Origin of the sequence: Polaromonas sp. UC242_47 (assembly GCF_044452385.1) — a bacterium.
Lineage (GTDB): Bacteria > Pseudomonadota > Gammaproteobacteria > Burkholderiales > Burkholderiaceae_C > Polaromonas.
This window is the reverse complement of the sequence record NZ_JBIOAO010000001.1, coordinates 393,227-503,777: the sequence shown is the minus strand read 5'-3', so window position 1 is coordinate 503,777 and position 110,551 is coordinate 393,227. Positions and strand designations below refer to the sequence as shown.

Below are 110,551 nucleotides of genomic sequence, written 5' to 3'. Positions count from 1 at the left end.
GGTCAAGCCGCGCTGCGCGGTGTCGGCTTCATGCACTTGCCAGCCCTCGGCCTCGAGCGCGCTGCGTACAAAGCGGCGGATTTGCGGCTCATCTTCGATGACGATAACAACTGGATGAGACATGGTCAGAGTTTAGGGCCTGCATAACACCGCTCAGCGCGGACGCCCCAGCCAAAGTGGCAGGACTTACAAATCGTCAAGGGCCGGTGCAGGCGGCGCGCGACGCGGCAGGGTCAGAACGAATTCTGCGCCTCCGCCGTTGGTATTGCCAGCCACAATCCGGCCGCGGTGCGCGTCGACCACGGCTTTGCAAATGGCCAGCCCCAGGCCGACGCCAGGAGTGGCGGACTCGGCCTGGCCGCGTGTGAATTTGTCGAACAACTCGGCTTCGCGGCCGCGCAGCGCAAGCGGCAGCCCAGTCCCCTGATCGCGCACGCTGAGCACCAGGCTGTCCGAGGTGACGCGGGCCGTGACCGCTATAGGCGGCGCGCCATATTTGGCGGCGTTTTCCAGCAGGTTCACCAGCACCCGCTCCATCAGCACGGCGTCAAACTCCACCAGCGGCAGATCCGGCGGCACATCGGTGTGTACGGCCAGGCCGCCCAGCGCATGTTGCGCGGCACGGATCGCCGAACCCACTACCTCCTCGACCGACTGCCACTCGCTGCGCAGGTTCACGCCGCCATTTTGCAAACGCGCCATGTCCAGCAAATTGGTCACCAGGGCGCTGAGCTGGCGCGCCTGCTGCGTCATGGCCTGAGCCATCTCGGCCTGCGGGCCCGTGGGCAACAAACGTTGCAACGACTCGGCCAGGCCGATCAGCGCCGTCAGCGGTGTCCGCACATCATGCGAAATCGCCGCCAGCAAGGTGTTGCGCAGCCGCTCCGACTCCATCTGCACCACGGCCTGCTGGGCAATGTCCACGTAATGCACACGCTCCAGCGCGATGGCGATTTGCCGCGCCAGCGTATCGAGTTGCTGCATGTGTTCGGGGACCAGCAACCAGCGCGCCTGCGCCGGTTTGAGCGCCAACACACCGCGTACCCGCATAGGCGCTTTCAGCGGAATGTAATGCCAGGACTGGGCCGACAGGGTGGACGTGGCCAGGCCCGCCGACTGGGTGTTGCGAAACGCCCAGTCGGCGACGCTGGGGTCAAAATCCACAGGCACGTTTTTGTCAAGCAGCACCAGCTGGTCATACGCATCGGTCGCCAGCACCAGCGCCTGGCCGCCAAAATTGCGCCGCACCGCCGCCTCACCGAGTTCGGCCACTTGCGAGCCCAGCAGTGCGGCCGACAGGTCACGGGTAAGTTCAAACAGCGACTGTGCACGACGTTCGCGACTCGCCGAAATCCGCGCCTGGAAACGCAGGCCAGCTGTCAATTGCCCGGTCAGCAACCCCACCACCAGCATGACGGCAAAGGTCACCAGGTACTGCACGTCGGTCACGGCAAACGACATGCGCGGTTCGACAAAAAAGTAGTCGAACGTGGCCACATTGAGGAAAGCCGCCAGCGCCGCCGGGCCGCGGCCGAACTTCAGCGCGACGCCCACCGTGCCCAGCAAAAACAGCATGACAATGTTGGCCAGGTCAAAAAAGCCCAGCAGCGGCAAGGCCAGCAAGGTGATGGCCGCACTGCTGGCCGCGGCCCAGGCGTAGGGCGGCAGGCGGCCCTGCCAGGCCGTGGCATCGACGTCGTCCTCGCTGCGCGCGGTACTGCGCACCAAGCGCCGGGCGCTCTCGGCATGCCCCACTTCGACGATGTCCAGCGTGGGCGCCAACGTGGCCAGCCGACGCGTCATGCTGCGCTGACTCCAGAATACGGACCAGCCCGACAGCTGTGGCCGCCCGACCACCAGGATGGCGCAGTTGAGCAATTGCGCTTGCGCCACCAGTTCGTCCGCCGCATCGCTGCCGGCCAGCACGGCGGTCTCAGCGCCCAGCTCTTCCGCCAGCTTGATCACCGCCAGCACCCGATCGCGCGGTGCCACGCCGCGGCGTTGCAGGCGCGGCGTCTCCACATAAGCCGCATACCAGCGCACATTGAGCTGGCCGGCCAGCCGCGCCGCGGTGCGCACGGTCTGCTCGGCGCCTTCGCGCGGGCCTATGCAGGCCAGGATGGCGCCCTCGGTGTTCCACACCGGCGCGATGGATTTTTCCACGCGGTAGCTGCGCACGTCGTCTTCGACATGTTCGGCCGTGCGCCGCAAGGCGATCTCACGCAAGGCAATCAGGTTGCCCTTGCGAAAAAAGTTTTGCGCCGCGCGTTCCGCCTGCTGCGGCAGGTAGACCTTGCCGGCTTTGAGCCGCCCCATCAACTCATCGGGCGTCACGTCGACCAAGATGATTTCATCGGCGGCATCCAGCACCGTGTCCGGCACCGTCTCATGGACACGGATGCCGGTGATGGCGCCCACCGTGCCGTTCAGGCTTTCGAGATGCTGGACGTTGATTGCCGACCAGACATCAATGCCAGCTTCCAGCAACTCCTGCACGTCCTGCCAGCGTTTGGGATGGCGCGAGCCGTCGACATTGCTGTGCGCCAGTTCATCGACCAGCAACACCTCAGGCTTGCGCGCGAGCGCCGCGTCCAGGTCAAACTCCTGCAGGCTGCGGCCGCGGTAAGCCACTTGGCGCAGCGGCAGTTGCTCCAGCCCCACCAGCAATTCAGCGGTTTCGCTGCGCCCATGGGTTTCAATCACACCCACCAGGACGTCGCGGCCGGCCCGGCTTTCGCGCTGGGCCGCACTCAACATGGCATAGGTTTTGCCCACACCGGCACTGGCACCAAAATAAATGCGCAGCTTGCCGCGGCGCGCGCGCTCGGCCTCGCCCCTGAGCTGCTCCAGGAGCTGGTCCGGGTCGGGTCTGGCGTCTGGGCTAAGCGCCATGAGGGGAGATCGTTGATGTCAAATGCATGGCCCGAAAGCGTAACACCCCGGCCTGCGCCGGGGTGTTTGTTTTAGAACGTTTTGCTGGCCGAAATCACCAAGGCAGTTTTCGCCAGCTTTTTCGGGTTCGCGCCGGCCGAATTCGTCGCCTGGTAATACTTGTTGTCAGCATCGGCGCCGACCACGGCCAGGTTCAGCGTCACGCCGGCGAACTCCTTGGCCACGGACACTTTGTAGTCGGTGTAGGACAGCTCGCTGTAGCGGCGAACACTGGTATGGCCGGCATGTAGGCCCAAGGTAACCTGCTTGCCCAGGTCGAAGCTGTAATTCAGATCCAGATAAGTCGTGCCCTTGGAGTTGCCACGTGCGGACAAGGCGTTGAAGTAGGCGTAACCGGCGGTGGTGCTGTTCAAGCCGAAATAGTCGGTGACGGCATACGATAGTTTGGCGTTGAAAGCGCCCTGTGTCAGGCCGACATAAATCTCGGTGTTGTCGTACTTGTTGCCGGTCGGCGTCGCCGGTGCGCTGTTCAGTTTGGCGCCGGGGTACATGTAATGCAGCACGCCCACATCGCCACTCAGGTTCTGGGTCAAGGGAAAGCGATAACCGCCATAAAGATCAAGCTCCAGGCCCGCGCCATTGTTGTAGGAATTGGACGAGACGCTGGAATTCCAGTTGCCCAGATAAAAGCCGCTGGCATGGGTGTAATCAAAACCACCCTGGATGGCCGGATGCCGGTAGCTTTGCGAGATGCCGCGAAAGCGATAGTCGGACACTGCGGCGATATTGCCGGTCAGTGTGTGCGGCGATGCCGGCTGGTCGGCAGCGGCGGCGCCGCTGGTTTGCGCATGTGCGGCGCCCAGGATGCACAACAGGCCTGCAGAAATGGACAACAGGTGTTTTTTCGGGATCATTCAATTTCCTTGGTTAAAAAAGGGGAGCGTTGGCGCTTGAACGCCAACCAGGGGAAAACAAGTTGTGGCCAGAAACGGCCGTGACTTAATCGTGGGTTCGGCGCGCTTGGCGAACACGGCGGGTCTGGCGTCTGCCTTGCCACCACACGATGAACCAGGCAAAACCAAGCGGCACGCCAAAAGCGGCCAAGGCGCACACCAGCCGCAGCAGTTCAGAATCCATGGATGTGTACGACTTTGGCGTGTTCACGACGAGGCTTGACGCACGGGATGACGCAGGCGACCACGCCGCCAATTTCGCCGCAAGGCAAACAGGCCTGAATTCGCGCGATCACAGTCGCCACCTGCCCTGCCGGAAAGCGGATTTCCAGCTTGACACGGTTATCCCGAGGCATAGGCACACTGCGCAGAATGGCGGCGTCCGGACAGGCCAGCAAAGCCTTGCGGGCTTGCAGCACGTCCTTGCTGGCCACCAGCATGTCGACCTGCTCAAAACGCTGCTTGGCGGGTAAGCGGTTCGCGGCCGTCGGCTGATCTAAAAATACCTGGCCAAGGCCGCGGTGTATGACACCGGCGGCCGGAGAAACCCGGGCGGAAAGAATGCTCATCATGGACTCCAAGGTCTTGCGGCCGGAAACGGCCATCGCGACAGATGAAGCATAAAAAATACGCCGTAAAAACGGGGATAAAGGCCTGCGACGCGGTGAAAAAAAAGCGTAAAAACCGTCACGTCTACGCACTTACTTTCGGCGCTGCCGCTTTTCCAAAATACGCACCAGCCCGTGCCAGCTGCCCCAGCCCAACAGCACCATGGCGATGCCGAACAGCGAATAGGCGATGCGCCAGTCGATGCCCTGGGTCATCATGCTGAACTCGGACATGCCGCCTATGCTGGCGATCAGATTCAGCGGCAGGAAGATGATGCTGATCAGGGTCAGCTTCTTCAGCAAAACGCTGACGTTGTTGTTGAGGATGGTGCCGCGCGCATCCATCAGGCCGGACACCACATCGCTGTAAATACGCGCCTGTCGGGCACACTGCTGGTTGTCGACCGTGAGGTCGTGCAGCGTGGCTATCTGGCTGGGGCTGAGCTGCAACCGGGGCGCATGGGCCTCCAGCCTGGCCAACACACCGCTGTTGGCCTCGATGGCGTTGATGTAATAAATCAGGCTTTCACCCAGCACCAGCATTTGCAGCAAATACTGCTTGTCCATCGATCCCGTGATCTTGGAGCCGAGTTCGGCTGTGATCTGTTTGATCACCTTGAGGTGGCCCAGGTAGTGGCGTATGGTCTGCTCCAGCAGCTTGGGCAGAACATCCTTCGCCGAGCCGCAACACTGGAACTCCCGCGCCGTGAACGACGGCGCATCCTCACCCACAATCACGATCAGCCGGCCTTCATCGCATGTTCTGCCTGATCGGGCTACTTGGGCGCAGGCGGAACAACGCGCTCGCGCACCTGCTGTTTTTTGGCCAGCCCCGCCTGCCATGCGAGGAAGCGAAGCACGGACAGTGTCAGCCCACAAACGATCCATGCCCCCAGGTCGCGCAAGCTTTCAGAATCCATGGGTCAGCCCATGGTTGGTCAAATGGCGTCGCCAGGAGTTCAGAGCGCCCATCTCGCCGCTGGGGATACGCGTCATGAGGATGTGCATGAGTTCTGACACCTGGTTCTCGGGCAGAAGAATTTCCAGCCGCACCAGGCCGTCCTGTGGCCGCGGCACGCAGCGCAGAACGCCAGTGTCAGGGCAGCCCGCCAGCAGACGTCGCGCCTGGAAAGCCTCACTGCTGGGGACGATGAGTTCCAGCACCATGAGTTTTCAGGCCGCCCACGCGCCTCTGGCGCCTGGTTGAAACGGCTTGCACCGAAGGATTCGCGATAAGCGGCGTAAGCCATGATGTCCTTTTAGGAAAGCGTCTCCAAGGCCAGATTGAGCTTGAGCACATTCACACGTGCTTCGCCGAAAAAGCCCAGCAACGGGGTTTCAGTCTGTTGTTCGACCAGGGCTTGTACCTTCCCGACCGGCACGTTTCTAGCCTTGGCCACACGCGCCACCTGGTAGGCCACTGCGGCCGGGCTGATGTGCGGGTCCAGTCCGCTGGACGACGCCGTGACCAGGTCCACCGGCACGGGTGCCGTGTTGCCCGGGTCGACTTCCTTGAGCGCGGCGATGCGGCCTTTGACGGCCTCCACCAGTGCCGGGTTCAGCGGGCCCTGGTTGGCGCCGCTGGACGACGAGGCGTTGTAAGACATGGGACCCGTGGCCGATGGCCGGCCCCAGAAATGTTTGGGATCGCTGAAGTTTTGCCCGATCAGGCTGGAACCGACGGGTTTGCCCTCGCGCAGGATCAGGCTGCCGGCGGCTTGGTCGGGAAACAAGGCCTGGGCCGCACCGGTGACCACCAGCGGATAGACCACGCCTGTGATCAGGGTCAAGGCGCCGAACAACACCAGAGCGGGACGAAGAATGTTTTTCATCGCCATCGGCCGGGCCGCCTCAACGGGGACTTGCACCTCCTTGGACGGCAAGGAACGCGTGTGGGTATGGGAGTTCATGATTTTTTCCTTAAATGAGGTTCATGGCCACGAGCAACATGTCGATCGCCTTGATGCCGATAAATGGCACGATCAGACCGCCCAGGCCATAGATAAGCAGGTTGCGGCGCAGCAGCGCGGCAGCCCCCACAGCGCGGTACTTGACACCCTTGAGCGCCAGCGGAATCAAAACCACGATGATCAGCGCGTTAAAAATCACCGCCGACAAGATGGCGGAGTTCGGGCTGCCCAACTGCATCACGTTCAGCGCTGACAGCTGGGGATAGGTGGTCACAAAAATCGCCGGAATGATGGCGAAATATTTGGCGACGTCGTTGGCAATCGAAAACGTGGTCAGCGAGCCACGTGTCATCAGCAGCGCCTTGCCGGTCTCCACCACCTCCAGCAGCTTGGTCGGATTGGAATCCAGATCCACCATGTTGGCGGCTTCCTTGGCCGCCTGGGTGCCGCTGTTCATGGCCACCGCCACGTCGGCCTGGGCCAGCGCCGGCGCGTCGTTGGTGCCGTCACCCATCATGGCCACCAGCCGGCCCTCTAGCTGGTACTGGCGAATCAGCTTGAGTTTGTCTTCGGGCGTGGCTTCGGCCAGGAAGTCGTCCACACCGGCCTCGGCGGCGATCGCCGCGGCTGTGAGTTTGTTGTCCCCGGTGATCATCACCGTCTTGATACCCATGCGACGCAGCTCGCCAAAACGCTCCTTGATGCCGGACTTGACGATGTCTTTCAGTTCCACGATGCCGAGCACGGTGCTGCCATCTGCCACGGCCAGCGGCGTGCTGCCGCGGCGTGCCACCTCGTCGGCAGCACGCGTGACTTCCGCGGGCATGCTGCCGCCATAAGCCTCCACATGTTTGCGAATCGCGTCCACAGCGCCCTTGCGCAGGTGGCGCATGCTGCCGTCCGTTTTCTGGACATCGACACCGCTCATGCGGGTTTGGGCCGTGAAGGGCACGGGGTGTGCCTCGCCCACCAGGGGCTGGGCGGCATTGAGCTTTTGCGCCAGCGTGGCAATGCTGCGACCTTCCGGCGTTTCATCGGCCACCGAGGCCTGCATGGCGCAGGTGGCGAGTTTTGTTTCCGACACGCCAGGCGCGGGCAAGAAGCTGGTGGCCTGACGATTGCCGTGGGTGATGGTGCCGGTTTTGTCCAGCAGCAGCACGTCCACGTCACCGGCGGCTTCCACCGCACGGCCGGAGGTGGCAATCACATTGGCCTGCATCATGCGGCTCATGCCGGCCACACCGACGGCTGACAGCAGCCCGCCTATGGTGGTCGGAATCAGGCAAACCAGCAGGGCGATCAGCGCGGTGATGCTGACCACCTTGCCTGCGCCAGCTGCGTCAACGCTGAACATCGAAAACGGCAGCAATGTGACCGTCACCACCAGGAACACGATGGTCAGCGCCACCAGCAAAATCGTCAAGGCGATTTCATTCGGTGTTTTGGCACGTTTGGCACCTTCGACCATGCTGATCATGCGGTCCAGGAAGGACTCGCCGGGGTTGACCACGATACGCAGCACCAGCCAGTCGGACAACACGCGGGTGCCGCCCGTGACGGCAGAGAAGTCGCCGCCGGACTCGCGCACCACAGGCGCCGATTCGCCGGTGATGGCGCTCTCGTCCACCGTGGCCACACCTTCGATGACTTCGCCGTCCAGCGGAATCATGTCGCCGGCCTCGACCAGCACCACATCGCCTTTGCGCAGGTTTTCAGCCTGATCGGGCAACCAGGCGCTGCCATGGAAAGCCTTGCCGGCGCCGACTTGATACTTCTTGGCCCAGGTGCTTTTTTTCAGGCTGCGCAGCGAGGCCGCCTGGGCTTTGCTGCGGCCTTCGGCCAGCGCTTCGGCAAAGTTGGCGAACAACACGGTGAACCACAGCCACAAGGCCACGGCCAGGATAAAACCGGCCGGCGCTTCACCCTGGCCCTGCAGGGCCTGCAGCCCCAGCAAGGTCGTCAGGATGCTGCCGACATAAACAACAAACATCACCGGGTTGCGCCACTGCACACGCGGGTTCAGCTTGGCAAAGGATGCCACGATGGCCGGCTTGAGAAGCGCCGGGTCCAGCAATACAAATGTTTTTTGGGTACTCATATCAGTTACTTCTTTGCCTTGCAGTTATTGGGCAGGCCAGAGCATCAGGTGCTCAATCACCGGTCCCAGTGCCAATGCCGGCACGTAATTCAGCAGACCGACCAGCAACACGGTGCCAATCAGCAGCGTCACAAACAGGGGACCATGGGTAGGCATGGTGCCGGCCGTGACCGACAAACGTTTTTTGCTGGCCAGCGCACCGGCTATCGCCAGCACCGGCACGATCACACCGAAACGGCCCAGCCACATCGCCAGCCCCAGCAAGATGTTGTAAAACGGCGTGTTGGCCGAGAGACCGGCAAACGCACTGCCGTTGTTGTTGGCCGCCGAGGTCAGCGCGTACAAAATTTCCGAGAACCCGTGCGCACCAGGATTGGCAATCCCGGCCTTGCCGGCACCCGACATGACGGCGAGGGCCGTGCCTGCCAGCACCAGAATAGGCGTCACCAGGATGGCGATCGAGGTCAGCTTCATCTCATGCGACTCGATCTTCTTGCCCAGGTACTCCGGCGTGCGGCCTATCATCAAGCCGGCAATAAACACCGCCAGGATGGCAAACACCAGCATGCCGTACAGACCGGTACCCACACCGCCAAACACCACCTCACCGAGTTGCATCATGACCATGGGCACCATGCCACCCAGCGGGGTGTAGGAGTCGTGCATGGAGTTGACCGCACCGCAGGAAGCCGCCGTCGTTACCACCGCAAACAAGGTGGAAGCATTGATGCCGAAACGGGTTTCCTTGCCTTCCATGTTGCCGCCCGCTTGCAGGGTGCTGATGTTCTGGTCCACGCCCAGCGGCGTCAGCAGCGGGTTGCCCGCCTGCTCGGCCGGCGTGATGGCCACCACGGCGATCACAAACATCGCCGTCATCGCTGCCAGCACCGCCCAGCCCTGTCGCTGGTCACCCACCACCCGGCCAAAGGCAAAACACAAAGCCGCAGGAATGATAAAAATCGCAAGCATCTGCAGCAGGTTGCTCAGCGCGGTCGGATTTTCATAGGGATGGGCCGAGTTGGCGTTAAAGAAACCGCCGCCGTTGGTACCCAGCATCTTGATGGCTTCCTGCGAAGCCACCGGACCCATGGCCAGGGTCTGCTTGTCGGCTTTCAGGTCTTCCAGGACCGGTGCGCCCTTGGCATCCTTCAGCACCTCGCCATCCGCGCCTTTTTTCGGCTGCTGGTAGCTGGTCGTTTCCAGGGTGGTCACGTCCTTGTAGGCGTCAAAATTCTGGATCACGCCCTGGCCGACCAGAACAATCGCCAGCACCAGCGACAACGGCAGCAGCAGCCAGGCCGTGATGCGGGTGATGTCGACCCAGAAGTTGCCGATCGCGCCGGTGGAACGCGCTGCGAAGCCGCGGAACAAGGCAAACACCACGGCAATCCCGGTGGCCGCCGACAGGAAGTTCTGCACCGCCAGCGCCAGCATCTGCGTGAGGTAGCTCATGGTGGACTCACCGCCATAACCCTGCCAGTTGGTATTGGTCACAAAACTGATCGCCGTGTTGAAGGCAGAGTCAGGCGAGACCTCCCCCATGCCGGCCGGGTTGAGCGGTAGCCAAACCTGCAGGCGTTGCAAGGCGTAAACCACCAGCACACCCAAGAGGTTGAAGATCAGCAGCGCCAGCGCGTAGTGCGACCACTTCATGGTTTGGTCGGCCGAGGTGCCGGCCAGGCGGTACAGCGGCGCTTCGGCGCGAAGCATCCAGCCCGGCAAACGGCCTGTGTTTAAACGCGCAACCCATATCCCCAGCGGCCAGGCGGCCACCCCCCAAAATGCCGAGAAAAAGAGCCAACAAGCCCCAGGCAGAAGTAGTCATCAAAACTCCTCGGCGCAGATCAGCGCATAAACCAGATACGCCAGCAACGCGGTGGCCGCCATGGCGCCAAAGCCATACAAAATTTCAAGGCTGATCATGGCCGGCCCCCGGCAGGCTTCTCAAGCTTGCGAAAACCCCAGACCAGTAAAACCATCACACCCCATAAGGCGGCGGCCAGGGCGATATACGCGATATCCATGAAGCTTCTCCAACTTAAAAGTAATGGAAGAAGCTTAGGTTTTGGCGCGTAAAAACAGGGATGAAAGACGCACGGACTATGTATAAAAGGCGTAAAGATCCGGCCCGCTTGGCGGCCTCAGTTGAGCCGTTGGAGGAGATGCAAAGCCACGGTCTGGCATCCCCAGGCGCTTTCCCCAGCGCTGGGCTGACCACAGGTCCTCACTGCGCAAGGCGCGCAGACGAGCGTCTCAGTTCTTGGTTGCGGCCATGTGCCCGGTACGGGCATTGACCAGTGCTTCGGGCTCCTGCGCCTCCACCCAGGTCTCGTTGTTGAGGCCTGCCTGCAGCCGGTCCATGTCCAGCTCATTGGTCCACTTGGCGACGACCAGGGTGGCGACGCCATTGCCGATCAAGTTGGTCAAGGCGCGGGCTTCCGACATGAAGCGGTCAATCCCCAGGATCAGCGCCAGCCCCGCCACCGGCACCGTCCCGACCGCCGACAACGTGGCGGCCAGCACGATGAAGCCGCTACCGGTGACGCCGGCCGCTCCTTTGGAGGTCAGCACCAACACCCCTAGCAAGGTGATCTCCTGCATCAAGGTCAGCGGCGTGTTGGTGGCCTGCGCGATGAAAACGGCGGCCATGGTCAGATAAATCGAGGTGCCGTCGAGGTTGAATGAGTAGCCCGTCGGAATCACCAGGCCGACGCAGGTCTTATTGGCACCCAGGTTCTCCATCTTCTCCATCATGCGCGGCAGCACCGACTCGGACGACGAGGTGCCCAACACAATCAGCAGTTCTTCCTTGATGTATTTGATGAGCTTCCAGATGCTGAAACCGTGGAAACGCGCGATCAGTCCGAGCACGACAAAAATGAACAGCAGGCAGGTCAGGTAAAACACCGCCATCAGCTTGCCGAGTGAAAAAAGCGAGCCAATGCCATATTTTCCGATGGTGAAGGCCATGGCGCCAAAAGCGCCAATCGGTGCCAGCTTCATGATGTAACCCACGATGGTGAACAGCACGTGCGAGCCCTTCTCGATCACGTCAAACACCAAGGTGCCGCGCCCGCCAAAACGGTGCAAGGCAAAGCCGAACAGGACGGCGATCAGCAAGACCTGGAGAATCTCGCCCTTGGCGAAGGCATCAACCAGCGTGTTCGGAATGATGCTTCCCAGAAACTCCACCGTGCCCTGCATCTTGCCTGGGCCGGTGTAGGCCGAAAGCGCTTTGGTGTCCAGCGTCGCGGGATCAACGTTCATGCCCGCGCCGGGCTTGATGAGATTGACCAGCACCAGCCCGACCAGCAAGGCGATGGAGCTGACCACCTCGAAGTACAGCAAGGCCAGGCCGCCGGTTTTGCCAACCTTCTTCATGTCTTCCATGCCAGCGATGCCGACCACCACGGTACAAAAAATGATGGGTGCAATCATCATCTTGATCAGCTTGATGAAACCGTCGCCCAGCGGTTTCATGGCTTCGCCAAGCGACGGGTAGAAGTGACCGAGCAGCACGCCAATGATCACCGCCGTGATGACCTGCACATAAAGCGATCGGTACAGCCGTGGCTTGGGGACTGTGGGCGCTTTGGGCGTTGTGGCTGCTGTTGACATTGAGCTTCTCCTTGAAAAGGCATCGCATCCGTCGGCCGAACTGGTGTACAACTATTTCACTATAGTCCCGATCGATGGCCACACGCAAACACATGGACCGGCGGCACGATGGCCCGTGCAACGCTCCGGCTCAAGGCTTGCCCGGCGCCTGCACCGGACACTCAAATCGCTATCAAATTAATAGCTACCTGCAATCACCCCTATTGGGCCAGAGGTGTTTTTAAGGATAAAACGCTGGAGCGAAGCGCCTCCAGGTCCAGCACACGCAAACCGCCATATTCAATGCGGATCGTGCCCTGCGCCTGCAGATTGGCCAGGGCTTCGTTCACACGCTGGCGCGACAAACCCACCAGGTAGGCCATTTCCTGCTGGGTGATGCGCAGGATTTCACCCACGCCCGGGTAAAGCACCGGGTTGAACAGCGCCGCCAGGCTGCGTGCCACACGCAGGTCGGGGTTGTTCATGCGATCAATCTCGCGTGCGGCGATGAACTGGCCCAGACGTTCATTGAGCTGGTTCATCACAAAGCGGTTAAAACCGATGGAGTGGTCCAGCAGCCAGTGAAAGGTATCGACCGGCAAGCCGGCGACCACACTTTTGCGCAAGGCCTGGATGTTGTAACGGTAAGGCTCGCGCTTGAGCGCCGTACCCTCACCAAACCAGCCGCCAGGCGGCACGCCGGTAAACGTCATGGTCATGCCCTGCGCGTTGTCGCTGCTCATCTTGAGCAGGCCTTCGACCACGCCAAACCAGTAGGTCACCGGTTTGCCGACACGGCACACGTAGTCGCCCGGCAAGGCATCACCCACGGTCAATTCGGCCACCGCCTGCTCGCGCTCGACCGGCAGCAGCAGCCTCAGCCAGGGAATGCCCGCCAGCTCTCCCGCCTCGGGGCGACGGCGACGCTGATGCAGTGGCAACTCGTGGGTCATGGCGGGGTCCAAGCAATGAGATGCGGGAAAGTCCGGGGAGGGGTGACCCCTAAATTGTCGGCCAAATGACAACTCGACGTCAAATGCAGGCCTAGGATGCGATGCATACACCGACGCGTCGTCCCTTGACGGACGTCGCCAACGCTGGAGACAAGGGTACCGAATGTTGACCACCTTTCCCCGATTGCTGCTGAAACATGCCAGCGAGCGCCCCGAGGCGCCGGCCATGCGTGAGAAGGAATACGGCATCTGGCAAGCGCACAGCTGGGCCGGCATGGCCACCCTGGTGGAGCACATTGCCTGCGGCCTGCACCAGGCCGGGCTGCAACGCGGCGAACACATGGTGGTCATAGGCGCGAACCGGCCCCGGCTCTACGCCACCATGCTGGCGGCCCAGTCGCTGGGCGCGATTGCCGTGCCGCTGTACCAGGACGCGGTGAGTGCCGAATGTGTGTTTCCGATCACCAACGCCGAGGTGCGTTTTGCCATGGTCGAGGACCAGGAGCAGGTCGACAAGCTGCTGGAAATTCGCAGCCAGTGCCCCCTGCTCACCACGATTATTTTTGACGACCCGCGCGGCCTGCGCAACTACCAGGAGACGGGCCTGGGCGCGCTGGACGCACTGATCGCCGAAGGCCAGGCCTTTGCCCGCCAGCAACCGGCGTTTTTCAAGGCAGAAATTGACAAGGCCCAACCCGATGACGTGGCCGCCATGTTTTTCACCTCCGGCACCACCGGCAATCCCAAGGGTGTGGTGCACACGCACAACACCCTACTGGACCGCGCCCAGGCCGGCGCAGAATTCGACAAACTGAGCAGCAACGAGGAAGTGCTGGCTTATCTGCCGCCGGCCTGGATAGGCCAGAACATCTTCAGCTATGCGCAATGGTTGTGTTGCGGCTACGTGGTGAACTGCCCCGAAAACGCCAGCACCGTCACCATCGACCTCAAGGAAGTCGGTCCGACCTATTACTTCGCGCCACCGCGTATCTTTGAAGGCCTGCTGACCAGCGTGATGATTCGCATGGAAGATGCGGGCGTCCTCAAACGCAAGATGTTCCACTTCTTCATGGGCGTCGCCAAACGTGTCGGACCGGCCCTGATGGACGGCCAAGCCGTCAGCGCCGGCAACCGGCTGCTGTATGCCCTGGGTCAGGCCATGGTGTACGGCCCACTGCGCAACAACCTGGGCTTCAGCCGGGTGCGTGTGGCCTACACGGCAGGCGAAGCCATAGGTCCGGACCTGTTTACCTTTTACCGCTCGATAGGCATCAACCTCAAGCAGCTCTACGGCTCGACCGAAACCGCCGTGTTTGTCTGCCTGCAGCCGGACAACCAGGCGCGCGCCGACACCGTGGGTGTGCCGATCAAGGGCGTACAGATCAAGGTCGCCGACAACGGCGAAATCCTTGTCAAGTCCGCTGGCCTCCTCAAGGGCTATTACAAAAACCCGGCTGCCACGGCCGAGGTCTTGACCGTGGACGGCTGGTACCACACCAGCGACGCCGGCTTTCTCGATGCCAGTGGCCACCTGAAAATCATAGACCGCGTGAAAGACGTGGGCCGTATCAAGGGCGGCGCCAACGACGGCGCGATGTTTGCGCCCAAATACGTGGAGAACAAACTCAAGTTCTTTCCGCACATCAAGGAAGTCGTGGCCTATGGCGACGGCCGCGAAAAAGTCTGCGTGATGCTCAACATCGACTTTGACGCGGTGGGCAACTGGGCCGAACGGCGCAACCTGCCTTATGCCGGTTACACCGACCTGGCGCAAAAAACCGAGGTCTATCAACTGGTCAAGGAGTGCGTCGAAAAAGTCAACGCCGACCTGAGTATTGACACCTTGCTGGCCGGCTCGCAAATCAGCCGCTTCCTGGTGCTGCACAAGGAACTCGATGCCGACGATGGTGAGCTGACACGGACTAACAAGGTGCGCCGCGGTTTTATCGCCGACAAATACCAGCCCCTGATCAATGCGCTGTACAGCGGCAAGGCCGAGCAGTTTATTGAAACCGTGGTCAAGTTTGAAGACGGCCGCAGCGGCAGCGTGAGCGCCACGCTGAAGATCAGCGATACCAAAACCTTTGCACCGGTGAAGGCCGCAGCATGAACAAGCGAATTGGCGACGTCATCCTGGACGTGCACAACATCAGCCTGAGTTTTGGCGGGGTCAAGGCGCTGTCGGATATTTCCTTCAATGTGAAGGAACACGAAATCCGCGCCATCATCGGCCCCAACGGCGCCGGCAAAAGTTCCATGCTCAATTGCATCAATGGTGTCTACACGCCGCAGCAAGGCTCCATCACCTTTCGCGGCCAGACCTTCAAACACATGAACAGCCACCAGGTGGCCGTCATGGGGGTGGCGCGCACCTTCCAGAACCTGGCGCTGTTCAAGGGCATGAGTGTGCTCGACAACATCATGACGGGGCGCAACCTCAAGATCAAAAGCAATCTGCTGCTGCAGGCCTTGCGCATAGGCCCGGCCCAGAAGGAAGAGTTCCAGCACCGCGAAGCGGTTGAAAAATCATCGACTTCCTGGAAATCCAGGCCTACCGCAAGACACCGGTGGGGCAACTGCCCTACGGCCTGCAAAAACGCGTGGACCTGGGCCGCGCGCTGGCGATGGAGCCGCAGGTGCTGCTGCTGGATGAACCCATGGCCGGCATGAACGTGGAAGAAAAACAGGACATGTGCCGCTTCGTACTCGACGTCAACGACGAGTTCGGCACCACCATCGTGCTGATCGAACACGACATGGGTGTGGTGATGGACATCTCCGACCGCGTCGTGGTGCTGGACTACGGCAAAAAAATCGGCGACGGAACACCCGATGAAGTGCGCAACAACCCGGATGTGATCAAGGCCTACCTCGGAACGAGTCATTGATATGTACAACAACAAACACGCAGACTCTGTCTTGTCCAGCGGCCGCAGTGGAACCGGCTTTGCCGGGCCACATGCGGCGTCCCCAGGAAGGGGAGAGGCGGCTACGCGCAGCGAGCCCGCAACAGGGGTGGGTGAATAACCATGGCTTTTTTTCTGGAAACACTGACGGGCGGCCTGATGGCCGGCATGCTTTATTCCCTGGTGGCACTGGGCTTTGTACTCATCTACAAGGCCTCGGGCGTGTTCAACTTCGCGCAGGGCGCGATGGTGCTGTTCGCCGCGTTGGCGATGGCGCGACTGGCTGAATGGATTCCGGCTTTGACCGGCATTACCAACCCCGTGGCGGCCAACGTGCTAGCTTTCATCGGCGCCGGGGGATTGATGTTTGCTGTGGCCTGGGTAATCGAGCGCCTGGTGCTGCGCCACCTCGTCAACCAGGAAGGCGCCACCCTGCTGATGGCCACGCTGGGCATCACCTACTTCATGGAAGGCCTGGGGCAGGCCATGTTTGGCAGCGACATCTACAAGATAGACATAGGCATGCCCAAAGACCCGGTCTTTGTGCTGGAGTCGGTTTACCAGGGTGGTGTGCTGATCAACAAGGAAGACGTGATCGCAGCCGCCATTGCTGCTGCACTGGTGGCCGCGCTCAGCATCTTCTTCCAGAAGACCGCTACCGGGCGCGCCCTGCGCGCCGTGGCCGACGACCACCAGGCCGCGCAGTCCATAGGCATACCGCTCAACCGCATCTGGGTCATCGTCTGGTGCGTGGCCGGCGTGGTGGCGCTGGTGGCCGGGATGATCTGGGGCAGCAAGCTGGGTGTGCAGTTCTCGCTCACCACGGTGGCCCTGCGCGCCCTGCCGGTGGTGATCCTGGGCGGGCTCACCTCGGTGCCCGGCGCCATCATAGGCGGGCTGATCATAGGCGTGGGCGAGAAGCTCTCCGAGGTCTACCTTGGCCCCTTTGTGGGCGGCGGCATAGAGATCTGGTTCTCCTACGTGCTGGCGCTGGTGTTCTTGCTGTTCAGGCCACAGGGCCTGTTCGGAGAGAAAATTATCGATCGCGTCTGAGCGGCCGAGCTCCACCATAAGAACGACAAGGAGACTTTCATGATTTACCGCGAAAACGGCCAGTTCAAGACCAGCTACCGCGCCGACCAGCAGATCTTCCCGATCGCGCAGGATCGCATCGCCATCCTGGCCCTGCTGGTCGTCGCCTTTGTTATCGTGCCAGGGCTAGCCAGCGACTACCTGTTCCGCGCCATCCTGATTCCCTTTGTGATCATGTCACTGGCAGCGCTTGGCGTGAACATCCTGGTCGGCTACTGCGGCCAGATCTCGCTGGGCTCGGGCGCCTTCATGGCCGTGGGGGCCTATGGCGCCTACAACTTTTTCGCCCGCATCCCCGGCATGCCACTGATACCAACCCTGATCCTGGGCGGCCTGTGCGCCACCGTGTTCGGCATTCTTTTTGGCCTGCCCAGCCTGCGTGTCAAGGGCCTTTATCTGGCGGTGGCAACCCTGGCAGCGCAGTTCTTTGCGGACTGGATGTTCCTGCGCATCAAGTGGTTTACGCTGGACAACGCCTCGGGTTCGGCGGCGGTGTCCAACCTGCAGGTCTTCGGCCTGCCGCTGGAAAGTGATGTGAGCAAGTACCTGTTCTGTCTCAGCGTGCTGTGTGTGCTGAGCCTTGCGGCCAAGAACCTCGTGCGCGGCGCCATAGGCCGTGAGTGGATGGCCATACGCGACATGGACGTGGCCGCTGCCGTGATTGGCATCCGCCCCATGTACGCCAAGCTCAGTGCCTTCGCGGTCAGCTCCTTCATCATCGGCGTAGCCGGCGCGCTGTGGGCCTTCTTCTACCTGGGCGCCTGGGAGCCAGGCGCATTTTCGGTGGACCTGTCCTTCAAACTGCTGTTCATGGTGATCATAGGCGGCATGGGCTCCATCATGGGCAGCTTCTTCGGCGCCGCCTTCATCGTACTGCTGCCGATCGCGCTCAGCCGCTTGCTGCCGCTGCTGGCCTCGATGTTCGGGCATGAGATCACGACCACTGCCGCCTCGCATGCCGAGCTGATGGTCTTTGGCGGCCTGATCGTGTGGTTCCTGATTGTCGAGCCGCACGGGCTGGCCAAACTCTGGTCTACCGCCAAGCAAAAGCTGCGCCTATGGCCCTTCCCGCATTAAGAATGCCGCAGATGTACGCATCAAGCCGCCACATGTGCTCGCTAGTCCCAATGCGCCGACCGGCTCCGCAATGTTTACTGACAGCGTTTCGTTCCTTTAACACCAACAGGAGAACTTCATGAAGATTCGCCAACTCGTCCTAGCCGCTGCCCTCGCAGCCACCAGTGCAACCGCACTGCTCAGCGGCACGGCCTTCGCCCAGGCCAAGGAACAGTACATGCCCGTGTTGTCCTATCGCACCGGCCCCTATGCCCCAAATGGCACGCCTATCGCCAACGGCATCGTCGACTACTACAGGCTCACCAACGCGCGCGGCGGCATCAATGGCGTGAAGCTGCTGGTCGAGGAGTGCGAAACCGGTTACGACACCGCGCGTAGCGTGGAGTGTTATGAGCGCCTCAAGGGCAACAACGGGGGGCGCCGCTGTGATCCAGCCCTGGTCCACCGGCGCCACCTTCGCCATCACCGAAAAGGCCCCGGCCGACAAGATCCCGCTGGTGACCCTGGGCTACGGCCGCAGCGAAAGCGCCGACGGCACGGTGTTCAAATGGAACTTCCCGCTGGCGGGCAACTACTGGGTGGCCGGCGACGTGATCATCCAGGCCATAGGCAAGAAGGAAGGCGGGCTCGACAAGCTCAAGGGCAAAAAGATCGCCTTGGTCTACCACGACAGCCCTTTCGGCAAGGAGTCCCTGCCCATCCTGCAGGAGCGCGCCAAGATGCATGGCTTCCAGCTGATCGAGCTGCCGGTGACGGCCCCCGGCGTGGAGCAGAAGGCCACTTGGCTGCAGGTGCGCCAGTCGCGCCCCGACTACACCATCCTGTGGGGCTTCGGCGTGATGAACTCCACCGCGCTCAAGGAAGCCCAGGCCACCGGCTACCCGCGCGAGAAGATGTACGGCGTGTGGTGGTCGGGCGCCGAACCCGATGTGCGCGACGTGGGTGACGGTGCCAAGGGCTACAACGCCGTGGCGCTGCAGAACAGCTCAGACTTCAACGCCAAGGTGGTCAAGGAAACCCTGAGCAGCCTGCACGGCAAAGGCCAGGGCACAGGCCCCAAGGAGGAGGTGGGCCAGGTACTGTGGCTGCGCGGCGCCATGAGCGCCATGCTCACCGTCGAAGGCATACGCGCCGCCCAAGAACGCTTCGGCAAGGGCAAGGTCATGACCGGCGAGCAGGTGCGCTGGGGCCTGGAAAACCTCAACCTCACCCAGGCCAAGCTGGACGCGCTGGGCTTCAGCGGCGTGCTGCGCCCCATCAGCACCTCCTGCCAGGACCACATGGGCGCCACTTGGGCACGCATAGAAACCTGGGACGGCAAGGCCTGGAAGATCAGCAGCGACTGGATGCAGGGCGACGAGCAGATCATCAAGCCCATGGTCAAGGCCCACGCAGCCAAGTACGCCGCCGAGAAGAAGCTGACGCCGCGCACCCCGGCCGACTGCCAGTCCTGAACCTGGCCCTTCCTTCCCCGATCGGGAAAGGAAGCCGTCAACCGAAAGGCCGGCGAGGCTGGCCTTTCGGTTGATTTAAACGGATATATCACCATGAGTGACTCACACATCGTTCTCAACGTCAACGGCATCGAGGTCATCTACAACCACGTGATCCTGGTGCTCAAGGGGGTGTCCCTGCAGGTGCCCGAGGGACGCATCGTGGCCATCCTGGGCGGCAACGGCGCCGGCAAGACGACCACCCTGCGGGCCATCTCCAACCTGCTCCAGGGTGAGCGCGGAGAAGTCACCAAGGGCAGCATCGAACTGCGTGGTGAACGGATTGAAAACCTGTCGCCGGCCGACCTGGTGCAGCGCGGCGTGGTGCAGGTGATGGAAGGCCGGCACTGCTTTGCCCACCTGACGATTGAGGAAAACCTGCTGACAGGCGCCTACACCCGTAAAAGCAAGGCCGAAGTGGCGGCCAACCTGGACAAGGTCTACAACTACTTTCCGCGGCTGAAAACCCGGCGGACCTCGCAAGCCGCCTACACCTCGGGCGGCGAGCAGCAAATGTGCGCCATAGGCCGCGCCCTGATGGCCAACCCCAGCATGGTGCTGCTGGACGAACCGTCCATGGGCCTGGCGCCGCAGATTGTCGAGGAAGTCTTCAACATCGTGAAAGACCTGAACCAGAAGGAAAAAGTTACTTTCCTGCTGGCCGAACAAAACACCAACATGGCCCTGAAATACGCCGACTACGGCTACATCATGGAAAGCGGCCGGGTCGTGATGGACGGCGCCGCCAGCGACCTGGCCAACAACGAAGACGTCAAGGAGTTTTATCTGGGCGTGGGCGGCGGCGAGCGCAAGAGCTTCAAGGACGTCAAGAGTTACAAACGCCGCAAACGCTGGCTTGCCTAGGCCCCCACGCTCCGCCGCTGCGCCTGCGGACCGGCGAAGCCGGTTCCGCGGCCCTGGCTGGCTTGTTCGCATCGCACAGAGGTATTGACAGGATTTGGAAGATCTCACATGACCACACATTACGATGCCCTGGAAACGCGCGCCCCGGCCGAGCGCGAAGCCGCCCTGCTGGCAGCCTTGCCCGAACAAATTGCCCATGCCCGCACACGTTCGCCAGCGTTCACTGCGCTGCTGGCCGGTGTCGATGCCCTGGCCGTGGACTCGCGGGCGGCGCTGGCGCAATTACCCGTCATCCGCAAACACGAGTTGCTGGAGCGCCAAAAAGCGGCGCGCCAGGCCGGCGGGTCCGGCGATGTGTTTGGCGGCTTCAGCGCGCTGCCCTTCGGCGCGCGTATGCCGGCGTGTTTTTGCCAGCCCCGGCCCCATTTACGAACCCGAAGGTGCACGCAAGGACTACTGGCGCATGGCGCGTGCCATGTTTGCCGCGGGTTTTCGTCCGGGTGAGTTGATCCACAACTGCTTCAGTTACCACTTTGTACCGGCCGGCTCGATGATGGAAACCGGCGCCCACGCGCTGGGCTGCACGGTGTTCGCCGGCGGCACCGGCCAGACCGAACAACAGGTGCAGGCCATCGCCGAGCTCAAACCCGCCGGCTACATCGGCACGCCGAGTTTTCTCAAACTCATTGTGGACAAGGCCGCGGAAATGGGTGTGCCGCTGCCCAGTGTCACCAAGGCCTTGGTCTCTGCCGAAGCTTTTCCGCCCAGCTTGCAGGCCTGGTTTGCCAGCCGCGGCATAGACGGCTACCAGTGTTACGCCACGGCGGATCTGGGCCTGATTGCTTATGAAACATCAGCCCGCGAAGGCCTGGTGCTGGATGAACATGTGCTGGTGGAAATCGTCCGCCCGGGCACCGGCGACCCGGTTCCCGAGGGCGAGGTCGGCGAACTGGTGGTCACCACCTTCAACCCGGACTACCCGCTGATCCGTTTTGGCACGGGCGACCTGTCGGCCGTGTTGCCCGGCCCCTGCCCCAGCGGGCGCACCAACAGCCGCATCAAGGGCTGGATGGGCCGCGCCGACCAGACCACCAAGGTAAGGGGCATGTTTGTGCATCCCGGCCAGGTGGCCGACATCGCCCGGCGTTTCCCGGAAATCCGCAAGGCCAGACTGGTGGTGAGCGGTGAAATGGCCAAGGACAACATGACACTGCAGGTCGAGGTCAGCGACCTGCCGTCAGGGCTGGCTGACCGGATCAGCGAGGCCATCCGCGACGTGACCAAGCTGCGCGGCGATGTGGTGCTGGTGGCCACGGGCAGCCTGCCCAATGACGGCAAGGTTATCGAGGACGCACGCAGCTATAAGTAGCGACCCCACGCTCGTCACTGCGTGTGCTTCGCTGCCCCCCGAAGGGGGCGCTGCGCCTGCGGCCCGGCAAAGCCGGTTCCGCGGCCCTGGCTGGTCGGGAGGAAGTCCCCACGCTCGTCCGTTCGTCCTGAGCGGATGCCCCCGAGACGTTGAGTGATTGCCCTTACGTAGTTCCCGCGATGGACAGTGGCATGGCGGTTTGTAAACTTGGCGCTTAAATTCCAAGGAGACTTCATGAAACGCCTGTTAGTTCTGGCCGTGGCGGCAACCGCCCTGTTCGCCAATGCACAAACCTATCCCGGCACCAAACCCGTGTCCATCGTGGTGCCGTTTGCGGCCGGCGGCCCGACCGACCGTGTGGCGCGCGACCTGGCCGAAGCCATGCGCAAAGCCATGGGCGGCAATGCCAACTTTGTGGTGGAAAACGTCAACGGCGCTGGCGGCACGATTGGCGCGACCAAGGTCGCCAAGGCCAACCCCGACGGCTACACCCTGCTGCTGCACCACATCGGCATGGCCGCAGCACCTGGCCTGTACCGCAAGCTGCAGTACAAACCGCTGGAAGACTTTGAGTACCTGGGCCTGATCAACGAAGTGCCTATGACCCTGATCGGCAAGCCCCAGCTGCCCGCCAACAACTACCGCGATTTCGAGAACTACATCCGCGCCAACGCCGGCAAGCTCAACATCGCCCATGCCGGCCTGGGTTCCGCCTCACACCTGTGCGGCCTGATGTGGCAAGCGGCGATCAACGCCAAGGATGCCATGACCACCATTCCGTTTGGTGGCACGGCACCGGCCATGAATGCCCTGATCGGCGGCCAGGTCGATTTGATGTGTGACCAGACCACCAACACCACCGGTCAGATCGAGGCCGGCCGGGTCAAGGCCTTTGCCGTGACCACCGCCAAACCTTTGACCAAACACAAACTGCTCAAGGACTACCCGTCCCTGCAGGAAATGGGCCTGAAAGGTTTTGACCTGACCATCTGGCACGGCCTGTATGCCCCCAAAGGCACACCACCGGCGATCCAGGCACAACTCAACACCGCGCTCAAAATCGCACTCAAAGACCCTGATTTCATCAAGAAGCAGGAAGGCCTGGGCGCCATTGTGGTGACCGACAAACGCATGGAGCCGGCCGCACACAAGGCTTTTGTGGCCAGCGAAATCGCCAAGCTCAAACCCGTGATCGAAGCCGCCGGCAAATTCGCCGACTGATCCAGCGAGTCCCCGTCTGAGAGCCGCCCGGCGCAAGCCCGGCGGCTTTTTTCATGCCCACCGGGATTGCCCCGATGGTGGCGGCCACAGCGGGGCGTACAGTGGCCGCATCACTTTCACCGCCTTCTGGCAGGAACCCCCACCATGCGCCCAAACTTCAAGCCAAATCGCCGCCTGGCCCTGACCGGACTTGCGCTGGTAGCTATCTCTTTTATAGCAATGCCAGCCAGCGCCCAAAGCAGCTGGCCAACCAAGCCGGTGCGGATTGTGGTTCCTTTCGCCCCCGGCGGCACCACCGACATCCTGGCCCGGGCCATCGCGCCCGAGCTGTCCAAAGCCTTCGGCCAACCCTTCATCGTGGACAACCGGGCCGGAGCCGGCGGCAACGTGGGCGCCGACATCGTGGCCAAGTCACCGGCCGACGGCTACACCCTGCTGATGGGCACGGTGGGCACACACGGCATCAACAAGTCGCTGTACGCCAAGATGCCGTTTGACCCGCAAAAAGACTTCGCGCCCATCACCCTGGTCGCCGGTGTGCCGAATGTGATGGTGATGAACACGGAAAAGGCCGCCAAGCTGGGCATCCACAATGTGGCGGATTTTGTCGCCTATGCCAAAACCCACCCCGGCCAGCTCAGCATGGCCTCCAGCGGCAATGGCACCTCGATTCACCTGGCCGGCGAATTGTTCAAATCCCAGAACGGGATTTTCATGACCCACATTCCCTACCGCGGCTCCGGCCCGGCCTTGCTGGACATGATAGGCGGCAATGTGGACGTGATGTTCGACAACCTGCCCTCGGCCATGCCGCAAATCAAGGGCGGCAAACTCAAGGCCTTTGCGGTCACCAGCGCCCAGCGTTCGGCCGCCCTGCCCGACCTGCCCACGGTGGAAGAAGCCGGCAAACTCAAGGGTTTTGAAGCCAGCAGCTGGTTTGGCCTGCTGGCGCCCGCCGGCACCCCGCCCGACATCGTCAACCGCATCCAGCAGGAAGTGGCCAAGTCACTGAACACCGCGGCCATCAAGGAAAAAATGCTGGCACAAGGCGCCATCCCCAGCGGCAACACGCCGCAGGAGTTTGCCAAGCTGATCGACTCGGAAATCAAGAAGTGGGCGCAGGTCGTGAAAACCTCAGGCGCCAAGGTAGATTAACAAGCGACCGGGCCATCCCCCCGCAAGCAGGGGCCGCGGAACCGGCTTCGCCGGGCCGCAGGCGCAACGGCCCCCGCGGGGGGCAGGGCGCTACACGCGGTGAGCGACCGTGGGGGCTATATCAGACGCCCCAGACGATGTCGCAGTTATCCTTGTAGCTGCGCTTGAGCAACTCGATAAAAGGCATGACGCGCAGGCGCAAACTCACCGCCGTGCCATCGTAGCCAAAACTGTGTTCTTCGCCGCCCTCGGCGTCGGCCGCATGACGTTCGGCCTCCTCCCTGAGGATGGCGGCTTCCAGGCTGGCAATGGCCGCCGGCATTTGCTCCGGCAGGACAATGCCTTTGGCCCCGGCGTCTTTGCCTATGATCTCCAGCACACGCCGGCCGTTCGGCTCCAGCATGAGCAAGTCGCCGGACGCTTTTGATTTGAATTTGTATAGCATGGGCAGTTCCTTTTTTGACATCAACGCCATTGATTATGGGTGTTGTTGGCGGCCGGCGCCTGTAGGCTGCCGCCCCGTTCTGCGTCCTGCGCGCCCGCGCCGGGGCTGACGGACACCGGTCGGCGCGCTGAAGCAAAATAGGCGTCTATGTTCACCATTTCCACCGCTCCAAAGCCTGCCGTACAAGCCTTGAGCCAGGACGGCCTGCGCCTGCTGTCCGCCACCGATCTGGCCGCCACCCTGCCGCCCGGCTGGGCCGACAGCTGGCCCGCGCTGGCGGACTCCTGGAACCGCCTGCCACCGGACGCCCACCTCAAGGACGGCGGCCACTACCGCAAGCGCCGGCACGCCTGTTTCGTCCAGGACCTGGCTGATGGCAGCCTGGCGCAGACACCGCACCGCGCGCACTGGCAACCGACCGATTACAACGCCCTGCATGGCGGCTTTGAGCGCTGGTTTGACCCGGTTGAAGCCACCGTGGCCAACGCGCCGGCCTGGACCACCTTGCTGGCCAGCCTGGGCCAACTGTTTGCGCAGGTGCGTCCGGTGCCGCACTGGTTTATCGAGGCGCACCAGTTCCGCATCGACACCGCCGGCGGCGTGGGCCGGCCCACCCCCGAAGGCGCGCACCGCGACGGGGTGGACTTTGTGGTGGTGATGCTGGTGGCGCGGCGCGGCGTCAAGGGCGGCGAAACGCGGGTGTTCGATGCCAACGGACCCCACGGCCTGCGTTTTGTGATGCAGGAGCCGCTGACCACCTTGCTGCTGGACGATGCCCGGGTGATTCATGAAACCACGCCCATCCTGCCGCAGGAGGCCGGCACGCTGGACGGGCACCGGGACACCCTGGTGTTGACTTACCGGGCGGGCGGTTTCCAGTCCCCATAACCTGAGCCCCCACGCGCGTCACTTCGTGTACGTCGCTGCCCCACTAGGGGGCGCTGCGCCTGCGACCCGGCTAAGCCGGTTCCGCGGCCCCGGCTGGTGAAGAGGGTGACCCTGCGAAAAACCATCACCACGCCCCGGTTTAGGAAAAACCCGCTTGACGAAATTAGTTTAAACCTAAACAATTAAGACTCGATCAATTCACTTGAACGGTGTAGTCAATGCAGATTCTTTGCCTGGGCGGTGGCCCCGCCGGTTTGTATTTCGCGCTGCTGATGAAGCTGCAGAACCCGGCGCATCAGATCACCGTGGTCGAGCGCAACCGCCCGTTTGACACCTTTGGCTGGGGCGTGGTTTTGTCCGACCAGACGCTGGGCAACCTGCGGCTGGCCGACCCGGTCAGTGCGCAACTGATAGGCGACGCCTTCAACCACTGGGACGACGTCGAGGTGTTTTTCAAAGGCACCTCCGTGCGTTCGGGTGGCCACGGTTTTTGCGGCATTGGCCGCAAACGCCTGCTCAACATCCTGCAAGAGCGTTGCCTGGAACTCGGCGTGGAGCTGGTGTTTGAAACCGACGTGCAGGACGACCAGGCCATCGCCGCGCAGTACCAGGCCGATCTGGTGATTGCCAGCGACGGCCTGAACAGCCGCATCCGCAACCGTTACGCCGACACCTTCCAGCCCGATGTGGATTTGCGCGCCTGCCGCTTTGTCTGGCTGGGCACACACAAAACCTTTGACGCCTTCACCTTTGCTTTTGAACAGACCGAACACGGCTGGTTTGCGGCGCACGCCTACAAGTTTGACGAAAACACCTCCACCTTCATCGTCGAAACCCCAGAAGCCGTCTGGAAAGCCCACGGCCTGGACCAGATGAGCCAGGAAGAAGGCATTGCCTTCTGTGAGCACCTCTTCGCCAAATACCTGGACGGCAATGCCTTGATCAACAACGCCACCCATGTGCGTGGCTCGGCGATCTGGATTCGTTTCCCGCGTGTGGTCTGCGAGCACTGGGTCCACCACGAAGCCATCAACGGCAAGGACGTGCCCATCGTGTTGATGGGGGACGCTGCCCACACCGCGCACTTCTCGATTGGCAGCGGCACCAAGCTGGCGCTGGAAGACGCGATCGAGCTGAGCCGCTGTTTTGCCCAACACACCGATGCCCAGCCCGCATTGCAAGCCTATGAAGCCGTGCGTTCCGTGGAGGTGCTGAAGATCCAGAACGCGGCACGCAATTCGACCGAGTGGTTTGAAAACGTGGACCGATACAGCGGCCTCGATGCCGAACAGTTTTTCTACTCGCTGCTGACCCGCTCACAACGTATCAGCCACGAAAACCTGCGTGTGCGCGATGCGTCGTGGCTGCAGGGTTACGAACAATGGCTGGCCAAAAGCCAGGGCCAACCCGCGCCACCACCCATGTTGCTGCCGCTGAAGGTGCGCGAGTTGCAACTGAAAAACCGCATCGTGGTGTCGCCGATGGCGACCTACAGCGCGATAGACGGTCTGCCGCAAGACTTTCACCTGGTGCACCTGGGCGCACGGGCGCTGGGCGGTGCCGCCATGGTGTTTGCCGAAATGACCGCGCCCTGCCCCGAAGGCCGCATCACGCCCGGCTGCCCCGGCCTGTGGAATGAAGAACAGATGCTGGCCTGGAAACGTATTGTCGATTTCGGGCACCGCTCGGGCGAAGGTGTACGCATGGGCATGCAGTTGGGCCACAGCGGGCCCAAAGGTTCGACCCCAGGTCGGCTGGGAAGCGCCCGACGAACCGCTGACCACAGGCAACTGGCCGCTGCTGGCCGCCAGCGCCGTGCCTTACGGGCCGACCAATGCCGTGCCGACACCGATGACACGGCAGGACATGGACCTTATCAAGGCGCAGTTTGTCCAGTCCGCGCTGTATGCGGCGCAAGCCGGTTTCGACTGGCTGGAACTGCACTGCGCCCACGGCTACCTGCTCTCGAGTTTCATCACCCCGCTGACCAATCTGCGCACCGACGACTACGGTGGCGCCGTGGACAACCGCTGCCGTTACCCGCTGGAAGTTTTTGCGGCCATGCGTGCGGTCTGGCCGGCGCATCTGCCCATGAGTGTGCGTATCTCGGCCCACGACTGGGCGCCTGGCGGCAACACCGCCGACGATGCGGTGGAAATCGCACGCCTGTTCAAGGCCGCCGGCTGCGACTTCATCGACGTGTCGTCAGGCCAGACCACACGTGCCGCCAAACCGGTCTACGGCCGCATGTACCAGACGCCGTTTGCCGATCGCATCCGCAACGAGGTCGGTATCCAGACCATTGCCGTCGGTGCGATTTCGGAAGTTGATCACGTCAACAGCATCATCGCCGCCGGGCGCGCCGACCTGTGCGCGATTGCACGCCCGCACCTGGCCGACCCGGCCTGGACTTTGCACGAAGCGGCCAAGCTGCAAAGCCGGGCGGTGGACTGGCCGAAACAGTATCTGAGCGGCCGGGACCAGCTCTACCGCGAACTTTCCAAGCAAAAACAGGCTTGAGCCCAAGAGATACGAGCGCAAGTAGCTAGCAAAACGATAGCAAAAAAGAGTCAGGAGAACCCCATGGACATGGAAGCACGCGGACACCGCGAACACCCGGAGGCGCTGCGCCTGTGGTTGCGCCTGCTGACCTGCACGCAGCTGATTGAAAAACAGGTGCGCGGGCAATTGCGCGAACAGTTCGACACCACCTTGCCGCGTTTTGATTTGATGGCGCAACTCGAGCGCAACCCGGAAGGGCTGAAGATGAACGAGTTGTCGCGCCGCATGATGGTCACCGGCGGCAACGTCACCGGCATCACCGACCAGTTGGTGGCCGAAGGCCTGGTCGAACGGGTGGCGGTCGCCGGCGACCGCCGCGCCTACCGCGTGCGCCTGACGCCCCGCGGCCGCAAGATTTTTGACGACATGGCACGCCAGCACGAAAGCTGGATTGTCCAGGCCCTGGGTGGCCTGTCACCGCGCGAAATCGACACCCTGCACAAGCTGCTGGGCAAAGTCAAACAACACCAAACCGACCTCAGCCAGGAACTGGAAAACACATGAAGCACTACATCACCGCCAGCAACCCCATGCACGCGCAGTTCAATGCCATGGGCAACTACCAGGCGCGCCACTTCGCCTACAGCTTTGACCATGGCGTCGCCACCTTGACCCTGAACCGGCCCGAGCGCAAAAACCCGCTGACCTTCGACTCTTATGCCGAACTGCGGGACTTGTTTCGCAAGCTGAACAGCGCCACCGACGTGAAAGTGATTGTGCTCACCGGTGCCGGCGGCAACTTCTGCTCGGGCGGCGACGTGCACGAAATCATTGGCCCGCTGACCAAAATGGCCATGCCCGAACTGCTGGAGTTCACACGCATGACCGGTGACCTGGTCAAGGCCATGCGCCTGTGCCCGCAACCCATCGTGGCGGCGATTGACGGCATTTGCGCCGGCGCCGGCGCCATGATGGCGCTGGCCGCCGACATGCGCCTGGGCACGGCGCAGGCCAAGACCGCCTTCCTCTTCACGCGTGTGGGCCTGGCCGGCGCCGACATGGGCGCTTGTGCGCTGCTGCCGCGCCTGATCGGCCAGGGCCGCGCGTCCGAGTTGCTGTTCACCGGCCGCGCCATGACGGCGCAGGAAGGGCTGGCCTGGGGCTTTTTCAACGCCTTGCACGAGCCGGCCGAGGTGCTGGCCAAAGCCCAGGCCATGGCCGCCGATCTGGCCGCCGGACCGACCTTTGCCCATGGCATGACCAAAACCATGTTGCACCAGGAATGGGCCATGACCCTGGACCAGGCGATTGAAGCCGAAGCCCAGGCGCAGGCCATCTGTATGCAGACCCAGGATTTCACGCGCGCCTACGAGGCCTTTGCCAGCAAACAAAAACCCGTGTTCCAGGGAGACTGATGTGAAAGCGAGCACCACCCACCTGGCCCTGCCTTTTTTTGACGATGCCCACCGCGCACTCGGCGAACAACTCGCCGCCTGGGCGCCAGAGCAACAGGTCGACGAGCGTGATGACCGGCAGGCCTGCAAGGAGTGGGTACGCCGCCTGGGCGACGCCGGCTGGTTGCGTTATTGCGTGCCTGCCAGCAGTGGCGGTGCGCTGGAAAAACTCGATTCACGCGCGCTCGTGATCCTGCGTGAAACCCTGGCCTTTCACTCCCCGCTGGCCGACTTTGCCTTTGCCATGCAAGGCCTGGGCAGCGGCGCCATCACCCTGGCCGGCACGGCGGCGCAACAAGCCGCCTACCTGCCGGCGGTGGCGCGTGGCGACAAGATTGCCGCCTTTGCCTTGAGCGAGCCGGAGGCCGGCTCCGACGCCGGCGCCATGCTTACCAGCGCCGAGCAGACCGGCAGCGAATGGGCGCTCAACGGCAGCAAGACCTGGATCAGCAACGGCGACATCGCCGATTTTTACGTCACCTTCGCCAAGACCGATATCAGCGCCGGCACACGTGGCATCACAGCCTTTATCGTCGACGCCGGCACACCCGGCCTGGACAGCAGCGAACACATCGCCGTGATGGCGCCGCACCCGCTGGCCACCTTGAAGTTTGCGCACTGCCGCGTACCCGGTGAGGCCCAACTGGGCGCGCTCAACGGCGGCTTCAAGCTGGCCATGCAGACCCTGGACATCTTCCGCGCTTCGGTCGCGGCCGCCGCCCTGGGCATGGCGCGCCGGGCCTTGTTCGAGGCCGTGCGTTTTGCGCGAGAACGCAAGATGTTCGGCCAGACCTTGGCCGACTTCCAGCTGACACAGGCCAAGATCGGCGAGATGGCGGCGCTGATCGACGCCGCCGCCCTGCTGACCTACCGCGCCGCCTGGCTGCGTGACGACAGCGAACGCAGGGGAGCGGGCACACGTATCACCGCCGAAGCCGCCATGGCCAAAATGACCGCCACCGAAAATGCCCAGCGCGTGATCGACATGGCGCTGCAAATGCATGGCGGCCTGGGCGTCAAGGTCGGCACCAAGGTCGAAAGCCTGTACCGCGACATCCGCTCCCTGCGCATCTACGAAGGTGCGACCGAAGTCCAGCAACTGATCATTGGCAAGGCGGTGTTGCAATCATGACTACTCCGACGCCCACCGCCACAGCGCCTTCCGCGCAAACCGACCGCTTTGTGCATGACCGCCTGCCACCGCAGGCGCTGCTGCCCGAGCTGCGCTACCCGCTGCCCGGCATGCACATTCCCGCCCAGGCCAACCTGGTGGACACGCTGTTCAGCAAGGCCTTTGCCAACGGCCATGGTGACAGGCCGATGTTGCGCTCGGACCGGATCACGCTGAGTTATGCCGAGGCACTGGAGCGCGTCAATCGCATCGCGCAGGTCCTGACCGAAGACTGCAAGCTGGTGCCGGGCAACCGGGTTTTACTGCGCGGCGGCAACTCCATCGGCATGGCCTTGGCCTGGCTGGGCGTGGTGCAAGCCGGGCTGGTGGCCGTGGCCACCATGCCCTTGCTGCGCGCCAAGGAGTTGGGCGAGATCATTGAAAAAGCGCAGCCCACCGTGGCCATCTGCGACGCCACGCTGCTGGATGAATTGGCGCAGGCCCAGGTGGCGCATCCGGTCTTAGGCACGGTGTTGAAGTTCAATGCGCTGGGCGATCCGCAGGATCTGGGCGCCTTGTGCGCCGCCAAGTCCGGGCAATTCACGCCCTGCGCCACCGCGGCCGACGACATCGCCATGATGGCCTTCACCTCGGGTACCACCGGCACACCCAAAGCGGCGGTGCACACACACCGCGATGTGCTGGCCGCCTGCGAGGCTTGGCCGCGCCATGTGCTCCAGGCCACGCCCGAGGACATCGTGATGGGTTCCCCACCGCTGGCCTTTACCTTCGGGCTGGGCGGCATGCTGATTTTTCCGATGTGGGCAGGCGCCTCGGTGTATTACCCCGGCGTGGCCTACACACCCGAAGTCATGGTCAAACTCATCAGCCAGGTGGGCGCCACCATCTGTTACACCGCGCCCACGTTTTACCGGCAGATGGCGGTATTTGCAAAACAACATGGCGTGCCGACCCTGCGCACCTGTGTCAGTGCCGGCGAAGGCCTGCCCGACGCGACCCGCCAGCTCTGGAAAGAAGCCACCGGCATCGAGATGACGGACGGCATAGGCGCAACCGAGATGTTCCACATCTTCATCTCCGCCGCGCCGGCAGACGTGCGCCGCGGCGCCATCGGCAAGGTGGTGCCCGGCTATACCGCCAAGGTGGTGGACGACCTGGGCCAGGAAGTGCCACGCGGCACCGTCGGCAAACTCGCCGTCATCGGGCCCACCGGCTGCCGCTACCTGGCCGATGTGCGCCAGGCCAATTACGTCAAGGACGGCTGGAACTACCCGGGCGACGCCTTCCTGCAGGATGCCGACGGTTATTTCTTCTTCCAGGCCCGGGCCGACGACATGATCATCACCTCGGGTTACAACGTGGGTGGCCCGGAGGTGGAAGACGCTTTGCTCAAACACCCGGCCGTCGCCGAATGCGGCGTGATTGGTGTGCCCGATGAAGAGCGCGGCATGATCGTCAAGGCGATTGTGGTGCTCAAGCCCGGCCAGGTCGGCGACGAGGCCATGGTCAAACTTCTGCAAGACCATGTGAAAACCACGCTCGCGCCCTTCAAGTACCCGCGCCAGATCAAGTTCGTGAGCAGCCTGCCGCGCACGGAGACCGGCAAATTGCAGCGTTTCAGGTTGCGCCAGCCATGAAGTTCGACACCCAAAAACAGATTCGCTTTCACCACTGCGACCCGGCCGGCATTGTTTTTTATCCGCAGTATTTTTACCTGCTGCACGAAGCCCAGGAAGATTTTCTGGCGCATATCGGTTACCCCGAACACGAACTGATCGCCTCGGGCATAGGTGTGCCCATCGTGGATCTGAAAACCGAATTTCTCGGCATGTGCCGTTATGGCGACGAGATCAACATCCGCCTGAGCTTGAGCCGCATTGGTAATGCCAGCCTCGGCATGCGCTATGAAGTTCATAGCGCCTCGCGCATACCGGATGCGGGCAAGAGCCTCAAATTGCTTGCAAAAACCGTGGTGGTGTGCTCCGAGGTGCCACACGGCAAGGTGTTACCCATCCCGGACGGCTTGCGCCAGGCGTTACTGCCTTATCTCGACACAGAACTGGAAGAAAACAAATCATGATGAAACTATTGCAACCCGCCGAGTGGACCGCGCCCAAGGGTTACGCCAATGGCGTGATGGCGCGCGGCGCGATGATTTTTGTGGGCGGCCAAATCGGCTGGAATGCCCAGCAGCAGTTTGAAAGCGACGACTTCATCGCACAAACCCGCCAGGCCCTGCAAAACATCCTGGCCGTGCTGCAGGCCGGCGGCGCCGGACCGCAACACATGGTGCGCATGACTTGGTATGTGGTGGACCGCGTGGAATACCTCGCGCGCCTGAAGGAACTGGGGGCGGCCTACCGCGAGGTCATGGGCAAAAGCTTTCCGGCCATGACCTGTGTGGAAGTGTCGGCCCTGGTGGAAGAACGCGCGCGTATTGAAATTGAAGTCACGGCCGTGCTGCCGGACTGAACGGGGCATGCCCATCGGGCTCGGTGCGGCTGGCCGGTTTTCTCCGAAGCGGACAGTCCGACGCTCAGTGCTGGCGAGCCGTTCCGGTCCAGGTCTGAGCGACCAAGGCCTGGGCGATCCGATGGGATGGCGCGGCACTGTTCGACACCAGGATCACCACCGCCTCATGGGAGTCGGGCCAGACGATCCACTCGCTCAGGTAGCCGCCGGTCACGCCGTTGTGCGCCCACACCCTTGAGGATGCGGCGGGAAGCAACATACCGTAGCCCATCCGGGATGCGCCTTCGCGATAGGGTGCCAGTGGAGAGACCAGGCGCTCTGCCGCCGCCCCGAACTGACCTCGGCGTCCTTGCAGCAATTCCCGGCTGAAGACGAGCAGGTCTGTTGCTGTGGAGCGCAGCCCTCCAGCAGCTGCAAAGGCGTCCATTTCCCATTGCGCCGCGCGGTCCTCTTGGGCAAATGCAGGAGCCAGCCTCCGCTCCAGATCGCGAGACAAGGTCTGGGTGTACTCGGCATGCCGATGCGTCCTGTGATGTCGCGCTGCACAAGCGCCTCCCAGGAGACCTGCGAGCGTTCTGCCAGAAGTTCGCCCAGGATGGCGTAGGCATAGTTGCTGTACCTCGTCTCGCACGGCGGCGCGCGGCTCACGATGGTGCTTCCCAGAATCGACCACAGATGCGGTCTGTCATAGCGCCGTTGTTTGTCGACGGGCAGCCGCGCCGGGTTGCTTGGCCACGTCGTGAGGCAGGATGTGTGCGTGAGAAGTTGCCCCAGGGTGATGCCTTGAGTTTGCTCACTGGAAAGATGAACCCGGTCCGATAACAACTCGCCCAATGATTGGTCCAGGCGCAACTCACCGCGCTCTACGCGCTGCGCGACAAGCAGTCCAGTCAAGACCTTTGTGACAGAGCCGATTTCGAACACGGGCTCAGGAGTCTGCGATGGGTCGTCCACGCTGAACGCAGCACCGGCATCGGTGCGCCGCAGAACCGCAACATCCATGCGCTCCCCGCGGAGGATGCCACCCGCAGCAACGCCAGGCAAGGTACCCAGGGTCGCCTCGGCCAACGCCCCGGCATCCAGACCAGGGATCCGGGTCTGTGCGAGGCATGCGCCAGCGAAAAAACACGCCAGCGCGACAAGCCAACGAAGCTTGGGAGGAGGCCGCATGACCGAAAAAGACGGCGGCGTGCAGCGTTTATCTTTGGAAGGCTCAGGCATTTTTGTGGCTGGGTCTGGTCACGAACGGCTTCCTATTGTGGCGGACGCGCTGTCAGGTGAGGGGTGGCGACTCCTGTTGGAGTCAACCTGCGAATGAGGTTAAGCGGACCCGGCTATCCAAGATCTTCTTTTGATGCCTGCCCAAAGCGGACGCTTCAACCCGGAATATTCGGCTCGACCAACTGGGCCAGCGCAAGAAGCGACTCCTGCCAGCCCAGGTAGCACATTTCGACAGGAATCACCTCGGGAATGCCTTCCTGCACGACGGACATGTCGGTGCCACAGGAAACGGGGGTCAGCGTCACGCTGGTTTTCAGCGTGCCCGGCAGCTTGGGGTCGTCGAACGTCGCATCGTATGTAATGCGCTGGCCGGGGACAAGTTCCAGGTATTTCCCGCCGAACGCGTGGCTGTGACCGGTGCCAAAGTTGGTGAAGGACATGCGCCAGGCGCCGCCGATCACGGGGTCCATGTTGTGGACCTGGCCGGTAAATCCGAACGGTGGCAGCCAGCGCGCGAAAGCGCCTGCTTCAACGAAGGCTCGGTAGAGCCGATCCGGGGTGGTGCGTAACACACGGTGCAGACGGACAGTGTTGGTAGCCATGGTGTTCTCCTGGAGTGCAGAGGATGACCCTCAACTGAGACGACGAATGAGCTTGCGAAAAATCGACAGCCAGCGATAGCCGGCGCCTGATTCTGAGGCCAAACGCCAGAAGGGACGGCCAGAGACCATGGCGATGAGCACAACGCCGCCGCTACGGAGCGCCAGAGGGCCTTGCCAGGGCAAACCGGAGACAGATCCAGCGCGTGATGAAAGCCGGCGATCGTCTCCGCCACTGGCCGCTCATCATCGAGCAGGCTGAATGGATGACTTTGAAGCGTATGAACCGATGCCAAGAAGAGGCAAATCAGGAGGCATCCACGATTTATCACACCAGCAGAAAGTGGAAAATAGATGAAATAAGGCGTTGCCACGGTGCATTACTGGCGACGCCAAAGTCATTCGGCCGAAGAAATGAGAATATCAGCCGGAAAGCAAAACGCCCACATGAAGTGGGCGTTTTGGGTACCAGATCTGGTGATCTGGAGGTTGGTTGCGCGGGCAAGATTTGAACTTACGACCTTTGGGTTATGAGCCCAACGAGCTACCAGGCTGCTCCACCGCGCGATATGTATTTATTATAGCTTACTTTTCTTACTTTGCTTCGGCCACATCAGCTGTAGTGTCTTCCGACACATCAGGACGATCAACCAGTTCAACCAAAGCCATAGGCGCGTTGTCGCCCACACGGAAACCCATTTTCAGGATACGTGTGTAGCCACCAGGACGAGCCTTGTAACGTGGGCCGAGTTCGGCAAACAGTTTGACGACCATGTCGCGATCACGCAAGCGATCAAACGCCAGGCGTTTGTTGGCCAGTGTGGGCTCTTTGGCCAAAGTGATCATGGGCTCAACAACGCGACGCAGTTCTTTGGCCTTGGGCAAAGTGGTCTTGATGGCTTCATGCTGAATCAGAGAATTCATCATGTTGCGAAGCATGGCCAGCCGGTGTGAGCTGGTCCGGTTGAGTTTACGAAGTCCGTGTCCGTGACGCATGGTGCTTTCCTTTCAATTTTGTAATTCAAGTAGCCGTATCAGGTACTACCTGTGCACGCCCTCCCGAAGGAGGATATTTTTATTAACGCTTGTCGAGGCCTGCAGGAGGCCAGCTTTCCAGCCGCATCCCGAGTGTCAAGCCACGCGAGGCCAATACTTCTTTAATTTCATTGAGTGACTTGCGACCCAGATTTGGCGTCTTAAGAAGTTCGTTCTCGGTACGCTGGATCAGGTCACCAATGTAATAAATATTTTCTGCTTTCAGGCAGTTGGCCGAACGAACCGTCAGTTCAAGTTCATCCACAGGGCGCAGCAAGATGGGGTCAAATTGCTGCGAGCTGCGCTGAACCGGCGCATCAAAAGCAGCCAATTCGTTGCCTTCGAGTTGCGCAAACACTGCGAGTTGCTCAACCAGGATTTTAGCCGAAGCGCGAACCGCGTCTTCTGCCGTCACCGCGCCATTGGTTTCGATTTCGAGAACCAGCTTGTCGAGGTCGGTGCGCTGCTCAACACGAGCGCTTTCAACGGTGTAGCTGACGCGCTTGACCGGCGAAAACGAAGCATCCAGAACGATGCGGCCAATCGACTTGGTCGACTCGTCGCCGTAACGACGCATGGTGCCTGGAACATAACCGCGGCCGTTTTCAACCTTGATCTGCATGTCGATCTTGCCGCCGTGCGACAGATTGACGATGACATGTTCAGGGTTGATGATTTCAACGTCGTGCGGCGTCTGGATATCGGCGGCAGTCACGGGACCGTCGCCATCCTTGCGCAGGCTCAGGGTGACTTCATCACGGTTGTGGAGCTTGAACACCACACCCTTCAGATTCAGCAGAATGTTGACGACGTCTTCCTGCACGCCATCGATGGAAGAGTACTCATGCAAGACACCGGCGATGGTGACTTCGGTCGCAGCGTGGCCAACCATGGAGGACAGCAAAACACGACGCAGGGCATTGCCGAGCGTGTGGCCATAGCCGCGCTCAAAAGGCTCGAGAGTCACCTTGGCGCGGTTAGGCGCAAGCTGCTCAACGTTAATTGTTTTGGGTTTCAGTAAATTAGTTTGCATGCATTCTTCCTCTCAATACCCTCGGCTCGTTACACCGATAAGGCCGGGTGAAGCGACCCTGCGCCTACAGTGCCCCGTAAGCGCAGGAACGAAAATTAACGTGAATACAGTTCGACAATCAGCGATTCGTTGACATCAGCAGCGAATTCGTCGCGATCAGGCACTTTCTTGAAGATGCCTTCGCCTTTGTCAATGCTGACATCAACCCAAGCCGGCATGCCGACTTGTTGAGCCAGTTGCAGCGCTTCCGCAACACGGGTCTGCTTCTTGGACTTTTCGCGAACAGCGATCACATCACCGGCCTTAACCATGTAAGACGGAATATTGACCGAACCACCGTTGACGGTAATCGCCTTGTGCGAGACCAACTGACGTGCCTCAGCACGTGTGGAGCCAAAACCCATGCGGTAAACCACGTTGTCCAGGCGGCATTCCAGAATCGACAACAGGTTGGCACCGGTATTGCCCTTGCGGCGATCGGCTTCTTCGAAATAACGGCGGAATTGCTTTTCAAGCACGCCATACATGCGCTTGACCTTCTGCTTTTCGCGAAGTTGCAAGCCGAAATCGGAAGTGCGGGTGCCGGAGGTGCGACCGTGCTGACCGGGTTTGGAGTCAAACTTTGCCTTGTCGCCGATGGCTCTGCGAGCGCTTTTCAGGAACAGGTCGGTGCCTTCACGGCGGGATAGTTTGGCCTTGGGGCCGAGGTAACGTGCCACTTGAATTCCTTATGTCATCTGCTGCAATATGTCTGCAGGAGCCGTCGGTGTCACCCGAGCGGCGGTGGGCTTGAGAAAAACGTTGTCCGGGTATGGCTGCGCAACTGCGTCACAGCCATCCCGGATAACTCGAACTTAAATGCGGCGGCGTTTCTGAGGACGGCAGCCGTTGTGGGGAACTGGCGTCACGTCAGCAATCGAATTGATCCGAATGCCCAACGCGGCCAATGCACGCACCGATGATTCGCGGCCAGGGCCTGGGCCCTTGATTTCAACATCAAGATTCTTGATGCCTTGCTCAATGGCGGCACGACCAGCGACTTCTGAAGCAACCTGGGCTGCAAAAGGAGTCGATTTACGCGAACCTTTAAAGCCTTGTCCACCAGAAGATGCCCACGACAAGGCATTGCCCTGGCGATCGGTGATCGTGATGATGGTGTTGTTAAAGGACGCGTGAACGTGAGCGACACCGTCGGCGACGTTCTTGCGAACTTTCTTGCGAACGCGTTGCGCTGCGTTACTGCTTGGGGCTTTTGCCATAACTACCTCTTACTCAATTATTTCTTCAAGGACGCTGCGGCCTTGCGCGGACCCTTGCGGGTGCGTGCATTGGTACGCGTGCGCTGACCGCGCATGGGCAAGCCACGACGATGGCGGAAGCCACGGTAGCAGCCGATATCCATCAAGCGCTTGATGTTCATCGTGGTTTCACGACGCAGATCACCTTCGATGGTGAATTGCGCGATCTGATCACGAATTTTTTCCAAGTCACCGTCAGAAAGATCTTTGACTTTTTTGGAATACGCAATATCACATGCCTCGCAAATTTTGCGAGCACGAGTGCGACCGATGCCGAAAATAGCAGTCAAGCCGATTTCGGCGTGTTGCTGCGGCGGAATATTGATACCAGCGATACGAGCCATGTGCGTCCTCTAAAACTCTTGAAAATCAGCCTTGACGCTGTTTGTGGCGTGGGTCTGTGCAGATCACGCGAACAACGCCCTTACGGCGGATGATTTTACAGTTGCGGCAAATTTTCTTAACCGAAGCTGAAACTCTCATTTCTTTCTCCTAAACTTTTACTGTGCCTATTTGGCGCGAAACACAATACGTGCACGCGACAAATCGTAAGGGGTTAATTCAACTGTCACTTTGTCACCGGGAAGTATGCGGATGTAATGCATGCGCATCTTCCCCGAAATATGACCCAAAACAATATGCCCATTTTCCAGCTTCACGCGAAACGTCGCGTTGGGCAAGTTCTCCACGACCTCTCCCTGCATCTGGATGACGTCATCTTTCGACATTCCATCAAGCGCCTGGTGAAGTTTTAAAGTTCGCCTTCTTCAACAGGGATTCATACTGCTGAGACATCATGTAGTTCTGTACTTGGGCCATGAAATCCATGGTCACAACCACAATAATCAGTAACGAGGTGCCGCCAAAATAGAACGGTACGTTGTACTTCAAAATCAAAAACTCTGGCAGCAGGCAAACAAAGGTGATGTACACCGCGCCGGCCAATGTCAGACGCACCAGAATCTTGTCGATATAACGTGCCGTTTGGTCACCAGGACGAATCCCGGGAATGAAGGCGCCGCTCTTCTTCAAATTGTCCGCTGTTTCCCGGCTGTTAAACACCAGCGCGGTATAGAAGAAGCAGAAAAATACGATCGCGATAGTGTACAGCAACACATAAATCGGCTGACCCGGGGTCAAGGTGCTGGCGATATCTTTTAGCCAACGCATCCCGTCACCTGCGCTAAACCATCCCACCACGGTTGCAGGCAACAGGATGATGGAGGAGGCAAAAATCGGAGGAATCACGCCGGCCATGTTCAGCTTCAAAGGCAGGTGGGACGATTGCCCGCCATACACCTTGTTGCCAACCTGTCGCCTGGCGTAATTCACCAGTATCTTGCGCTGGCCGCGCTCCACGAATACCACGAAATAAGTGACCAGCACCACCACCGCCACAATCACAATGGCGACCAGAATACTCATGGCACCGGTACGGACCAACTCAAGCAAGCCACCCAGCGCATTGGGCAAACCTGCCGCAATACCTGCAAAAATCAGGATCGAGATGCCATTACCCAAACCACGTTCGGTAATCTGCTCGCCGAGCCACATCAAAAACATCGTACCGGCGGTCAAACTCACCACAGCCGTCATACGGAAACCAAATCCGGGCGCCAAGACCAGGCCTGGCGAGCTTTCCAGCGCAATCGCAATACCCATGGACTGGAATAAGGCCAGACCCAAGGTGCCGTAACGGGTGTATTGCGTGATCTTTCTCCGGCCCGCTTCACCTTCTTTTTTCATCTGCTCGAATGTGGGAACCACATATGTGAGCAGCTGCATGATGATGGAGGCGGAGATGTAGGGCATGATGCCCAACGCAAACACCGTGAACCGCGACAAGGCCCCGCCAGAGAACATATTGAACAAGCTCAATATGCCGCCCTGCTGGCCGCTGAAAAGTTGCTGTAACTGGGACGGATCAATTCCTGGAACAGGAATGTGAGCGCCCACACGGTAAACCACCAGCGCAAGCAGCAAAAATACAAGCCTGTTGCGAAGATCACCGAACTTGCCGGTTTTTGCAATTTGTGCAGAGCTGGTTGCCACTGATAGTTATCCGTGTAAGGTTTTAAGCGAGTGCGCCGCCGGCGGCTTCGATTGCGGCTTTAGCGCCCGCAGTCGCGCCGATGCCATTGAGTTTGACAGCTTTTGTGAGCTCGCCAGACTTGATGACTTTGACGTTTTTAGCCAGCTGGCCAACCAGACCGGCTGTTTTCAGCGCCAGCAAGTCCACTTCGGCCAGACCGAGCTGCTCAAGAGCGGCCAGGGTGACTTCAGCATTGAACTTCAGCAGCTGCGACTTGAAACCGCGCTTGGGCAAACGACGCTGCAAAGGCATTTGACCGCCTTCGAAGCCCACCTTATGGTAGCCGCCCGAACGGGATTTCTGACCTTTGTGGCCGCGACCAGCCGTTTTACCCAAGCCAGAGCCGATGCCGCGACCGACGCGGCGCTTGGCATGTTTGGCGCCTGCGCCAGGCTTGATTCCGTTTAATTCCATCATAAACTCCGCTTACAGCACCTTGACCAGGTAGCTGATCTTGTTGATCATGCCGCGCACAGCGGGCGTGTCCTGCAGTTCGCTCTTGCTGTTGATACCGCGGAGACCCAGGCCGCGCACGGTGGCGCGATGGGATTCCTTGGTGCCAATCGGGCTGCGAACCAGGGTCACTGTGAGTTTTTTCTCTGTCGTCATTGGGTACCGCCTTAGCCGAAGATCTCTTCGACCGATTTACCACGCTTGGCAGCGATGTCCGAAGCCGTCGTGGAGTTGTTCAGCGCGTCCATCGTTGCACGCACCATGTTGTAAGGGTTGCTGGAACCGTGGCTTTTGGCCACGATGTCAGTGATACCCATCACTTCAAACACCGCACGCATAGGTCCACCGGCAATGATGCCAGTACCTTTGGCGGCCGGCATCATCATGACGCTGGCAGCACCCCAGTGACCAAACACGTTGTGGTGAATGGTGCCGTTTTTCAACGACACTTTGGTCATGTTGCGACGGGCCTCTTCCATGGCTTTTTGCACGGCAGCTGGCACTTCTTTCGACTTGCCCTTGCCCATGCCGACGCGACCGTCGCCATCACCAACCACAGTCAGTGCAGCAAAACCGAGAATCCGGCCGCCTTTTACAACTTTGGTCACGCGGTTGACCGCGATCATCTTTTCCTTCAGACCATCGTCTGGAGCGTCGTTTTGTGATTTTGCTTGAAACTTAGCCATACTTAATTCCAGTCTGCTTAGAACTGCAAGCCAGCTTCGCGAGCAGCATCAGCCAGCGCTTTAACGCGGCCATGGTACGCAAAGCCAGCGCGGTCAAACGCTACTTTTTCCACACCTGCCGCTTTTGCCTTTTCGGCAATACGCTTGCCAATGGCTTGCGCAGCAGCAACGTTTGCACCTTTGCCCGAAGCGCCAAGCTCCTTGCGCACTTCGACTTCTGCGGTCGAAGCAGAGGCCAGAATTTTGGTGCCGTCGCCAGAAATAACGCTGGCGTAAATATGCAAATTGGTCCGATTCACGGTCAGACGGGCAACACCTTGCGTGGCAATGCGGATGCGGGTCTGGCGTGAACGACGAAGGCGCTGCTCTTTTTTGGTCAACATGGTGCAGCTCCTTATTTCTTCTTGGTTTCTTTGATCGTGATCTTCTCATCCGAATAACGGATGCCCTTGCCCTTGTAAGGCTCGGGAGGACGCACGGCGCGAACTTCGGCGGCGATCTGGCCGACGCGTTGACGATCTGCACCCTTGATCACCACCTCAGTGGGAGTCGGCGTTGCAACCTGGATACCAGCAGGCATATCAAACACCACAGGGTGCGAATAACCAACCGTCAGATTCAACTTGGTACCTTGGGCCTGGGCTTTGTAACCCACACCAACCAGGCTCAGCTTCTTCTCGAAGCCTTTGGTCACACCGGTGACCATGTTGTTGACCAGCTGGCGCATGGTGCCGCTCATGGCATTGGCTTCACGCGACTCATTGGCCGGGACAAAAGTCAGCTGGCCGGCATCATTCTTGATGGTGACCAGGGCATTTTGTGCCAGAGCCAAAGCACCGAGGGCGCCCTTGACATTGATCTGGTCATCTTTCATCGCCACGTCCACGCCCTGGGGCACGACGACTGGCATTTTTGCTACACGAGACATTTCAGTTACTCCTCAATGCCGCCGTTAAGCCACGTAGCAAAGCACTTCACCACCGATACCGGTAGCGCGCGCTTTACGATCAGTCATCACACCCTGAGGGGTCGTGACGATGGCGACACCCAGGCCGTTCATGACCTGGGGGATGGCGCCGTGGCCTTTGTAGACGCGAAGGCCTGGGCGGCTGACGCGCTCAATGCGCTCAATCACGGGCTTGCCTGCGTAATACTTCAGGGCGATTTCCAACTGGGGTTTGCCATCATCGGTCTTGACGGAGAAGCCATCGATATAGCCCTCATCCTTCAATACCTGTGCAATGGCGACTTTGACTTTTGACGATGGCACCAACACAACGGCTTTATCAACCATTTGTGCATTGCGGATGCGCGTCAGCATGTCGGCAATAGGATCACTCATGCTCATTTGTAGTTCTCCTATGCTTACCAGCTTGCCTTGGTGATACCAGGGATATCACCAGCGAAAGCCAACTCGCGAATCTTGGCGCGAGCCAAGCCGAATTGACGGAATGTGCCACGTGGACGGCCCGTGATCGCGCAACGGTTGCGCTGACGTGTCGGGTTCGCATTACGGGGCAACTTTTGCAATTCCAGACGGGCCAGGGCGCGCTCTTCATCGGAGCGTTTGGCATCGTTGGAGATTGCTTTGAGTTCTGCGTGTTTTGTAGCGAACTTGGCGACCAGTTTGTCGCGCTTCAGTTCACGTTGCAATAAAGCTTGTTTTGCCATGTCCGCCTCAGTTCTTGAACGGAAAACGGAAAGCTGTGAGGAGTGCCTTGCACTCTTCATCGGACTTGGCCGTTGTGGTGATGCTGATATTCAGGCCGCGCAAGGCATCCACCTTGTCGTACTCGATCTCAGGGAAAATGATCTGCTCTTTCACGCCGATGTTGTAGTTTCCGCGGCCATCAAAGGCACGACCGGAAATACCGCGGAAGTCACGAACGCGCGGCAGGGCCACGGTCACGAAACGATCGAGGAATTCATACATCTGGACGCCGCGCAGAGTCACCATGCAGCCGATAGGCAGGTCTTCGCGGATCTTGAAACCAGCGATAGCCTTCTTGGCTTTGGTAACCACAGGCTTTTGGCCAGCGATCTTGGTCATGTCGCCGACGGCGTTGTCCATGACCTTCTTGTCTGCAACCGCCTCGCTCACACCCATGTTGAGTGTGATCTTGGTGATGCGGGGAACCTGCATCGGCGAGGTGTAGCCGAATTTTTCAATCAGCGCAGGCGCGATTTTTTCGCGATATTGATCTTGCAAGCGTGCCATGTTTATGCAGCCTTAATTTCGTCGCCGCTGGACTTGAAGACGCGCACTTTTTTGCCGTCAGCCAGGAGCTTGATACCAACACGATCCGCCTTGCCCGTTGCGGCATTGAAAATGGCCACGTTGGACTGGTGAATCGGCATGCTTTTTTCAACAATGCCACCGGTGGTGCCCTTGAGGGGGTTTGGCTTGGTGTGTTTTTTCACCAGGTTAATGCCCTCAACCAGCACATAACTGTCGTCCTTGCGGAGCGAAATCGTGCCGCGCTTGCCCTTGTCGCGGCCTGCGATGACGATAATTTCATCGCCTTTGCGAATCTTGTTCATGGCGTGTCCTTACAGAACTTCAGGAGCCAGGGACACGATCTTCATGAACTTTTCAGTGCGCAATTCGCGCGTCACTGGTCCGAAGATGCGGGTGCCGATAGGCTCCAGCTTGGCGTTAAGCAACACTGCTGCGTTGCCATCAAATTTGACGAGGGAGCCATCGCCGCGGCGGATGCCCTTGGCAGTACGAACGACCACAGCACTGTAAACCTCGCCTTTTTTGACGCGGCCACGTGGAGCGGCTTCTTTGATACTCACCTTGATGACGTCACCAACGCTGGCGTACCGGCGCTTGGATCCGCCCAGCACTTTGATGCACATCACGGATTTGGCACCCGTGTTGTCAGCAACATCGAGTTTGGATTGCGTTTGAATCATTTAAATTAGTCCCAACTTGCACCAGCGCCTTTTCCCACAACAGGAAAACTTGCCGATCAGTCTTGGGCCCGTCGTCCACACCACAAACCACTTGCGATGCTTCCGTTAGGCAGAATTCTTAGCTTTTTAAAGCGAAGCCCACGATTATTATCAAATTGCCCCGCCTTGTCAACACCTCTTCTTGCAAAATCTTGGTGTTGCGACGGGTATTTGCCAATATTTTGATGGAATCCGGCTTCAGCCCTTTAGCCACGGGCATAAGCAGCTATCAATTTCAAAGCAAGCTTGAACCGGCTTGCAAGCGCCAACATCCCGCGTGCCGCCCCACTCAGGCTGGCAGCAGCAGGTATTGGTCCGCCAGCGTCAGAAATTCGGCGAGTTGGGGGTCTTTTTGATTCTCCTGCGCCAGCAGTTCGGCCACCGGCCCCGCCAGCGATTTGGCCAGCGCGGCATCCAGAAAAAGCAGGCGGGAACGCCGCGCCAGCACATCCTCAACCGTCCGGGCATATTCGTAACGCGCCGCAAAGCGCACCATGGCCTCCGTCAGGCCGCCGCCCAGAACCCGCTCCGCCCCCGGCAAGGCCAACACCCCTGCCGCATCACTGCCATATAAGTGCAGGCCGGGCGCCTCGCTGATCTTGTGGGCGGATGCCTGGGCGCCAACCAGCCTGAGATCGGCCGTCACCCCGCCGGGCCGTTTGGCCAGCAAGTCCGCGGCAAAACAATGGTCCAGCACGTCTTCGGCCATGGCCCGGTAGGTGGTCCATTTGCCGCCGGTCACGGTCACCAGACCGCTTTTGCTGACCAGCACCGTGTGTTCGCGCGACAGCGCCTGGGTGCTGTCGCCATCGTCTTCGGGCGGCTTCACCAGGGGCCGCAGCCCCACCCAGATACTTTTGATATCAGCCGGCCCGGGCCCCTTGCTTAAATAACGCGCCGATTCGCCCAGGATGAAATCCACCTCCTCGCGGAACGCCAGGGGTTCGCGCGCCAGATCGCTGCGCGGCGTATCGGTGGTGCCCAGAATGGTTTTACCCAGCCAGGGCACGGCAAACAACACCCGCCCGTCGGCGGTTTTGGGCACCAGCAAAGCATGGTCGGTTGGCAAAAACGAGCGGTCCACCACGATATGCACACCCTGGCTGGGCGCCACCATGGGTTTGGCTTCGCGGCCTATGGCCTGGCCGTCCAGCAGGCGCAGCTGATCGACCCAGACGCCAGCCGCATTCACCACACATTTAGCCCTAAGCGTAAGTGCTTGCCCACTTTCATGATCGGTCACCTGCAAACCCACCAGCTTGCCGTCCTCATGAACAAGGCCGGTGGCGGCGCAATAGTTGACCAGCAGCGCGCCGGCACGGGCGGCGCTGCGTGCCAGCGCCAGCGCCAGGCGCGCATCGTCGAACTGGCCGTCCCAATATTTGACGCCGCCCTTGAGCCCGTCCTGGCGGGCGGTCGGCAGGCAACCCAGCGTCGCGCGGCGATTCAGAAACTCGGTGGGGCCCAGCCCGGCCTTGCCGGCCAGGGCGTCGTACATCTTGAGGCCGACACCATAAAACGGCGCCTCCCAGAACTTGTAAGAAGGCATCACAAAAGGCAGGGGCTGGGCCAGATGCGGGGCGTTGGCCAGCAGACGTGTGCGTTCATGCAGGGCCTCGCGCACCAGGGAAATATTGCCCTGGGCCAGGTAACGCACACCGCCATGCACCAGTTTGGTGGCGCGTGACGAGGTGCCCTTGGCAAAGTCATGGGACTCCACCAGGACCACGGAAAACCCGCGCGCCGCGGCATCCAGCGCAACGCCCAGCCCGGTGGCGCCGCCGCCAATGATGGCGACGTCGTAGGTGTGGGGCGTCTTCAGGCGCACCATCAGGTCGGCACGTTGCGTCGGCAATTGCGGGGATTCAAACGTCATGGTCGCCTCGGTTCGTATTTTTTCGAATGGTGTTCTCTTTGACGCGATTTTAGTAGATACCATCCCTTATTTACTTCTTTTTGCTTCGCTATACAGTCGATTCATTCTCAAACCGAATCTAGCGTGAATTCCAATCCCCGCCAACTCAAATTGCTCGACGAGGTCCGCGCACGCGGCTCCGTCACCGTCGAACAACTCGCCGAGACCCTGTCGGTGACGCTGCAAACAGTGCGCCGCGACATCCAGCGCCTGGCCGATGCCGGCCTGCTGGCACGTTTCCATGGCGGCGTGCGGGTCCCGAACTCCACCATCGAAAACCTCGCCCACCGGCAGCGCGAAAACCTGCATGCCGAAGGCAAGGCCCGGATTGCGCGCGCCGTCGCCGCCGAAGTGCCGGACAACTGCTCGTTAATCCTCAACATCGGCACCACCACCGAAGCCATTGCCCGGGCGCTGCTGCACCACAAGGGTTTGCGCGTCATCACCAACAACCTGAATGTCGCGGCCATTCTCAGCAGCAATACCAGCAGCGAGGTGATCGTCGCCGGCGGCGTGGTGCGCGCCCGCGACCGCGGCATCGTCGGCGAAGCGGCGGTCGACTTCATCCGGCAGTTTCGCGTCGACATCGCGCTGATAGGGATTTCGGGCATAGAGGCCGACGGCTCCTTGCGCGACTTTGACTACCGCGAAGTCAAAGTCGCGCAAACCATCATGACCCACGCGCGCGAGGTCTGGCTGGCCGCCGACAGCAGCAAGTTCAACCGGCCGGCCATGGTTGAACTCGCCACCCTGGCGCAAATCGACCGCCTGTTCACCGACCAGCCGCCGCCAGCCCCCTTTCCCGCCCTGCTCGCCGACGCCGGCGTCAGTTGCGACGTGGCCCCACCCTGAACCCTTTTTCTCGACCACCACCATGACTTACCTGCTTGCCCTGGACCAGGGCACCTCCAGCTCCCGCAGTATTGTTTTTGACGCCCAAGGCCATATCGTGGCGATGGCGCAGCAGGAGCTGCCGCAGATCTACCCCAAACCGGGCTGGGTCGAACACGACCCGATGGAAATCTGGCGCACCCAGCTCGCCACCGCGCGTGAGGCCCTGGCCAAAGCCGGGCTGAAAGCTGGCGACATCCGCGCGTTGGGCATCACCAACCAGCGCGAAACCACCGTGGTCTGGAACCGTCAGACCGGCCAGCCGATTCACCACGCCATCGTCTGGCAGGACAGGCGCGCCGAAGCCACCTGCGCCAAGCTGCGCGAAGACGGCAAGGCAGGCCTGATCCAGGCCAAAACCGGCTTGCTGATTGATGCCTATTTTTCAGGCACCAAACTCAAATGGCTGCTCGACAACGTGCCGCAAGCCAGGGCCCAGGCCGAACGCGGCGAACTGGCCTTCGGCACCATAGACAGCTGGCTGATGTGGCAACTCACGGGCGGCCAAGTCCACGCCACCGACGTCAGCAACGCCTCGCGCACCCTGCTGTTTAATGTGCGCAGCAACACCTGGGATGACGAACTGCTGGCCTTGCTGGACATCCCGCCCGGCCTGATGCCCGAGGTCAAGCCCTCCAGCGCGCATTACGGCGAGGTGCTGCCAACGCTGCTGGGCGCGGCCATTCCCATCGCCGGGGTGGCCGGCGACCAGCAAAGCGCCTTGTTCGGCCAGGCCTGTTTCAAGGAAGGCATGGCCAAAAACACCTATGGCACCGGTTGTTTCATGCTGATGCACACGGGCGAGAAATTCCAGACCTCGCACAACGGCCTGCTCACCACCAGTGCGGCGCAGGTCACGCGGCAAACCGAATACGCGATCGAAGGCAGTGTGTTTGTCGGCGGCGCCGTGGTGCAGTGGTTGCGCGACGGCCTGCACGCGATCAAGGGCAGCGGCGAGGTGCAGGCGCTGGCCGAAAGTGTGCCGGATTCCGGCGGCGTCATGGTGGTGCCGGCTTTCACCGGCCTGGGCGCGCCCTACTGGAAACCCGATGCACGCGGCACCATCACCGGCCTGACACGCGGCACCACCTTGGCCCACATTGCGCGCGCCGCGCTGGAAAGCATTGCCTACCAAAGCGCCGCCCTGCTGCAGGCCATGAGCCGCGATGCGGTGGCGGCCGGCGCCGCGCCTGTGGCCGAGTTGCGTGTCGACGGCGGCGCCTGTATCAACGACTTGTTGATGCAGTTCCAGGCCGACCTGCTCGGCATCCCGGTGGTGCGACCGGCCGTCACCGAAACCACGGCCCTGGGCGCGGCCTATCTGGCAGGCCTGTCCAGCGGCGTTTACAAAAACACGGCCGAACTCTCCAGCTTGTGGCGCAGCGAGCGCCGCTTTTTGCCAACCCTGGACACCAGCCGCGCCGCCGAACTGATGGCACGCTGGGAACATGCGGTGCGCCAGACCGTGGCCGAATAATCTCGCGCTAGACTTTGGGCATCACTTTTTCAGCCTCTCTTTTGACCCCGGCCGGGCCCACGCCCGCCTTTCCTGGACACCCACCCCATGGCCTCATCCACCCTTGACAACATCGCTTTTATAGGCGGCGGCAACATGGCCAGCGCCATCATTGGCGGCCTGCTCCAGCAAGGCCTGGCGGCCAGCCAGATCCAGATCGTCGAGCCCTTTGACGAACAGCGCAGCAAGCTGCAGGCGCAGTTCGGCATCACCGCGCAGGCCGCGCCCGGTGCGGCGCTGGCCTCGGCCGGCCTGGTGATCTGGGCCGTCAAACCCCAGACCTTCCAGCAAGCCGCGCAGCAAGCCGGCCCGCACACCGGCAACGCCTTGCACCTGAGTGTGGCGGCCGGTATCCGCTCGGACAGCATCGCCCGCTGGCTGGGCAGCGAACGTATCGTGCGCGCCATGCCCAACACGCCGGCACTCATCGGCCAGGGCATGACCGCGCTGTTTGCGCGCCCCGCCGTGACCGCCGACCACCGGCAGGCTGTCGAAGCCGTCATTGCCACCACGGGACAACACCTCTGGCTGAGCGAAGAACAACAGCTGGACGCGGTGACGGCCTTGTCCGGCTCCGGCCCGGCCTATGTGTTTTACTTCATCGAGGCCATGGTGGCCGCCGGTGTGCAAATGGGGCTGACGCCGGCGCAGGCCCACACCCTGGCCGTGGGCACCTTTGTCGGCTCATCCGCGCTGGCCGCGGCGTCCGAGGACCCGCCCGAGGTCTTGCGCGCCCGCGTGACTTCCAAAGGCGGCACCACCTACGCCGCACTCACCGCCATGGAGCAAGCCGGCATCCAGCAGCAGTTCATACACGCCATCGAAGCGGCCCGGCAGCGCGCCGTCGAGCTGGGTGACGAATTTGGTGCCGGCTGAAAGCTTGGGCATCAAATTGGCATCTAACCCTTGATGGACGGGCGCAATCAGCTATATTTTTTATAGCGACGAGCCATCCCTGTCAGAAATATTTACCGCTGGCGCCAGCGGCCCTGCAACTTGCGTCAACCGCCCAAGGCGGGCAAACGTTGAGAACAGGCGACCCTGTCACTGGCCCCCGGGCTCTGCGGCAGGCGCATTAAAATTTTTCTAACATCCGGAGTTCTCATGAAAAAAATCCTGTCCATCCTTGCCAGCGCTGTTGTCCTTGCCATGCCTTTGGCCGTGATTTCCACGCCAGCCGCCGCCCAGACCAGCGCCCCAGCGGCTGCACCGGCCGCCGCGCCCGCAGCTGCACCTGCTGCTGAAAAAATGACCCCGGCCAAACCCAAGGCCAAGGCAAAACACAAGGCCAAGCACAAAGCCAAAGCCAAGGCCGCTAAAAAAGCCGCCTGATAGACCAGAGACTTCACGGATGAGCCGGGGCCCCGGCCAAGCCGTTGAAGTATCGGTTTCAAAAGCCCGCCGCGCGCGGGCTTTTTCACGCCTGGCCGACCCGACTCGACTCAAACGCCCAGGTAAGACAGGGCGATACCGGCAAACACCGTGAAGCCCAGCCAGTGGTTCAGGCGAAAGGCCTTGAAGCAGCCCTCGCGCTCGCGCCGGCGTATCAGCCAGCCGTGCCACAAGGCCTGCACCAGCGCCAACCCGATCGCAATCCAATAGATAGCAGGTCGCGCCATATTCATCAGGGCAAAGCCCCAAATGGACAGGTACAGCAGGTAACTCGTCATGACCCCGGCCACGTCAAAACGCCCCAAGGTGATGGCCGAGGTTTTCATCCCTATCTTGAGGTCGTCGTCGCGGTCCACCATGGCGTATTCGGTGTCGTAGGCAATCACCCAGAACAGGTTGCCCAGCAACAAGACCCAGGCCAGCGTCGGCACCCGCGACTGCACGGCCGCAAAAGCCATGGGAATGCCAAAGCTGAACGCCACACCCAGCACCGCCTGCGGCATGGACACATAACGCTTGGCAAAGGGGTAAACCAGGGTCACGGCCAGCGCGGCAAACGACCAGGCGATGGTGGCGGCGTTGGTGGTCAGCACCAGGCCAAAGGCCAGCAGGGCCAGCACGGCGCCCAGCCACAAGGCCTCTTTGCTGGACAAGGCACCACTGGTGACTGGCCGCTGGGCCGTGCGTTTGACATGCCGGTCAAAATCACGGTCGGCCACATCGTTGATGCAGCAACCCGCGCTGCGCATCAAAATCGTCCCCAGCGTGAACACCGTGAGCAAGTGCCAGCCGGGAAAGCCGTGCGAGGCCACCCACAGCGCGGACAGCGTGGGCCAGAGCAGCAACAACCAGCCGGCCGGGCGATTCCAGCGGATCAGCGCCAGGTAAAGACCCAGTTTGCGCCGCAGCATCACAGCCCGAGTTGCCGCAAATCGAGCTGGCCGGCGTGCATGGGCGGACACCACAGGTAAGCGCCCGTGAGCGGCCTGGAAATACGGAACATGGCATCAACAATGCCGTCGTCCAGTCCGGCCATGCGGCGCATTTGCGCTTCAAACGCATCCAGAGCGCAGCCAAACGCCACAAACACCAGACCGGCCTTGCCACCGCCCGGCGCATGCATGGCCCAGGGCATGGAGCGGCGCAGCACAAAGGCCTCGGGCTGAAAACTTTCCTGTGCGGTGCGTTTGACATGGGACGATTCGGGCGCATCCTCCAGCTCCTCGTTGTCGCTGCGCCGCCGGCCGATGGTGTTGTCCTGCTCACGCGTGCTCATCGCTTCAAACGCATCCAGATCATGCAGCCACTGCTGGATGGCGACAAAGCTGGCCCCGTCCAGGCCAGCCCCCTGGCCCTGCACAAAAGCGGCGGCCTCGGCCGCCTCGCCTTCGGGGTTTTCGGTACCGTCTTCATAACCCGTGAGATCCCGGCCATGGCCCGTCGGCCCCTGACCATGACGAAAGGCCTCGATGACGCGATCCAGGTGAAAGGCCGGGGCCAGCGCTTTTTCAAGCCGGCGCGTCAGCAACACCAGATCGCCCGGGTCATTGCCACGCAACCACAGGCACAGGGCGGCCGGCGTGGAAGGGACCTCCACGCCGGCACCCGACAGCGCCGGGAACTCGCGCAGGCCGGGGACGGCAGCGCCCAGGGCCGCGACCAGCCTGGCACCCAAAGCTGCCACCACGGCCTGTCCATCGACCAAGGGAACAAGCTGCTGCAGGCTCTGGCGCAGGGCCGCCGGCTGGGCGGCAGCAGGCGCTGCGATTGAGAAAAAAGCATAACGCCCGATGGCGGGCACGGCTTGCAAAATGCCGGGTTGAGAGAGCTTCATCATTTCCTTATTTTTAAGCGTGGCGAATACGTTGACGCCCAGGTGCCTCAGGATAGCCGCGTCACACCCGGCAGCTCGCAGGCATAAATCGCATTGCGCAGCGCTGCAATCGCCTCGTAACGCGTGAAACTGCGGCGCCAGGCCAGCACCACGCGGCGCGAGGGCACATGGCCGGAAAACGGCAGGTACTTGATATACGACGGCAGCTCCGGCACCTCTTTGCCTTTGGACTTGGCCGGGGTTTTGACGGGCGGGACCGGTAGCAAAGCTTCTTTGGGTACGCTCAAACGCGGCACCAGCGTCACGCCCATGCCCGCCGCCACCATGTGTTTGATGGTTTCCAGCGACGAACCTTCAAAGGTCTTGCGTATGCCTTCGGCATTGCTGGAAAAACGCGCGAACTCGGGGCACACCTCCAGCACATGGTCGCGAAAACAATGGCCGGTGCCCAGCAGCAACATGGTCTCCTGCTTTAACTCTTCGGCGGTGATGCTGTCGCGTGCGGCCAGCGGATGGTTGCTGGGCACAGCGGCCATGAAAGGTTCGTCGTACAGCGGCGCAATCGCCAGGTTGGTGTCGGGAAAAGGCTCGGCCAGGATCGCGCAGTCGATCTCGCCGGTGCGCAACTCTTCCAGCAACTTGACCGTGAAGTTTTCCTGCAACATCAGCGGCATCTGCGGCATGGCCGCAATCGCCTGGCGCACCAGATCGGGCAGCAAATAAGGGCCTATCGTGTAAATCACGCCCAGGCGCAAGGCGCCGGCCAACGGGTCCTTGCCGCGCTTGGCGATCTCGCGAATGTTCTCGGCCTGCTCCAGCACACTTTGCGCCTGGCGGATGATTTCTTCACCCAACGGCGTCACGGTGATTTCGTTGGCGTTGCGCTCAAACAGCTTGACCTGCAACTCCTCTTCGAGCTTCTTGATCGCCACACTCAAGGTCGGCTGCGACACATGGCAGGCTTCCGCGCCTTTGCCAAAGTGTTTTTCGCGGGCGACGGCGACGATGTATTTGAGTTCGGTGAGCGTCATGGGCTTATTGTGCTGGTTTTCGTGGTGGATTGAGTTGTGCAAGCCCTTGCGTCTGATCGAACACGCGGATTTCGCTCCGGCGCGCGAGGCACGTCCTGTCCGGTGTCCCAAGCCTCACGCTGCGCCTGCGGTTCGCTTTGGACAGTAGGCATAACTCCCCACGCCCACCCCTAACCCCTCCCTCGCCCCGCTGGGCGATGGAGGGGGACTTCATTTGGCCGCGTGTGCTGCAAACACGTGTATGAATGGCAGCCTCTTGACCGCCGATGGCGCGCTAAGCGCGTCATCGTCTCCCCGCATCCGCCTTCGCTTTCTTCCTTCTCCCCACCCCCTTCTGTCTGCGCCGAGGAGCGCGGGGAAAAGCGGATCAGGGCTCGCGATTGTTTGAGGCGAAGCCGAGTTCGAGCGAGACCCCGCTTTTCCCGAGCTCCGCAGGTTACCCCTGAGCGTCAGCGAAGGGGTCGCAGACAGCGGGGTCGCCTTTTCTTTGCTTACTTATCTTTTGGCGAAGCAAAAGAAAGTGAGTCGGCCGCCGGGCCGAGACCCGGCTTGGTCATTCACCAATAACGTTTGGAAAACCCCAGCCATGCAGCACGCAGCTCGCCCCAGTCAAGCCTTCAAAAACTCCGCCTTCCCCCCCAGCCACCGCAAAACATGCCGGTGCGCCAAGTCGGCATACTGATCCAGCATCTGAGGCGCCAGTTCCCGCGCCCAGGCCAGCAAAGCGGTATCCGTTTCCAGGTCGGCAAAACGCAGCAAGGGCGCACCCGACTGGCGTGCGCCCAAGAATTCGCCCGGGCCGCGAATGTCCAGATCGCGTCTGGCGATCTCAAAACCGTCCTGCGTTTCCACCATGGCTTTGAGCCGGGCGCGGGCGGTTTCACCCAGCCGGGGGGCGTCGCCGGTGGAATACAGCAACACACAGGCGGAGGCCGCGGCGCCACGTCCGACCCGGCCACGCAGCTGGTGCAACTGGCTCAGGCCAAACCGTTCGGCATGTTCAATCACCATCAACGAGGCGTTGGGCACGTCGACACCGACCTCGATCACCGTGGTGCTGACCAGCACGCCGAGTTGGCCGCTGGTGAACAGCGCCATCACGGCCTTCTTTTCGGCCGGCGGCATGCGTGAATGCAGCAGGCCGACCGGTGTGCCGGGCAGGGCCGCGCTCAAGGCTTCGTGTGTTTGCGTGGCGTTGATCAGGTCGATGGATTCGCTTTCTTCAATCAGCGGGCAGACCCAATACACCTGCCGACCCTGGTCCAGCTGCGCGCGGATCCGCTCCACCACCTCCTCGCGCCTGGCCTCGCTGACCACCTTGGTCACGATGGGTGTGCGGCCTGGCGGCAACTCGTCAATCGTCGAGACGTCGAGGTCGGCGTAATAACTCATGGCCAGAGTGCGCGGAATCGGCGTGGCCGTCATCATGAGCAAATGCGGCTCCTGCCCGTCGCTGGTCATCTTGCTGCGCAGGGCCAGCCGCTGCGCCACGCCGAAGCGGTGTTGCTCGTCGATGATGGCCAGCGCCAAGTTTTTGAAAATCACCTTGTCCTGGATCACCGCATGGGTGCCGACCACCAGGCCGGCGGCGCCGCTTTCAATCATGGCCAGCGACTCGCGCCGCTCCTTGGCTTTTTGGCTGCCGGTGAGCCAGGCGGTCTGGATGCCCAGGGGCTCCAGCCAGCCTATGAGTTTGCGAAAGTGCTGCTCGGCCAGAATTTCGGTAGGCGCCATCAGCGCGCATTGCCAGCCGGCATCCATGCAACGCGCCGCGGCCAGCGCCGCCACCACGGTTTTGCCGGAGCCGACATCGCCCTGCAGCAGGCGGTGCATGGGAATCTTTTTTTGCAGATCGGCGGCGATCTCCGCGCCCACACGTTGCTGCGCCGCCGTCAGGTGAAATGGCAGGCGCTCCAGCAACTGCTCCTGCAAGCTGCATTGGGGGCCGCGCATTACCGGCCCGGTCAAGGCCGGCGCACGCATGGCGGCCCGCACGCGGCGCGCCTGCAACTGGGACAGCTGCTGGGCCAGCAACTCCTCGGCCTTGAGCCGCTGCCAGGCCGGGTGGCTGCGGTCTTCCAGCGCGACCAGCGCCACATCGGGCGCGGGGTGGTGCAAAAACAATAGCGCCTCACGAAGACTGGACAAGGGCTGGGGCAGGTTTTTGCTTAAATATGGCGCAGGAATGGTCTCCCGCAGGTCGGCGCGGGCCAGGCCACCGAGCACCGCCTTGCGCAAATACGCCTGCGGCAAGCCGGCCACGGTCGGGTAGACCGGCGTCAGCGCGGCCGGCAAGTCGCCGCCGGCCGAGCGAAAGCTGGGGTGCACCATTTCCCGGCCGACGAACCCGCCGCGTAACTCACCGCGTACACGCACCCGGGCGCCGATGCTCAGGGTTTTCTGGTGCGAAGGGTAAAAGTTGATAAAACGCAGCACACAGCTGTCGCTGCCGTCGTCCACCGTCACGCGTAATTGCCGGCGTGGCCGCAGGGTGATTTCGCTGTGGGTCACCTCGGCCTCGATTTGCACGGTGTCGCCGTCGCGCGCGTCGGCCAGGCGGGTGATGCGGGTTTCGTCTTCGTAACGCAGCGGCAGGTGCAAGGCCAGGTCTATGTCGCGGCGCAAACCGAGTTTTTCCAGGGCTTTTTGGGCCGGCGACTTCTGCGCCGGCTTGGGCGCGGCCGGGCTCGCAGCCCCGGCTGCGGCCTGAATCACTTTTCGGGAAGAGGCACCGGGGGGCGACATGGGACAATTGTGCCTTCATGAAGACGCATTTCAGCCTCAGTGACTTTGATTTCACACTCCCCGACGAATTAATCGCCCAGCAACCCACGGCCGAGCGCGGCGGCTCGCGCCTGCTCGACGGCCGGGCCAGCCCGCCCGTGGACCGGCAGTTTGCCGATTTGCCCGAGCTGCTCCAGCCGGGCGACTTGTTGGTGCTCAACGACACCAAGGTCGTCAAGGCCCGCCTGTTCGGCCAAAAAAGCAGCGGCGGCCGGCTCGAGCTGCTGATCGAACGGGTCTTGTCCTCGCCGCAGGACACGGTCCACGAAGTGGCCGCCCACATGAAGGTCAGCAAAAAACCCTTGCCCGGCGCCGTCATGCAAATGGACGGCGGTTTCACCGCCACCTTGCTGGGCCGTTGGCCCAACGCCAACGGGCCCTTGTACCGCTTTGCCCTGAGCAGCGAGCCTTATGCGCTGATGGAAGGCCACGGCCATGTGCCGCTGCCGCCCTACATCACGGACAGCGATGCGGCGACCGACGAGCGCCGCTACCAGACCGTGTTTGCCAAACACCCGGGCGCCGTGGCGGCACCGACTGCGGCCCTGCATTTTGACGACGCCATGCTGGCGCACCTGGCGGCCAAGGGCGTGTCGCGCGCCACCGTCACCTTACATGTGGGCGCCGGCACCTTCCAGCCCGTGAAGGCCGAAAACATCGCCGACCACGTGATGCATTTCGAACGTTTTGAAGTGCCACCGGCCACCTTGCAGGCGATTGCCGAGTGCAAGGCCAGAGGCGGGCGTGTGGTGGCGGTGGGCACCACCACCGTGCGGGCGCTGGAGTCCCATGCGAAGTTTGGCGCCGACTGCAAGGACACCAACATCTTCATCACGCCCGGCTTTGAGTTTGCAGTGGTGGACGTGTTGCTCACCAATTTTCATTTACCCAAAAGCACGCTGATGATGCTGGTCAGCGCGTTTGCCGGCTACGACCACATCATGGCCTTGTACCGCCATGCCATCGCGGAACGTTACCGCTTCTTCAGTTATGGTGACGCCATGCTGCTGCAAAAATCCACCCCTGAGACCATCGCGCCATGCTGAATTTTGAAGTCCTGAAAACCGACCCGGAGCAAGGCGCTTACCTCGGCTCCTACGCCCGCCGCGGCACACTCACGCTGAACCACGGCGTGGTGCAAACCCCCATCTTCATGCCGGTGGGCACTTATGGCACCGTCAAAGGTGTGATGCCGCAGTCGTTGCACGAGATGGGCGCACAAATCATTCTGGGCAATACCTTTCACCTGTGGATGCGTCCGGGGCTGGAAGTGATGCAGCAGTTTGGCGGCCTGCACAAGTTTGAAAGCTGGCACAAACCCATACTCACCGACAGCGGCGGCTTCCAGGTCTGGTCGCTCGGTGAGATGCGCAAAATTTCCGAAGAAGGCGTGAAGTTTGCATCGCCGGTCAACGGCGACAAGCTGTTTTTGACACCCGAGATCTCGATGCAGATCCAGACCATTCTGAACAGCGACATCGTCATGCAGTTTGACGAATGCACACCTTACGACACCAAGGGCCACATCACGACCGAGTCCGAAGCCCGGACCTCGATGGAACTGAGTTTGCGCTGGGCCAAACGTTGCGTGGCCGAGTTTGAAAAGTTGAACAACCCCAACGCTCTGTTCGGCATTGTCCAGGGCGGCATGTTTGAAAACTTGCGCCAGGAGTCGCTGGACGCGCTGGTGGAACTGGACCTGCCCGGCTACGCGATTGGCGGCGTCAGTGTCGGCGAGCCCAAGGAAGAAATGCAGCGCATCATGGCGCACACGCCGCACCGCCTGCCGGCCAACAAGCCGCGTTATCTGATGGGTGTGGGCACACCGGAAGACCTGGTCGAAGGGGTGGCCGCCGGGGTCGACATGTTCGACTGCGTGATGCCGACGCGCAACGCACGCAACGGCCATATGTTCACACGTTTTGGCGACCTGAAAATCCGCAATGCACGTTACAAGACCGAAGATGCGCCGGTTGACGCGACCTGCACTTGCTACACCTGCAAAAACTTTTCGCGCGCCTACATGCACCACCTGGACCGCTGCGGCGAAATGTTGGGCCCCATGTTGTCCAGCATCCACAACCTGCACTATTACCTGAACCTGATGCAGGAAGTACGTGATGCGCTGGATGCCGGTCAGTTTGGCGCCTTTGTGGTGCAGTTCCGCCAGGACAGGCAACGCGGCGTTTAGATCGTAAACAGGCGCTAAGCCCCACAACAAGATCACCCACAAGGAAGTCCCCATGCAGTACCGCCGCCTTGGAAAAAGCAACCTGAAGGTCTCCGCCCTGTGTCTGGGCACCATGATGTTTGGCCAGCAGACACCGGCGGACGAGGCGGCGCGTATCGTCGCATCCGCCCGCGACCACGGCATCAACTTCATAGATACGGCCGACGTCTACAACGAAGGTCGGGCCGAAACCCTGCTGGGCCAGTTGCTGGCGGGCCAGCGTGAGCATTGGGTGCTGGCCAGCAAGCTCGGCAACCGCATGGGCACAGATGTCAATGCCGGCCATTATTCGCGCCGCTGGCTGATACAACAAACCGACGCCATCCTGGCGCGTCTTAGCACCGACTACCTGGACATTCTTTACCTGCACCGCGACTTCCACGACGAAAACCTCGAGGAAGCCGTGCAGACGCTGGGCGATTTGATACGCGCCGGCAAAATCCGCAGTTTTGGCTTGTCCAATTTTCGCGGCTGGCGTATCGCCGAGATCATGCGCCTGTGCGAAAAAATCGGCGTGCCACAACCGGTGGTCTGCCAGCCGTATTACAACCTGCTCAACCGCGGTCCGGAGGTCGAAATTCTGCCGGCCTGCGGCCACTACGGCCTGGGGGTGGTGCCCTACAGCCCGCTGGCGCGCGGTGTGCTCACCGGCAAATACCCGCCCGGCCAGCCGCCGGCCGAAGGCACACGCGCCGGCAGCGGCGACAAACGTATTCTGGAAACCGAATTCCGCGAAGAGTCGTTGCTGATCGCGCAAAAAATCAAGGCACGTTGTGAAGCCAAGGGCTGGGTGCCCGGCCAGTTCGCCGCCGCCTGGGTGCTGGCCAACCCGCTGATCAGCTCGGTGATCGCCGGCCCGCGCCTGCTGTCACACCTGGAAGATGTTTACGGCGCTCTTGACCTGAGGCTGGACCGCGAGGACGAAGTGTTTGTCAACGAGCTGGTCATTCCCGGCCATGCGTCCAGCCACGGCTACAACGACCCGAGTTATCCCTTTTTCGGCCGGCCGGTAGGCTGATCAGCCCGTCGCGACGGTAGGCGCAGCTGGCTTGGGCGGCGCCTGGCGCGCGTCCCCCGGTGCGCCACAGGCGTGGCAGAACTTGGCAAACGCACTTTTGCGCGTCGTGCAAACACCGCAGTGGTCGTGCAGGCCAATGCCGCAATGCGGGCAAAAATCAATCGCGGTGTTTTTCAGATCAACCGGGCGCTCGCAGCCCGGACAGACACTTTTGGCCAGACGCGCCAGCGCGGTGTCGTAACTCAGTTCTTCACGCCGCTGCGCGTCAGGTAACTGTTCGGCCAGGCGCTGCCGCTCCAGATAACGGTTCAGCGAGATGATGGCTTGGCGCCCCACCAGCACGGTCACCAGGATGCCGACCACGTAACGCACATAGCCACCGTAACTCGGCAGATAAGGCACGAGTTCGACGAAGAAGGCGAACAGCGCAAAAAAGATAAAGCCCCAGACAAAAGGCCAGTAGGTGCTTTTACGCTTTTTGGCAAACAGCCAACCGGCGGCGACCAGCAGCGGCAAGGTGAGCGCCAGGCGGTACAAAAACACGCGCAACTCCTGCGCACGCCGGGCGCTTTCCCATTTGACCTGGGCCGCGCGCTGCAACTCATTGAGTTGATCGTGGGTGCGCACCGCACTCTGGCTCGCATCCAGCGCTTTTTGCTGCTGCGCCTCCAGCGCGGCCAAGGCCTGCCGCTCGGTCGCTTTCAAGCTGTCCAGCGCCCGCGTGCGTTCCAGCAACTCGGGGTCTTGTTCGGCCCGCTCGGTGGCGCGCCGTGTGGCCAGCCAGTTGTTAAAGGTTTCGCTGGCCGAACGTGTATTGGCCTGCACCACCTTGAGTTTGAGCCTGGCCTGCTCCAGCGCCTCCTGCGCATCGCGGCCATTGCGCTCCGCCGTTTTGAGCGTGTCGCGCAGCTCCGATGCGGCCGGTTGCGCGATGAAGTCATCCACCGACAGCGAGCGTTCGACCTGCGGCAAGTCGCCCACCAGGGTGCCGCCCAGCCCGATCAGGAAGCCGGCAAACACCAGCGCCACCAGCCACAGGCCGCGTTGAAACCACTTTTCCGACAGTCGTAAAGTTTTACTCATCAGGCATCTTTCAAGGTTGGCGCAAAGTAACGGGTGCCGCGCCCAGACCGGTACGTTGCATCCACTGGAACACGGAATCCACGGTCACGGTTTCGATGCGGTCGGCAAACCGTTTGTCGTTGGGATGATCGTCAAAGGCCACGTTGGCGGCGGTGGCACGCCCGCCCAGCCGGGTCAGCGCCCGGATGTGGAGCGGTGTGGGTTCGTAGCCTTTGAACTGCAGCCAGGCCTGGGCCTGCTCACGGGACTTGATTTGCGGCTCCATCGCCAGCGCCAGGGTTTCGATGGCCCACTGGTTGGACTGCTGGTATTTGCGGCCCCAGGCGTAACTGACAATGCTGTAGGGCTTGTGGTGCAAGCTCAAGGCCCGGCCGTCCTGCTGGGCATCCAGCAGCAGGGGCAGCAGGCGCTCCTGCACCTCGCGTGTCGGCACCACCCAGGCGGCTTCAAAGCGCCAGAGGTCTTCGAGAAAAAACTCCCCCAGCCCCTGACGGTAGACGGCCGAGTCCGCCGTGCCGCACTGATTGAGTTTGTGCAACACACGCCAGACATGGCCGTTTTTGCCGTCTGACGTGGCTTGGGGCTGCTTGTAGGCAAAGCCCAGGTGCGAGTAATAGAGACCGTATTTGCTCAGGTCCTGCCCGACGCGCGCCAACACCACGACTTGCTGGCCGCTGGCATCCAGCGCGGCCAGTGTGCTTGCGGCCAAGTTCAGGCTGCGCACCACGGTTTGGGCCTGCGGCGGCTTCGCCTCCTCGCAAGAGCGCCCGGCATGCGCGGCCGGCCCCACCAGCAGCCCCGCCCAGACCAGCAGCAGACCGGTACGTCGCATGAGGGCTCGGCAGACAGCCTGCGCCTTTTTCATCCAGGTGTTCATCAACATGCCCTTAGTTGGTCAGGCGCTGGTTGTGCAGCAAGGCGCGCCCCAGCTCATTCGGAATAAAGGCAATGGCCTGGCCCGCCACCGACAACACCACCCCGGCCGTGATGGCGCTGACCGTGACCGCCGTCCCGACCGCCACCGAGGCCGTGCCCACCCCTTTGCCCACCATTTCGACGCTGGCCTTGGCGCCATCGGACATACGTTCCAGCACATACACCGTGCCGCGCGCCGACACTTCCACCGCCTTGACGACCAGCACCGCGCCGGCGGCGGACAGCGCCAGCGGCACGGCGGCCACCTGGCTGGCGGCCGAACTGGCCACCACAGAGGCCACAGGCAAGGCCGACACGGCGCTCAAGGCCGAGGCTTCGCTTTGCGCTTGGGCATCCAATGAGGTGCCAGCCCCCGCCACGGCTACGCAGACAGCTATCAATAATGCAGCGAATGGCTTTTTCATGAGGCCTGCCTTTTCAACGTTGACACCGTTGGAGCTTGACTGTTTGGGGAAGCGCATGGACATAAAAACCTTTGAAAAAGTGGAGGAGTTGCCAATGTGCCTTGGCCGCGCCGAAAACAAGGCAAATAGAGATACAACGATTTTCCAGGAACCCAAGCGTATCTCTATTTGATACTTTTTAAGCCTTGAGCAAAGCCATCACCCGGGCCCGCAAGGCCTCGGGCTGCACCTGCGTCGGCGGCATGGCCGCCCCGGCATTCAGGCCCACCCGGCTCAGCCAACCGCGGCGGAAGGGCCGCACCATGGCCCCGCCCTGTTCGACCCGGCTAAAGAACGAGCCCCACAAATTGGTCAACGCCATGGGCACCACCGGCACGGTCAGGCCATCCCGCTCGGCGTTCTCCAGGATTTTCATGATGCCGCCCTTGAACTCCTGCAAGGTGCCGTCCCGGGTGATGCCACCCTCCGGGAAGATGGCCAACAAATCGCCGTTGCGCAACACCTGGGCCGCCGCTTCAAAGGCTGCGTCGTAGGCCGCCGGGTCTTCGGCGCGCGGTGCCACCGGAATCGCCTTGGCCAGCCGGAACAACCAGCCCAGCACCGGCATGTTGAAGATGCGGTGGTCCATCAAAAAATAAATCGGCCGGGGGCTGGCGGCCATCAGCAGCACCGGGTCGACAAAACTCACGTGGTTGCAGGTCAACACGGCCGGCCCCTGGACGGGGATGTTGTCCTCGCCCCGGACCTTGAAGCGGTAGACACAACGCGAGGCGAACAAGGCGATAAAGCGCAGCAGGTATTCAGGCACCAGCAGGAAGATGTACAAGGCCACCACGGCATTGGCCAGGCCAACCAGCAGGAAGATTTGCGGGATCGTCATGCCAAGTTGCAGCAACACCCCCCGCGATCACCGAACTGGCGATCATGAACAGCGCGTTGAGAATATTGTTGGCCGCGATGATGCGGGCCCGGTGTGTGGGCTGCGCACGCAGCTGGATCAGCGCGTACATGGGCACGCTGTACAGACCGGCGAACAGCGACAACAAGGTCAGGTCGGCGAGCACGCGCCAATGCGCCGACGCGGCAAGAAATTCCGTCAGGCTCAGCGCCGTGGCTGCGGGCGGCAGGCCGCGCGACGCGAAATACAGGTCCACTGCAAACACACTCATGCCGATGGCGCCCAACGGCACCAGACCGATCTCCACATGGCGGCGACTCAGCATTTCACACAGCAGCGAGCCGGTGCCGATACCGATGGAAAACACCACCAGCAGCAAAGACGCGACCTGCTCGTTGCCATGCAACACTTCCTTGGCAAAACTCGGGAACTGGCTCAGGAACACCGCGCCGAAAAACCACATCCAGCTGATGCCCAGCAGGGAGCGGAAAACCACGATGTTTTCGTGGGCGAGCCGGAGATTGCGCACCGTCTCGGTGAACGGATTCCAGTTGATCTTGAGCCCAGGATCGGTCGCCGGCGACACCGGAATATAGTGCGCAACCGCACGCCCCAGCAGGGCCAGGCCGACACAGCTGAAACCCACATGGTGGGCTCCGATCTCGGGCACGGCAATGATCAGACCGCCGGCGACATTGCCCAGCAAAATGGCGACAAAGGTACCCATCTCCACCATGCCGTTGCCACCCATCAGTTCACGCTCGCCCAGGTGTTGCGGCAAATAGGCGAACTTGACCGGCCCGAACAAGGTGGAATGCAGGCCCATGAGGAAGGTGCAGCCCAGCAGGATAGACACGTCGGCGCTGAAAAAACCCCAGGCCGCCAGCGCCATGATCAACATCTCCAGGCGCTTCACAAAAACAATCAGGGTGCGTTTTTCGTACTTGTCGGCCAGTTGCCCGCTGGTGGCCGAAAACAGCAAAAAGGGCAGGATGAACAGCGCCCCAATCACCAGCCCCGCCATCGCGGGCGGCAGCCAGCTCACTTGCAACTGGTAAGTCACCATCACGGTGAACGCGAACTTGAACAGGTTGTCGTTGGCGGCCCCGGAAAACTGCGTCCAGAAAAAAGGCGCAAAACGGCGCTGCTTGAGCAGTGCGAACTGGTTCGGGTGTTCGTGCGCGGACGAGGGCACCGGTGCGGCGGAATCAACACTCATGACGAACTCCTCTTTTCAATGCTTGTGCGACACGCTCTTTGAGCCTGTTTACGCTCTCCATGGGGCCGCGCAGATGACTTTTCGGGATGGGCTGCAAGGCGCGGTGCGCCGCCAATAGCGAGCTATTGGCAAGCGCCGCAACGCAGCAGACCGCCCGAAAAGCCACCTGCCCTCCGGGTTGGGGCGAAATCGGGCGATTTGCCCACCAAATCCCTTGCATGGACATCAGCCCATGCGGCGAGATCTTGGCGAACAACTCATCCCGATTGCGCCCCAACGCGACCCCATGGAGAACGTAAACAGGCTCCAAGGCTGCCTGGAGGGCCTGCCCCGTTGGCAGCTCAGTGCCCCGGATTCTGCCCTGATTTTTCCGCGGCCCTGGATCTTTGGTATTTCGAAAATCAATGCCATGCGCAGCCCTTTCAAGAGGTGGGCGCAGTCTGTTCTCACCAACGCCCTCTGCCCCTCCTTATCGATACAAGATCACACCAGAAGACTTAAAGTATCGACCATTGATACCAAGGAGTTCTGATGAGCACAAGCGCTGACCTGGTGACTGCCCTGAAAAAGGAGCTCAAATCCGCCCAGATGACGTATGCAGACCTGGCGCGCGCACTCGGCATGGCCGAGTCAAGCGTCAAACGGATGTTGTCGCGGGGTGACATGCCGCTGTCGCGGGTGGATGCGATTTGCCGCGCCCTGAAACTGGACTTTGCCGATCTCGCGCGGCGGGTCGCCGACACCCAGCCTTTGCTGGCGGAACTCACCGAAGCGCAGGAAAAAGCCGTGGTGGCCGACAAGAAACTGCTGCTGACCGCCATTTGTGTCTTGTCGCAGTGGACCTTGGAACAGATCACCGGCAGCTACCGCGTGACCGAGGCCGAGTGCATCACTTACCTGGCGCAGCTGGACCGCATCGGCATCATCGAACTCAAGGCCCTGAACCGTTACCGGCTCAAACTCGCCAAGACTTTTCGCTGGCGGCCGCATGGCCCGGTGATGGATTATTTTCGCGACAACGCCTTGCTGGATTATTTTTCCGGCGGCTTTGACGGCAGCGGTGAAGGCCTGCTGCTGGTGCATGGCGCCATCAGCCGCAGCCTGGCGCCCTCCTTCATGGAACGTATGCAACGCGTGGCGCAGGACTTTGCGCAGCAGCACCAGGCCGACCAGAAACTGGCCGACAAGGACCGCGAGGGTTACACCTTGCTGCTGGCCATGCGCAGCTGGGAGTTTGAAGCGTTTGCGGCCTTGCGACGTTAAACACTTTGACAAGCCGGCCCGGCTTCGGGGAGAATCGGGCTCTCATGCAGGAGAGTGGACGCCCCCAGGCGTCCCACCGAAGGCGCAAACTCCCATACACGCTCAGGTCCCGTACTGCATGCTGAAAATAGCCGTCTGGAGAGCCTTTGCATCACCTTGATGCATCGCACCGAAGGAGCAAACCCGCAGCGCCCGCTGCGGCGTGAATCTCTCAGGTACCAAGGACAGGGGGAGCGGCAACCAACAGAACGACACCCGTTTCCGGCGTCAACACGCTATCCATTTGATAGCTAGCTGCGCCCGTTCTGCTTGGACCCACTGTCTAAAAGGTTATCAAAATGCGCGTTATTGTTCTCGGCAGCGGCCTGCTCGGCGTCAGCTCGGCCTGGTATCTTTCACAACTCGGCCATGAGGTCACCGTCATCGACCGCCAAACCTCGCCGGCGGCAGAAACCAGCCACGCCAACGGCGGGCAAATTTCGGTCAGCCATGCCGAACCCTGGGCCAACCCCAGCGCCCCGTTCAAGGTGCTCAAATGGCTGGGCAAGGAAGATGCACCGCTGCTGTTCCGCTTGCGGGCCGATACGCGCCAGTGGGCCTGGGGTTTGCAGTTCCTGCGCGAATGCACACCGGCCCGCACCCGCCACAACATCCGCCAGATCGTCCAGCTCGGCAGTTACAGCCGGGACATGTTGCAACAGCTGCGGCGCGACACCGGCATCAACTACGACCAGCGCACGCAAGGCATTCTGCATTTCTACACCTCGCAGCAGGAGTTCGAAGGCGCGCTGGAGCCTTCGCGCCAGATGCGCGAGCTGGGCTGCGAACGCCGGGTGATCTCGGCCGATGAGGCGGTGGCCATAGAACCGGCGCTGGCCACCCTGCGCAGCCAACTCGCAGGCGCCACCTACACCGCCGAGGATGAGTCGGGCGACGCCCGCAAATTCACGCTGGCCCTGGCCCAACTCTGCGAAGCGCGCGGCGTGCGCTTTTTGATGGGCCACCACATCACACGCCTGCTCAAGGACGGCAATCAGATCACCGCGGTGGAGGCCACCGATCCACAAGGCCGCTACCTGCAGCTGACCGCCGACAGCTACGTGCTGGCGGCCGGCAGTTTCAGCGCGGCGCTGGCCGAGCCGATAGGCCTGAAGTTGCCGATTTATCCCGCCAAGGGTTATTCGGTCACCTTGCCGGTGATAGACCCCACACGCGCTTACCAGGTGTCCTTGACCGACGACGAGTTCAAGCTGGTGTTCAGCCGCTACACCACGCCAGGCAGCGACGGTGAGGCCGAAGACCGGCTGCGTATCGCCGGCACCGCCGAGTTCAACGGCTACGACCGCCAGCTCAATGCGGCCCGCTGCCAGGCGATTGTGCGGCGCGTGCAGCAGCTGTTCCCCGGTGCGACCGACGTGAAGCGCGCGCAATTCTGGAGCGGCCTGCGTCCGGCCACACCCAGCAATGTGCCGCTGATTGGCCAGAGCCGCATCAGCAATCTGTTCCTGAATACCGGCCACGGCACGCTGGGCTGGACCCATGCCTGCGGTTCGGGCAAGGCGCTGGCCGACATCGTGAGCGGCCGCAGGCCCGAGCTTGATTTTGCGTTCCAGGGCGCTGTGCCCCAACGCTCGCCAGTCGCGGCTGGCCGGGTTCAGGCGCCGGTGGTGAACACCGTCAAGACGCCGGTGTAACCGTAGAGCTGGTGGCGGGCGATCTCGCCGCCAGCGAAAAAACCGACCAGCGGCACGTCGCCCAAGGCGCGCCGCACGATCTGCAGTTCGGCACTGGGCGCACCGAAGTGTGGTCCGCCGCGCCCCGAACAACTGACGTAAATCGCGCCGGCGATACGCCGGGCCGGGTGCGGCGCGGCGTCGGCGTGTAAACCGCTGAGGGCGTTGGCGACATCGAGGCTGACTTCTTCGGGCTCCAGTTCTTCGCGGATTTCGGCGCAGACACGCACCAGGTCGGCGCGCGCCGCCGCGACGTTGCGTTCGCAAAAAGCCAGCTTCATGCCCAGCATGGGCACGTCGGCAATCGCAATGCCGCTGCGCGCCGGGTCCAGGCCGATGATGTGGCGCACCACCACGTCGGCGCCAAACTGGCCGGGCCGCTGCATACGGCCATCCTGCTGCGCGTCATCGGCGCTGCGCAGGCCAACCAGCGTGGTGCGTACTTTTTCCAGCGCATCACGCGGCTTGTCCAGCGACACGCCGAGGTCGGCCAGCATCACGTCCAACGCGCTTTCGCCGTCCAGCGCGGTGACCACATTGGCGTCGCAGGCGGTGATGTCATGTTCACCGGAAATCGGCTGGCAGCCCTGGGTCACACGCGACATCAAGGCCGCGCCCTGGGCAAAGGCCACGCCGCTCAGGCCGCCGCTGAAGACCCCGCCGGCGGCGCCCTGCCCCTTGACATTGCCGTTGCCGCTGAGTGCGAACTGCACCGCGTTGCTGCGGCTGGACGCGAGCCCGCCAAACACATAACCACTGCCGGTGCGCTGGGCCATCTCGTCGATCAGCTCGGCCACATCAGGTGTGCTGGCATCGGCATGGACCAGGGCGGTATGCGCCTTGAAATGGGTGGCGCTGGCCGGCGGCAGGGGCGAGACACCGGAGAAGACGCGATACTGGTCGCTGGGCAAACCACACAACATCACCGCCAGCGCCGGCTCGTCGAAATATTCAACGTTGTTGGAGGCGATGCCTATGCCCACCGTGCCGGCCCAGTCGGTGATCTCGGGCAACTCGCCGCCCAGAAAATCCAGGATCTCCTGCGCCTGCGCGGCGTAGTGGTCGGTGATGTAAAGCAAACCCAAAGTCGGCGCACTCGCATACGCCGGCAAGGCCATGTGGGCGCGCAACTGCGCCAGCACAAGGCCAGCCGCCATCCGCCATTGCGGGTGGGTGGCGTGGCCGTAGGGAAAAAGTTTCATGGGGTCCCGAGAGGAAAATCATCGCGCCGGTTTAGGCGCCGTCTTGCGTGCGGTTTTACGCGCCGCGGTTTTGGGTTTGGCTTTGGCCCGGGTCGTGGTGGACGCGCCCGGCGCGGGCCAGGCCTGCGCGCCGCGCAGCGCGGTGTTCATGGCCGAACGGGCGCCCTGGGCCATGGTTTTGCCCGCCGAATCGGCCATGCCTCTGGCCATGTCCTTGGCCATGCCGGTCGCACCTTTCACCGCGTCTTTCGCCAGGCCGGTGGCCATGTTTTTGGTGGCGCTCATGGCGGTTTTTTTGGCGGCGTCCTGCATGGCCGTGGTGGCGATGTTCTGGAACTGTTGCGTCAGTGCGCCCCACCACTGCATCGGGTCCACCACGCCGGGGGCCGCCGCGGCGGCTTTGCCGGCTTTGGGTTTGGCCTTGGGCTCGGCAGGGGGCGGGGTCTCCAGGCCCGAGAAGGCCTTGGCTTTGTCGGCGACTTTTTGCACGCTGCCGGCCACCGTGTCGGCGACCTTGAGCTTAAAGGCATTGGCGACATCGCCCATGTTGAAGTTCATGCCCTTGAGCGTGGCCAGGGTCATCTTCTGCACCTCCAGCGCCTGGATGGTGGCTTTCAGCGCCATGGCGTTCTGGTCCAGCCAGAACTGCACAGCCTTGAGTTCCTCGATACGTTTGTCCAGTTCTTCGACATTCAGCGTGGGCGCGACCCAGTTGCCCAGATTGGGCAACTGCGGGATGTTTTGCGCGGCGCTACCGGCCGCCTGTTTGGCCAGGTTTTGCAAAAAATCAAACCCGGGGACCAGCTTGCCAAACCCGGCAAAAGAAGGGTTGTCTGCGTCGCTCATGGTGTCTCCTGGTAGGTATAAAAGCCGGCCTCAACAGTGAACGAGCGCTGAACCCAGGCGCGTCGCACGCTTGGCCTCATTGTGCAGGGTAGCGGCAACACGTCAACCCGTTTATGCAAAGGCAACACCGGGCGTGCAGGCAGGCCGTCGTCCATAGCGTTTTTGAACCCGCCACGTCGATTTTCAAGGAAATAATGCCTGCAGCCCTGATGTGACGGACACAAGCAGCTACTTATTTAGTAGCGACCGATCAGGTCTTCGGGCCATAACTGGGCGGGCGCCGCTCACGCAGGCTGGCCACACCTTCGCGCACATCCGATCCGGCAAAACCCATGAACTCCAGCGCCAGCGACGCGTCAAACGCCGGCCCGGCCTGGCGCAGCCAGTTGTTCAGCGCGTATTTGGTCCAGCTGATGGCGCTTTGGGAGCCATTCGCCAGGCGGTCCGCGACTTCATAAGCCTTGGGCAAGAGTTCGTCGTCATTGACCGCCAGCGAGACCAGGCCGATACGTTCGGCCTCTTCGCCGCTGATCGGCTCACACAGCATCAGGTAATACTTGGCCTTGGCCATGCCACACAGCAGAGGCCAGACAATGGCCGCGTGGTCACCGGCGGCCACGCCCAGGCGCGTGTGACCGTCGACAATCTTGGCGCTTTTGGCGGCGATGGAAATATCCGCCAGCAAACCGGCCACCAGCCCGGCACCGACCGCCGGGCCGTGCAACGCGCTGACAATCGGCTTGTCGCAATTGATCACGTTGTAGACCAGGTCGCGCGCCTCCTTCCAGACCCGGGTGCGGGTGGCAAAGTCGTCGGCCATGTCCTGCACCAGCGCCAGGTCGCCGCCACCGGAAAAACCCAGGCCTTCGCCGCGCAAGACGGCGCAACGCACCGAATCGTCGCCGCCCACGTCGCGCCAGATCTGCGCCAGCTCGCGGTGCCCGTCATGGCCGGCGGTCGGCAACTTGCCGTTGGCGGCTTTCATCTGGATGTCGAGCACGCAGCCCAGGCCGTTCAACAAGGGGCCGCGGCGGGTGATGGCGAGGGTGGCGTAAGTGCTGTAGTCGGGGTTCATACGAACCATCATGCCCCGCTCAGGCGCGCGCGGGAATCAGGGATCGCCCTGCCGGGCCCAGCTTTGATAAGCTTGCGGGCATGAAAAGCCTGTTTCACTTTGCCTTCAATGTCACCGACCTGGACCAAGCCCGCCGTTTTTACGGCGATGTGCTGGGCTGCACCGAGGGGCGCAGCACGGACACCTGGGTCGATTTCGACTTCATGGGTCACCAGCTGTCCCTGCACCTGGGCCAGCCCTTCAAGACCGAGCGCACCGGCCATGTCGGCGACATCCTGGTGCCCATGCCACATTTCGGGCTGGTGCTGGCGCTCCCCGACTGGCAGGCCATGGCCGAGCGCCTGCAGGCCGCCAAGACCGACTTCCTGTTCGCACCGCAAGTGCGGTTCGAAGGCCAGCCGGGCGAGCAGTGGACCATGTTTTTCTGCGACCCCTTTGGCAACCCGCTGGAGATCAAGGGCTTTCGGGATCTAGCGGCGGTCTACGCCGCCTGAAGCCCCGGCCGCTGGCCTGTTTTATTCGGCCGCGACGAATTCCACGATCTTTTGCTCGATCGCGCCGAACAGCGGCCCGCCGTCCAGCCCCTTCATTTCGATCCGTATGGTGTCGCCGTATTTCATGAAGGCGGTAGAGGGTTTGCCGTCCTGGATGGTTTCGATCGCACGTTTTTCGGCGATGCAGCTGTAACCCTTGGGCCATTCGGTCTTGCCCTTGACCTCAATGCCTTTGTTGCTGACCGTGCCGGAGCCGACGATGGAGCCGGCGCGCACATTGCGGGTTTTGCAGATATGGGCGATCAGCTGGCCGAAGTGAAAAGTCATTTCGGGGCCGGCGTCACACATGCCGACCTTGCGACCGTTCCAGGTGCTTTGCATGGTCAGGTTGACGCGGCCCTTGTCCCAAGCCTCGCCGAGTTCGTCCAGGGTCACGGCGACCGGGCTGAAGGCTGTGGCCGGTTTGCTCTGGAAAAAGCCGAAACCCTTGGCCAGTTCGTTGGGGATCAGGTTGCGCAGGCTCACGTCGTTGGCCAGCATCACCAGGCGTATGCCTTCCAGCGCCTGCGCCGGTGTGCTGCACATGGGCACGTCGCCGGTGATGACCGCCACCTCGGCTTCAAAGTCGATGCCGTAGTCTTCGCTGGGGCAGACCACGTCGTCGCAAGGGCCGATGAAGTCGTCGCTGCCGCCCTGGTACATCAGCGGGTCGCTGTAAAAGCTGCCGGGCACATCGGACTCACGCGCCTTGCGCACCAGCTCCACGTGGTTGATGTAGGCCGAGCCGTCGGCCCACTGGTAGGCGCGTGGCAGCGGCGCCATACATTGCGCCGGGTCAAACGGGAAGGCGTGGCGTGCCTTGCCATTGTTCAGGGTGTCGGACAGGTCCTGCAATTGTGGCGCCAGGAAGTTCCAGTCGTCCAGCACCTGCTGCAATTTGCTCGCAATGCCCGTCGCATAATGAGCCGTCGTCAAGTCGCGCGAGACCACCACCAGTTGGCCGTCACGTGAACCGTCTTTGTATGTCGCGAGTTTCATCAGTTTCTTTCTGGTTAGAGGGTAGAGGGCGGATGGATCAGGCTGACCACACACTGCGCCGGCTGGCCGTGACCCCGAACTGGAGTTACGATAAGTGAAATCAGTTTACCTAAATGTAATTTTAAATTTTAGTCGAATTCCATGACAGAGCGCAAAACTTCTCCAGACGACACCCCGCCTGACAGCTTGCCGGCCCAACGCGCCGGCATCCAGTCGGTGGAGGTCGGCTTCAGTTTGTTGCAGGTGCTGGGCGCCTCGCCCGGGCCGTTGATGTTGCGCGACCTGGCCTCGGCGGCCGGCATGAGCGCGGCCAAGGCCCACCGCTACCTGGTCAGTTTCCAGCGCCTGGAGCTGGTCACGCAAGACGCCGGCACCACACGTTATGACCTGGGCCCGGCCGCGCTGAAGCTGGGCCTGGCCTCGCTGTCACGGCTGGACAGTGTGAAACTCGCGCGCCAGCGCCTGGCGCCGCTGATGGAACAAATCGGCGAAACCCTGGCGCTGGCGGTGTGGGGCAACCAGGGCCCGACCATCGTGCATTGGGAAGAATCGCCGCAGGCCGTGACCGTCAATTTGCGCCTGGGCGATGTGATGCCGCTGCTGTCCTCGGCCACCGGCCTGTGTTTTTCCGCCTTCATGGCGCAGCCGCCGGGCAAGCTGGGCAGCAACAACAGCCACCATCTGCATGAACGGCTGCCGCCCATGCTCAAGGCCGAGCTGGCCCACCTGCAAAAACTGGCGCGCAAGGATGTGCCCAAAACCATGGCCGACGTCACGGCCGTGCTGGACGAGGTGCGGCGCCGCGGCATGGCCCGCGTGGTCGACACCTTGTTGCCCGGCGTGGCCGGTTTTTGCGCCCCGGTGTTCGACGCCGACGGCCACCTGGCGCTGGGCATCGTGGCGCTGGGCTCGCTCGCCACCTTTGATCCGGACTGGGACGGCGCCGTGGCCAGGCCGCTGGCGCAGGCAGCGCGCCAGCTCAGCAGCGACCTGGGTTACGCCGCCCCATGAACACCGGGCCGGCACGGCATACCGCAGCGCTGCCGACGCGCCGCCTGGTCGTGCTGACGGCCATCGTGGTGCTGGTCCATGTCCTGGTCCTGCAAGCCGCGCCCTCGCAATGGGGCATGGACGCCGACCCCGGCAAAAACCAGCGCCCCTTCATCACGCGCACGATTGACATCAAGCCGGCGCCCGCTGTGGCGGCAGCGCCGGTGCGCCCGCCCGCGCCCCGGCGCAGCACCCCCAAATCACAGCCAAAACAGCCCTCAGCCCCCGGTGCATCTGCGCAAGCAGCTACTGAATCAATAGCGACACCGAATCCCGACACGGGGCCACCCGGCGCAGTAGCAGCGCCAGAACCCGTCGCCGCCGCGGAACCGGCACCAGCGCCGCCCGTAGCCGCCGAACCCAAGGCCGCGGCCACCGCGCTGACCATCCCCGGCTCGATGCGCCTCAAATACACCATGACCGGCCGTTCGAAGAACATGGACTACAACGCCTCCGCCCAGCTGGACTGGTTGCAGGACGGCCAGACTTACGACGCGAAAATGGGGGTCAGCGCCTTGTTCCTGGGTTCACGCTCCATGAGCAGCAGCGGTCGCATCACGGCCGACGGCCTGGCGCCCACGCGTTTCCTGGACAAGGCACGCAGCGAACGCGCGGCACACTTCACCCCCGAGCAGGGCAAGATCAGCTTCAGCGCCAACACGCCTGACCTACCCTGGGCCAAGGGCGCGCAAGACCGCGTGAGTGTGTTTGTGCAACTGGCCAGCCTGCTGGCTGGCGACCCGGGCAAATACCCGGCCGGCAGCAGCGTGTCCCTGTACACCGTCGGCCCGACCAACGCCGACACCTGGACCTTTGAGGTGGAGGCCGAAGAAAAACTCAATTTGCCCGCCGGTGAAATGACTGCCGTCAAACTCGTACGCAAGCCTCAGCGCGATTACGACCAGACCGTCGAGGTCTGGCTCGCACCCTCCCTGGCCTGGCTGCCGGTGCGCAGCCGCATCACCCAGCAAAACGGCGACTTTATCGACCAGCAGTTGCGGGTCGCGGAACCCCCTTGAGACGCATCGCGGCTGGCGCGGCACGCCGCGCGGTGTAAAGACCGCTTTTCCGTGATTATTTTTGCATCTCAGGTTTACCTTGTCCCCCTTGAATTGGGCTCAGTCGTTGTTATCTGATGGACAAGGACAAAACATCTATGCAAATGCTCTACGACTCCGAATCTTTTGTGGTGGTGCAGATTCACGCCAACGCGCCTGAAGAATCCGCGCCTAAACCGACCGTGCCGCAACTGGCACGCAACGGCTTTGAAATTGTGGACAAGCGCTCGGGCAAAGAGGTTTACCTCGATGGCTCCTGGGCCGAAATGTTCCAGCAGCGGGTCACGGCCTGGCAGCAAAACACGCCCACCCAGGAAGAAATCGAAGACACGCTCGAAGGTTACGCCGAACTGGCGCACACCCCCATCGCGCTGCACTGACGCAGCAACGCGCCGCTATTCCCGCGCGGTCGGGTACAACCAGCGGTACATAGGCGCGACCAGGATCAACACGGCCACCAGCCGGCAGACCTGAAACGCCGTCACCACCGGCACCCCCAGTTGCAAGACCTTGGCGGTGATCGCCATTTCGGCGATACCGCCGGGCGAGGTGCCCAAAATCAGCGTGGCCAGCGGCAGACCTGTGCCCCAGGCCAGCAGCCAGGCAAAACCGCAACACAACACAATCATGCCGATGGTGCCCAACACCACCGACGCCAGCCAGCGCGGCGCCGCATGCAAAAAAGCCTTTGAAAACCGCACCCCCAGCCCCGTGGCGATCAACAGTTGTGCGGCATTGGTCAGCCATTGCGGAATCCCCGACAGATGAATGCTGGCCATGGTCAGGCCCATACACACCAGCAGCGGCCCCATGAACCAGGGATTGGCCCGCCCCAGCCGCTGCATCAGCCAGGCACCCAGGCCGGTGGCCAGCACCAGCCCGGCAAAGCCGGTCCAGTTCACCGTGCGTAACAGCGGCGGATGCAGGTCCAGGCCGTGCAAGCCGCTGTATTGCATGGCAAACGGCACCGTCACCGTGACCAACAGCAGACGCAAGCCATGGGAGGCCGCGACCAGATCGGTGCGTGCATGGGCCCGTTCGGCCAACAAGGTCATCTCGGAGGCGCCGCCAATCGCGCCCGCAAAATAACTGGTGGCCCGCATCGCCGGGGCCGCCACATCGCCCATGTGCGGCGCATTGACGCGGTGCAGCCAGACGCCAAAGGCCCAGCCCAGGCCCAAGGCCCAGACAATCGCCAGCGCAATCGCCCACCACAAGCTGCCCACCAGCGCCGTCACCTGCGGCGTGAAATAAAGGCCCAAGGCGATGGCGATCACCCATTGCCCGCTGTTGCCCAGCGGCCGCCAGCTGGCCGTGCGCGCGCCGGCCATGGAGGCGATGGCCGTGGCCAGCAACGGGCCAATCATCCACGGCAGCGGGGTACGGAGAAAAAACACACAATCCGGCGCCGGCCAGCGCCAGCAACAGGGTCAACACAACAGGCACAGGCTTGACAGGCATCGGCAACAGAACAACAAAGGGATGGGGAACAGTGCCCGGTGGGCTCTAATAGGGCTCCAGTATCGCCTTGGTCCCGACCCATGATTGATTTGAAGTACCCACAAGCCGGCAAACGCTGGGCCGCCGCCCTCTTGCTCGCGCTGCTGACGGCCTGCACCACCTTGCCGCCAGCCATCACGGCCCGCACCGAGGCCTTGTTGCCGGCCGAGGTGATCCTGCTCGGCGAACAGCACGATGCGTCAGAGCACCAGCAGATCCAGCAGCAGGTCGTGGCCCACCTGGCGGCGCGCGGCCAACTGGGTGCCCTGGCGCTGGAGATGGCCGAAGCCGGCCGAAACACGGCTGGCCTGCCGGCCAACAGCAGCGAACAACAGGTGCAGGACACGCTGGGCTGGAACAACAAGGGCTGGCCCTGGGCCGCGTACGGCCCGGCGGTGATGACGGCGGTCCGGGCCGGTGTGCCTGTGCTGGGCGCCAACTTGCCGGCCGCGCAAATGCGCGACGCCATGGCCGACAGCCGGCTGGACCAGCAATTGCCCGGTCCGGCCCTGAAGGCGCAGCAGCAACTGATAGGCCTGGGTCATTGCGGCCTGCTGCCGGAAGATAAGATTTCACCCATGACACGGATTCAGGTCGCGCGCGACATGCACATGGCGCGCACCCTGGAGAAAGCCGTCTTGCCCGGCAAGGTGGTGGTTTTGCTGGCCGGCAGCGGCCATGTCAACCGCATGTTGGGCGTGCCACAACATCTGCCGCGAGAATTAAAGACCCAAGCCGTGCTGCTGCGGGCCGGGCCGGAAACCAGCACCGCCAACGGCCGGCTGCCGGCCGACACCGGCGCGTTCGACGTGGTGTGGACCACGCCAGCGTTGCCGGCCAAGGACTACTGCGAGAGTCTGAAGAAATAGCGCCCCCACGCTTTTTCACTGCGTATCAACGCTGCCCCACCAGGGGCCGCTACGCCTGCGGCCCGGTGAAGCCGGTTCCGCGGCCCCTGCTGGAATATGCGGGGAGAAACATGTGCCCCACGCTTTTCCCGGCTGCTACTGCAGACGCTCAGGCGTTTTTGCGAATCGAATCCGCCACCACATTCACGAGGTGATCAATCTGTTCACGCTCGACGATATAGGGTGGGCAAATCACGATGTTGTCGGCCGCCGGGCGTACCAGCACGCCGTGTTTGAAACAATCCATGAAGATGTCGTAAGCACGTTTGCCCGGTGCGCCGGCCAGCGGCGCCAGTTCCACCGCACCAGCCAAGCCCAGGCTGCGGATGCCGATCACGTTCGGCAGCCCCTTGCATCCGCTGTGTAGGGCGTCGCCCAGCACCACGCCCATCTGGCCAGCGCGTTCAAACAACTTTTCTTCCTTGAAAAGCGTCAAGGTGGCCATGGCCGCCGCACAGGCCACCGGGTGGCCCGAGTAGGTGTAGCCGTGGAAAAACTCGATCGCGTGTTCGGGGCTGCCGGCGTTGGCTTCCATCATGGTGTTGTAAATGCGGTCTGTGCAAATCACGCCGCCCAGCGGAATCACGCCGTTGGTCACACATTTGGCAAAGTTCAACATATCCGGCACCACGCCGTAATAGTCTGACGCGAAGTTGCAACCCAGGCGCCCGAACCCGGTGATCACCTCGTCAAAAATCAGCAGGATGCCGTGTTTGTCGCAGATCTCGCGCAGGCGTTTGAGGTAACCCTGGGGCGGCAAATACCAGCCGGCGCTGCCGGCCACCGGTTCGACAATCACGGCCGCGATGTTGCTCGGGTCATGCAGCGGCAGGATGCGTTGCTCCAGCTCCAGCAACAGGTCTTCTTCCCACACCGGCTCGGCGCCATGGATGTAGGCATGTTTCACCGGGTCGTGGATAAAACGCAGGTGGTCCACACGCGGCAAAAAGGCCGAGCCGTAGACCTTGCGGTTGGCCGGAATGCCGCCCACACTCATGCCGCCAAAACCGACGCCGTGATAACCCTTCTCACGGCCGATAAACACATTGCGATGGCCTTCGCCGCGGGCGCGGTGGTAGGCCAGCGCCACTTTCAGGGAGGTGTCGGCCGCTTCCGAGCCGGAGTTGCAAAACAGCACCTGGTTCAAATCGCCGGGCGCCATGGCGGCAATCATTTCGGCGGCTTTGAAGGCCTGGTCGTTGCTGGCCTGGAAGGCGGTGGCGTAGTCCAGGGTATCCAGCTGTTTCTTGATGGCCTCGTTGATCGGTTTGCGGTTGTGGCCGGCGCCCACACACCACAGGCTGGAGATGCCGTCCAGCACCTGCTTGCCGTCGTGGGTGGTGAAATACATGCCGTCGGCCGCCACAAACACACGCGGGTCCTTCTTGAAACTGCGGTTGGGCGTGAAGGGCAACCACTGGTGATCCATGTTCAAGTCTTGATAAGCCATTCGAAAATCTCCCGCTTCAAGTTAGGACTAGCCGTTTTTAGGACGTCACGGCACATTCTGGCATTCTTGGCGACAATCTGTGGCCAAGAGCCTGCGACAATTCTTCCCATGAGCCCTACTTATATCCTCAACCTGTCCTGCCCGGATCGACCGGGCATTGTTCATGCGGTTTCCGGCTTTTTGTTTGAGCGGGGTGGCAACATCCTGGAAGCGGCGCAATTCAGCGACGACAAACGCGACGATCCCGCCGCGGACGCCACCGGTCTGTTTTTCATGCGTGTCAGTTTTTCCTGCGCGCAACTGCCTTTCGAAACCCTGAAAGAACAACTCGCCGCGCTGGGCACCCAGTTCGACATGCGCTGGAGCCTGAACCAGGCCGCGCAACCCATGCGCACCGTGCTGCTGGTCAGCAAGGAAGGCCATTGCCTGAACGATTTGTTGTTCCGCTGGAAGTCGGGTTTGTTGCCGCTGGACATACGCGCCATCGTTTCCAACCACCGCGACTTTTACCAGTTGGCAGCCAGCTACAACGTGCCGTTTCACCACATTCCGGTGACGGCCGCGACCAAGGCCGAGGCCGAAAAAACGCCAGTACGACATCATCCAGGCCGAAGGCGCCGAGCTGGTGGTGCTGGCGCGTTACATGCAGATCCTGAGCGACGACCTGTGCAAAAAGCTGGCGGGCCGGGCCATCAACATCCACCACTCGTTTTTGCCCAGCTTCAAGGGCGCCAAGCCCTATTACCAGGCCCATGCGCGCGGCGTGAAACTGATAGGCGCCACCGCCCATTACGTGACCGCCGACCTCGACGAAGGCCCCATCATCGAACAGGACGTGGCGCGCGCCGACCACAGCAAAACCGTGGAAGCCCTGACCGCTATGGGCCGCGACACCGAAAGCCAGGTGCTGGCCAGAGCCGTGTTGTGGCACAGCGAACACCGCGTGCTGCTGAACGGACACAAGACCGTCATTTTTAAATAGAGATGGCCACCGCTGCGCGGATTCCGCCCATCCAGTGCCTGCTGACCTTTGAGGCCCTGGCGCGGCTGCGCAGCGTCACGCAGGCGGCGGAAGAGTTGCATGTCACGCCCAGCGCCGTCAGCCACCGGGTCAAACAGCTGGAACAAATCATTGGCACCAAGCTGTTTGGCCGTGCTGATTTTTCGCTGACCACCGAAGGCAGCGGCTACCTGGCCCATGTGCGTGAAGGCCTGGCCATTTTGCAGAAGTTTCCCGGCGCCGCCGGCCAGAGCGGTACACCGGGCAAACGCAAGTTGCGCCTGGCGGTGACGCCGACTTTTGCACGCTCCATCCTGATCCCGCGCCTGCGCCAGTTCACCGACGCCTACCCCGAGATCGACTTGACCTTGCAGGTGTCGATTCCGTTGCTGGACGTGGTGGCCGAAGACGCCGACCTGGTCGTGCGTTTTGGCAGCGGGCGTTATGCCGACGTCGAACATGTCTGCCTGATGAAAGACGAGGTCACGCCGCTGGCCTCGCCCGCTTATGTGCGCGAACACGGGCCGTTTGAAGCGCCCGAGGATCTGGATGGCGAAGCGCTGCTGCGTTCGCCGCTGGAGCCCTGGCGCACCTGGTTTGCGGCGCACCAGCTGGACTGGCCGGAACCGGTGGACGGCTCGCAGTTCAACGACATCGGCCTGATGTGTGACTGCGCCGCAGCCGGCATGGGGGTGGCGTTGGTGCGGCTCAAGCTGGGCGCGCCCTGGCTGGAAAACGGCTCGCTGGTGCGTTTGTATGAACGCAACGTGCCCAGCCCGCACGCCCACTACCTGTGCTGGCGCACCGGCATGATGGACCGCTGGGAATGTGCGGCTTTTGCCGACTGGCTGAAAAAATCAGTCGCCTGACCTGGCCGCCGAAGGTTTTAAGCTTTTCAGGCCTCCAGCCCTTACCTCACGGGCGCAAGCAGCTATTGAATTTATAGCGTTTTGTTTTTCAAACAAAGCCGCCACTTTCTTCACGCCGCCCGCCTGCGCTTTGGCTTAAAGTGTTTGCTCCATGAACACACCTTCAGACACCCCGCCATCGCTGGATCGCGCCCAACAGCAAACCCGCGTCGTCAGCGCATTACAAGCCGTGCTGCCGGCCCATGCGCTGCTCTGGCACCAGGAAGACACCACACCGTATGAATGTGACGGCCTGACCGCTTACCGCCAGCGCCCGCTGGTGGTCGCCCTGCCCGAAACTTATGCGCAGGTGCAAGCCGTGTTGCGCACCTGCCATGCGCTGGAGGTGCCGGTGGTGGCGCGCGGCGCCGGCACCGGCCTGTCCGGTGGCGCCATGCCGCACCAGCTGGGCGTGACCCTGTCGCTGGCCAAGTTCAACAAAATATTAAAAATGGACGCGGCCAGCCGCACGGCCGTGGTCCAGGGCGGTGTGCGCAACCTGGCGATCAGCGAAGCCGCTGCGCCCCTGGGCCTGTATTACGCACCCGACCCGTCCAGCCAGATCGCCTGCACCATAGGCGGCAACGTCGCCGAAAACTCGGGCGGCGTGCATTGTCTCAAATACGGCCTGACCCTGCACAACGTGCTCCAGGTCAAAGGTTTCACGGTGGAAGGCGATGAAGTGAGCTTCGGTAGCGAAGCCCTCGACAGCGCCGGTTACGACCTGCTGTCGGTGGTGATAGGCAGCGAAGGCATGTTGGCCGTGACCACCGAAGTGACCGTCAAGCTGGTGCCCAAACCGGTGCTGGCGCGCTGCATCATGGCCAGCTTTGACGATCTGCGCAAGGCCGGCGACGCGGTGGCGGCGGTGATTGCCGCCGGCATCATTCCGGCCGGCCTGGAGATGATGGACAAACCCATGATCGCCGCGGTCGAAGACTTTGTGCATGCGGGTTACGACCTGAATGCCGAAGCGATTTTGCTCTGTGAAAGCGACGGCACGCCGGAAGAAGTCGAGGAAGAAATCGGCCGCATGAGTGCCGTGCTGCGTAGCCACGGCGCCACGGCAATTGCGGTGAGCCAGAACGAGGCCGAACGCCTGCGTTTCTGGAGCGGCCGCAAAAATGCGTTTCCCGCTTCGGGTCGCATCAGCCCCGACTACATGTGTATGGACTCGACGATTCCGCGCAAACGTCTGGCCGACATCCTGCTGGCCATCCAGGGCATGGAGAAAAAATACGGCCTGCGCTGCGCCAATGTCTTTCACGCCGGCGACGGCAACCTGCACCCCTTGATTCTGTTTGATGCCAACGACGCCGACCAGTTGCACCGCTGCGAACTGTTTGGCGCCGACATCCTGGAAACCAGCGTGGCCATGGGCGGCACGGTCACCGGGGAACATGGCGTGGGCGTGGAAAAACTCAACTCCATGTGTGTGCAATTTTCGGCCGCCGAAAACGCACAGATGTTAGGCGTGAAACACGCGTTTGATGCCAAGGGCCTGCTCAATCCCGGCAAGGTGATCCCTACCCTGCAGCGCTGCGCCGAATACGGCAAGATGCTGGTGCGCGGCGGCCAGCTCTCACACCCGGACTTGCCGCGTTTCTAGTCGTTACCAGGTGTCGATGTAACGATCATTCCCCAATGGCCTGAGCTTCGCCGACTGCAAGCCGGCCACCAGCCATGGCCGTGTCTGCGCCGGGTCAATCACCGCATCAATTTCCAGGGTGGCCGCCATCTGCAGGACGCTGCCTTTGGCGTAATGCTGGTCCACCAGTTGTTGGTACAGCGCCTCGCGCGCTGGACCTTCGGGCAAGGCGTCCAGCTCCTTGCGGTAACCGAGCTTGACCGCGCCTTCCAACCCCATCGCGCCAAACTCGCCGGTGGGCCAGGCCACGGTGAACATAGGCGCATGAAAACTGCCGGCCGTCATGGCCATGGCGCCCAGGCCATAACCCTTGCGCAAGACCACGCTGAAATACGGCACACGCAAGGCGGCGGCCGCGACAAACAGGCGGCTGGCATGGCGCACCTGGGCCTGTGCCTCGATCTCGGGGCCCACCATGAAGCCCGGGGTGTCGACAAAACTCAGCAGCGGCAAACCGTGGCTATTACACAGCTGCATAAAACGCGCGGCCTTGTCGGCGGCGTCCGCGTCGATCGCACCGCCCAGGTGTTGCGGGTTGTTGGCCAGGATACCCACCGCGCGCCCTTCGATGCGGGCCAGCGCGGTGTGAATGCCCGGGCCAAAACCACTGCGCAAAATCAACAGGCTGCCGCTGTCCACCACCCCTTCAAGCACAGCGCGGCTGTCGTAGACCCGCAAACGGTTTTCCGGCACGGCATCGCGCAGCACGGCTGCATCGGGCGCCGTCCATGTCTTGAGCGAACCCTGGAAAAAAGACAGGTAGTGGCGCGCCGCCGCCACCGCTTGCGCCTCGTCGTCCACCAGCACGTCGATCACACCGTTGCCGTGTTGCACAGCGCTGGGGCCTATCTGCTCGGGCGTAAACACGCCCAGGCCACCACCTTCGACCATGGCCGGTCCGCCCATGCCGATGTTGCTGTTTTTGGTAGCAATGATCACGTCGCTGCAACCCAGCAGCGCCGCGTTGCCGGCAAAACAGCGGCCGGCCACGATGCCGACGACAGGCACCTGGCCCGACAGGCGCGCATAACTGGCAAAGGTGCTGATATGCAGGCCGGCGACGATGGGCATGTCGGTGTCCCCGGGCCGGCCACCACCACCCTCGGCAAACAAGACCACCGGCAACTTGTTCTCCAGCGCCAGGCCCAACAGGCGGTCGGTTTTCTGGTGGTTGCGCATGCCTTGCGTGCCGGCCAGCACGGTGGCGTCGTAAGCCATCACCACGGTGCGGCTGGCTTCGGCGCCGAACCGGGCGCTATTGATCGTGGCGATGCCGGTGACCATACCATCGGCCGGTGTCTGGGTGATCAGGTCTTCTTCGCTGCGGCGGCTGCGCTGTGCCGCCACGGCGAGGGCGCCGTATTCGATGAACGAACCCTCGTCACACAAATCGGCGATGTTTTCGCGCGCGCTGCGCAGGCCCAGGGCGTGGCGTTTGGTGATGGCGTCGGGGCGATTGTTGTCCTGCGTTTTGGCGTGACGATCCAGCACCGCTTGCAGGTCAGGCCGCAGGCCTTGCGGCACGGCGCGACCGGTCAGCGGTACGGGTTTCGTAATCGATACGACAGGGGCCGAAGCCGCGTGAAAGGTCGCCAGCAAGGCGCCCGCTTCCACCAATTCTCCCGCCGTGAAAAAAAGCTCAGCCACCTGGCCGGCAGCCACTGCACGCACTTCGTGCTCCATCTTCATGGCTTCAAGAATCAGCAGCAAATCACCCGGCTGAACGCTGTCGCCAGGTTGAACCTGCCATTGAACAATCTGGGCTTGCAAAGGGGAATGGATGGCGGGCATGCGCTGATTTTGCGCGCGCCCGTGGGGCGGCCCCGTCAACTGCGTGACAAGGGCGCCCGCCTAGCCCATCTACACACGCGCTACGCAGCTCCTGCGACGCGCGTGCTGACTACCTGGACGAAGTCGCGGCTCAGGCGACCTGCAAACCGGGCTTGCCCACCAGTGTGGCTTTGGGCGTGCTGGCAGCGCCGAACAAAATTTCACCGGCGAGCTGGCCGCCTTCTTCAATCACGAGCTTGCCGTAACGGATCTTGCCGGTGACCTTGCCGGTTGCATAAATCACCAGCTTCTGGCGCACCGTCAGGTTGCCGTCAAACTCGCCGTGAATTTCCGCGATGTCGATTTCAGCCGAACCCTTGAACGCGCCGTTCTCGGAGATCTGCATCACACGCGAGTCCATCGTGGCTTCGACCAGACCTTCGACCACCAGGGTGTCGCAGTCGGTGATTTCCACGCCTTTGAGTTTGATGTTGGGTCCCACCGTCAGCTTGCTGCCGCCTTCGCGGGTGGTGCTGGACGCGGGGGTGCTGGCAGCGGCGACGGGTTGTGCGCTGCTGGCGGTGTTGCTGGTGTTGGTCGCTGTGCCGTTCGAGTAAGGATTGGGATTCGGGCTGCCGTGACGCAAGGTGGTGGGCTCATCTCGCTTGCCAAAGAACGGGGATTGCAGTGCCATGTGGTTTCCTTCAAAAGAACCTGATGGTACGGAGACACATTTCAAAAGTCTCCACTGCTAATGCAAGATGAGTAACGAAATTAATTGGCAGATACAAACCATCACACCATAGCGTCGTCATTTGCCGCCTCGAATTGTCGACAGCGCTGACGCTTATAAACTTGCGGCATGCACTACACGGTCAAAATTTTTCACACCGACGATGTCTCCGACGCGGAACGCGAGGCGGCGGTACAGCGTTTTTGCGCCGCGCTGGACAACACGCTGGGGGATGCCAGCCTGGTGGCGCCGGTCTACCGCGCCTACCTGCGTTTGCTGCAGGCCCACGGCGAACACGCGCGGCCCTGGGACCTGAGCCCGGCCGAGCAGTTGCTGGCCGACCAGTGGGAAGCGGCAGAACTGGCCGCCACCCAGGCCGCTTTCGGGTCCGAGCGCTACATGGGGGATGCGCATTACGAGTTGGACATCGGGCCGCGTTAAGAGCCCGTCATCACATCGCGGTTTGACCTGACAACAAAGCCACGTTGCCACCCGCTGCCGTGGTGTTGATGGTCACAGTTTGTTCGGTGCAAAAACGATAAAGGTAATGCGGGCCGCCCGCCTTGGGGCCGGTGCCGGACAGGCCCTGGCCACCAAAAGGCTGCACACCCACCACCGCACCAATCATGTTGCGGTTGATATAAATGTTGCCGACCTGCGCGTGTGCCGCCAACGCCTGCGCGCGCGCATCGATGCGGGTCTGGATGCCCAGGGTCAAGCCGTAACCCAGCGCATTGATCTGCTCGACCACCGCCTGCGGATCGCCGCGCCAGCGCACAATTTGCAACACCGGGCCGAAAATTTCCTGCGTCACATCGGCGATGCGGGCGACTTCAAACAGGCGGGGGGCCAGCAGATGCGGCACCTCACTCGCTATCGAATCAGTAGCTGATAGCGCTTGCCCACCCTGGGCCAAGGCCTTTTCTGATGCTGAACCCAGGCGCAGACAATGCTGCTGCAGGTTGTCAAACGCGGCCTGGTCAATAACCGGCCCGACATCGGTAGCCAGATCCGCCGGATCACCCTGCACCAGCTCCTGAACTGCGCCAGCCAGCATGGCGATCAGCTTGTCGGCAATTGCGTCATGCACACACAAGAGGCGCAAGGCCGAGCAACGCTGGCCGGCACTGCGAAACGCACTTTGCAGCACCACATCCACCACCTGCTCGGGCAGCGCGCTTGAGTCCACCAGCATGGCGTTGATGCCGCCGGTCTCGGCAATCAGCGGGGTTATGGGACCGTCTTTGGCGGCCAGCGCACGGTTGATGGTTTTGGCGACCTCGGTCGAGCCGGTGAACACCACGCCGGCAATCTGCGGTGCGGCGACCAGGGCCGCACCCACGGTCTCGCCGGGGCCATGCAAGAGTTGCAACACCGCTTCGGGCACACCGGCGGCATGCAAGAGCTTCACCATGGCCCAGGCCACGCCCGGGGTTTGTTCGGCGGGTTTGGCCAGCACGGCGTTGCCGGTGGCCAGTGCCGCCGCGACCTGGCCGGTAAAAATCGCCAGCGGAAAATTCCAGGGACTGATGCAAACCCAGACGCCGCGCGCCCTCAGGCGCAATTCATTGCTTTCGCCGGTCGGCCCATCGAGCAGCACAGGCGCCATGATGCGTTCGGCCTCATTCGCGTAATAACGCAAGAAGTCCACGGCTTCGCGCACCTCGGACACCGCGTCGCCCCAGGTCTTGAAAGCTTCTTTCACCAGCAGCGCGCAGAACTTCGGCAACTGCTGCTCCAGCGTATCGGCCGCCTGTCGCAAGAGGGCGGCGCGTGCAGGCGCCCCCAGATCGCTCCATTTTTGATAGCTGCTTGTGCCCGTGGTGACTGGGTCACAGGCCAATTTTGCATCAAACAGCGGCACTGGCGGCACTTGCACGGCGGCATAGGCGGCCAGCAACGGCGCCCGCATGGCCTCGACCGTGAGGTCCAGCCCGGCGCTGTTTTTGCGGCCGGGGCCGTACAGCTCGGCGGGCAAAGGCAGCGAGGGTTGCGGCGCCAGCCACAGCGGCGAGGTCAAGAGTTGGTCCATGCCCACGGACTCGTCGATCAGCTGATGCACAAAAGAGGAGTTGGCGCCATTTTCCAGCAGGCGGCGCACCAGGTAAGCCAGCAGGTCGCGGTGTGCGCCTACGGGGGCGTAGACGCGGCAGGCGATGTCCGAATTTTTCAGCAGCTCGCGATACACACCTTCGCCCATGCCGTGCAGGCGTTGCAATTCAAATCGCGTACCAGGCCGCAGTGCAGTAGGCGAAGCGACAAGCGTGGGGGGCCGTTCTCTCGGCCATCTGCAAAATCGCCGCAATGGTGCCGGCGTTGTGCGTCGCAAACTGCGGGTAAATCACATCGGACGCGGCCAGCAAGGCCTGGGCGCAGGCCAGGTAAGACACATCGGTGTGGTGTTTGTGTGTGAACACCGGGTAACAGGGCAGGCCCAGTTCCTGCGCGCGTTTGATTTCCGCATCCCAATACGCGCCCTTGACCAGGCGGCACATCAGGCGCAACTTGTGTTGGCGGGCGATGGCGGCGACATGCGTGATCAACTCCAGCGCACGGGTCTGGTAGGCCTGCAGCGCCAGGCCAAACCCTTGCCACTGCGGACAGTGCTGCGCCACTTGCGCGGCCAGTGTGTCGAACACGTCCAGCGACAACTCCAGCCGCTCGACTTCTTCGGCGTCTATGGTGAGGTTGATGTTGGCCTCTGCGGCCAGCTCGCACAAACCCCAGACACGCGGCACCAGCTCGGCCATGACACGTGTGTGTTGTGCATCTTCATACCGCGGGTGCAAGGCGCTGAGTTTGATGGAGATGCCGTCATTGGCCTCGACCGCCCCCGTGGTATCCGCGCGCGCCGCGATGGCGGCTATCGCCTGGGTGTAACTCGCCAGGTAACGCTGCGCGTCCTCCTCGGTGCGGGCACCTTCTCCCAGCATGTCGTAGCTGAATCGGAGCCCCCACGCTTGCCCTTCGGGTTGCGCTGCCCCCCGAGGGGGCTGTTCCGCCTTGGGGCGGCCCGGCGGCGGAACGCGCAAGCGGCCGTTTTTTTTCTTGCTGTGGTCCGCCTCATGCATGGCCTCGTTGATGGTCTGACCCAGCACAAACTGCCGCCCCAGCAGTTGCACCGCACGCAAGGTGGCGGCAACCACGGCACGTGCGCCCAGCCTGGCCATCAGGCCGGGCTCAGGGGAGACCTGACCGGCAACGGGCGTCGCCGGCAAAAACTTCTTGGACAGCGCCAACGCCGAGGCCGACCACTGCGCGAGTACACCTTCGCCGGCCGCATCAAAATCGGCCCGACCCAACTGATCCGCCGTCAGCGCGATCGCGGTCTCGGCATCGGGCACACGCAACAGCGCTTCGGCCAGGCGCATCAAGGCCAAGCCTTCGGCGCTGGAAATCGGATACTCCTTGAGCAGGCTTTCCATGGCCCAAAACGGCGGCGGGTTGTCGCGCACGGCCAACACCCAAGGCTCTGCCGTCTGCGCGGCCAGCGCCCAGTCCAGGCTACCGGCCAGCTGGCGCAGGCGGTCCGACACAAGGCCGGCTTCGGACCGGTAGGGGGAAGGCAGGTGGGGACGGCGCGGCATAAAAACTCCATAACTTGGTGAATATGGCCATGGTGGCTTGAATTCCCACCAATTTCCCGCTAAATTTGACGCCTAAAACAGAATAATTCACTAACCATGATCGACACGAGCCCCGACCTTGACCGCATTGACATCAAAATCCTGAATCTTCTGCAGCAGGACGGCCGCCTGTCCAACCTCAAACTCGCCGAAACCGTGGGCCTGTCGCCCACGGCGGTGCTGGCACGGGTGCAACGCCTCACGCGTGATGGTTTTATCCTGGGTTACGAGGCGCGGCTAAACCCCATGAAACTGGGTGCCGGCATGCTGGTGTTTGTGGAAGTGTTGCTGGACCGCACCACGCCGAATGTTTTCGAGGCCTTCAAGGCGGCGGTGCAGGTGCATCCCGAAATCATGGAGTGCCACATGGTGGCTGGCGGCTTTGACTATTTGCTCAAGACTCGCATGGCCGACATGGCGGCCTACCGGCACTTTGCCGGCACGGTTTTGTGGCAACTGCCAGGCGTGCGTGAAACCCGGACCTACGCGGTGATGGAAGAAGTCAAAAGCAGCACGCGGCTGGCGCTGGGGCAGTGACCTCGACACGACAGCGCAACCCCCTCACCGAAGGGGATTTGCAAAGCGCCAGGGGCTGGCAATAATGCGGACATTCGTTGCCAACATCCGCCAACGCCTGCCATTCACCAGGGGACTCCCATGAAACGCCATCTTCCGTTACTGGCCAGCCTGGCCGCCCTGGCTTTTGCCGCACCCGCAGGGGCCCAGACCATGAAGCCCGGTTTGTGGGAAGCCACCAACAAGCTGGGCGGCAGCCCGGAGATGGACCAGGCCATGGCCCAGATGCAGCAACAGATGGCCAACATGCCGCCGGCGCAACGCAAACAAATGGAAGAGATGATGGCCAAACAGGGCATGAGCGTGAGCGGCGCCGCCAAGGGTGGCATGGTCATGAAGATGTGCATCACCCAGGACATGGCGGACAGACAGCAGTTGCCAATCCAGCAACCAGGCAACTGCACCACCACAACCAGCGACAAAAGCAGCACCGGCATGAAGCTGACCTTCAGCTGCACCAACCCGCCCTCCAGCGGCGAAGGCCAGTTCACCTTCACCGGCGACACCGCCTACACCATGGCCATGAAAATCAACAGCGGCGGTCAGGGCACACCCAAAACCACCACCGTCAACACCTCGGCCAAATGGCTGAACAGCGATTGCGGCGCCATCAAACCGATGGCAGTGCAGAAAAAATAACACGTCAGCGCCCTCCCCTGTGCAAGCAGGTGCCCCCTGGTGGGGCTGGGCGCTACACACAGTGAGCAACCGCGGGGGCTTATCTCGTGCCGAAAATTGCCGTCCCGACACGCACCATGGTGCTGCCGGCGTGGATGGCGGCCTCCAGGTCTGCCGTCATGCCCATGGACAAGGTGTCCATGGCCTGCGGCAACACGCCGGCGCTGTTTATCTGATGAAAAAGGCTTGCAGCCCTTTCATGGACTGCGCAAGAAGCCATGAAATCAGGCGCAGGTTCGGGAATAGACATGAGGCCGCGCAACTGCAGCCGGGGCAGCCGTGCAACTTCGGCAGCCAGCGCCAGCACCTCTTGCGGCGCCACACCCGACTTGCTGGTGCCACCGTCGATGTTGACCTGCAGGCACACCTGCAGCGGCGGCAAATGCGGCGGCCGTTGCTCGCTGAGCCTCTGCGCAATTTTCAGGCGATCCAGGGACTGCACCCAGTCAAAGGTTTCGGCCACCAGCCGGGTCTTGTTGCTTTGCACCGGGCCTATGCAATGCCATTCCGAACGCCGGGCATGCTTCTCGGCCTCCCACTCCCGGATCAGGCCCAACTTTTCCACGCCTTCCTTGATGTAGTTTTCGCCGAACATCTGCTGCCCGGCGGTCAGCGCCTGCATCACGGCTTCGGGCCCAAAGGTTTTGGAAACGGCCAACAAACGCACGCTGGCGGGGTCGCGTCCGGCGGCTGCGCAGGCCGCCACAATCCGTGCGTGCACGGCTTGGAGATTGTCAACAATCGTGGTCATAATCGAACTGTAAACCTAGACTCAGAGGAACCTCCCGGATGGACATCACCCAGCTGCTGGCTTTTAGCGTCAAGAACAAGGCTTCCGATTTGCATTTGTCAGCCGGCCTGCCGCCCATGATCCGGGTCCATGGGGACGTCAGGCGCATCAATGTCGATCCGCTGGACCACAAACAGGTTCACGCCATGGTGTACGACATCATGAACGACACCCAGCGCAAGAATTACGAAGAGTTTCTGGAGATCGATTTTTCCTTCGAGATCGACGGCCTGGCGCGTTTTCGCGTCAATGCTTTCAACCAGAACCGCGGCGCCGGCGCAGTGTTCCGGACCATTCCCTCCAAAATCCTGACGCTGGAACAGCTCAACGCGCCGAAAATTTTCGGCGAGCTGGCGATGAAACCCCGCGGCATGGTGCTGGTCACCGGCCCCACCGGCTCGGGCAAATCCACCACCCTGGCCGCCATGGTCAACTACCTGAATGAAACCGAATACGGCCACATCCTGACAGTGGAAGACCCGATCGAGTTTGTGCACGAATCGAAAAAATGCCTGATCAACCAGCGCGAGGTCGGACCGCACACGCTGAGCTTCAGCGCGGCGCTGAAGTCCGCATTGCGCGAAGATCCGGACGCCATCCTGGTCGGCGAGATGCGCGACCTGGAAACCATACGCCTGGCCATGACGGCTGCCGAGACCGGCCACCTGGTTTTGGCACCCTGCACACCTCCAGCGCGGCCAAAACCATTGACCGCATCATCGACGTGTTCCCGGCCGAAGAAAAAGACATGATCCGCGCCATGTTGTCGGAGTCGCTGCAGGCCGTGATTTCGCAAACCCTGTGCAAGACCAAGGACGGCCAGGGCCGCGTTGCCGCGCATGAGATCATGCTGGGCACCAGCGCCATCCGCAACCTGATCCGCGAAGCCAAGGTGGCGCAGATGTATTCATCGATCCAGACCGGCAACAGCGTGGGCATGCAGACGCTGGACCAGAACCTGACGGACCTGGTCAAACGCAATGTGATCTCTGCCGCGGAAGCCCGCGGCAAAGCCAAAATTCCCGAGAACTTCCCCGGCTGAACATGGCCCCCACGCTTGTCACTTCGTGTACAGCGCTGCCCCCCGAGGGGGCTGCTGCGCCTGCGGTCTGGCAAAGCCAGTCCCGCGGCCCCTGCTGGGTTGAAGAAGGCACTCGCCTGCGCGTCAATCCATCCGTCTTTCTGACGGCTACCGAATCTGTTTGAAAGGAGTCGCAAAATGGAACGCGACCAGGCCAGTAAATTCATCAACGACCTTCTCAAGCTGATGGTCGGCCGCAACGGCAGCGACCTGTTTATCACCGGAGATTTCCCGCCGGCCATGAAGGTCGACGGCAAGGTGACCAAGGTGTCGCCGCAGCCGCTGAACGCCGGCCACACGCTGGCGCTGGCACGCGCCATCATGAACGACAAGCAGGCCGCCGAATTCGAGCGCACCAAGGAGTGCAACTTCGCGATTTCCCCGCCCGGCGTCGGCCGCTTCCGCGTCAACGCCTTTATCCAGCAGGGCAAGGTCGGCATGGTGATGCGGGTGATCCCGGCCACGCTGCCCACCATCGACGGCCTGGGCCTGCCGCAGGTGCTGAAAGACGTGGTGATGTCCAAACGCGGCCTGTGCATTCTGGTCGGCGCCACCGGCTCGGGCAAATCCACCTCGCTGGCGGCCATGGTGGACTGGCGCAATGAGAATTCCTTCGGCCACATCATCACGATTGAAGACCCGGTGGAGTTTGTGCACCCGCACAAAAACTGCGTGATCACGCAGCGCGAAGTGGGCCTGGACACCGACAGCTGGGAGTCGGCGCTGAAAAACGCGCTGCGCCAGGCGCCCGACGTGATCCTGATGGGAGAAATCCGCGACCGCGAAGCCATGGAACACGCCGTGGCTTTTGCCGAAACCGGCCATTTGTGTCTGGCCACGCTGCATGCCAACAGCGCCAACCAGGCGCTGGACCGCATCATCAACTTCTTCCCCGAAGAACGCCGCGCCCAGCTGCTGATGGACTTGTCGCTGAACATGAAAGCCATGATCTCGCAGCGCCTGGTGCCCAAGCAGGACAGCAAGGGCCGGGTCGCGGCGGTGGAAGTGATGCTGAACACGCCGCTGATTTCCGACCTGATCTTCAAGGGTGAGGTCTCCGAGATCAAGGAAATCATGAAGAAAAGCCGCAACCTGGGCATGCAGACCTTCGACCAGGCGCTGTTCGATGCCTTTGAAAGCCACCAGATCAGCTACGAAGACGCGCTGCGCAATGCCGACTCCGTCAACGACCTGCGGCTGCAGATCAAACTCAACTCCCAACGTGCCAAAACCCAGGACCTGGCGGCCGGCACCGAACACATGGCCATTGTTTAAATCATGACTATTTCCAGCACCCACCCCAAAACCTATGAACCGACCCCTGCCCTGAACGTTGCCTTTCTCGGGCTGGGCGTCATGGGTTATCCCATGGCCGGCCACCTCGCGCTGGCCGGTCACGTCGTCACGGTTTACAACCGGACCGCTACCAAATCGATAGCTTGGTGCGCAGAATACGCGGGGGCCAAAGGCCTGAAACATGCTGAAACCCCGCGCGAAGCCGCCGCCGGCGCCGACATCGTGTTTTGCTGCGTCGGCAACGACGACGATTTGCGCAGCGTCACCTTGGGCGACAACGGCGCCTTTGCCGGCATGTCGCCGGGCGCGGTGTTTGTCGACCACACCACGGCCTCCGCCGATGTGGCGCGCGAGTTGTATGCGGCAGCACAAGCGCTGGGCCTGCAGTTTGTTGATGCCCCGGTTTCCGGCGGACAGGCCGGCGCGCAAAATGGTTTGTTGACCGTCATGTGCGGCGGTGATGCGGCAGCCTTTGAGGCGGTCAAGCCGGCCGGCATGGCCTTTTCCAAGGCCTTCACCTTGATGGGCGCCAGCGGCGCCGGCCAACTGACCAAAATGGTCAACCAGATCTGCATCGCCGGGCTGGTCCAGGGTTTGAGCGAAGCCGTGGCCTTTGGCCAGAAGGCCGGGCTGGACATGAAGCAGGTGCTGGACGTGATCGGCAAGGGCGCAGCACAAAGCTGGCAACTCGACAACCGCGGCAAAACCATGGTGGCCGGTCAGTTTGATTTTGGTTTTGCTGTCGACTGGATGCGCAAGGACCTGGGCCTGGTGCTGGATGAAGCCAAGGCCAATGGCGCGCGGCTGCCGGTGACGGCGCTGGTGGACCAGTTTTACGCCGACGTCCAGGCCATGGGCGGGCAGCGCTGGGACACCTCCAGCCTGATCAAGCGACTGACTTAAAAAACACCTGCCCACAAAAAAAACCGGCCTGGCGCCGGTTTTCTTTTTGGGGAGGCGGAACGACGGGCTTACCCGCCGCTGCTCGGTGTGCCTGTGGCGGCCGTCGGTTTGGCGGCCTGCTGGGGCATGAGGCGCTTCAGCTCTTCGTCGCTGATGACCTCGAAAATCCGCACCACCTTCTGCACACCGCGGCCACCGCGGGCGACTTCGGTCGCACGCTCGGCTTCACGCTGCGTCACACGACCCATCAGGTAGACGGTGCCGCGTTCGGTGACCACCTTGAAGGCGCCGGCGTACAAGTCCTTGGTATCGATCAGCAAGGCCTTGACCTGGCCGGTGATCAACACATCGGAAGAACGCTGCACCAGCGAGGGGCTGTCGATGATGGCCAACTCGTTGACCACGCCGTTGACGTTTTCAACCCGGGACACCACTTGCTCCACGAGTTTTTTGTCCTGCTCGTTGAGGACTTCACCGGTGAGCAGCACCTGGCGGTTGTAGCTGGTCACGCTGACGCGCGCACGGCTGCCGATGGCGTCGCGCAGGCGGCTCATGGCACGCAGCTCAATACCTTCGTCTTCCAGTTGGGCGCCCGAGGTGCGGCGGTCCGTGGCCACCATGACGCCGCCCGCGACGCCGCCCAGTGCCAGCGGAAAACACGCTGTCAGGCTGCCGCCCAGCAGGGCCACGGTGCAGGCCGTCAGCATCAGCCGCTTGAAACGGGTGGTGGTTGGATTGGTTTTTTTCATCAAGGACTTTCCTGGTCGCCAAGTAATTGGGCATCCACGCCGTCACAAATGCAGTGAAGGGCCAGCAGATGAACTTCCTGAATGCGTGCCGTGCGGTCATGCGGCACACAGATATGCACGTCGGTTTCGCGCAAGGCCGCCGTCATTTGGCCGCCGCCCTTGCCGGTCAGCGCCACCACCGTCATCTCGCGTTCATGCGCCGCTTCGATGGCGGCCAGCACGTTGGCCGAGTTGCCGCTGGTGCTCAGCGCCAGCAAGACGTCGCCGGCACCGCCCAGGGCGCGCACCTGCTTGGAAAAAATCACGCTGAAATCGTAGTCGTTGGCGATGGCCGTGAGGATGGAGCTGTCGGTGGTCAGCGCAATCGCGCCCAACTCGGGCCGCTCGCGCTCAAAACGCCCGACAAACTCGGCCGCGAAATGCTGGGCATCCGCAGCTGAGCCGCCGTTGCCGCAGGCCAAGACCTTGCCACCACTGGTCACGCTGGCCAAAATGGCCTGCACCGCAGCAGCAATCGGTTTCGAAAGTAGCTGCGCCGCCTGGTATTTCAGGTCAGCGCTGTCAATAAAGTTCTGTTCAATGCGTTGTTCGAGCATGGGTCAATGATACCGGGTCAAAAATTTCAGTTTTGCGTCCACAGGCCTTCCGCCCGCCGCCGCGCAATGCATGGTTACAAAATGGGGGCAAATACGCCATTCACAAGCCACTCAGTCCGCATCAAACGCGCCTTGCAGCCATTCAAGCACAACTGTGTCGGGCGCATCGAGACGGCCTTCGACCAGCACCACGTCAAAACGGCAAGGCGGCGCGCTGGCAAAACGCATCAGGTAGTGGCGCGCCGCCAACACCAGCCGGCGCTGCTTGAGCGCCCCAATGCTGGCTGCGGCGCCGCCGTGCAGCGTGCTTTTGCGCTGGCGCACCTCGACAAACACCAAGGTGCCATCGGGCGCGCGCATGATCAGGTCCACCTCGCCGCCACCGCGGCCCGGCGTCCGATAATTGGCCTCCACCGGTTTCAGCCCCGCCTTGACCAGGTAGGCCAGCGCCAGCGCTTCCGCCGCGTCGCCCAGGCGCTTGGTGGTAATCTGGCCGGACGGCGGCTGCGCGCCGGCCACACCAGTGCCGCCGCTGACAGCCTCTTTTGCAACCTGCTTTTTGGAAAACCACATTGAACGCTTCCTTCGACCTGGCCCTGGCTGCCGCACGCGCCGCGGCCGGCATGCAGCATTATCCCGAAGCGGCCCTGTATGTGGTGGCCACACCCATAGGCAACCTGTCGGACATCAGCCTGCGGGCCCTGCATGTGTTGCAACTGGTGCAGGCCATCGCCTGCGAAGACACGCGCCATACCCAAACCATGTTGCGCCAATACGGCATCGACAAACCCCTGTTGGCCGTGCATGAACACAACGAGGCGCAGGCGGCCCTGCTGGTGATAGAACGCCTGCAACGCGGCGAACGGGTGGCCTATGTCAGCGATGCCGGCACCCCGGCCGTCAGCGACCCGGGCGCACGTCTGGTGGCGGCGGTACGGGCCGCCGGGCTCACCATCCTGCCCCTGCCCGGCGCCAGCAGCGTGACCACCGCCCTGAGCGTGGCAGGCATCAGCGGCGACGCCGGTTTTGTTTTTGCCGGTTTTTTGCCGTCCAAAGCGGCGGAACGGGATCAGGCCGTGCTGGCCCTGCAGGCCGAGCCACGCGCCGTGGTCATCCTGGAGGCGCCGCACCGCATCGAGGCCCTGGCCAAGGCCATGGCGCCGCTGGGTACACGTGTGATCACGGTAGGCCGGGAGCTGACCAAGCAGTTTGAAGAAATCGCCAGCGTTGCGGCGCAGGACTTCAGCGCCTGGCTGGCCGCCGGCAGCCAACGCACCCGGGGTGAGTTTGCGCTGGTTTTGCACCCGGCTGAGCAAGCCCAGGCCGGGGACGACGGCAGCCGGGTCTTGCAGTTGCTGCTGGCCGAATTGCCGCTCAAAACCGCCGTGAAACTCGCTGCCGACATCACCGGTGCACCACGCAACGAGTTGTACGAAACGGCCCTGGCCTTGAAGAAAAACGACGCTTCTGACAACGCCGATTGAGCGCCTGTTTACGGCATCACAGGCACCATGCTCGGGCGTTCTTCCACGCCAGGATGGGCTTTTTGCACCACTTGGTTGCCGTCGACGTAGACCCAGTAAAACATGTCCTGGATGCCGTACCAGCGGTAGGTCAGGACCTCGCCCGGCCAGGATGCCACGCGCTCGACAAAAGCCGGCCGGCCGAACTCGCGCAACACGTCCGCACGCGTCCATTTGCCCAGTTCTATGCGCTGGAAATCCGCCTCATCCAGCACCTGCCTGACGCTGACCACACGGCCTGCCGCATCCAGGTCCACCATGAACGCATATTGGCCGCCCGGCTGGCCGGAGTATTGCAAACGGCTGCCCTGGCTCAGAGGCACCACCGCTGTCGGGGTGCCCATGCGCGACACCACCTCTTCGCGCGACATCCCCGGGCTGATGGAATTGATAGGAAACAGCGCGCAGCCGCTCAGCCAGAGCAAGGGCGCGAGCAAAATAGGGAGGAGTTTGTACAGTCTCATGGCGTGGGGTCCTGGTTGGAGAAGCAGCGCCCGGCGACGCGTGCGATCGATCAATTTTCCTGCTGTTTATACCTCGCCCCCTCTCTTGGCAGGACGCGGTTTTCCTGCAAAAGTTCCCAGGCAGCGACAATCAGCCTTCTATGGACAAACCCTATGCCCCCGCCACCGACAGAAACCGCGAACCGATTCTGGAGGTCTTGCGTGAACGGCTTGCCGGTTGCCGCCAAGTGCTGGAAATCGGCAGCGGCACCGGCCAGCACGCGGTGTATTTTGCGCAAGCCCTGCCGGGCTTGCGCTGGCAGACCTCGGATGTCGCGGACAACTTGCCGGGTATCACATTGTGGCTGCAGGAAGCCGGCTTGGCCAACACGCCAGCCCCGGTTGAAGTGGACATGCGGCAAGCCTGGCCGGACCTCGCCTTTGACGCCGTTTTCAGCGCCAATACCTTGCACATCATGGGCTGGCCCGAAGTCATACAACTGTTTTCGGAACTGGGCCGGCGCATGCCACCCGCGGGTTTGCTGGTGGTGTACGGCCCGTTCAATTACGGCGGGCGCTTCACCAGCGACAGCAATGCACGTTTTGATGCCAGCTTGCGCGCGGGCAACCCGGCCAGCGGGCTGCGCGATTTTGAGGCGGTGAACGCCCTGGCGGCACAAGCCGGCCTGGTGTTGCTGGAAGACCGCGCCATGCCGGCCAACAACCGCTGCATCACCTGGCAGCGTGGACCCGCCGCCAGCGTTTAAAGCGTTTTGAAATCGAGTTTGCCGGGGCGGGCGGCGTAACGGTTCAGGGCATCGAACTGCTCGACCTGCACACGCGCCGGGCGATTTTCATACACCGCCACTTTCAGCCAGTCACATTCGGCCAACAACTGGGCTTCGTCATTGAGCCGGGTTTGCCACACCTTGTGCAAACCATCCCAACGGTAGCCTCTGGCCTTGAGCAGGTCCTTGGCCTCAAACGGTGCGGCCGTGGCCTGCAGGCGGAAGCTGGCTTGGGCGGCGGCGGCCAACAGGCGCGCCAGCCCGGTTTGGCCGGACACCGGCAGCGGGCTGGCCAACACCGCCAGCAATGCATGGCAATCCATTTCAGCGCGGTGTGCGTCGTAAAACCAGCCCAGGTCCTGCGCCAGCTGTGTCAGCTTGGCCGAGCCGCGGCCTTCTTTTTTCCAGTCCAGATCGGCAAACGAACAGGCCCAGGGCCGTTGCGCAAATTGCGCCAGCCGTGCCTCGACAAACGGGCGGTCAAAACCGGCATTGTGGGCCAGCACCAGGTCGGCGCGCCCCAGCATGGCGGCCACACGTTGTTCATCCAGCTTGTGGCCGCGCACCATCTCGTCGCTGATGCCGGTGATGGCCTGAACCTCAGCCGGTATCGGCATGCCGGGGTCTTCCAGGCCGTCATAGACCTCGACCTGCCCGGTGGGCAAACCGGTGGCGGTTTCCACATCGACCAGCAGCAGGGCCAGTTCCATGATGCGGTCGCGCGCAGGCTCCAGCCCCGTGGTTTCCGTGTCCAGGATCAACACCCGTGTCACCGGCCCCAGCGGCTGGTGCGCAAACTGCTGCACCACGGGCAGACGGCGCAACACGCGGTAATCGGCATGGCTGTCGAGCACGCGCGCCATCGCTTCGGGCTCCAGCGCCGATGGCGCGAGCGGCGCAGGTGCGGCCGGTTTGGCTTTGCGGGTTCTGGGGGGCTTGGGCGCTGGCAGGCTCAGCACAAGGTCATCGTCAAAACCAAAGCCCAGTTGGCCGGAGGGCGCCGCGTGAGCATTTGCCTCGTTCATGTTGTGGTTCCAGGCGTCTGTAGCGGGGGATTGAAAAAGAAAGTTGGTGCGGCTGGCGGGGATCGAACCCACGACCCTTGGCTTCGGAGGCCAATACTCTATCCACTGAGCTACAGCCGCAACGCTGAAAGGTGTGCCCTGCCCGACTTTTGCGGTGGACAGAGACTTCGCAGGGTCAGGCTTTGCAAACCCGATTCCTGTGGAAGTGTTTGATTCTAGCAGTCAGGCCGGCCATATCCCAGGTTATTAAGAGGGCCGCAGCTATAATCGAAGGTTGTCGAATATGAGTTGCTTTAGTTACCGATTTTTAGTTTTTTGAGGAAGCCATGAGCGCAAACGATCACACAACGGCCCACGAAGAAGACCACACTGGCCCCATCAAAACACCGAAGCAGTTGCTGGCAGCGATTTTTTTCTCTTTTGTCATCCCGATTTTCGCCATCATTGCGCTGGTGTATTACGTCACCTCGGACCACCGGCCTGCCGCCGGCGCCGTCGATGTCGAAAAGGCGATCGCCCAGCGCATCCAGAAAATCGGCACGGTTGAAATCCGTGATGCCAACCGCCCGCTGAAGGCCGGCGCCGAAGTCTACGCCGCCCAATGTGCCGCCTGCCACGCCACCGGCGTCGCTGGTGCGCCCAAGTTTGGCGATGTTGCCGCCTGGGGCCCGCGCATCAAGACCGGCTTTGACAGCCTGTGGAATTCCGCACTCAAAGGCAAGGGTGCCATGGGTCCCCAGGGTGGTGGTGATTTTGAAGATGCTGAAATTGGCCGGGCAGTCGCCCACATGGCGAATGCCGCCGGCGCGAAGTTCGCCGAGCCACAAAAAGCCGCCGCGGCTGCTGTTGTAGCCACCGATGCCGCCGCCGGACCTTCGGCCGATGTCGTGGCGGCACTGGCCGCCGCCAACAAGTCGGCCGCACCAGCGGCCGGGGGCAATGCCGTCCCTGCGCTGTACACACAGACTTGCGCCACCTGCCACGCCACGGGTGTTGCCGGTGCACCCAAACTGGGTGACAAAGCCGCCTGGGGACCGCGCCTGGCCGCTGGTGTTGATGGCATCACCGCCATTGCCATCAAAGGTGTCGGCGCCATGCCTCCCCGAGGCGGCTCGACAGCCTCGGATGCAGAGATCAAGGCCGTTGTGCAATACATGGTCAACGCGGTGAAATAAATCCGCGGGCCAAGAGCCTCCCACATGAAAAAGCCGGTTCAGACCGGCTTTTTTACGTCAAAAATGCCTGCAGCCCTCTGATTATGGGCGTAATAAGCTATTGTTTTTGTAGCGCCTGAGGGCTGGTGACATAACCGTAGCGCGCCGGCAACGCAAGGACTTCGGCCTCTTGCGGCACCCACAGGCCCCGCTCCACGGCATCGGCCGCATGCATCATGTCCTGCGTATGCACCAGGCCAAAACCGATGTCGGTCTCCAGATACAAGCGCCCCTGCTCATCCAGCACGCAGCGCTGCGCCCGCGCCGCCTCACCGGTGTGTGCGGTCACAAAGAAATCCGGTGCGCCGCCTATGCGCCAGACCAGCGGCGTGGCCTCCAGCTCCACATACACGCGCTGCGGGCCGTTCTGGAAAAACCATTGACCGGCCTGGTCGCTTTCGTAGTTACGCTGAATGAAGTCAATCAGCTTCTCATGTTTGAGCAGCGACCCTTTGGCGGCAACCGGCCCGCCGGCAAAAGGGCCGGCAGCTTGCGCCTTGTCGTCGCGCATATACCAGTTGCCGCGCGCGTCCAGGCCCAGCCAGCCGTAGCAGTTGGGCACATTGGGCCATTTGGCGATGGCCTGGCGAACGATGTCATCCATGGTGTTGATTTTGCGCTGCTTCGACCTGCGCCGCAAAAAACCCGCACACCGCCTCGGGCATCGCACGCACATGACCGGGGAAAGGCGCCGACGGAAAACCGACATGGCCGCCTTCAGGCGGCTGCCACAACGTGACGGCCGCACTCACGTCGGCGGCTTGCGGCAAGCTGGCGGGCGGGATGAAGGGGTCGTTGAGCGCATTGACAGCCAGCGCCGCCACCGCAATACGCCGCAGGTGCGGCTTGGCCGAGGCCCGTGACCAATAATCGTCGGTGTTCTGAAAACCGTGCAGCGGCGCCGTGAAGATGTTGTCGAAAGCGTACAGGTCGCGCGCCGCCAGCAGCGCGTCGGCATTGAACAGGCCGGGGTGTTGCTCCAGCTTTTTGAGCGCCTTGGGCACCATGGAACTGAGAAACATGCGGGTGTAGACCAGGCGGTTAAAACCCCGGCCGATCGCGTGGCCGCTGGCCACCAGATCCAGCGGCGAACACACCGAAGCCACCGCCGCCACCACCTCGCCGGCCGCAGACTCCATTTCGCCAGCCCAACGCATCAAGGCGTTGCCGCCCAGCGAAATGCCGACGGCAAACAGCGGGCCCGCGTGCTGGCGCCGGAAACGCCGCAGTATCCAGTCGATCTCCTCGAAGTCGCCCGAATGGTAGGCGCGTGGCGCGCGGTTGATCTCGCCCGAGCAGCCGCGAAAATGCGGCACGGCGCAGGCCCAGCCGCGCACCCGCGCGACATCGGCAAAAGCTTCGGCATAGTGGCTGGCCGACGAACCCTCCAGACCATGAAACACCACCAGCAGCGGCGCATCGTCGGCACTGGCGTGCCGGGCAAAATCCACGTCGACAAAATCATCGTCCGGTGTGGTCCAGCGTTCGCGGCTAAAACTCGGCGCCTCGGCCAGGTAACGTTTGGAGCGCAGGGCCGCGTAAATGGTTTGCAGGTTGCCGCCGGGCAGCCACCAGGGAGCTTGGTACAGCATCGCCATCAATGCAACACTTGCGGGCTGTCCGAGGCTTCCTGCATTTCGTGCGGCGTGCCCGGGCTGGCATGGTGCGCCACCATGCGCCAGCCCTGTGCGGTCTTCTGGTAAACATTGGTGGCAATCGCGTAGGCGTGGCGCGGACCTTCTTCGGTCATGAGCTCGATGCGCTCCAGCACGCTGTGCACGCTGGTGCCCATGCTTTCTATCTTGCGGACTTTTTCGGCCTGCGCCCGGATGCTGCCGTTGGCAAACATCGCATCAAACGCGGCCCGTATGGCGCCGGGTCCGACGATGCGCGGCCCGCCCGGATGGACACAGACGATGTCGTCCTCATCGGCCCAGCAGGCCATGAGTTTTTCAATGTCGCCGGTTTGCAGCGCCTCGTAAAAGGTCGCCTCGGTGTCGTCGGCGCTGCCTTGATGGGCCGGGGAAACTTTGGGTTTTTGCATGGGTGAATTCAAAGAAAGTCGGGTTCAGCCCGGCGCTGAAGTGGGCTCTGTCGTATTAAGCCACGCCGACACCACCGTGTGCATGTCTGGCGCCTGCGCGGCCTGCCACAACAGCTCAGGCCCGGCCACGTGGGTGCCGGCCGGCAACACGCGCAGGGCGACGTCGACAAACTCGGCCAGTTTGGCCGGCCGCAGCGGCTGGGCCGAGGCCGGGATCATGAATTTGGAAATCGACAACATCCAGGCGGCGAGTTTGTCGAGGGCGCCGGCAGCCACCGTCGCGCCCGGCTTTTGCGCAGAGCGCACCAGCAAGACCCGCTCAAACCCCAGTGTCGTGACAGCCTGCTCATCGATGTTGGCCAGGCCCTGCATCAAGGCTTGCGGCAAGCTGCCCTGGGCATGGGGCAAGACCAGCACCAGGGTCTGGACGCCGCAACGCCTGAGCCAGTGCGCCAGCGCCAGCAGTTGCCCGGGCACCGGCGTCCACAAGGCGCGCTCGCGCTCGTGGTACAGCCGGGACGGCTCGAACATCACCACCGCGGTCTGCACCGCTACCGGACACAGCGGCCACGTCGCGATGTCATCTGCGCCGACCAAGGTGATGCCGACCTGCAGCAGCCCGGGGGTGATGGGTTCTCGCGCCAGCACCTGGGTGTAGGCAAAACCGCCGCTCCCGGCCAGCCGCTGCAAAACTTCGCTGCCCAGCACACCGGTGGCGCCGGCCAGCAACAGGCCGGGTTTAGCCCTCGCCTTGGCCACCGGCCGCAGGGCGGCCTGCAATACCTGCAGGGGACTGGCGGCTGGTGATGAATCGGTGACGTGGAATTGCATGTGACTATGGTAGTGTTGCAGCTTGCTTTTTGGAGGCTTTACATGAAATTGCGTTTTGTCAGCTGGATTTTTACCGGCCTGTTCGCCCTGCTGCTGTCAGGCTGCGGCTACAACGAGTTCCAGAGCCTGGACGAGCAGACCAAGTCGGCCTGGTCCGAAGTGCTCAACCAGTACCAGCGCCGCGCTGACCTTGTGCCCAATATTGTCGCCACGGTCAAAGGGGAAGCCGCGTTTGAACAGGACACCCTGACCAAAGTCGTCGAAGCGCGCGCCAAAGCCACCTCCATGCAGGTCACGCCCGAAACCCTGAACAACCCCGAAGCCTTCGCCAAATTCCAGGCGGCCCAGGGTGAACTGAGCTCGGCCTTGTCGCGCCTGCTGGTCGTGACCGAGAACTACCCCAGCCTCAAGGCCAACCAGGGCTTCCAGGACCTGCGGGTACAGCTGGAAGGCACGGAAAACCGCATCACGGTCGCCCGCAACCGCTACATCCAGGCGGTGCAGGCCTACAACGTGCTCACCCGCAGCTTTCCCAACAACCTGACGGCCATGGTGTTTGGTTACAAGGTCAAGCCCAACTTCAGTGTGCAGAACGAGGCGCAAATCAGCGCGCCACCGGCCGTCAGTTTCGAGAAGAAATAAGCCAGCGGGTATCACCCCATGTGTCGCACACGTATCGCCGGCTGGCTGACGGCCTTGTGGCTGGCCCTGGGCCTGCTGCAGGGCCAGACCTGGGCGCAGGCCGTGCCTGGCCTGCAACCCATTCCGGCCCTCACGGCGCGGGTGATGGACACCACCGGCACGCTGGATGCGGGACAAAAACAGGCGCTGGAAGCCAAGTTGGAAGCGTTTGAAAAGGCCAAAGGTTCACAAATTGTGGTGCTGATGGTGCCCACCACCCTGCCCGAGGACATTGTGGACTACACCCAGCGTGTGGGGGACCTCTGGAAGATAGGCCGCAAGGGCGTGGGCGACGGGCTGCTGCTCGTCGTGGCCAAAAACGATCGCAAGGTGCGCATCGCCACGGCCAAGACGCTGGAAGGTGCGATCCCGGACTTGGCGGCACGCCAGGTGATTGACCGCGCCATCACGCCGCGTTTTCGCGAAGGTGACTTTGCCGGCGGCCTGAATGCGGCCACGGACCAGCTCATGGCCTTGATCTCGGGCGAAAAACTCCCCGAGCCGGAGGCCGCCCAAGGTGATTTCGGCAGCAGCCGTGGCGCTGCCGGTTTCCAGTGGATGGATCTGGCCGTTTTCCTGTTTTTTGCGGTGCCGATCGGCGGCCGCGTGCTGGCCGGCATCATAGGGCGCAAGGCCGGCTCTTTTGTAACCGGCGGCGCCGTCGGTGTGCTGGCCTGGTTGGTCACGGCCAGCCTGCTGGTGGCCGGGATTGCGGCGGTTGCCGGCATCCTTTTTGCGCTGGTGGCGAGTCTGGCGCCGGCCGGCCGCGGCGGCGGTGGCGGCTGGGGTGGCCCCGGCATGGGCGGGGGTGGTTTCCGCAGTGGCGGCAGTTGGGGCGGCGGCGGTGGTGGCGGCTTTAGCAGCGGCGGCGGCGGCAACTTCGGCGGTGGTGGCGCCTCAGGCGGCTGGTAAGACCCGGACAATCATCATGATGCCCAAACTCTTATTGATTCTCAAACACCTGTGGCTGGACCGCTCCGACGCCGAGCGCGCCATCCCGCCCGAGGTGCTGGCGCGTGTGACGCAACGTGTCACCGCGAGCGAAAAGCGCCACAGCGGCGAAATCCGCATCTGTGTCGAGGCCGCCTTGCCCCTGAGTTACCTCTGGCGCATCAACCGTGCCAAACCCCTGCAACAGGTGATCCGTGAACGTGCGCTGGCGCTGTTTGGAAAACTGGGCGTGTGGGACACGGAGCACAACAATGGCGTGTTGATCTACGTCCTGCTGGCCGAACATGCGATCGAAATTGTGGCCGACCGCGGCCTGAACATACACGCGAGCGACAAACACTGGAAGGCCGTCATGGCCCGCATGAGCAGCACCTTTCGCGAGCTGCGTTATGAAGACGGACTGACACAAGCCCTCGAAGAAACATCGGCCCTGCTGATGCAACACTTTGCCTTGCCGCCCTCTGACACCGCGGCCAATCCCAACGAATTGCCGGACGCGCCGCTGCTGCTGTAGGACGCGAGGGCCGCACACGCGGGCCGGCCGCAAGGTCGGGTTGAGGGAAAACACCTGATTTATGCATCAAAGCAGCCTCCAGCCCTTGAAGGGCGGGCGCAAGCAGCTATATTTTCAATAGCAGACAAGTAACCTGTATGGAGCCGGCCAAAAAGACGCGGCGACAGCGGGCATAAAAAACCGGCCACTGGGACCGGTTTTTTTTGCTATCGCAGAAAACGACTTATCGTTTCTGGCGGTATTTGCGCAGGGCCGCGATCTGGGCCGCCATGACAGCGAGTTCAGACTGGGCCATGGCGATATCGATATCGCTTTTGGCGTTTTTCAAGGCTTCTTCCGCGGCGGCTTTGGCCTCGGTGGCCTTGGCTTCGTCCAGGTCCTTGCCACGGATGGCGGTATCGCTCAGCACAGTCACGCCGTGGGGCTGCACTTCGAGCAGGCCACCGGCCACGAAGACAAACTCTTCGGTGCCGTCGGCCTTTTCGATACGCACGGTGCCGGGCTTGATGCGGGTGATCAGCGGTGTGTGGCGTGGGTAAATACCCAGCTCGCCCGCCTCGCCCGGCAAAGCCACAAACTTGGCTTCGCCGGAAAAGATGGACTCTTCCGCACTGACAACATCGACGTGGATGGTGTGTGTGGTGTCCATGACTTAGACCTTCTTGGCCTTCTCGAAGGCTTCGTCAATCGTGCCGACCATGTAGAAGGCCTGCTCTGGCAGGTGATCACACTCGCCGGCCACAATCATCTTGAAGCCGCGAATGGTTTCAGCCAGGCTGACGTATTTGCCGGGCGAGCCGGTGAACACTTCGGCCACGTGGAAAGGCTGCGACAGGAAACGCTGGATCTTGCGGGCACGGGCCACGGCCAGCTTGTCTTCAGGCGCCAACTCGTCCATGCCCAGAATCGCGATGATGTCGCGCAGCTCTTTGTAGCGCTGCAACGTGCCCTGCACGGCACGGGCCGTGTTGTAGTGGTCTTCACCGACGACGGCTGGCGACAGCTGGCGGCTGGTCGAATCGAGCGGGTCCACGGCGGGGTAGATACCCAGCGAAGCGATGTCACGCGACAGCACCACGGTGGAATCCAGGTGGGCAAAAGTCGTGGCAGGCGAAGGATCGGTCAAGTCATCGGCAGGCACGTAAACGGCCTGGATGGAAGTGATGGAGCCAACCTTGGTGGAAGTAATACGCTCTTGCAGGCGGCCCATTTCTTCGGCCAGCGTGGGCTGGTAACCCACGGCGGAAGGCATACGGCCCAGCAGCGCGGACACTTCGGTACCGGCCAGGGTGTAGCGGTAGATGTTGTCCACGAAGAACAACACGTCGCGGCCTTCGTCACGGAAGGACTCGGCGATGGTCAGGCCGGTCAGCGCCACGCGCAGACGGTTGCCTGGGGGCTCGTTCATCTGGCCGTAAACCATGGCGACCTTGGACTCTTCCAGGTTCTCCAGATTCACCACGCCGGAATCGGCCATCTCGTGGTAGAAGTCATTGCCTTCGCGAGTACGTTCACCCACACCGGCAAACACGGACAGACCCGAGTGCGCCTTGGCGATGTTGTTGATGAGTTCCATCATGTTCACGGTCTTGCCGACGCCGGCGCCACCGAACAGGCCCACCTTGCCGCCTTTGGCGAAGGGGCAAACCAGGTCAATCACCTTGATGCCGGTTTCCAGCAGTTCCTGTGAAGGGCTCAGTTCGTCGTAAGCCGGGGCTTTGCGGTGAATCGGAGCGGTCAGGGTCTGGTCAACCGGGCCGCGCTCGTCAATCGGCGCACCCAGCACGTCCATGATGCGGCCCAGGGTGGCCTTGCCCACGGGCACGGTGATGTTGGCGTTGGTGTTGTACACCACGTTGCCACGGCGCAAACCGTCGGACGAACCGAGGGCAATGGTGCGCACGATGCCGTCGCCGAGCTGCTGCTGGACTTCCAGCGTCAGCGAAGAGCCTTCCATCTTGAGCGCGTCATAAATCTTTGGCATCTGGTCGCGCGCAAACTCTACGTCCACCACCGCGCCAATACACTGAACAATCTTGCCTTGAGCTTGAGTCATGACTGGATCCTTTTCCGTTTTCTTTAATCTTTAAATCGGGTGTGGCGGCTTAGACCGCTGCAGCACCGGCGACGATTTCCGAAAGTTCTTTCGTGATCGCCGCTTGACGCGTCTTGTTGTAAACCAGCTTGAGTTCGCCAATGACACTGCCGGCGTTGTCGGTTGCAGCCTTCATGGCCACCATGCGGGCCGACTGCTCGGACGCCATGTTCTCGGCAACGGCCTGGTACACCAGTGCTTCGACGTAACGGATCAGCAAATCGTCGATGACGGTCTGCGGATCAGGCTCGTAGATGTAGTCCCAGCCATGCTGGTCCTTGTCGGCCTGCAAGCGGTCCGCGGTCAGCGGCAACAGTTGCTCGACCACAGGCTCCTGGCGCATGGTGTTGATGAACTTGGTGTAACACAGGTACACCGCATTGATCTTGCCTTCGCTGTAGGCATCAAGCAGCACCTTGACCGGGCCGATCAGCTTGTCCAGATGCGGCTTGTCGCCCAGTTGTGTCGCGTGCGACACCACTTGTGCGCCAATCCGGTTCAGGAAGCTGAAGCCCTTGTTGCCAATGGCCACCGCCTGCACACCCTGGCCCGCCGCCTGCAGCTCCTTGAGCTTGCCGGTGACGGCGCGCAACAAGTTGGTGTTCAAGCCGCCGCACAAACCCTTGTCCGTGGTCACAACGATGAAGCCGCCGGCTTTGGCATCGTTGGACTGCATGAAGGCATGCGTGTACTCGGGATTGGCCTGGCTCAAGTTGGCCGTGATGTTGCGAATCTTGTCGCTATAGGGTCGGGCAGCGCGCATCCGTTCCTGCGCCTTGCGCATCTTGGAGGCCGCCACCATTTCCATGGCTTTGGTGATCTTGCGGGTGTTTTCCACCGACTTGATCTTGCCGCGTATTTCCTTGCCTGCTGCCATATTGGTTCCTAAATGGTTTCTAAGCCTTGGGCTTTGATGTCTTCAGGTCTGAATCAGGCGAACGACTTCTTGAACGCAGACACGGCTGTGGTCAATTCTGCTTCCGCGTCCTTGTCCATCGCCTTGTTGGCTTCGAGCTTGGCCATCAACGCAGCGTGTTTGTCCTTGAGGTAGCTGTGCAGACCGGTTTCGAAAGCCAGAACCTTCTTGACGTCCACATCGTCCATGTAGCCCTTGTTCACAGCGAACAAAGTGGCCCCCATGTTGGAGATGGACAAAGGCGAATACTGGGCCTGCTTGAGCAATTCCGTCACACGGGCACCGCGATCGAGCTGCTTGCGGGTGGCTTCGTCCAGGTCGGAAGCGAACTGCGCAAACGCAGCCAATTCACGGTACTGGGCCAAGTCGGTACGGATACCGCCGGACAGGTTCTTGATCAGTTTGGTCTGGGCTGCACCACCGACGCGCGACACCGAGATACCGGCGTTGATCGCGGGACGGATACCGGCGTTGAACAAGCTGGTTTCCAGGAAAATCTGGCCATCGGTGATCGAGATCACGTTGGTCGGCACGAAAGCGGACACGTCGCCGGCTTGCGTTTCGATGATGGGCAGAGCCGTCAGCGAACCCGTTTTGCCTTTGACCGCACCCTTGGTGAAAGCTTCGACGTAGTCGGCATTCACGCGGGCTGCGCGCTCGAGCAAACGGCTGTGCAGATAAAACACGTCGCCAGGGTAGGCTTCGCGGCCTGGTGGACGACGCAGCAGCAAGGACACCTGGCGGTAAGCCACCGCCTGCTGGACAGATCGTCATACACAATCAGCGCGTCTTCGCCGCGATCGCGGAAGTATTCGCCCATGGTGCAACCAGAGTAGGCGCTCACGTACTGCATGGCAGCCGATTCGGAAGCGGAGGCTGCAACCACGATGGTGTATTCCATCGCGCCAGCTTCTTCCAGCGAACGCACCACGTTTTTGATGGACGAGGCTTTTTGGCCAATCGCCACATAAATACAGTTAACGCCCTGGCCTTTTTGGGCAATGATCGCGTCGATGGCGACGGCGGTCTTGCCGGTCTGGCGGTCACCAATGATCAGCTCGCGCTGGCCACGGCCCACGGGCACCATGGAGTCGATCGACTTGATACCGGTTTGCAGAGGCTGGTCCACCGATTTACGGGCGATCACGCCCGGTGCGACCTTTTCGATCACGTCGGTCATCTTGGCATTGACAGGACCTTTGCCGTCGATAGGCTGACCCAGGGCGTTGACCACGCGGCCAAGCAGCTCGGGACCCACCGGCACTTCCAGAATGCGACCCGTGCACTTGACGGTGTCGCCTTCAGCGATGTGTTCGTATTCGCCCAGAATCACGGAGCCGACCGAGTCGCGTTCCAGATTCAGTGCCAGACCGTAAGTCGGCGTGCCATCGGCGGTGGCTGGGAATTCCAGCATCTCGCCCTGCATCACATCGGACAGACCATGGATACGAACAATACCGTCGGACACCGAGACAACGGTACCCTGGTTACGGATGTCGGCATTGACGGTCAAGCCTTCAATACGGCTCTTGATCAATTCAGAAATTTCTGCGGGATTGAGTTGCATGACTCTTTCCTTCTTTCTATGTTGTTGGCTGAAAACTGAGAACTTGCGCTAGTCGCAGGATCAGGAAATCAGCGCCACTTTCATTTGTTCCAAACGGGCTTTGATCGAGGTATCCAGTACCTCGTCACCCACCACGACTCGCACGCCGCCAATCAAGGACGGCTCAATCTCCACCTTGAGGTTGAGCTTGCGGCCAAAACGCTTTTCCAGCGTTGGGGTCAGATCAGCCAGCGCCGCGCCATCCAGCGCAAAAGCGCTATAGACGGTGGCGTCGGACGAACCGAGCTGCTTATTTTTCAGGACACGAAACTGGGCGGCGATTTCCGGCAGGACGCTGATGCGGCCGTTGTCGATCACCGTGCGCAGGAAGTTCTGTGCAGCTTGCGGCAGCTTGTTTTTGGCAACACCCGAGATCACGTCAAACGTCTGGCTTGCTGTGACGCCCGGGTTGTCGGCAAACTGCTGCAACTGCACATTGGCGGCGATGGCCGCCAGCTCATCGAGCCATGCAGCCGCGCCGCTCAGGTCAGACCCGGAGGCCTTGAACAGTGCGTCAGCGTAAGGACGGGCAATGGTGGCTAGTTCGGCCATATATACGCTCGCTTAGAGTTCAGTCTTCAGACGGCCCAGCAAGTCGGCATGCACGGTGGCATTGACTTCCTTGCGCAGGATCTGCTCAGCACCCTTGACGGCCAAGGCGGCCACCTGCTCGCGCAGGGCCTCACGGGCTTTGACGGATTGCTGCTCAGCTTCGACCTGGGCGGCGGCAATGATCTTGCTGCCTTCTTCGGTCGCCTTGGCTTTGGCCTCTTCAATCATGGCCTGGGCACGCCGCTCGGCATCCGCCAGGCGGACAGCCGACTCATTGCGCGACTGGGCCAGGGCTTCTTCCACGCGCTTGTTGGCAACGGAGAGTTCAGATTTGGCCTTGTCCGCAGCAGCAAGGCCGTCGGCAATTTTCTGCGCCCGCTCGTCCAGAGCCTTTGTGATCGGGGGCCACACGAATTTCATCGTGAACCACACCAGGATCGCAAAAACAACGGCCTGCAGGAACAGGGTTGAATTAATGTTCACAGCTTATTCCTTTCAAGCGTGAAAGCTTGACCACAAATTAGATGGCAAAAGGCTTGGCGAAAGCAAACAGCAGGGCGATCGCTACACCGATCAGGAAAGCGGCATCGATCAGACCGGCCAAGATGAACATCTTGACTTGCAGTTCGTTCATCAATTCAGGCTGGCGAGCCGAAGCTTCCAGGAATTTGCCGCCCATCAGCGCGATGCCGATAGATGCGCCCATAGCGCCCAGACCAACGATCAAACCACAAGCCAATGCGACGAGGCCGAGAATGTTTTCCATGATTGCTCCTAAAAAGTACGGAAAGGTAAAAACAAAAAAAGTTAGTGTTTATCGTGGGCCTGTCCCACGTAAATTAACGTCAACATCATGAAGATGAAGGCTTGCAGCGTGATCACCAGAATGTGGAAGATACTCCACGCAGTTCCGGCGACAACATGCCCGAATCCCAGCCAGAAACCACCCGTGAGCGGGTTGAACTGCCAGGCCCACGTGCCGCCCATCAAGGCGATCAACATGAATACCAACTCGCCGGCAAACATGTTGCCGAACAATCGCATGCCGTGCGAAACGGTCTTTGCGAAGTACTCGATCATCTGCAACAGCAGGTTGAACGGGTACAAAAATACCTTGTCGCCAAAGGGCGCCGCCACGAGCTCGTGCGCCCAGCCGCCCGCGCCCTTGATCTTGATGTTGTAAACCAGGCACACCAGCAGCACACTGATAGACAGCCCAAACGTGGTGGACAGGTCGGCCGTGGGCACGACCCGCAGATAGGCCTGGTGCGGGTCATTGCCGGCAGCGCCGTAAGCTTCGGCCCAAAGGCGCGGCAGCAGGTCCACCGGCAGCATGTCCATGCCATTCATCAGGAAAATCCAGACAAACACGGTCAGCGCCAACGGGGCCACGAGCTTGCGGCTGTTGGCGTTGTGGATCACGCCCTTGGCCTGGCTTTCGACCATTTCAGACATGATCTCGACCGCCGCCTGGAAACGGCCAGGCACGCCGGGAGTCGCCTTGCGGGCCGCGCGCCACAGAAAGTAGCAGCCCAGCACACCCAGAAGCACGGAATAGATCAGCGAATCCAGATTGAAGAGGCTGAAGTCAACAATGCTGGTTTGCTTGACGCTCTGGAAGTTGAAATCCCTCTGCAAATGCTGCAGATGGTGAACGATGTAATCGCCAGCGGCAGGACCTTGAGTTCCAGAATGTTCAGCAGCAGCCATAAGTCACCAGTTTGCCTATTACAAAAATACGTACGTTTAACTCAAACCTTGTCCGATGCGAAGCGCTTGGGGCGAAACAA

The 110,551-nt window shown here is 61.9% G+C and carries 110 protein-coding genes, 2 tRNA genes, 12 pseudogenes and 1 riboswitch (2 of these 125 cut by a window edge); of the genes and pseudogenes, 48 read left to right on the top strand and 76 right to left on the bottom strand.

All coding sequences use genetic code 11. The features are described from left to right. From kdpE to ACHMXK_RS02475, 14 genes and pseudogenes are all read right to left on the bottom strand, one after another. A protein-coding gene (kdpE, locus tag ACHMXK_RS02540; protein WP_397437403.1) for a two-component system response regulator KdpE crosses the window boundary here: on the bottom strand, positions 1–123 show its start. Its footprint begins 585 nt before the window's first position; only the first 123 of its 708 coding nucleotides appear in the window; it begins with the start codon at positions 121–123; its stop codon lies beyond the left edge, outside the window. Positions 124–186: 63 nt separating this feature from the next. Further along, on the bottom strand, positions 187–2,892 hold the full coding sequence (locus ACHMXK_RS02535) for a DUF4118 domain-containing protein (protein ID WP_397437402.1): 2,706 nt from the start codon (positions 2,890–2,892) through the stop codon (positions 187–189). Positions 2,893–2,963: 71 nt separating this feature from the next. Beyond that, positions 2,964–3,806 (bottom strand): TorF family putative porin, encoded by an 843-nt coding sequence (locus ACHMXK_RS02530; protein WP_397437400.1) that lies wholly within the window; start codon positions 3,804–3,806, stop codon positions 2,964–2,966. A gap of 85 nt (positions 3,807–3,891) precedes the next feature. Next, positions 3,892–4,029: a hypothetical protein gene (locus ACHMXK_RS02525; RefSeq protein WP_397437398.1), complete on the bottom strand. Its 138-nt coding sequence runs from the start codon at positions 4,027–4,029 to the stop codon at positions 3,892–3,894. Next, positions 4,019–4,450, bottom strand: coding sequence for a hypothetical protein (locus ACHMXK_RS02520; RefSeq protein WP_397437396.1), 432 nt, complete (start codon positions 4,448–4,450; stop codon positions 4,019–4,021). Before ACHMXK_RS02520 ends, ACHMXK_RS02525 begins: the two co-directional genes overlap by 11 nt. A 96-nt stretch (positions 4,451–4,546) precedes the next feature. Continuing rightward, entirely contained in the window at positions 4,547–5,191 is a 645-nt protein-coding gene (locus ACHMXK_RS02515) for a CorA family divalent cation transporter (RefSeq protein ID WP_397437394.1), read from the bottom strand. Between the two features lie 38 nt (positions 5,192–5,229). Continuing rightward, the gene (locus ACHMXK_RS02510) at positions 5,230–5,373 is read right to left on the bottom strand and encodes a hypothetical protein (protein WP_397437392.1); all 144 of its coding nucleotides are present in this window, start codon (positions 5,371–5,373) and stop codon (positions 5,230–5,232) included. Beyond that, positions 5,363–5,620, bottom strand: coding sequence for a hypothetical protein (locus ACHMXK_RS02505; protein ID WP_397437390.1), 258 nt, complete (start codon positions 5,618–5,620; stop codon positions 5,363–5,365). The genes ACHMXK_RS02510 and ACHMXK_RS02505 overlap by 11 nt, the downstream gene beginning before the upstream one ends. A 92-nt stretch (positions 5,621–5,712) precedes the next feature. Beyond that, positions 5,713–6,285: a potassium-transporting ATPase subunit KdpC gene (gene kdpC, locus ACHMXK_RS02500; RefSeq protein ID WP_397442420.1), complete on the bottom strand. Its 573-nt coding sequence runs from the start codon at positions 6,283–6,285 to the stop codon at positions 5,713–5,715. 88 nt (positions 6,286–6,373) lie between these two features. Next, positions 6,374–8,461 carry a potassium-transporting ATPase subunit KdpB gene (kdpB, locus tag ACHMXK_RS02495; RefSeq protein ID WP_397437388.1) on the bottom strand — a complete coding sequence of 696 codons (2,088 nt, stop codon included), beginning with the start codon at positions 8,459–8,461 and terminating at the stop codon, positions 6,374–6,376. A 24-nt stretch (positions 8,462–8,485) separates the two neighbouring features. After that, positions 8,486–10,286 (bottom strand): annotated as a pseudogene (kdpA, locus tag ACHMXK_RS02490) (potassium-transporting ATPase subunit KdpA). After that, positions 10,286–10,384, bottom strand: coding sequence for a potassium-transporting ATPase subunit F (locus tag ACHMXK_RS02485; protein WP_397437386.1), 99 nt, complete (start codon positions 10,382–10,384; stop codon positions 10,286–10,288). Before ACHMXK_RS02485 ends, kdpA begins: the two are co-directional and overlap by 1 nt. Before the next feature lie 330 nt (positions 10,385–10,714). Continuing rightward, positions 10,715–12,079 carry a dicarboxylate/amino acid:cation symporter gene (locus ACHMXK_RS02480; protein ID WP_397437385.1) on the bottom strand — a complete coding sequence of 455 codons (1,365 nt, stop codon included), beginning with the start codon at positions 12,077–12,079 and terminating at the stop codon, positions 10,715–10,717. A gap of 200 nt (positions 12,080–12,279) precedes the next feature. Continuing rightward, on the bottom strand, positions 12,280–13,011 hold the full coding sequence (locus tag ACHMXK_RS02475; protein WP_397437384.1) for a Crp/Fnr family transcriptional regulator: 732 nt from the start codon (positions 13,009–13,011) through the stop codon (positions 12,280–12,282). 163 nt (positions 13,012–13,174) lie between these two features. Here ACHMXK_RS02475 and ACHMXK_RS02470 point away from each other — a divergent pair, with 163 nt between their 5' ends. The 9 genes and pseudogenes from ACHMXK_RS02470 (at position 13,175) to ACHMXK_RS02430 (ending at position 24,188) form a co-directional block, all read left to right on the top strand. Continuing rightward, a complete protein-coding gene (locus tag ACHMXK_RS02470; RefSeq protein WP_397437382.1) occupies positions 13,175–15,121 on the top strand; it encodes an AMP-dependent synthetase/ligase in 1,947 nt (648 codons plus the stop codon). Then, positions 15,118–15,899, top strand: a pseudogene (locus tag ACHMXK_RS02465) (ABC transporter ATP-binding protein). Before ACHMXK_RS02470 ends, ACHMXK_RS02465 begins: the two are co-directional and overlap by 4 nt. Positions 15,900–16,040: 141 nt before the next feature. After that, a complete protein-coding gene (locus ACHMXK_RS02460) occupies positions 16,041–16,970 on the top strand; it encodes a branched-chain amino acid ABC transporter permease (protein WP_397437380.1) in 930 nt (309 codons plus the stop codon). 39 nt (positions 16,971–17,009) lie between these two features. Further along, a complete protein-coding gene (locus ACHMXK_RS02455) occupies positions 17,010–18,086 on the top strand; it encodes a branched-chain amino acid ABC transporter permease (protein ID WP_397437378.1) in 1,077 nt (358 codons plus the stop codon). Between the two features lie 118 nt (positions 18,087–18,204). Next, a pseudogene (locus ACHMXK_RS02450) lies at positions 18,205–19,540 on the top strand (ABC transporter substrate-binding protein). A gap of 93 nt (positions 19,541–19,633) precedes the next feature. Then, positions 19,634–20,443 (top strand): ABC transporter ATP-binding protein, encoded by an 810-nt coding sequence (locus tag ACHMXK_RS02445; RefSeq protein WP_397437376.1) that lies wholly within the window; start codon positions 19,634–19,636, stop codon positions 20,441–20,443. Between the two features lie 108 nt (positions 20,444–20,551). Further along, positions 20,552–21,812: pseudogene (locus ACHMXK_RS02440) on the top strand (phenylacetate--CoA ligase family protein). A 234-nt stretch (positions 21,813–22,046) separates the two neighbouring features. After that, the gene (locus ACHMXK_RS02435) at positions 22,047–23,033 is read left to right on the top strand and encodes a tripartite tricarboxylate transporter substrate-binding protein (protein ID WP_318405846.1); all 987 of its coding nucleotides are present in this window, start codon (positions 22,047–22,049) and stop codon (positions 23,031–23,033) included. Positions 23,034–23,177: 144 nt separating this feature from the next. Beyond that, positions 23,178–24,188 (top strand): Bug family tripartite tricarboxylate transporter substrate binding protein, encoded by a 1,011-nt coding sequence (locus ACHMXK_RS02430; protein ID WP_397437374.1) that lies wholly within the window; start codon positions 23,178–23,180, stop codon positions 24,186–24,188. A 121-nt stretch (positions 24,189–24,309) separates the two neighbouring features. Here ACHMXK_RS02430 and ACHMXK_RS02425 read toward each other — a convergent pair whose 3' ends face one another. Next, a complete protein-coding gene (locus ACHMXK_RS02425) occupies positions 24,310–24,633 on the bottom strand; it encodes a DUF1840 domain-containing protein (protein WP_397437372.1) in 324 nt (107 codons plus the stop codon). A 147-nt stretch (positions 24,634–24,780) separates the two neighbouring features. On the opposite strand from ACHMXK_RS02425, the gene ACHMXK_RS02420 reads away from it, so the two are divergent. The 8 genes and pseudogenes from ACHMXK_RS02420 (at position 24,781) to ACHMXK_RS02385 (ending at position 33,081) form a co-directional block, all read left to right on the top strand. Continuing rightward, positions 24,781–25,521: a 2OG-Fe dioxygenase family protein gene (locus ACHMXK_RS02420; RefSeq protein WP_397437370.1), complete on the top strand. Its 741-nt coding sequence runs from the start codon at positions 24,781–24,783 to the stop codon at positions 25,519–25,521. Between the two features lie 218 nt (positions 25,522–25,739). Then, a pseudogene (locus tag ACHMXK_RS02415) lies at positions 25,740–28,041 on the top strand (bifunctional salicylyl-CoA 5-hydroxylase/oxidoreductase). Between the two features lie 63 nt (positions 28,042–28,104). Next, complete coding sequence (locus ACHMXK_RS02410; protein ID WP_397437368.1) at positions 28,105–28,587, top strand: MarR family winged helix-turn-helix transcriptional regulator; 483 nt, start codon at positions 28,105–28,107, stop codon at positions 28,585–28,587. Further along, positions 28,584–29,438 carry an enoyl-CoA hydratase family protein gene (locus tag ACHMXK_RS02405; protein WP_397437366.1) on the top strand — a complete coding sequence of 285 codons (855 nt, stop codon included), beginning with the start codon at positions 28,584–28,586 and terminating at the stop codon, positions 29,436–29,438. Before ACHMXK_RS02410 ends, ACHMXK_RS02405 begins: the two co-directional genes overlap by 4 nt. Position 29,439: 1 nt before the next feature. Further along, on the top strand, positions 29,440–30,609 hold the full coding sequence (locus ACHMXK_RS02400; protein WP_397437364.1) for an acyl-CoA dehydrogenase family protein: 1,170 nt from the start codon (positions 29,440–29,442) through the stop codon (positions 30,607–30,609). Continuing rightward, a complete protein-coding gene (locus ACHMXK_RS02395) occupies positions 30,606–32,246 on the top strand; it encodes an AMP-binding protein (protein ID WP_397437362.1) in 1,641 nt (546 codons plus the stop codon). The genes ACHMXK_RS02400 and ACHMXK_RS02395 overlap by 4 nt, the downstream gene beginning before the upstream one ends. Then, positions 32,243–32,689: an acyl-CoA thioesterase gene (locus ACHMXK_RS02390; RefSeq protein WP_397437360.1), complete on the top strand. Its 447-nt coding sequence runs from the start codon at positions 32,243–32,245 to the stop codon at positions 32,687–32,689. The genes ACHMXK_RS02395 and ACHMXK_RS02390 overlap by 4 nt, the downstream gene beginning before the upstream one ends. Further along, entirely contained in the window at positions 32,686–33,081 is a 396-nt protein-coding gene (locus tag ACHMXK_RS02385) for a RidA family protein (protein WP_397437358.1), read from the top strand. Before ACHMXK_RS02390 ends, ACHMXK_RS02385 begins: the two co-directional genes overlap by 4 nt. Before the next feature lie 64 nt (positions 33,082–33,145). Here ACHMXK_RS02385 and ACHMXK_RS02380 read toward each other — a convergent pair whose 3' ends face one another. Together ACHMXK_RS02380 and ACHMXK_RS02375 are read right to left on the bottom strand one after the other, a co-directional pair. After that, a complete protein-coding gene (locus tag ACHMXK_RS02380) occupies positions 33,146–33,577 on the bottom strand; it encodes a serine hydrolase (protein ID WP_397437357.1) in 432 nt (143 codons plus the stop codon). 20 nt (positions 33,578–33,597) lie between these two features. Beyond that, positions 33,598–34,251 (bottom strand): annotated as a pseudogene (locus ACHMXK_RS02375) (serine hydrolase domain-containing protein); the annotation flags it as partial. Between ACHMXK_RS02375 and ACHMXK_RS02370 the strand changes: the two are divergent. After that, positions 34,250–34,399 (top strand): hypothetical protein, encoded by a 150-nt coding sequence (locus tag ACHMXK_RS02370; protein ID WP_397437355.1) that lies wholly within the window; start codon positions 34,250–34,252, stop codon positions 34,397–34,399. The pseudogene ACHMXK_RS02375 and the gene ACHMXK_RS02370 sit on opposite strands and share 2 nt — an antisense overlap. A 58-nt stretch (positions 34,400–34,457) precedes the next feature. On the opposite strand, the gene ACHMXK_RS02365 is transcribed toward ACHMXK_RS02370, so the two are convergent. After that, the gene (locus ACHMXK_RS02365) at positions 34,458–34,904 is read right to left on the bottom strand and encodes an SRPBCC family protein (RefSeq protein ID WP_397437353.1); all 447 of its coding nucleotides are present in this window, start codon (positions 34,902–34,904) and stop codon (positions 34,458–34,460) included. 206 nt (positions 34,905–35,110) lie between these two features. Between ACHMXK_RS02365 and ACHMXK_RS02360 the strand changes: the two genes are divergently transcribed. Then, positions 35,111–35,413 carry a hypothetical protein gene (locus ACHMXK_RS02360; RefSeq protein ID WP_397437351.1) on the top strand — a complete coding sequence of 101 codons (303 nt, stop codon included), beginning with the start codon at positions 35,111–35,113 and terminating at the stop codon, positions 35,411–35,413. On the opposite strand, the gene ACHMXK_RS02355 is transcribed toward ACHMXK_RS02360, so the two are convergent. From ACHMXK_RS02355 to ACHMXK_RS02260, 20 genes are all read right to left on the bottom strand, one after another. Next, positions 35,392–35,468 (bottom strand) — tRNA-Met (locus ACHMXK_RS02355). The genes ACHMXK_RS02360 and ACHMXK_RS02355 overlap by 22 nt on opposite strands. Before the next feature lie 27 nt (positions 35,469–35,495). Next, complete coding sequence (gene rplQ, locus ACHMXK_RS02350) at positions 35,496–35,897, bottom strand: 50S ribosomal protein L17 (RefSeq protein ID WP_318405866.1); 402 nt, start codon at positions 35,895–35,897, stop codon at positions 35,496–35,498. A gap of 82 nt (positions 35,898–35,979) precedes the next feature. After that, on the bottom strand, positions 35,980–36,969 hold the full coding sequence (locus tag ACHMXK_RS02345; RefSeq protein WP_318405867.1) for a DNA-directed RNA polymerase subunit alpha: 990 nt from the start codon (positions 36,967–36,969) through the stop codon (positions 35,980–35,982). A gap of 95 nt (positions 36,970–37,064) precedes the next feature. Continuing rightward, positions 37,065–37,688: a 30S ribosomal protein S4 gene (gene rpsD, locus ACHMXK_RS02340; protein ID WP_397437348.1), complete on the bottom strand. Its 624-nt coding sequence runs from the start codon at positions 37,686–37,688 to the stop codon at positions 37,065–37,067. A 135-nt stretch (positions 37,689–37,823) separates the two neighbouring features. Beyond that, positions 37,824–38,228, bottom strand: coding sequence for a 30S ribosomal protein S11 (rpsK, locus tag ACHMXK_RS02335; protein ID WP_077592475.1), 405 nt, complete (start codon positions 38,226–38,228; stop codon positions 37,824–37,826). Positions 38,229–38,245: 17 nt separating this feature from the next. Continuing rightward, entirely contained in the window at positions 38,246–38,611 is a 366-nt protein-coding gene (rpsM, locus tag ACHMXK_RS02330) for a 30S ribosomal protein S13 (protein ID WP_188709716.1), read from the bottom strand. 25 nt (positions 38,612–38,636) lie between these two features. After that, on the bottom strand, positions 38,637–38,750 hold the full coding sequence (gene rpmJ, locus ACHMXK_RS02325; RefSeq protein ID WP_011481465.1) for a 50S ribosomal protein L36: 114 nt from the start codon (positions 38,748–38,750) through the stop codon (positions 38,637–38,639). A 26-nt stretch (positions 38,751–38,776) separates the two neighbouring features. Beyond that, on the bottom strand, positions 38,777–38,995 hold the full coding sequence (gene infA, locus ACHMXK_RS02320; RefSeq protein ID WP_077563621.1) for a translation initiation factor IF-1: 219 nt from the start codon (positions 38,993–38,995) through the stop codon (positions 38,777–38,779). Positions 38,996–38,999: 4 nt separating this feature from the next. Further along, positions 39,000–40,319 (bottom strand): preprotein translocase subunit SecY, encoded by a 1,320-nt coding sequence (gene secY / locus ACHMXK_RS02315; protein WP_397437345.1) that lies wholly within the window; start codon positions 40,317–40,319, stop codon positions 39,000–39,002. A 22-nt stretch (positions 40,320–40,341) separates the two neighbouring features. Then, a complete protein-coding gene (rplO, locus tag ACHMXK_RS02310; RefSeq protein WP_397437343.1) occupies positions 40,342–40,773 on the bottom strand; it encodes a 50S ribosomal protein L15 in 432 nt (143 codons plus the stop codon). Between the two features lie 12 nt (positions 40,774–40,785). Continuing rightward, on the bottom strand, positions 40,786–40,968 hold the full coding sequence (gene rpmD / locus ACHMXK_RS02305; protein WP_077592479.1) for a 50S ribosomal protein L30: 183 nt from the start codon (positions 40,966–40,968) through the stop codon (positions 40,786–40,788). 11 nt (positions 40,969–40,979) lie between these two features. Continuing rightward, positions 40,980–41,498, bottom strand: coding sequence for a 30S ribosomal protein S5 (gene rpsE, locus ACHMXK_RS02300; protein ID WP_318405895.1), 519 nt, complete (start codon positions 41,496–41,498; stop codon positions 40,980–40,982). Between the two features lie 17 nt (positions 41,499–41,515). Further along, positions 41,516–41,881, bottom strand: coding sequence for a 50S ribosomal protein L18 (gene rplR / locus ACHMXK_RS02295; protein WP_318405897.1), 366 nt, complete (start codon positions 41,879–41,881; stop codon positions 41,516–41,518). Positions 41,882–41,892: 11 nt separating this feature from the next. Beyond that, complete coding sequence (gene rplF / locus ACHMXK_RS02290; RefSeq protein ID WP_318405898.1) at positions 41,893–42,426, bottom strand: 50S ribosomal protein L6; 534 nt, start codon at positions 42,424–42,426, stop codon at positions 41,893–41,895. A gap of 24 nt (positions 42,427–42,450) precedes the next feature. Beyond that, positions 42,451–42,846, bottom strand: a complete 396-nt coding sequence (gene rpsH / locus ACHMXK_RS02285) for a 30S ribosomal protein S8 (protein WP_397437340.1) — start codon at positions 42,844–42,846, stop codon at positions 42,451–42,453. A 17-nt stretch (positions 42,847–42,863) separates the two neighbouring features. Beyond that, entirely contained in the window at positions 42,864–43,169 is a 306-nt protein-coding gene (gene rpsN / locus ACHMXK_RS02280; RefSeq protein WP_397437338.1) for a 30S ribosomal protein S14, read from the bottom strand. A gap of 7 nt (positions 43,170–43,176) precedes the next feature. After that, on the bottom strand, positions 43,177–43,716 hold the full coding sequence (rplE, locus tag ACHMXK_RS02275; protein ID WP_397437336.1) for a 50S ribosomal protein L5: 540 nt from the start codon (positions 43,714–43,716) through the stop codon (positions 43,177–43,179). A gap of 2 nt (positions 43,717–43,718) precedes the next feature. Further along, positions 43,719–44,039, bottom strand: coding sequence for a 50S ribosomal protein L24 (gene rplX / locus ACHMXK_RS02270; RefSeq protein WP_397437334.1), 321 nt, complete (start codon positions 44,037–44,039; stop codon positions 43,719–43,721). 9 nt (positions 44,040–44,048) lie between these two features. Beyond that, a complete protein-coding gene (gene rplN, locus ACHMXK_RS02265; RefSeq protein WP_007869247.1) occupies positions 44,049–44,417 on the bottom strand; it encodes a 50S ribosomal protein L14 in 369 nt (122 codons plus the stop codon). 328 nt (positions 44,418–44,745) lie between these two features. Then, entirely contained in the window at positions 44,746–46,332 is a 1,587-nt protein-coding gene (locus ACHMXK_RS02260; protein WP_397437332.1) for an FAD-dependent oxidoreductase, read from the bottom strand. A gap of 123 nt (positions 46,333–46,455) precedes the next feature. Here ACHMXK_RS02260 and ACHMXK_RS02255 point away from each other — a divergent pair, with 123 nt between their 5' ends. The 4 genes from ACHMXK_RS02255 (at position 46,456) to ACHMXK_RS02240 (ending at position 50,110) form a co-directional block, all read left to right on the top strand. After that, entirely contained in the window at positions 46,456–47,223 is a 768-nt protein-coding gene (locus ACHMXK_RS02255) for a DeoR/GlpR family DNA-binding transcription regulator (RefSeq protein WP_397437330.1), read from the top strand. Positions 47,224–47,245: 22 nt separating this feature from the next. Further along, the gene (glpK, locus tag ACHMXK_RS02250; protein ID WP_397437328.1) at positions 47,246–48,739 is read left to right on the top strand and encodes a glycerol kinase GlpK; all 1,494 of its coding nucleotides are present in this window, start codon (positions 47,246–47,248) and stop codon (positions 48,737–48,739) included. Positions 48,740–48,826: 87 nt separating this feature from the next. After that, a complete protein-coding gene (proC, locus tag ACHMXK_RS02245; RefSeq protein WP_397437326.1) occupies positions 48,827–49,654 on the top strand; it encodes a pyrroline-5-carboxylate reductase in 828 nt (275 codons plus the stop codon). 228 nt (positions 49,655–49,882) lie between these two features. After that, complete coding sequence (locus ACHMXK_RS02240) at positions 49,883–50,110, top strand: hypothetical protein (protein WP_397437324.1); 228 nt, start codon at positions 49,883–49,885, stop codon at positions 50,108–50,110. A 110-nt stretch (positions 50,111–50,220) separates the two neighbouring features. Here ACHMXK_RS02240 and ubiA read toward each other — a convergent pair whose 3' ends face one another. From ubiA to recG, 4 genes are all read right to left on the bottom strand, one after another. After that, positions 50,221–51,081: a 4-hydroxybenzoate octaprenyltransferase gene (gene ubiA / locus ACHMXK_RS02235; protein ID WP_397437322.1), complete on the bottom strand. Its 861-nt coding sequence runs from the start codon at positions 51,079–51,081 to the stop codon at positions 50,221–50,223. Continuing rightward, on the bottom strand, positions 51,081–52,004 hold the full coding sequence (locus ACHMXK_RS02230; protein ID WP_397437320.1) for a Dyp-type peroxidase: 924 nt from the start codon (positions 52,002–52,004) through the stop codon (positions 51,081–51,083). Before ACHMXK_RS02230 ends, ubiA begins: the two co-directional genes overlap by 1 nt. 47 nt (positions 52,005–52,051) lie before the next feature. Beyond that, complete coding sequence (locus ACHMXK_RS02225; RefSeq protein ID WP_397437318.1) at positions 52,052–53,035, bottom strand: LysR substrate-binding domain-containing protein; 984 nt, start codon at positions 53,033–53,035, stop codon at positions 52,052–52,054. Between the two features lie 609 nt (positions 53,036–53,644). Beyond that, positions 53,645–55,780 (bottom strand): ATP-dependent DNA helicase RecG, encoded by a 2,136-nt coding sequence (recG, locus tag ACHMXK_RS02220; protein WP_397437316.1) that lies wholly within the window; start codon positions 55,778–55,780, stop codon positions 53,645–53,647. Between the two features lie 17 nt (positions 55,781–55,797). Here recG and queA point away from each other — a divergent pair, with 17 nt between their 5' ends. From queA to ACHMXK_RS02205, 3 genes are read left to right on the top strand one after another with little or no spacing between them, the layout of a single operon-like run. Beyond that, positions 55,798–56,865, top strand: a complete 1,068-nt coding sequence (gene queA, locus ACHMXK_RS02215; RefSeq protein ID WP_397437314.1) for a tRNA preQ1(34) S-adenosylmethionine ribosyltransferase-isomerase QueA — start codon at positions 55,798–55,800, stop codon at positions 56,863–56,865. After that, complete coding sequence (gene tgt / locus ACHMXK_RS02210; RefSeq protein ID WP_397437312.1) at positions 56,859–58,010, top strand: tRNA guanosine(34) transglycosylase Tgt; 1,152 nt, start codon at positions 56,859–56,861, stop codon at positions 58,008–58,010. Before queA ends, tgt begins: the two co-directional genes overlap by 7 nt. 52 nt (positions 58,011–58,062) lie before the next feature. Continuing rightward, positions 58,063–59,067: an aldo/keto reductase gene (locus tag ACHMXK_RS02205; protein WP_397437310.1), complete on the top strand. Its 1,005-nt coding sequence runs from the start codon at positions 58,063–58,065 to the stop codon at positions 59,065–59,067. On the opposite strand, the gene ACHMXK_RS02200 is transcribed toward ACHMXK_RS02205, so the two are convergent. From ACHMXK_RS02200 to ACHMXK_RS02185, 4 genes and pseudogenes are all read right to left on the bottom strand, one after another. Then, on the bottom strand, positions 59,068–60,150 hold the full coding sequence (locus ACHMXK_RS02200; RefSeq protein WP_397437308.1) for a serine endopeptidase: 1,083 nt from the start codon (positions 60,148–60,150) through the stop codon (positions 59,068–59,070). It abuts the gene before it with no gap. Positions 60,151–60,160: 10 nt separating this feature from the next. Further along, a complete protein-coding gene (locus ACHMXK_RS02195) occupies positions 60,161–60,982 on the bottom strand; it encodes a DUF2145 domain-containing protein (RefSeq protein ID WP_397442419.1) in 822 nt (273 codons plus the stop codon). 55 nt (positions 60,983–61,037) lie between these two features. After that, positions 61,038–61,490, bottom strand: coding sequence for a hypothetical protein (locus ACHMXK_RS02190; RefSeq protein WP_397437306.1), 453 nt, complete (start codon positions 61,488–61,490; stop codon positions 61,038–61,040). A 178-nt stretch (positions 61,491–61,668) separates the two neighbouring features. Further along, positions 61,669–63,607: pseudogene (locus ACHMXK_RS02185) on the bottom strand (MFS transporter). A gap of 531 nt (positions 63,608–64,138) precedes the next feature. Between ACHMXK_RS02185 and ACHMXK_RS02180 the strand changes: the two are divergent. Continuing rightward, positions 64,139–64,870 (top strand): helix-turn-helix domain-containing protein, encoded by a 732-nt coding sequence (locus ACHMXK_RS02180; RefSeq protein WP_397437305.1) that lies wholly within the window; start codon positions 64,139–64,141, stop codon positions 64,868–64,870. Between the two features lie 37 nt (positions 64,871–64,907). Beyond that, positions 64,908–64,997, top strand: a riboswitch (glycine riboswitch). Positions 64,998–65,208: 211 nt separating this feature from the next. After that, entirely contained in the window at positions 65,209–66,564 is a 1,356-nt protein-coding gene (locus ACHMXK_RS02175; protein WP_397437303.1) for a D-amino acid dehydrogenase, read from the top strand. On the opposite strand, the gene ACHMXK_RS02170 is transcribed toward ACHMXK_RS02175, so the two are convergent. The 3 genes from ACHMXK_RS02170 to ACHMXK_RS02160 form a co-directional block, all read right to left on the bottom strand. Then, complete coding sequence (locus ACHMXK_RS02170; RefSeq protein ID WP_397437301.1) at positions 66,525–67,805, bottom strand: FIST N-terminal domain-containing protein; 1,281 nt, start codon at positions 67,803–67,805, stop codon at positions 66,525–66,527. The genes ACHMXK_RS02175 and ACHMXK_RS02170 overlap by 40 nt on opposite strands. An 18-nt stretch (positions 67,806–67,823) precedes the next feature. Then, on the bottom strand, positions 67,824–68,651 hold the full coding sequence (locus ACHMXK_RS02165; protein ID WP_397437299.1) for a PhaM family polyhydroxyalkanoate granule multifunctional regulatory protein: 828 nt from the start codon (positions 68,649–68,651) through the stop codon (positions 67,824–67,826). A gap of 250 nt (positions 68,652–68,901) precedes the next feature. Next, the gene (locus ACHMXK_RS02160) at positions 68,902–69,738 is read right to left on the bottom strand and encodes an enoyl-CoA hydratase/isomerase family protein (RefSeq protein ID WP_397437297.1); all 837 of its coding nucleotides are present in this window, start codon (positions 69,736–69,738) and stop codon (positions 68,902–68,904) included. A 68-nt stretch (positions 69,739–69,806) separates the two neighbouring features. On the opposite strand from ACHMXK_RS02160, the gene ACHMXK_RS02155 reads away from it, so the two are divergent. Beyond that, positions 69,807–70,220, top strand: a complete 414-nt coding sequence (locus tag ACHMXK_RS02155) for a VOC family protein (protein ID WP_397437295.1) — start codon at positions 69,807–69,809, stop codon at positions 70,218–70,220. 21 nt (positions 70,221–70,241) lie between these two features. Here the strand turns inward: ACHMXK_RS02155 and ACHMXK_RS02150 are convergent, their stop codons facing one another. Further along, a complete protein-coding gene (locus ACHMXK_RS02150; RefSeq protein ID WP_397437293.1) occupies positions 70,242–71,258 on the bottom strand; it encodes a fumarylacetoacetate hydrolase family protein in 1,017 nt (338 codons plus the stop codon). Positions 71,259–71,399: 141 nt separating this feature from the next. Between ACHMXK_RS02150 and ACHMXK_RS02145 the strand changes: the two genes are divergently transcribed. The 3 genes from ACHMXK_RS02145 to ACHMXK_RS02135 all read left to right on the top strand — a co-directional run bounded on the left by ACHMXK_RS02145 (position 71,400) and on the right by ACHMXK_RS02135 (position 73,746). Further along, positions 71,400–72,269 carry an IclR family transcriptional regulator gene (locus tag ACHMXK_RS02145; protein WP_397437291.1) on the top strand — a complete coding sequence of 290 codons (870 nt, stop codon included), beginning with the start codon at positions 71,400–71,402 and terminating at the stop codon, positions 72,267–72,269. Next, on the top strand, positions 72,266–73,327 hold the full coding sequence (locus tag ACHMXK_RS02140; RefSeq protein ID WP_397437289.1) for a DUF3108 domain-containing protein: 1,062 nt from the start codon (positions 72,266–72,268) through the stop codon (positions 73,325–73,327). Before ACHMXK_RS02145 ends, ACHMXK_RS02140 begins: the two co-directional genes overlap by 4 nt. 137 nt (positions 73,328–73,464) lie before the next feature. Continuing rightward, a complete protein-coding gene (locus ACHMXK_RS02135) occupies positions 73,465–73,746 on the top strand; it encodes a DUF3567 domain-containing protein (RefSeq protein WP_397437287.1) in 282 nt (93 codons plus the stop codon). Positions 73,747–73,761: 15 nt separating this feature from the next. On the opposite strand, the pseudogene ACHMXK_RS02130 reads toward ACHMXK_RS02135, so the two are convergent. Next, a pseudogene (locus tag ACHMXK_RS02130) lies at positions 73,762–74,827 on the bottom strand (AbrB family transcriptional regulator). Positions 74,828–74,907: 80 nt separating this feature from the next. Between ACHMXK_RS02130 and ACHMXK_RS02125 the strand changes: the two are divergent. After that, on the top strand, positions 74,908–75,735 hold the full coding sequence (locus ACHMXK_RS02125; protein WP_397437285.1) for a ChaN family lipoprotein: 828 nt from the start codon (positions 74,908–74,910) through the stop codon (positions 75,733–75,735). A 148-nt stretch (positions 75,736–75,883) separates the two neighbouring features. On the opposite strand, the gene ACHMXK_RS02120 is transcribed toward ACHMXK_RS02125, so the two are convergent. Further along, positions 75,884–77,224, bottom strand: coding sequence for an aminotransferase class III-fold pyridoxal phosphate-dependent enzyme (locus ACHMXK_RS02120; protein ID WP_397437283.1), 1,341 nt, complete (start codon positions 77,222–77,224; stop codon positions 75,884–75,886). 108 nt (positions 77,225–77,332) lie between these two features. Here ACHMXK_RS02120 and purU point away from each other — a divergent pair. From purU to ACHMXK_RS02105, 3 genes and pseudogenes are all read left to right on the top strand, one after another. Further along, a pseudogene (gene purU, locus ACHMXK_RS02115) lies at positions 77,333–78,206 on the top strand (formyltetrahydrofolate deformylase). Between the two features lie 2 nt (positions 78,207–78,208). After that, positions 78,209–79,093, top strand: coding sequence for a LysR substrate-binding domain-containing protein (locus ACHMXK_RS02110; RefSeq protein WP_397437282.1), 885 nt, complete (start codon positions 78,209–78,211; stop codon positions 79,091–79,093). Positions 79,094–79,244: 151 nt separating this feature from the next. Next, positions 79,245–80,741, top strand: a complete 1,497-nt coding sequence (locus ACHMXK_RS02105) for an FAD-linked oxidase C-terminal domain-containing protein (protein ID WP_397437280.1) — start codon at positions 79,245–79,247, stop codon at positions 80,739–80,741. A gap of 3 nt (positions 80,742–80,744) precedes the next feature. On the opposite strand, the pseudogene ACHMXK_RS02100 reads toward ACHMXK_RS02105, so the two are convergent. Further along, a pseudogene (locus ACHMXK_RS02100) lies at positions 80,745–82,571 on the bottom strand (carboxyl transferase domain-containing protein); the annotation flags it as partial. Between the two features lie 130 nt (positions 82,572–82,701). Further along, a complete protein-coding gene (locus ACHMXK_RS02095) occupies positions 82,702–83,244 on the bottom strand; it encodes a polymer-forming cytoskeletal protein (RefSeq protein ID WP_397437278.1) in 543 nt (180 codons plus the stop codon). A 168-nt stretch (positions 83,245–83,412) separates the two neighbouring features. Between ACHMXK_RS02095 and ACHMXK_RS02090 the strand changes: the two genes are divergently transcribed. After that, positions 83,413–83,724, top strand: a complete 312-nt coding sequence (locus ACHMXK_RS02090; RefSeq protein WP_397437276.1) for a hypothetical protein — start codon at positions 83,413–83,415, stop codon at positions 83,722–83,724. Positions 83,725–83,734: 10 nt separating this feature from the next. Here ACHMXK_RS02090 and ACHMXK_RS02085 read toward each other — a convergent pair whose 3' ends face one another. Next, entirely contained in the window at positions 83,735–85,501 is a 1,767-nt protein-coding gene (locus tag ACHMXK_RS02085; RefSeq protein WP_397437274.1) for an L-glutamate gamma-semialdehyde dehydrogenase, read from the bottom strand. 1 nt (position 85,502) lies between these two features. After that, positions 85,503–86,870, bottom strand: coding sequence for a proline dehydrogenase family protein (locus tag ACHMXK_RS02080; protein WP_397437272.1), 1,368 nt, complete (start codon positions 86,868–86,870; stop codon positions 85,503–85,505). 96 nt (positions 86,871–86,966) lie between these two features. Here ACHMXK_RS02080 and ACHMXK_RS02075 point away from each other — a divergent pair, with 96 nt between their 5' ends. Further along, on the top strand, positions 86,967–87,446 hold the full coding sequence (locus ACHMXK_RS02075; RefSeq protein WP_397437270.1) for an Lrp/AsnC ligand binding domain-containing protein: 480 nt from the start codon (positions 86,967–86,969) through the stop codon (positions 87,444–87,446). A 120-nt stretch (positions 87,447–87,566) separates the two neighbouring features. Continuing rightward, positions 87,567–88,124 (top strand): DUF3617 domain-containing protein, encoded by a 558-nt coding sequence (locus ACHMXK_RS02070; protein ID WP_397437268.1) that lies wholly within the window; start codon positions 87,567–87,569, stop codon positions 88,122–88,124. A 79-nt stretch (positions 88,125–88,203) separates the two neighbouring features. On the opposite strand, the gene ACHMXK_RS02065 is transcribed toward ACHMXK_RS02070, so the two are convergent. Then, entirely contained in the window at positions 88,204–88,914 is a 711-nt protein-coding gene (locus ACHMXK_RS02065; protein WP_397437266.1) for a YggS family pyridoxal phosphate-dependent enzyme, read from the bottom strand. Positions 88,915–88,952: 38 nt separating this feature from the next. On the opposite strand from ACHMXK_RS02065, the pseudogene ACHMXK_RS02060 reads away from it, so the two are divergent. From ACHMXK_RS02060 to ACHMXK_RS02050, 3 genes and pseudogenes are all read left to right on the top strand, one after another. Continuing rightward, a pseudogene (locus ACHMXK_RS02060) lies at positions 88,953–89,995 on the top strand (type IV pilus twitching motility protein PilT). Between the two features lie 177 nt (positions 89,996–90,172). Continuing rightward, positions 90,173–91,309: a PilT/PilU family type 4a pilus ATPase gene (locus ACHMXK_RS02055; protein ID WP_397437265.1), complete on the top strand. Its 1,137-nt coding sequence runs from the start codon at positions 90,173–90,175 to the stop codon at positions 91,307–91,309. Positions 91,310–91,312: 3 nt separating this feature from the next. Next, positions 91,313–92,233 (top strand): NAD(P)-dependent oxidoreductase, encoded by a 921-nt coding sequence (locus ACHMXK_RS02050; RefSeq protein WP_397437263.1) that lies wholly within the window; start codon positions 91,313–91,315, stop codon positions 92,231–92,233. Positions 92,234–92,301: 68 nt separating this feature from the next. Here ACHMXK_RS02050 and ACHMXK_RS02045 read toward each other — a convergent pair whose 3' ends face one another. The 3 genes from ACHMXK_RS02045 to ACHMXK_RS02035 form a co-directional block, all read right to left on the bottom strand. Next, positions 92,302–92,982, bottom strand: a complete 681-nt coding sequence (locus ACHMXK_RS02045) for a BON domain-containing protein (RefSeq protein ID WP_397437261.1) — start codon at positions 92,980–92,982, stop codon at positions 92,302–92,304. Next, positions 92,982–93,578 carry a phosphoheptose isomerase gene (locus tag ACHMXK_RS02040; protein ID WP_318405994.1) on the bottom strand — a complete coding sequence of 199 codons (597 nt, stop codon included), beginning with the start codon at positions 93,576–93,578 and terminating at the stop codon, positions 92,982–92,984. Before ACHMXK_RS02040 ends, ACHMXK_RS02045 begins: the two co-directional genes overlap by 1 nt. 111 nt (positions 93,579–93,689) lie before the next feature. After that, positions 93,690–94,151, bottom strand: coding sequence for a YraN family protein (locus tag ACHMXK_RS02035; protein WP_397437259.1), 462 nt, complete (start codon positions 94,149–94,151; stop codon positions 93,690–93,692). A 50-nt stretch (positions 94,152–94,201) separates the two neighbouring features. On the opposite strand from ACHMXK_RS02035, the gene rsmI reads away from it, so the two are divergent. Further along, on the top strand, positions 94,202–95,062 hold the full coding sequence (rsmI, locus tag ACHMXK_RS02030; protein WP_397442418.1) for a 16S rRNA (cytidine(1402)-2'-O)-methyltransferase: 861 nt from the start codon (positions 94,202–94,204) through the stop codon (positions 95,060–95,062). Between the two features lie 8 nt (positions 95,063–95,070). Here rsmI and ACHMXK_RS02025 read toward each other — a convergent pair whose 3' ends face one another. Next, positions 95,071–95,565, bottom strand: a complete 495-nt coding sequence (locus ACHMXK_RS02025) for a hypothetical protein (protein ID WP_397437258.1) — start codon at positions 95,563–95,565, stop codon at positions 95,071–95,073. A 140-nt stretch (positions 95,566–95,705) separates the two neighbouring features. Between ACHMXK_RS02025 and ACHMXK_RS02020 the strand changes: the two genes are divergently transcribed. Then, positions 95,706–96,311, top strand: a complete 606-nt coding sequence (locus ACHMXK_RS02020) for a DUF938 domain-containing protein (RefSeq protein WP_397437256.1) — start codon at positions 95,706–95,708, stop codon at positions 96,309–96,311. On the opposite strand, the gene ACHMXK_RS02015 is transcribed toward ACHMXK_RS02020, so the two are convergent. Together ACHMXK_RS02015 and ACHMXK_RS02010 are read right to left on the bottom strand one after the other, a co-directional pair. Next, entirely contained in the window at positions 96,308–97,357 is a 1,050-nt protein-coding gene (locus ACHMXK_RS02015; protein WP_397437254.1) for a 3'-5' exonuclease, read from the bottom strand. The two genes, ACHMXK_RS02020 and ACHMXK_RS02015, sit on opposite strands and share 4 nt — an antisense overlap. Before the next feature lie 44 nt (positions 97,358–97,401). Further along, positions 97,402–97,477, bottom strand: a tRNA-Arg gene (locus tag ACHMXK_RS02010). Between the two features lie 206 nt (positions 97,478–97,683). Between ACHMXK_RS02010 and ACHMXK_RS02005 the strand changes: the two genes are divergently transcribed. Next, a complete protein-coding gene (locus ACHMXK_RS02005; protein WP_397437252.1) occupies positions 97,684–98,532 on the top strand; it encodes a c-type cytochrome in 849 nt (282 codons plus the stop codon). Positions 98,533–98,629: 97 nt separating this feature from the next. On the opposite strand, the gene ACHMXK_RS02000 is transcribed toward ACHMXK_RS02005, so the two are convergent. The 4 genes from ACHMXK_RS02000 to ACHMXK_RS01985 are packed head-to-tail and all read right to left on the bottom strand — an operon-like array spanning position 98,630 to position 101,446. Continuing rightward, positions 98,630–99,175 carry a DUF2946 family protein gene (locus tag ACHMXK_RS02000; protein ID WP_397437251.1) on the bottom strand — a complete coding sequence of 182 codons (546 nt, stop codon included), beginning with the start codon at positions 99,173–99,175 and terminating at the stop codon, positions 98,630–98,632. Further along, positions 99,168–100,163 (bottom strand): YheT family hydrolase, encoded by a 996-nt coding sequence (locus ACHMXK_RS01995; protein WP_397437249.1) that lies wholly within the window; start codon positions 100,161–100,163, stop codon positions 99,168–99,170. Before ACHMXK_RS01995 ends, ACHMXK_RS02000 begins: the two co-directional genes overlap by 8 nt. Before the next feature lie 5 nt (positions 100,164–100,168). Continuing rightward, positions 100,169–100,615: a YybH family protein gene (locus tag ACHMXK_RS01990; RefSeq protein ID WP_397437247.1), complete on the bottom strand. Its 447-nt coding sequence runs from the start codon at positions 100,613–100,615 to the stop codon at positions 100,169–100,171. Between the two features lie 24 nt (positions 100,616–100,639). Beyond that, positions 100,640–101,446 (bottom strand): hypothetical protein, encoded by an 807-nt coding sequence (locus ACHMXK_RS01985; RefSeq protein WP_397437245.1) that lies wholly within the window; start codon positions 101,444–101,446, stop codon positions 100,640–100,642. Between the two features lie 42 nt (positions 101,447–101,488). Between ACHMXK_RS01985 and ACHMXK_RS01980 the strand changes: the two genes are divergently transcribed. The 3 genes from ACHMXK_RS01980 to ACHMXK_RS01970 are packed head-to-tail and all read left to right on the top strand — an operon-like array spanning position 101,489 to position 103,592. Further along, positions 101,489–102,088 carry a LemA family protein gene (locus tag ACHMXK_RS01980; RefSeq protein WP_397437243.1) on the top strand — a complete coding sequence of 200 codons (600 nt, stop codon included), beginning with the start codon at positions 101,489–101,491 and terminating at the stop codon, positions 102,086–102,088. Between the two features lie 18 nt (positions 102,089–102,106). After that, entirely contained in the window at positions 102,107–103,039 is a 933-nt protein-coding gene (locus tag ACHMXK_RS01975) for a TPM domain-containing protein (protein WP_397437241.1), read from the top strand. Between the two features lie 16 nt (positions 103,040–103,055). Next, positions 103,056–103,592 carry a TPM domain-containing protein gene (locus ACHMXK_RS01970; RefSeq protein WP_397437240.1) on the top strand — a complete coding sequence of 179 codons (537 nt, stop codon included), beginning with the start codon at positions 103,056–103,058 and terminating at the stop codon, positions 103,590–103,592. Between the two features lie 223 nt (positions 103,593–103,815). Here ACHMXK_RS01970 and ACHMXK_RS01965 read toward each other — a convergent pair whose 3' ends face one another. From ACHMXK_RS01965 to ACHMXK_RS01925, 9 genes and pseudogenes are all read right to left on the bottom strand, one after another. Continuing rightward, positions 103,816–104,241, bottom strand: a complete 426-nt coding sequence (locus ACHMXK_RS01965) for a F0F1 ATP synthase subunit epsilon (protein ID WP_397437239.1) — start codon at positions 104,239–104,241, stop codon at positions 103,816–103,818. Between the two features lie 3 nt (positions 104,242–104,244). Further along, entirely contained in the window at positions 104,245–105,648 is a 1,404-nt protein-coding gene (gene atpD / locus ACHMXK_RS01960) for a F0F1 ATP synthase subunit beta (RefSeq protein WP_397437237.1), read from the bottom strand. A 49-nt stretch (positions 105,649–105,697) separates the two neighbouring features. After that, positions 105,698–106,564: a F0F1 ATP synthase subunit gamma gene (atpG, locus tag ACHMXK_RS01955; RefSeq protein ID WP_397437235.1), complete on the bottom strand. Its 867-nt coding sequence runs from the start codon at positions 106,562–106,564 to the stop codon at positions 105,698–105,700. Positions 106,565–106,617: 53 nt separating this feature from the next. Further along, a pseudogene (atpA, locus tag ACHMXK_RS01950) lies at positions 106,618–108,170 on the bottom strand (F0F1 ATP synthase subunit alpha). Between the two features lie 60 nt (positions 108,171–108,230). Further along, positions 108,231–108,761 carry a F0F1 ATP synthase subunit delta gene (locus ACHMXK_RS01945; RefSeq protein WP_397437234.1) on the bottom strand — a complete coding sequence of 177 codons (531 nt, stop codon included), beginning with the start codon at positions 108,759–108,761 and terminating at the stop codon, positions 108,231–108,233. Between the two features lie 12 nt (positions 108,762–108,773). Beyond that, positions 108,774–109,244 (bottom strand): F0F1 ATP synthase subunit B, encoded by a 471-nt coding sequence (locus ACHMXK_RS01940; RefSeq protein ID WP_397437232.1) that lies wholly within the window; start codon positions 109,242–109,244, stop codon positions 108,774–108,776. A 37-nt stretch (positions 109,245–109,281) separates the two neighbouring features. Then, positions 109,282–109,527, bottom strand: a complete 246-nt coding sequence (gene atpE, locus ACHMXK_RS01935) for a F0F1 ATP synthase subunit C (RefSeq protein WP_397437230.1) — start codon at positions 109,525–109,527, stop codon at positions 109,282–109,284. Between the two features lie 41 nt (positions 109,528–109,568). Then, positions 109,569–110,471, bottom strand: coding sequence for a F0F1 ATP synthase subunit A (atpB, locus tag ACHMXK_RS01930; protein ID WP_397437228.1), 903 nt, complete (start codon positions 110,469–110,471; stop codon positions 109,569–109,571). Positions 110,472–110,512: 41 nt separating this feature from the next. After that, positions 110,513–110,551: the final stretch of an ATP synthase subunit I gene (locus ACHMXK_RS01925; RefSeq protein WP_397437226.1), read on the bottom strand. 471 nt of this gene lie beyond the right edge of the window; the window shows 39 of its 510 coding nt (coding positions 472–510); its start codon lies off the right edge, out of view; the stop codon is at positions 110,513–110,515.

Excerpts from the sequence above, each read along its gene's own strand:
- ACHMXK_RS02535 (WP_397437402.1), bottom strand. The coding sequence starts at position 2,892 with ATGGCGCTTAGCCCAGACGCCAGACCCGACCCGGACCAGCTCCTGGAG.
- ACHMXK_RS02530 (WP_397437400.1), bottom strand. The coding sequence starts at position 3,806 with ATGATCCCGAAAAAACACCTGTTGTCCATTTCTGCAGGCCTGTTGTGC.
- ACHMXK_RS02525 (WP_397437398.1), bottom strand. The coding sequence starts at position 4,029 with ATGGATTCTGAACTGCTGCGGCTGGTGTGCGCCTTGGCCGCTTTTGGC.
- ACHMXK_RS02520 (WP_397437396.1), bottom strand. The coding sequence starts at position 4,450 with ATGGCCGTTTCCGGCCGCAAGACCTTGGAGTCCATGATGAGCATTCTT.
- ACHMXK_RS02510 (WP_397437392.1), bottom strand. The coding sequence starts at position 5,373 with ATGGATTCTGAAAGCTTGCGCGACCTGGGGGCATGGATCGTTTGTGGG.
- ACHMXK_RS02505 (WP_397437390.1), bottom strand. The coding sequence starts at position 5,620 with ATGGTGCTGGAACTCATCGTCCCCAGCAGTGAGGCTTTCCAGGCGCGA.
- kdpC (WP_397442420.1), bottom strand. The coding sequence starts at position 6,285 with ATGAAAAACATTCTTCGTCCCGCTCTGGTGTTGTTCGGCGCCTTGACC.
- kdpB (WP_397437388.1), bottom strand. The coding sequence starts at position 8,461 with ATGAGTACCCAAAAAACATTTGTATTGCTGGACCCGGCGCTTCTCAAG.
- ACHMXK_RS02485 (WP_397437386.1), bottom strand. The coding sequence starts at position 10,384 with ATGATCAGCCTTGAAATTTTGTATGGCTTTGGCGCCATGGCGGCCACC.
- ACHMXK_RS02480 (WP_397437385.1), bottom strand. The coding sequence starts at position 12,079 with ATGTCAACAGCAGCCACAACGCCCAAAGCGCCCACAGTCCCCAAGCCA.
- ACHMXK_RS02475 (WP_397437384.1), bottom strand. The coding sequence starts at position 13,011 with ATGACCCACGAGTTGCCACTGCATCAGCGTCGCCGTCGCCCCGAGGCG.
- ACHMXK_RS02470 (WP_397437382.1), top strand. The coding sequence starts at position 13,175 with ATGTTGACCACCTTTCCCCGATTGCTGCTGAAACATGCCAGCGAGCGC.
- ACHMXK_RS02460 (WP_397437380.1), top strand. The coding sequence starts at position 16,041 with ATGGCTTTTTTTCTGGAAACACTGACGGGCGGCCTGATGGCCGGCATG.
- ACHMXK_RS02455 (WP_397437378.1), top strand. The coding sequence starts at position 17,010 with ATGATTTACCGCGAAAACGGCCAGTTCAAGACCAGCTACCGCGCCGAC.
- ACHMXK_RS02445 (WP_397437376.1), top strand. The coding sequence starts at position 19,634 with ATGAGTGACTCACACATCGTTCTCAACGTCAACGGCATCGAGGTCATC.
- ACHMXK_RS02435 (WP_318405846.1), top strand. The coding sequence starts at position 22,047 with ATGAAACGCCTGTTAGTTCTGGCCGTGGCGGCAACCGCCCTGTTCGCC.
- ACHMXK_RS02430 (WP_397437374.1), top strand. The coding sequence starts at position 23,178 with ATGCGCCCAAACTTCAAGCCAAATCGCCGCCTGGCCCTGACCGGACTT.
- ACHMXK_RS02425 (WP_397437372.1), bottom strand. The coding sequence starts at position 24,633 with ATGCTATACAAATTCAAATCAAAAGCGTCCGGCGACTTGCTCATGCTG.
- ACHMXK_RS02420 (WP_397437370.1), top strand. The coding sequence starts at position 24,781 with ATGTTCACCATTTCCACCGCTCCAAAGCCTGCCGTACAAGCCTTGAGC.
- ACHMXK_RS02410 (WP_397437368.1), top strand. The coding sequence starts at position 28,105 with ATGGACATGGAAGCACGCGGACACCGCGAACACCCGGAGGCGCTGCGC.
- ACHMXK_RS02405 (WP_397437366.1), top strand. The coding sequence starts at position 28,584 with ATGAAGCACTACATCACCGCCAGCAACCCCATGCACGCGCAGTTCAAT.
- ACHMXK_RS02395 (WP_397437362.1), top strand. The coding sequence starts at position 30,606 with ATGACTACTCCGACGCCCACCGCCACAGCGCCTTCCGCGCAAACCGAC.
- ACHMXK_RS02390 (WP_397437360.1), top strand. The coding sequence starts at position 32,243 with ATGAAGTTCGACACCCAAAAACAGATTCGCTTTCACCACTGCGACCCG.
- ACHMXK_RS02385 (WP_397437358.1), top strand. The coding sequence starts at position 32,686 with ATGATGAAACTATTGCAACCCGCCGAGTGGACCGCGCCCAAGGGTTAC.
- ACHMXK_RS02370 (WP_397437355.1), top strand. The coding sequence starts at position 34,250 with ATGACCGAAAAAGACGGCGGCGTGCAGCGTTTATCTTTGGAAGGCTCA.
- ACHMXK_RS02365 (WP_397437353.1), bottom strand. The coding sequence starts at position 34,904 with ATGGCTACCAACACTGTCCGTCTGCACCGTGTGTTACGCACCACCCCG.
- ACHMXK_RS02360 (WP_397437351.1), top strand. The coding sequence starts at position 35,111 with ATGAAAGCCGGCGATCGTCTCCGCCACTGGCCGCTCATCATCGAGCAG.
- rplQ (WP_318405866.1), bottom strand. The coding sequence starts at position 35,897 with ATGCGTCACGGACACGGACTTCGTAAACTCAACCGGACCAGCTCACAC.
- ACHMXK_RS02345 (WP_318405867.1), bottom strand. The coding sequence starts at position 36,969 with ATGCAAACTAATTTACTGAAACCCAAAACAATTAACGTTGAGCAGCTT.
- rpsK (WP_077592475.1), bottom strand. The coding sequence starts at position 38,228 with ATGGCAAAAGCCCCAAGCAGTAACGCAGCGCAACGCGTTCGCAAGAAA.
- rpsM (WP_188709716.1), bottom strand. The coding sequence starts at position 38,611 with ATGGCTCGTATCGCTGGTATCAATATTCCGCCGCAGCAACACGCCGAA.
- rpmJ (WP_011481465.1), bottom strand. The coding sequence starts at position 38,750 with ATGAGAGTTTCAGCTTCGGTTAAGAAAATTTGCCGCAACTGTAAAATC.
- infA (WP_077563621.1), bottom strand. The coding sequence starts at position 38,995 with ATGTCGAAAGATGACGTCATCCAGATGCAGGGAGAGGTCGTGGAGAAC.
- rplO (WP_397437343.1), bottom strand. The coding sequence starts at position 40,773 with ATGGAATTAAACGGAATCAAGCCTGGCGCAGGCGCCAAACATGCCAAG.
- rpmD (WP_077592479.1), bottom strand. The coding sequence starts at position 40,968 with ATGACGACAGAGAAAAAACTCACAGTGACCCTGGTTCGCAGCCCGATT.
- rpsE (WP_318405895.1), bottom strand. The coding sequence starts at position 41,498 with ATGGCTAAGTTTCAAGCAAAATCACAAAACGACGCTCCAGACGATGGT.
- rplR (WP_318405897.1), bottom strand. The coding sequence starts at position 41,881 with ATGTTGACCAAAAAAGAGCAGCGCCTTCGTCGTTCACGCCAGACCCGC.
- rplF (WP_318405898.1), bottom strand. The coding sequence starts at position 42,426 with ATGTCTCGTGTAGCAAAAATGCCAGTCGTCGTGCCCCAGGGCGTGGAC.
- rpsH (WP_397437340.1), bottom strand. The coding sequence starts at position 42,846 with ATGAGCATGAGTGATCCTATTGCCGACATGCTGACGCGCATCCGCAAT.
- rpsN (WP_397437338.1), bottom strand. The coding sequence starts at position 43,169 with ATGGCAAAACAAGCTTTATTGCAACGTGAACTGAAGCGCGACAAACTG.
- rplE (WP_397437336.1), bottom strand. The coding sequence starts at position 43,716 with ATGGCACGCTTGCAAGATCAATATCGCGAAAAAATCGCGCCTGCGCTG.
- rplX (WP_397437334.1), bottom strand. The coding sequence starts at position 44,039 with ATGAACAAGATTCGCAAAGGCGATGAAATTATCGTCATCGCAGGCCGC.
- rplN (WP_007869247.1), bottom strand. The coding sequence starts at position 44,417 with ATGATTCAAACGCAATCCAAACTCGATGTTGCTGACAACACGGGTGCC.
- ACHMXK_RS02260 (WP_397437332.1), bottom strand. The coding sequence starts at position 46,332 with ATGACGTTTGAATCCCCGCAATTGCCGACGCAACGTGCCGACCTGATG.
- glpK (WP_397437328.1), top strand. The coding sequence starts at position 47,246 with ATGACTTACCTGCTTGCCCTGGACCAGGGCACCTCCAGCTCCCGCAGT.
- proC (WP_397437326.1), top strand. The coding sequence starts at position 48,827 with ATGGCCTCATCCACCCTTGACAACATCGCTTTTATAGGCGGCGGCAAC.
- ACHMXK_RS02240 (WP_397437324.1), top strand. The coding sequence starts at position 49,883 with ATGAAAAAAATCCTGTCCATCCTTGCCAGCGCTGTTGTCCTTGCCATG.
- ubiA (WP_397437322.1), bottom strand. The coding sequence starts at position 51,081 with ATGCTGCGGCGCAAACTGGGTCTTTACCTGGCGCTGATCCGCTGGAAT.
- ACHMXK_RS02230 (WP_397437320.1), bottom strand. The coding sequence starts at position 52,004 with ATGAAGCTCTCTCAACCCGGCATTTTGCAAGCCGTGCCCGCCATCGGG.
- ACHMXK_RS02225 (WP_397437318.1), bottom strand. The coding sequence starts at position 53,035 with ATGACGCTCACCGAACTCAAATACATCGTCGCCGTCGCCCGCGAAAAA.
- recG (WP_397437316.1), bottom strand. The coding sequence starts at position 55,780 with ATGTCGCCCCCCGGTGCCTCTTCCCGAAAAGTGATTCAGGCCGCAGCC.
- queA (WP_397437314.1), top strand. The coding sequence starts at position 55,798 with ATGAAGACGCATTTCAGCCTCAGTGACTTTGATTTCACACTCCCCGAC.
- tgt (WP_397437312.1), top strand. The coding sequence starts at position 56,859 with ATGCTGAATTTTGAAGTCCTGAAAACCGACCCGGAGCAAGGCGCTTAC.
- ACHMXK_RS02205 (WP_397437310.1), top strand. The coding sequence starts at position 58,063 with ATGCAGTACCGCCGCCTTGGAAAAAGCAACCTGAAGGTCTCCGCCCTG.
- ACHMXK_RS02200 (WP_397437308.1), bottom strand. The coding sequence starts at position 60,150 with ATGAGTAAAACTTTACGACTGTCGGAAAAGTGGTTTCAACGCGGCCTG.
- ACHMXK_RS02195 (WP_397442419.1), bottom strand. The coding sequence starts at position 60,982 with ATGCGACGTACCGGTCTGCTGCTGGTCTGGGCGGGGCTGCTGGTGGGG.
- ACHMXK_RS02190 (WP_397437306.1), bottom strand. The coding sequence starts at position 61,490 with ATGAAAAAGCCATTCGCTGCATTATTGATAGCTGTCTGCGTAGCCGTG.
- ACHMXK_RS02180 (WP_397437305.1), top strand. The coding sequence starts at position 64,139 with ATGAGCACAAGCGCTGACCTGGTGACTGCCCTGAAAAAGGAGCTCAAA.
- ACHMXK_RS02175 (WP_397437303.1), top strand. The coding sequence starts at position 65,209 with ATGCGCGTTATTGTTCTCGGCAGCGGCCTGCTCGGCGTCAGCTCGGCC.
- ACHMXK_RS02170 (WP_397437301.1), bottom strand. The coding sequence starts at position 67,805 with ATGAAACTTTTTCCCTACGGCCACGCCACCCACCCGCAATGGCGGATG.
- ACHMXK_RS02165 (WP_397437299.1), bottom strand. The coding sequence starts at position 68,651 with ATGAGCGACGCAGACAACCCTTCTTTTGCCGGGTTTGGCAAGCTGGTC.
- ACHMXK_RS02160 (WP_397437297.1), bottom strand. The coding sequence starts at position 69,738 with ATGATGGTTCGTATGAACCCCGACTACAGCACTTACGCCACCCTCGCC.
- ACHMXK_RS02155 (WP_397437295.1), top strand. The coding sequence starts at position 69,807 with ATGAAAAGCCTGTTTCACTTTGCCTTCAATGTCACCGACCTGGACCAA.
- ACHMXK_RS02150 (WP_397437293.1), bottom strand. The coding sequence starts at position 71,258 with ATGAAACTCGCGACATACAAAGACGGTTCACGTGACGGCCAACTGGTG.
- ACHMXK_RS02145 (WP_397437291.1), top strand. The coding sequence starts at position 71,400 with ATGACAGAGCGCAAAACTTCTCCAGACGACACCCCGCCTGACAGCTTG.
- ACHMXK_RS02140 (WP_397437289.1), top strand. The coding sequence starts at position 72,266 with ATGAACACCGGGCCGGCACGGCATACCGCAGCGCTGCCGACGCGCCGC.
- ACHMXK_RS02135 (WP_397437287.1), top strand. The coding sequence starts at position 73,465 with ATGCAAATGCTCTACGACTCCGAATCTTTTGTGGTGGTGCAGATTCAC.
- ACHMXK_RS02125 (WP_397437285.1), top strand. The coding sequence starts at position 74,908 with ATGATTGATTTGAAGTACCCACAAGCCGGCAAACGCTGGGCCGCCGCC.
- ACHMXK_RS02120 (WP_397437283.1), bottom strand. The coding sequence starts at position 77,224 with ATGGCTTATCAAGACTTGAACATGGATCACCAGTGGTTGCCCTTCACG.
- ACHMXK_RS02110 (WP_397437282.1), top strand. The coding sequence starts at position 78,209 with ATGGCCACCGCTGCGCGGATTCCGCCCATCCAGTGCCTGCTGACCTTT.
- ACHMXK_RS02105 (WP_397437280.1), top strand. The coding sequence starts at position 79,245 with ATGAACACACCTTCAGACACCCCGCCATCGCTGGATCGCGCCCAACAG.
- ACHMXK_RS02095 (WP_397437278.1), bottom strand. The coding sequence starts at position 83,244 with ATGGCACTGCAATCCCCGTTCTTTGGCAAGCGAGATGAGCCCACCACC.
- ACHMXK_RS02090 (WP_397437276.1), top strand. The coding sequence starts at position 83,413 with ATGCACTACACGGTCAAAATTTTTCACACCGACGATGTCTCCGACGCG.
- ACHMXK_RS02080 (WP_397437272.1), bottom strand. The coding sequence starts at position 86,870 with ATGCCGCGCCGTCCCCACCTGCCTTCCCCCTACCGGTCCGAAGCCGGC.
- ACHMXK_RS02075 (WP_397437270.1), top strand. The coding sequence starts at position 86,967 with ATGATCGACACGAGCCCCGACCTTGACCGCATTGACATCAAAATCCTG.
- ACHMXK_RS02070 (WP_397437268.1), top strand. The coding sequence starts at position 87,567 with ATGAAACGCCATCTTCCGTTACTGGCCAGCCTGGCCGCCCTGGCTTTT.
- ACHMXK_RS02065 (WP_397437266.1), bottom strand. The coding sequence starts at position 88,914 with ATGACCACGATTGTTGACAATCTCCAAGCCGTGCACGCACGGATTGTG.
- ACHMXK_RS02055 (WP_397437265.1), top strand. The coding sequence starts at position 90,173 with ATGGAACGCGACCAGGCCAGTAAATTCATCAACGACCTTCTCAAGCTG.
- ACHMXK_RS02050 (WP_397437263.1), top strand. The coding sequence starts at position 91,313 with ATGACTATTTCCAGCACCCACCCCAAAACCTATGAACCGACCCCTGCC.
- ACHMXK_RS02045 (WP_397437261.1), bottom strand. The coding sequence starts at position 92,982 with ATGAAAAAAACCAATCCAACCACCACCCGTTTCAAGCGGCTGATGCTG.
- ACHMXK_RS02040 (WP_318405994.1), bottom strand. The coding sequence starts at position 93,578 with ATGCTCGAACAACGCATTGAACAGAACTTTATTGACAGCGCTGACCTG.
- ACHMXK_RS02035 (WP_397437259.1), bottom strand. The coding sequence starts at position 94,151 with ATGTGGTTTTCCAAAAAGCAGGTTGCAAAAGAGGCTGTCAGCGGCGGC.
- rsmI (WP_397442418.1), top strand. The coding sequence starts at position 94,202 with ATGCAGCATTATCCCGAAGCGGCCCTGTATGTGGTGGCCACACCCATA.
- ACHMXK_RS02025 (WP_397437258.1), bottom strand. The coding sequence starts at position 95,565 with ATGAGACTGTACAAACTCCTCCCTATTTTGCTCGCGCCCTTGCTCTGG.
- ACHMXK_RS02020 (WP_397437256.1), top strand. The coding sequence starts at position 95,706 with ATGGACAAACCCTATGCCCCCGCCACCGACAGAAACCGCGAACCGATT.
- ACHMXK_RS02015 (WP_397437254.1), bottom strand. The coding sequence starts at position 97,357 with ATGAACGAGGCAAATGCTCACGCGGCGCCCTCCGGCCAACTGGGCTTT.
- ACHMXK_RS02005 (WP_397437252.1), top strand. The coding sequence starts at position 97,684 with ATGAGCGCAAACGATCACACAACGGCCCACGAAGAAGACCACACTGGC.
- ACHMXK_RS02000 (WP_397437251.1), bottom strand. The coding sequence starts at position 99,175 with ATGGATGACATCGTTCGCCAGGCCATCGCCAAATGGCCCAATGTGCCC.
- ACHMXK_RS01995 (WP_397437249.1), bottom strand. The coding sequence starts at position 100,163 with ATGCTGTACCAAGCTCCCTGGTGGCTGCCCGGCGGCAACCTGCAAACC.
- ACHMXK_RS01990 (WP_397437247.1), bottom strand. The coding sequence starts at position 100,615 with ATGCAAAAACCCAAAGTTTCCCCGGCCCATCAAGGCAGCGCCGACGAC.
- ACHMXK_RS01985 (WP_397437245.1), bottom strand. The coding sequence starts at position 101,446 with ATGCAATTCCACGTCACCGATTCATCACCAGCCGCCAGTCCCCTGCAG.
- ACHMXK_RS01980 (WP_397437243.1), top strand. The coding sequence starts at position 101,489 with ATGAAATTGCGTTTTGTCAGCTGGATTTTTACCGGCCTGTTCGCCCTG.
- ACHMXK_RS01975 (WP_397437241.1), top strand. The coding sequence starts at position 102,107 with ATGTGTCGCACACGTATCGCCGGCTGGCTGACGGCCTTGTGGCTGGCC.
- ACHMXK_RS01970 (WP_397437240.1), top strand. The coding sequence starts at position 103,056 with ATGATGCCCAAACTCTTATTGATTCTCAAACACCTGTGGCTGGACCGC.
- ACHMXK_RS01965 (WP_397437239.1), bottom strand. The coding sequence starts at position 104,241 with ATGGACACCACACACACCATCCACGTCGATGTTGTCAGTGCGGAAGAG.
- atpD (WP_397437237.1), bottom strand. The coding sequence starts at position 105,648 with ATGACTCAAGCTCAAGGCAAGATTGTTCAGTGTATTGGCGCGGTGGTG.
- atpG (WP_397437235.1), bottom strand. The coding sequence starts at position 106,564 with ATGGCAGCAGGCAAGGAAATACGCGGCAAGATCAAGTCGGTGGAAAAC.
- ACHMXK_RS01945 (WP_397437234.1), bottom strand. The coding sequence starts at position 108,761 with ATGGCCGAACTAGCCACCATTGCCCGTCCTTACGCTGACGCACTGTTC.
- atpE (WP_397437230.1), bottom strand. The coding sequence starts at position 109,527 with ATGGAAAACATTCTCGGCCTCGTCGCATTGGCTTGTGGTTTGATCGTT.
- atpB (WP_397437228.1), bottom strand. The coding sequence starts at position 110,471 with ATGGCTGCTGCTGAACATTCTGGAACTCAAGGTCCTGCCGCTGGCGAT.